Below are 102,351 nucleotides of genomic sequence, written 5' to 3'. Positions count from 1 at the left end.
TAGCAGAGGGTTCGCTCGAACAGATTGGTATTCAGGAATTTGGAGTCGCCGGACAGCAAGTCTGAGTGAGTTTGGTTAAAAGATGTGCTGAGCTCGCAGAAAGCTAAGCCAGTCGTGCATAGCCTTCTGCGCGTCAATTTACTAAGCCCTTACGGCTATAAATCTGGATCCGGTCGATTGTGGCGCGCCGCATTCGCGGATGGCTGTCGTGAACCAAGCCGCATCACTTCGTGTGCGTCTTGGCCCTGGCAGGCTTCCATCCTCACGCCTATGGCCCTCTGGGCCGGCGCGCTCCGCTTGCTTGAGGCGCCAGACGAGGAGCCCAGTATTCTTCAATGATCCAGAGTGCTTTAGCTACAACGGGGGCGACGATTTTTGTCGACAGACAGTCGAAGCTGCTCAGGTCGCGTCACTGACTATCTGCGAAATCTGCGGTACCCCAGGAGTGCTTGGTGGAATCCGATATTTCACTGTCCATTGTCCTTCACATGTCGATCTGGCGCCGGACGATGATCGATAGGAGCAGGGCGGTGATGGCTGAGCTCAGGTGGGCGTCACTGGCTCCGATTGCGCCACCACTGTTCGCAGGTTTCGATGCATTCAGCTTTGCTGAGTTGAAGGTCTTGATTAATGGCTTCGCCCGTAAAAGCTGTGACGGCTCTCACCAAAACTTAAAACGCGGAAGGTCAAAGTGGCAAGGCTTCTGATCCTGAAAGGGGAGATGCTGTGCATAGCGCATGGCGTCTTCGAAGGATACGACCGGCAAGGGCCGTTTGTTGCCAATGAAGACATTGACGTCAATGCGTTAATGGACGCTGAGATTGGATCGTCCGCTGAACCATTGGTTGTTGAAGCAATAATGCGAAACATTGCCGCACGACTGCTGAACCGAGGAGTGATTAGTGAGCTCCCCTGTCGTAACGTCTACCTGGGGTCATTCGGTGAGCTCGAAATCAAGGAGGAGGATCTGCAGAGCGACGGTGAAGAGTATTAGGCGGGTCGATCAGCAAAAACCTTAAAATCCGTCTCTTCATGCTGGATGCTCGCGTCTGCACCTTCCACGTTGAAACCGCAATCCCAAAACTCCTAACGGCATCATTAGGGCGCCCCCTGCGGGGCGGTTGTCGTGAACCAAGACACGCCACTGCGTGGTGTCTTGGCCCTTCGGGCATCCACCTGGCGCCTGCGCGCTCCGCTTGCTTTAAGTACCAAACCAAGACCAGAGTTGTGCTCTACCACATACGAAACTTTCCGTTTGAGCAGGCTCAAAACCGAAGGTTTACAGCTGTGTCGGAACACTAGCGTGGCTACAGTCACCAGACGTAGCCAAGCCGGCAGAGTATCAGGCTGCGAGTTTGCGTTTCGATGAAGTGATTGGCTCGACTCTCAACACCTTGAGCTTCATTTGAGGGCACTTGATACGGTCACCATCGACATCGTAATTGTGCAGAGACTCAAACGTGGCTTCGATATCACGGAAATTACTGCAGTCCTGATACTCAGGGTTTTTCGTACTCACATACTCGTGACACATTCCGCTAATTGCTTGGCTGGCAGGCCAGAATCTGTCGGGCACGGTGGTGTCGATACGAATGAAGCTGATGAGAAATTTCATGTGGCGCCTTGGATAGGTGTTTCAGAAATCATCCTAAATGCGAAAGGCGGGCGTCGTGCCACTACCGATGATACCTATCCATCTATCCTCGTCAATCGGTGGCTTGGTTCTATTCCTCTCTTCGGGAATATCTTGGGTGTGCCGCTTCAGCGGACGGCTGCCGTAAACCGAGCCAGCGTGGTTCCCGCGCCGTCTCGTCCCTGGCGGGCAGGCATCCTCACACCTTCGGCCGGGCGGCCTGCGCGCTCCGCTTGCGGGTGGGCTAGCTCAACCCGAGTCACTTTGCGAGCTGGCCGGCGAAGGCCTCAGGTGATCCTCCTCAAACTGGTTAGAGAGATGCCAATTCCAGCTCCGGTGCAACATGGGTTTTCCAATGTGGAAGCAGTGGGAGGGAAACCATGTAGTACGTAAGCCAACAGGCATAGATACTCGAGTGCAGATAGCACGACCCCGGGGCCAGCTTCCCGGGTGCGAGTTCATGGCGTAGCATGGCCCACCTTTGAAGTTGTAAAGCAGGTCAATGGTGTAGATCAGATCGACGCCAAAAATTGACTCCAACTGCTCCCGCCGGCTTTTCAACAATCCACTGATAGACCTGTCTTCCTGGAACATTTCCTCATCGAGCTTCAACAAGCGCTCCGAGTGTTTGATGCGCCAGCGGCAGAAAAGTCCTTTGCGGTCACGAAGAACTGTTGGCGGGTAATGATAGAGACCTTTCGGCGTAGGTTGAGTTTTTCGCCCTATTCCTATCCAGATCTGACCCTCCGTCTCCCATCAGACTGGCACTCGTCATCCAGCGCCAATTTGGCGGCCTAGTCAGCCGTAGAATTGGTCTTTCACTCACTCAAATAACTAAGTCCTGCGGCTTGCGCCGGTCTCATAGCGTCCGCGAATTGAGTCACGAATCGCTGTCGCGACTAACAGAGGGGGAGCAGGAATTTGATCGCTATAGCGACTAATGGCGCATTACGGCTGCGTCCAGAAACGCTATCATCGCGCCATTAGCTCAAGCGGGGCCTCTTGGCCGGCCACATCCGGCACTCCCTTGGGTACCTCGACAAGGATGTTTGCGCATGGACGACATAGTTCAGCCCCTCACGCCCGAAGAAATTGTCCCTCCAAAAGAAGTCAAAATTCTCGCGACCCTGGTAGCGAAGCTCAACCTAGCGGATTTCCAAAACGCCATTCCTGTTATTCGAGAGCTTCGGCTCTCTAACGAGACCAGCGACCGATTCGTTAACGCTACTCTGACCCTTACATCTGCTCCTGAGGTGCTCAAAGCCAAGACTTGGCGTATCGACGAAATTGCGGCGGATAGCTTCCGGATCATTCCGGGCCTCGATCTCGTTCTGGATGGGCCGTTGCTGAGTCGGCTGACAGAGTCGGAGATGTCGACTTTTACCTTTGTCCTCGAAGCTGATGACAAAGCAGCAGAGGGCGGTCGCAAAGAGATTGCGCGCCTAGAGCAGGTCGTAGACCTCCTGCCTCGCAACCAATGGGGTGGTCTGCGGCACATTCCTGATATGACCGCAGCGTTCGTCCAGCCTAATGACCCAGCGGTTGAGCGGTTGCTCAAGCAGGCTGCTGAGCTTCTTCGCCTAAGCGAACTGTCTTCAGCGCTCGATGGATATGAGGGTGGCTCCAAACGAGCTTGGCAGCTGGCCTCTGCAGTATGGAGTGCTGTCGCCCGGATGAAACTTGACTATGCATTACCGCCGGCGAGTTTTGAACAGTCGGGGCAGAAGGTGCGCAGTCCGAGTCAGATCGCTGATACCGGCCTGGCGACTTGCTTAGACCTTACATTGCTTTTTTGCGCTGCGCTTGAGCAAGCTGGTCTCAATCCCGTCATCGTGTTTACCCATGGGCATGCTTTTGCTGGGCTTTGGCTGAAGCCGGAAGAGTTCACCACTGCTCTGGTCGATGATGTCACGGCGGTGCGCAAGCGGGTCAAGCTTCAAGAGCTTGTGCTCTTTGAGACGACGCTCGTCACTCAAAACCCGGTTCCGGCCTTCTCCTATGCAGTTGAACGAGGAGCCAAACAGGTTGAAGAGGATGCAGAGAGCCGCTTTGAGATGCTTCTGGACATCCGTCGGGCGCGTCTGCAGCGAATCAAGCCGCTTGCTAGCGCCGAGTCCCAAATCGCGCGCGTAGCTAATGACGAATCCTCCGACGCCCCACCTCCTTTGCTGGTGGAGGAAGGGCTTGGTCTGGCCGAGGATAATGTTGAGGTTCAGGTCGAGGATCTGTCCAAATTAAATCCCTCCGATCGATTGGGCCGTTGGCAGCGTAAGCTGTTGGATCTGTCTCTTCGAAACAACCTGCTCAATTTCAAAACGGGCAAACGTTCGCTGAAGCTTGAGTCACCAGACCCGGGAGCGCTTGAGGACATTCTGGCGAGTGGTCAGTCGCTTAAGTTACTGACCCGGCCAGATCTAATGGATGGTGCTGACCCACGGGAGCGAGCGCTTTATGAGCAGCGCGAACGAGAGGACGTGCGTCGTCGACATGCCGAGGACGCGCTCAAGCGCAGGGAAGTGTTTGTAGCGCTGACATCCAATGAGATGGATGTCCGACTTACCGAGCTTTATCGAGGTGCCCGTACAGCCTTGCAGGAAGGCGGTTCCAATACTCTGTTCTTGGCGCTTGGCTTTCTGAGCTGGACGCGAGAAGACCGGGCAGGGCAGAAGTATAAAGCGCCGCTGGTGCTGATACCTGTGACACTAGAGCGGAAGAGTGCGCGCTCAGGATTCACCATGGTGCTGCACGACGATGAGCCGCGCTTCAACCCAACGCTGATAGAGATGCTCCGCCAGGATTTTGAGCTGGGACTAGGTTCGCTGGAAAACGAGTTGCCTCGTGATGACTCGGGACTCGATATTGCAGGCATCTGGAAGAAAGTCGGTCATGCCATCAAGGACATCCCAGGCTGGGAGCTCAACGAGGACGTTGTGCTTTCCATGTTTTCTTTCGCCAAATACCTCATGTGGAAGGATTTGGTTGAGAACTCTGAGCACTTGCGGCAGAGCCCGGTCGTCCAGCATCTGCTCGACACCCCTCGAGACTCGTTTATCTCCGATACTCCGTTCCCTGAAGCTGAGTCACTGGATCGTGACTATGGCCCAACTGACGTGTTCTGCCCGCTGCCATCTGATTCATCTCAGCTCGCTGCAGTGATGGCGGCTGCGAAAGGTAAGGACTTCGTTCTGATTGGCCCGCCTGGCACGGGCAAGAGCCAGACCATCTCCAACATGATTGCGCAGTCTATCGCCCAAGGCCGTCGAGTGCTTTTCGTTTCTGAAAAGATCGCTGCTCTGGACGTCGTTTATCGACGGCTTCGTGAAATCGGTTTGGGTGAGTTCTGCCTTGAGCTCCATTCGAGTAAGGCGCGGAAGACTGATGTGCTCGCCCAGCTGCAATCAGCGTGGGAAGCGAAAGGACATGTTGATTCGGCGGCATGGGAAGTCGAGGCCCAGCGCCTGGCGACACTACGGGATAGTCTCAACATCTACGTCGAACGGCTGCATCGCCGTCATCGCAATGGCTATACGATCTATGACGCCATTGGCACTGTCACATCTGGCGTAGATGAGGCTGTGGCTTCGATTGGATGGGCGTCCCCTGATGTCCATGATCACAAAGCGATGCTTGAGCTGCGTGAACTAGGCGACCGTCTTGAAGTTAACGCCCAGGCTGTAGGTTTTGATCAACTTGCTGGCAACGCTTTGTCTCCGGTTGGCCAAGCCGAATGGTCGCCTCACTGGCAACAGCAGTTTGTGCAAGCGGCGAGGGATGTCTTGCCTAGTGTACTAGAGGTGCAAAGGGCTGCGGATCGCTTCATTGAATTGACTGCACTTCCTGCCACCCAATACACACCCACAACACTGGACGGTCTATCGATTCTTTCTCGAGTACTGCCAGAGGCGGCAGGGCATGATTGGCGCTTTGCTCTGAAACCTGATGCTCGCTCCATCTCTCAACGATTGAGCGAGGGCTGCACTTGGGTTGAACAGCACCGCGAAATCAATTCAAAGCTGTCGACGATATGGTCGTCTCGTGTAGTTGCGGATGCCAAACAAGGTATCGATTTGCTGCAGCAGCGTCGCGCCTCTTTTTCCGATCTTGGCCCAGCCTGGCCGCAGAGCGTCACTGATGTTCTGGGGCAGGCTGTCGTTTTGTTTGGTCAAGTCGAAGCTCTCAAGGCACAACTGCAAGCGACCTACGCAGAGACGATCGAGAGCATTGATGTCGAACTCCTGCATCGAGAGTGGATAGAGGCTGCAGAAGCTTTCTGGCCTAAATCCTGGTTCGGCAAACGCCGAATTGCAGGGCTGTTGGCTCCGGTGCAGACTTTCGAAGGCGAAATCGACAATGCCAAGGAACTGTCAACGTGGGTCGAAATTCGAACTATACGTCGCGCCATTGACGACCTCTCTCTGGGTGAAGAGTGTGGTGCTTTATGGCAAGGGGCTAAGTCCGATGTCGCTTGGATCGTTGCAGCCATCAAGCTCCAGGAAGCGGTGCGACTTCAAAAGGAAAATTTGCCCTGGGTCGATGAGGGGCTGATGTTGGCCGAACAAGGCCATCTGGGCGATGCGCTGAAAGAGGAGCTTCTTCGACTGCGTAACGTGATTCGGCTGGATGCCGAAATGGATAAGTTGGTCGACCTCGGTGAAGGAACCCAGTCCTTGTGGAGCGGGCTTGCTACAGACGTTGATGTGCTCACTGCTGCGATTCGGTTTCAGGTCGAGCGGCGTGATATCGAGGAGCGTGGACGGCTTACCGACGATCATCCTCTCGTAGAAGAGGGGCGTTGTGGCGATCCGCTGAAAAATGATTTTGAGCTGCTCAAGCGCAGAACCGTGGTTGAGAGAGAGCTGGCTGATCTATCCGATCTGCGCGAAACGGTACCTGCTTGGAATGATTTGAAGACAAAGCTTGAGGGGGTTCGCAACGCAGTTGTGTTCCAAGGAGAGCTGGCCACTGCGATTGCCAAGCTGGCGCTTAACCCAGAGCAGATTGGTGCTTACAAGGCACCACTCCAGATGTTGCTTGGCGATGGCAATGCATTGTTGGAGCAAGAGGGTGCAATCCCTCTGGCAGGCGCCACGTTGCGCGAGAAGCTTGGCTTGCTCCAAGAGCGTACTTCGCATCTGACAGCGGTTGGCCAATTCACCGATTTGGGCATCGACGAAACCGCACACCTGGCATTGGGTGATCTCAAGAAAAACTGTGAAACGGTTGTATCTTCGGAGCCGCGCTTGAAGGCATGGTGCTCTTGGCGCAAGGTTCGAGATGAAGGCTTTGCGGTAGGGCTGGCTCCCATAGTCAACGCGATGGAGATGGGCACGATCACGTCTGGGAAAGTCCGTCGAGTACTGGAAGTCAACTATGCCCGCTGGTGGTTGAACACCACAGTGGACAACGAAGAGGTCATTCGGACGTTCGTCAGCGTTGAGCATGAACAACGTATTCGTGATTTCCGCACGCTGGACGATAAGTTCACGGCGCTTACCAAAGACTGGCTCCGTGCGCGGCTATGCGCAGATCTTCCAAGTCAGGACAGTGTTAGTCGTTCCTCGGATTGGGGCTTGCTGCGCCATGAGATGGGCAAGAAGACCAAGCACATCCCGTTGCGTGAGCTGATGACGCGCGCACCAGACGCGCTGACTAAGTTGACCCCTTGCTTGCTGATGAGCCCTCTTTCTATTGCTCAGTATCTGCCGCCAGCCTCTACGCCATTCGATCTGGTCATCTTCGATGAAGCCTCGCAGATACCTGTCTGGGACGCCATTGGTGCCATGGCTCGGGGCAGACAAGTAGTGATGGTGGGCGATCCCAAACAGCTGCCGCCAACGTCGTTCTTTGATCGAGCTGAGTCAACGGCTGACGATGAAGATGTCGAAGCAGATCTCGAAAGTATCCTGGATGAGTGCATCAGCGCGAACCTGCCAATGCGGAATCTCAACTGGCACTATCGTAGCCGCCATGAAAGCTTGATCGCATTCTCCAACCAGCGTTACTACCAGTCGAAACTGGTCACATTCCCATCGCCATTCACAGCAGACAAGGCAGTGAGATTGTGCCCTGTAGCAGGCATCTACGATAAGGGCGGCTCACGCACGAACTTGATCGAGGCGCGGGCATTGGTTGCAGATCTTGTTGCCCGTCTTCAATCTCCTGCATTCCGGGAAACCCGAAGGACGGTTGGAGTTGTAACGTTCAATGGTGAGCAGCAGAAGCTCATCATGGACATGCTCGATGACGCATGCCGGAAAGATCCGTCGCTGGAGCCGTATTTCGCCGAATCCGAGCTGGAGCCGGTGTTCGTGAAGAACCTGGAGAGTGTTCAAGGCGATGAACGAGACATCATCTACTTCTCCACGACTTACGGGAAGGACGCCGCTGGTGTACTGTCGATGAACTTTGGGCCGATGAACCGCCCTGGGGGCGAGCGCCGCCTCAACGTCGCCATTACCCGCGCACGTCAGGAGCTTGTTCTTTTCTCCACGCTACGGCCAGAGCATATTGACCTCGCGCGAACACAAGCTATTGGTGTTCGAGACCTCAAGCATTTTCTGGAGTTTGCAGAGCGCGGGCCGAATGCTTTGGCTGAGGCTAATTTTGGTAGCGTGGGCGGCTTCGACAGTCCATTTGAGGAAGCGGTTGCTGCCGCCTTGGCAAAGAAAGGCTGGCACATACAGACACAGATAGGTGTTTCCTCATTCCGGATTGATCTCGGGGTCGTCCATCCTGACGCACCTGGGCGGTTCCTTGCTGGTATTGAATGTGATGGTGCTACCTATCATCGCAGCGCCACGGCACGAGATCGCGACAAGCTTCGTGAATTCGTTCTACGAGGTCTGGGTTGGGAAATCGTAAGGATTTGGTCTACGGATTGGTGGGTGGACGCAGTTGGTACTGCAGAGAAGGTACACCAGCGGCTGAACGATCTTCTTGCAGAGTCACGCGCCAAGCAAGCGATTATCGATGCAGCGCAGGAGGCAGAACGTTTGAAAGTCGATGCTGCCATGGCAGAGGTTATCGAGGTCGTGGAGCAAGTCTCCGTGGTTGCCGCCGTGGCTGATAGCGTCGAAGCAAATGATCCATCAGGGGCCTTGCCAGAGCTTAAGTACGCCAGGTCAGCATCGGTCGTCTCAGTCCAGGACGACACGATTTTGGTGGCTCCGTCTCAGCAATTGATCTATGTCGAAGCTGATCCAAGAAGTGCTGTTGACACCGTCGATCCTGATCGATTCTTTGAACCCAATTACACCGAAAACCTAGAAAAGATGATTGCGCATGTGGTTGAAAGTGAGGGGCCAATCCTTGATGTGATTCTGGCTCGCCGTATTGCACGCGCGCATGGATGGGTGCGTACCGGCGCGAAAATTCGAGACCGTGTCGATCAATTGGCCAAGCAGCGCTTCCGTTTTCACGATGAAAGCCAAGTAGGCGTCTTTTACTGGCCGACCAGTCTCATGGAGGATCAGGAGGTTGTGTTCCGTCAATCTGCGGATGAAGACTCCTTGCGAAGCCTGATGGAGATCTGCCTAGCAGAGATTGCGAGCATTGCGTCCAGGTTTTCTGCGCGGGCTCTGGACGACGAATCGTTGATATACACCATTGCGAAAGAGGCCGGAGTGCAGAAGCTCACGGCATCTGTGAGAGCTCGTATCGTCAAAGCGATTCAAATGACCAATCGAGCATCAGCATAATGCGAACCCTGTGGCTCTTGTTGGAGCATGAGCCGCAGGGTCTTAATTTCCGCCATGCTCTCAAGAGGCAGCCGCTCAGCCATCTTGGTCATTCGGGAGGGGAGTCCCAAATTGTCTGAACTGATCGAGTTCATGGAAGTATTTCACGATAAAAAGAAACCTGTTCGCACGTTGCTTTTGGATGCTGCACGTAGCCGAAGCATTATTCGATACACCGCTATGTACGGGCTGTTCAAGGACAAAGAGAGGCTGTGCGTGGCTCCAAATATTTGGCGGGCATGCGTCTGGACGACTGTTGAGGCGGCCTGTCGAGAGTTGGCGAGCCCGGAGGGTGCAATCTACACCGCAGTACTATCGAACAAAGAGGGACTTCCTGAAGGTGGCTTCTGGGATCTCATCAGAGGCAAACGTATTGAAAGGTATCAAAAGCACCGCAAGCTCGTGCTTCCAAAGGACAGGGCTTTCACTCTTGAGCAGAAAATCGACATTGCCAGGTTTGAACGTGAACTGGTCTACAGGCATGCTGCTTTATACCATCCTGCAGGAAATCCTTTTCTGACTAGCATGATGCGGTGACGGCGCTGACTCTTAGCTGATGCCTTCGCCGTCTTTACAGCTCTCCTAGCGTCCATCAGCTCATTCACCAAACGCTGCTGTACTAGGTCAAGAGCCAGATTCGAACAACGCCACAGACGTCGTTTCACAATAAAATAGCGACCATCTGGGATTGTCGGATGCATGGGATGAGCGCTTGGAGCCAATTATTGCCTGCCCAACCTCTTCGATGTTGAATCGTGATAACCCGCGTCCCTGATGAGGATGGGCGAGATCATGGGCCGATCTTTTTCGGAAGCTCGGCCACCTTTGGCCATCGATCGTGTATCCACTCGTACTCTGCAGGCGGCGCGCTTGTCAGTACGTATATCGCTAAGATCCCTGGTCACCGATGCCGATCCGCATGCCTCATCTAGATGCCCAAGCATCCTTTTACGTATGCCCAGGTGGTGCTGAACCGATTTTGATGTTCTTTTGTCCCGCGAACCAGGCCGTACGCGATAACAAAAACACGCTGGCCACAGGCAATTGATGACCTGCTTCCGACTCGGAAGCTTTTCACTTCGAGTGGACATGGATGCCGGAAAGAGTTGGTCTGAGATGAGTTTAGTGAGAGATCGACCGGCAATATTACGTGATCTTATGTGAGTTCTGTCGTGTCATAGAAGGTAACGACCTGGTATCGCGTATGAGCGAGCGCCCCATTGAAGACTCAGTCCTGAAACACTGTCTAAAGCTGAATTCGTAATCCTAAACCCTCCAGGTGTTGATTTCATTATGCCATTATTGGCATCATGTCTCCGCGAGGGAGCCAAATGCACATCAAGGAAAAATGTCATTTCAGACAGTACTCCGGGAGAACGGCAATTGGCGCCTCGGAGCCTCCGTCCACGTGGTGGAAGGTGGTTTTTTAGCGACCGACCGGAATGCGAAAAAAGAAGATAACCTCGAAAATTTACCTGCGTTCTAATAATTAACACCGGCTGCTCCCTTGCATCCTTTGGATAAATAGCTGTCAGGGGATGAGCAAGTCTGAAGTGTGCAATTGTTAAGTCGAGGCGCTAACGGAAAAAACTAGAATGTCACATACCACGGAAAGAGGTGTTTGGTGAGGCTGCATAGTGTATCTAATTTAGCTTTCACGGTCACGATGTTGGCTGTGCTAGTTATTGCCAGTATGGTATCCGGAATCGTAGGGTTAAATGGCGCGCTGTTTGATTTAACTGAAAATCAAATAATGTACATTTACTCAACGTCCGCCCAGGTGCTAGCTGGAGTCTATGGACTGACGCTTACCGGGTATCTGTTCTTTCGCAGCGATCTGAATCGCGAGGCGCGATCTGATGAGACCCGCGCGGGATCGATTGAAAAGCTTGAGAAGAGATATTTATGGCAACTGACTTTGATCACGGCGCTGGTGCTAGGCACAATTGCGCTGACCAATGTAGTAATTGCATTGGAAAGTTCAGAAAACCGAAAGCTTCTCACTGTCTTCATGAATGTTGGGCAGTCATTCTTCGGGGTTGCCATTCTTGCCATTTCTTTTTTTGTTCTTGATGTTATTGCACCTCAGAATGTAGAGGCTGCAAGCCAGGCCATTCAAAATGAGATTGATCCTGCGCACAATGAGAGTTCGGTGAAAGGAAGTTTGGAAGAGCTTCTCAAGAACTACAATGAAATTGAAGATATCTTGATTAATCAGTCAAACAGGCCGTCTATCGTACCATACTCCAGTACTTATGTAAAAAGCTTCAATAGAAAGCCGTCCAATATTAAACTTGCTGAATTGTTGCTGCGTGCAGAGAAGATTCGCGAAGAGCTTTACCAGAGGCTAGTGCAGCTCATTAAACTCCGAAATGCCATAATCCACGGTGCTGAACCAAAAGTCAGTAATGAGATGGTCGAGAGGTCGGCTATGGTACTCCGCGATCTGAAAGACGCGCTCAGTGTTGACTGATCTATTAGTATGGATTAGGCCTGGCAAAGGTTAGGTCAGGCTTATCGACGGTGGTGAGTTTGAATCGCATTGAACGCCGGGCAGAAGAGCTTGCAATCATGCTCGGCTTCAATGAGACGCCTGTCACCCGCTTCAGCGAATCCTTGTAGGAACTGCTCTTTTCTCTATTTCATACGTTGACTGAGTGCTATAGCAGCTGTCGACATTAGCGGGTGATGTCTTTTTTTGCTACGTCAGCACGAAGGGCTCGTATGACTTGCTATCGTAGCTCTCTCACCCAGCACCTCAAAAACCAATCCAGGCTGATAGCTCGTCAGCATTCGCTTGGCCTCAGTGCGGCCCTTGAACAAGCATGTCGTAAGTACGGCTTTTTAACTTGGAAGCAAGCGCTAGAGGACATGGCTCGGGTAGATCTTCTCGTCGCCCAGATTCGTGCATCGCTTCCGCTCAGAGCCGGTCTATGTGCTCCATGACGACTCCATGGGGCCTTGCAACGGCTACACGTTGTCGTAATGCAGGCTGATCCAAGCGCTCACAAAACGCTATCAGTTGATCGTCAAAGGCCGCTTGAAGCCTTGTGATTTGCGCCAACGACATGTCCTCAGGCAGCATTTGGTATTGCGCATCCAAATCAGAATTCAACCCCGCCAGATAGAATCGGTATACGTAGAGGATATGCAGCAGCGTTCGCTCTATGGAAGGAAAAAAGCCTATCCGCGTGCTGACGAACTCCTCATAACCTGACGCAAAGCAGCCAAAAGTAATCGCCGATTCGCCCACTGGTTATTTTGTGCTTGCGCCAGGAAATAGTTCACTCGTAATTTCTCTCTGGACAGGTTTGGGTCGAAGGATAGCGTTGATAGTAATCTATGGTTGGCAACTTTAGTCCGGGCAAAACTCACGTGCTGCGAGCCAGCCATTCGCTCCGCGTAATCTCCCATACTTCGAGCTGCATGGGCCCCGAGACAAACTTTCCGTCCCTCGTCTCGATCATGCGCATGCCCTCATCCTGGGACACTGCGCGTGAAGCGTGGTTGGCGATAGCCTTGGGCACCTGCATAAGCGGGCGCCGTAGAGTTTCAAACCAGTGGTAATTGATCGCCTTGCAGGCTTCACGCATGTAGCCATGGCCCTGCCATTGGGGCGCTAACCAAAAGCCTCGGTGGTTGCCTGGCTGGTCATAGAGGCTGATGCTACCGATGCTGTGCTCAGGCTGCGCGCGGGTGCGGATCATCCAGTGCCACTCGCGTCCTTTGGCCATTGCTGGAAGGGCGACATCACGTACATAAACCAGCGCGCCATCCTGCGGGTATGGCCAAGGCACGCGGCTGTCCAGGTATCTGACCACTTCCCAATGGGGAAATAGCTGCTGTATCGCCGGGGCATCGCCCAGTTGCAAGGGAGTAAGGGTAAGGCGTGGGGTATTCAGTGTCGGCATGCAGTCCATTGCAGGAAGTCCTGTTCGAGTGTTCTGGAAACTTTCTCAGATCCCTAGCCCCGATGGCTAGGGGGCTAAGGTGCACTTTTGGCCCAGAGTTAGCTTCCGACCCAAAAGGGATGCTCCCGAGGCGCTACTGCAAATTATCGAAACGAGAATATCTGTCCCATTATGTGGGATATAAAATCATATATTGAGCGGTTTCGTTCTCTCGTCTATGGTGGAGGTACACGAGCCAGAAGTCTCAGAACAAAAATAGAGAGGCGTTATGCAACAGCCGTCCGTGAATGCAGGTCTGCATGCCAGTACCATGAAACGACTCAACATCAAATTGATCCCGTTTTTGATGTTGCTCTACATGGTCGCTTACATCGACAAATCGAACATCTCAGTCGCCGCCCTACAAATGAATGCCGAACTGGGACTTACCGCCCGAATGTACGGCATCGGAGTAGGGCTGTTCTTCCTCACCTACATCATTTTTGAAGTCCCTAGCAGCGTGATTCTGACCCGGGTCGGGGCTCGACGCTGGATTGCGCGGATCATGATCACCTGGGGCATCGTTGCGGCGGGAATGGCGTTCGTCCAGAGCGCCAATCAGCTCTACGGCATGAGGTTACTTCTGGGAGCCGCCGAAGCTGGCTTCACACCTGGGATCATCTATTACTTGTCGCAGTGGTACCCGCGCAGTGACCGAGCGAAAGCAATGTCTTTTTTCTACATCGGCGCTGCTTTGGCCTCAGTTATCGGCCTACCGCTTTCGGGTGCCTTTCTGCATCTGGACGGGTATTTCGGTGTCAGTGGCTGGCGGTGGCTGTTCCTGTTGGAAGGACTGCCAGCTGTCGTTCTAGGAATCGTTGTCTTGCGGTACCTGCCAGATAGCCCGGCCACAACGCAGTGGCTTCACGCCGATCAGAAAGAATGGTTGAGTCAGACGATAGCCGCCGAACAGGCCGCCACTCCGATCTCGCACCACGCAGGCTGGTCGGCGGCGTTCCGTAGTCGGCAGGTTTGGCTATTGAGCCTTTTCTGGCTGCTTCAAGCGTTCGGTACGATCGGCATCACCTTGTTTCTGCCGCTTATTGTTAAGTCGGTTTCCGGCCAAGAGTCGTTTACCGTCAGTGCTTTGTCTGCACTGCCGTTTCTATTTGCATGCATCTTCATGTACTTCAATGGCACTCATTCCGACCGTAGGCGTGAGCGGGCCTGGCATCTGGGGTTGCCACTAATGATCGCCGGCGTGCTCTTGGCTTCGGCGGTGGCCACAAATAATTCGTGGCTGGCCTATGCGATGCTGGTGATTGCGGTCGGCTTGAACTGGGCGGCGACGCCCGTTTTTTGGGCCACGACTACCGAATACCTCTCCGGCGCCGCTGCTGCGGCATCGATCGCTCTCATCAACTCTATCGCCAACATCGCCGGGCTTGGCCTGCCACCTGTCATGGGGTGGATCAAGGACGCTACGCAGAGCTACGACTCAGCGTTGTTGATGGTTGCGATTGCTCTGTTTGCTGGTGGATTGCTGGGGCTGTATGTCGCCCGAACGCCGCGCAAGATATCTCTTGAGATCTCAGGGCATGAAGTGAGGCTTGAACAAGTAAAAGCCCCTTGAGCGTGACCGCCCATCAGGCTCCGATGGGCTAATTCCGCTGAGTGGGTGCGTGTTGAAGCACCGATGAGGAGTAGTCGATTTCAGGTGAGAGATATCGGCATCTGATCCTCCCACCGCGCAAGCCTTCCATGTTGATGAGGCCGCTGCCTGGCTCAGTTGGATCTCCGCTGGGCTGCCCTTAACGCATTGAGCTCGGCTCTCAGTGCATCGTTCATCGCTACCAGCGTTCGAGCATCACCCTTCAGCCTTCGGATGTCTGCCCAGGCTTCATGGAGCTCGTCTACGAGCATGAGGCATTGGTGTTGGTAGCTTTCGAGCTCAGTGGGAACACCTAGGTCGAATGCTGAGTCTTCAGGGGTGTGATTGGTATGAGTCATGGGAGAATGCCGTTAGTAGTACATTTGTTCTCCTTCTAGGTTAGGCTCAGATGCTGGATGGATCAACAGTGTTTTGACGAATGGGAACAGTCGAAGAAAAAGTGTAATTTTACCCGGGCGTGCCCTAAGGGCCGGCTGTCATGAACCAAGCCACGCGCTGCGCGGATGTCTTGGCCCTATCGGGTTTCCATCCTTCACGCCTGCGCGCTCCGCTTGCGTTGGGGCAGAGTCGAGAGACATGCTGATGCGGCTACGACGCGGTGGCCTACAAGATCAAGTCAAGCAAAGCTACTGCATGGACTTTGGCTAAGCCGTAAATCATTTCGCTTGTGAGATGTGTGTCGATCCAGGTGCGGCGTACTACTCCCATCTCGTAGTCACTTACCAGCGTGGCCGCTCCTCATCAATCATTGAGCTTAAATCCCAGATGCATTCGTCACCGACATCCGACATTCAAAAATGGCAAATGGAGTTTTCCAGAAATGGTCGGACACAGTGCTGGACGCTAATGGAGCGTTCGACCTGGCAAATGCTGGAGGCTGAGGGCGAGCTCACATGCCCCAGCGGCGAAGTCAACGACGACCCGATCTTCCAGGACGCGTATGCCTGGATGAAGGACTCGATGGCGAGCGCTGGGATCTACCCACCGGCGCCCGGTTTATCTCCCTGGTGGTGCTGGGTAAGGTCTGGGGAGAATCATCCTGAACCTTACATCGAGGACGCGGAAGGCTTGCATGATCCGGTGGTGCTTGAACTGTCTCTTCCCTCCGAGCAGATTGTGCTGTCGTGCTTCGACCTTTGGCATTTTGTACTCAACAAATGCTACGTCTGGGCGTCGGAGTTAGATGAGCAAGATTTTGATCGGGCTCAGGAGAGTGCAGAGGAGGGATCCGATGCAGCGCTGCAGCTCCAACAGCGGATGCAGAAATCGTGGTCAGCGGTGTTTGGGCTGGATCACTGTGCTGTGGATATGGGCCCATTTGAAGCCAAGAGCATCCAGGGATGTTTTTGGACTCTGAGGTCAGCCGACGTGACAGCCATCCTGGAGCGAGACGTTCTCTCGTCAAATGACCAACCTTAAGTTCGTTGGGTAATCTGGTTACGACATCTTGGTCGGGCCTCGAGAGAGGTGTTCCAGAGCACGGTCTATTTCCGTTCGAACTAGGGCAATAGCTACATCGACTTAACCGAAACGACCTCAACGTACCTGAATTTTTTCCGGGCTGCTTTCACCGCTTCTTGCTCCGCGAGGAGGGTGCTCAGCGTGTCAGCTTCGTGAGTTATGTCCTGGGTCTCTCCCTCGAACACATTTCCTACTCGTAAGGTCACTCTCAGTCTGGGCGTGAACGCTTTCGCGTCTTTCTTTTTCGCAACTGGTTTTGCCGGCGGCACGATGACGACTTCGGGAACAGACTCTTTTGCTACCGCAGGGATGATTGGAGCGGAGACCTCGGCGTTACCGAAAAGGGCACGGCGCATCTCTTGTTCTGTCAGATCTGAATTCATTGGACGTCTCGTGCAGGTGGGATTGGAGCATGTTCGATTCTACCAGCATCGCTGATGGACACAGCATTACCTGAGTAGTTTTGGGGTTTCAAACTTCGCTCGACTTTGCTCGGGCGCGCCCTTGCGGGCAAGCTGTCGTGAACCAAGCCCCAGCATGCGCTGGTGTCTTGGCCCTACGGGCTTCCATCTTTCGCGCCTGCGCGCTCTGCTTGCCGATTCTCATACGCAGCTCGTTGATTGGGATGGAGAGTCCACGGAAGATCGAGCCAACCAAAAACGAGGATCCAGCTTCACCCGTAGGATTTGCGCCGTGTTAGTAGGAAAACACAGCCCGATGAACCTGACGTATGTGTAATAGCTATGCCTCTTCCCGGCCTCGACTATCCGCCGTCCTAGTTCTCAAATCCCTAGAAAATTTGTACGCGGATATAACCGATCAACCGTCACGAGTTCTGGGAAGCCTGGATAGGCATCGTCATGCAAGCCGTTCTGGTTCTCAGCACCTGACTTTGTGAGCACGCCACGGGGATGGACATAGCTGGAAATTCTCTTCAACGGCTTCTCTCTCCAGGCGATATTGAACGCGCTCAGTTTGGGGAAGAATTGCAGCTCGCTGTAGGGAAGATGGTCATGAATCCACCAAGCCATGGACTGCCATTGGGTAGGGGCTGATATGTGATCAACCAGCCACGGAACGACTATCGTGACCATCGCTCCGGCCATGCCTTCATCATCTCTTTGATCCCAGATATGCCGGCCTCTATCTGCCTTGTTCGAAGCGCAGCTCAAACTGTTGGCGTTGCCAAACTCGTTTACCGCCGGCGACCGGTAGCCTGAACGAAGCGCTATGCGTCCGAAAGTGGCCTGAAGTGGCTCTAGAAGCTCCTCACAGAGCTCCCGGCCAGTTGCAATGGCCAGGTCGGGATTGTCGGGCAGATTGGGGATGCCATGAATGTTGGTGATTTCGCTGTAAAGGAACTCGCGAAGGAAAAAGTTTTTGGAAAGGCGCGTGCGGCCTAGAGATTCAACACCTCGAACAGTAGCTGGCTTCTTCATTCAGCACTCCTATCGGCCGAGTACCCATCGGTGTCTGTAGGTACCTCTATCCTTGTATGTAGCCTCACTCTGACCACCAATCTTTCTCTGCGCCGATGATGCTATAGCCGGTAAACCAGCTGTCGATGGCCATGGTCAAAGATGTTACGGATGTGCTGTTAGCCCGTAGCGGGTCGAGCATATCGGCTTGTGCAGACGCCCATGAGGCCCATAGGGCCGTTTGCTCCTGGGTATGCTGTGGGCTGTTGGCATTTGCTTCACAGGTTGCCTGAATGAAGGCGCGGAGTTCCTGCGCTCGTTGCCAGCTCCTCGAGTTCTTCACAAGGATATGACGCAAGCGCCGTTGGCTTTCTTCATGCCTGGCTCGTTCCAGTCGCCGTGCTTCGCGGATCAGGCTTTGCCGCGATTCCTCCTCTCGCTTGGCTCGCATGGCTTTGATCGAAATGGCGATCAAGGCGAGCCCGTCGACGACGTCCGCCAGCCTAGCTTCAAGCCTCTTGGTCTTGGTGTCCGCCCAGTTCTTGCGCGTGCCGTATTCAGTATCTGCCTCCAGCTGCAGGCTCAGTTCCCCGGTTGGCACCCATTCGTACTGAGGGGCGACCCGAGGCAAAAAATCCGGTGTCCATGGAGCGCCGCGTTTAGGTGGGGGAGGCGGAGGCGGGGGGATGGTTATTCTGGTGATACGCTCCTTCAGCAATAGCTTCAGCTTTTCTCCGTCGATCTCAATCGACGTTTCGTTGTCCGCTGTTATTGTCCAGCGCTGACCAAGCGCCTCACTCGCCTTTATTAGAGTGTCAAAAATCAGCGCTGAGCGATCTACCTGAGCAGCTGATATGTGAGAGCGCAGCACATGCTTCCCAGCAGTCATTAGATGGCCTTCGTTAGTCTTGGCGGACTGGGCTTGCTTTAGCCATTTGCCTACCAGAGGATGAGGGTCAACCAGGGCCTGGGGAACTTCAAGCCTCGCGATAACGGATTTTACCTTCGCGGGCATTTCGGGCCGTGGCGGAAGTGACGCTCTATCCAAAATTTGGAAGCTTATCGATCCCATTTCGGTCGGGGGCTTGGGCTTTGGCGGGCGTTTCGCAGGCTGCTTGGCCCAGTAGCCACGAGAAGGAAGTGGGATACCTGCTTTACGGCAGGCTTTAGCTAACCCTACGTCCGACACGCCAATGTCTTGGGCGAGCTTCAATACAGGTGTTTCCCATACCTTTTCGAACAGTTCCAGGCTGGTGAAAGTGATCGTCTTGTACATTGGCGGCATCCGTTGAAGTTGCTCGGATATCAGCGTAGACCGACCGGCTACTGAGTCACGATTGCTGCAGAGCCTAATGCCTGGAGTTGCGCGGTTTCAGACGCGGCAGTCGTAAGCGTAAAGAGCATTTTTCGAGCGCCGTTTGGAACAGACCATTCGTACGAGACGGTGTGAGTTACTCCGTTAGCCACCGTCTGCTTGTCCTCGGTCATTACCATTTTCGACGTAAATGGTGCAGGGGCATTTGCCACCAGTTTTTGGAACAGGGTATTGGCGACATCTACGTCTGCTCTGCGAGCATGGACAGCACACAGGTTCTTGCCGCCCGGTAGGGCAAGCACGAACGTGCCGTGTTTGTCCGGCACCGGCCATGCGTCCCCAGGAGCACCTCCGAGAAAGAGAGCAGCTTTGTCAGTTGGCAGTTTAGGCATGGGCGCCAGCTTTTGGCGGAAAGCCTCAAGGTTGGGCAGATTTTGCAGGCAAAGGGATGCGTAGATTCTTGCAAACGAGTTGGCCTGATCATCGGCTTCGCTGGCCAGGCAAAGGTTCATACCCAAGATGGCGGTGAGTGAAACGAAGAGTCTGAGCATCAATTCCTCCATGAATTTTCAGCGCTAGGTGGTAGAAGGTGTCATGACTGTGACGACAGCCGATTGAAGTTTTCCTGCTATCCGATCCTGCGCGTCGAATCGAAGTAATCGCCCTGATCCGCTCTGCTTTTCGAGTGCCAAATCAGCTCACTCACGGAGACACGAAGATGCCTGAAGAGAAGAACGGAAGCGCCACCGGACGACTTGCCGGCGCACTCCACTGAGCAGGAAAAAGAGCGCGTCAAAGACTTCAACAAAGACGGTATTCCACTTGGATCAAGCTAAGCGGGATTAACCGCGTTCGTCATCGAGTATCTGGTGCAGCTCTGCCCATGGCATTTCGGTGACTTCGCCCTTCGCCTTGCACTCCGGTTCGTGGGGGAATGTTTCTTCACTGTGAGTGATCGACTGGCCGTTCATACATCCTGTACAGACGACTATACCGCCTATAAGAGCCCATGCTGCCGACCATCTGATCATGCATTGATTGTTGTCCATCTCGTCGCGTCCTTTGCGTGCGGTTGTGGTCAGGCTAAGGGCCGCGAGCTCCTCTGTATACGCTCAAACAGGGGGCCTCAAACGAGGGGTTGTCAGAGCTAAGGGGGCTCAGTGTTCACTCGACTTTACGATCCTGCCGACCCCCGCGACCTTCGCATGCCGCCGAACCTTGGACTCAGCGCATTGGATTCCCTTCGCGAGTTCGATGAGGCGCATAGCCTCCTTATCCTGGCCAGCCTAGGCCAGTCGTACCGACGCACTCAACAGCGAGGTATAGGAGCTGTTCAGTGTTGTAGCGACTTCCCGCATGCTTCTGATGAAGTCCGCCGTTGGCGCATTGGTGTGTCCATTTTTGTTCACAAACACAGACCTCTTTGGAGACTGAAGCAGTCCGGAAAGGGCAAGCATATCCCAAGGCCAAGAAAACGAGATGGGCCGCACCTATCCGAGTTCATCTGAAGGAAATCATGGTGGGAGCAGGGTGTCACAACTCCATGGAAGCACATTCAGCTAGGACACTAAGGCGAACTCGGAGAAAGTTATGCTCAGCTATCTGTTCATAGGCGCCAACGACGTTGACGCTTCTGCAAAATTTTACGATGCCATCCTCATCCCTCTCGGTTATGACAGAGAGGTATCCGAAGGGCAGGTCAGCTACTCGCTTCCTGATACCGTCGATAAGTCGAACGGCCCTGGCACTGTTCATGTCTCCCGACCTTTCGATGGTAGAGCTGCGACGGTTGGGAATGGAATGATGCCGGCGTTCCGGGCTGAGTCACGAGCGCAGGTAGACGACATTCATGCTGCCGGGCTAGCGAACGGCGGGACGGACGAGGGGAGTCCTGGCACACGAGAGGCTTACACCGCCGGGTTCTATGTTTCCTATCTACGTGACCCTGTAGGGAACAAAGTGGCGGTTTTCTGCAACAGCGCAGATGAATCGGGGGAGTAAGCGAGGCGACCGCCGCAAGACTTTCATTTGTAGGGTTCAGGGTGCTCCCTATCGCTTTAGGCGAAGATCATCACTCGATGGCTGCAACACGAAATTTCGCTTGGGCAAAAAGAGGCGCTCCGAAGAGCGCCTCTGTCGCACTTATTGCGAGCTAACAGCTTTGAGTTCGGGCTTGGACGAGCCACCGATCTCAATACGCCGTGGTTTGGCTTCCTCCGGAACGACGCGGAGCAGATTAATGCTCAGCAAGCCATCGCTCAGCGCTGCGCCTTGCACTTCGATGTGATCCGCCAGACGGAACGACAACCGAAATGCCCTCTGGGCAATACCCTGGTGGAGGTACGTCACTTCCTGTTCTGTTTCGCGTTTCCCGCCAGTGACTGTAAGAACGCCTTTCTCGACTTGAATGTTTATATCGTCCTCGGTCAAGCCAGCAGCCGCGATGACAATGCGGTATTCATTTTCACCGTGCTTCTCGACGTTGTGAGGAGGATAGGCATTGTTGGCCTCGCTACGGAGCGCCGATTCGAAAAGATCGTTAAAACGGTCAAAGCCTACGGACTGACGGAACAGTGGTGCCAACGAAAGTGTAGTAGCCATGACAAATCTCCTGAGTTTTCTCCAAGTGATTAAGACGCAACCCGATTTCGGCATCGCGTAATCCCGAATGTAGGTTCGGGCAAAAGGGTTTCAAGAGAAGGTTCGACAATTTTTTTCGCTATTCAAGGTTAGGGCTACTTCTCGCGTGCTTCGGAGGAGGTCTGCTGTCGGCGCGTTGGTATGGCCGCGTNCACACGTCTCTGCGAATTAAATGGAGGAAATGAAGCCGATTACACGGAGCTATTGCCGGGCTAAGTCCGCTTAGGCTTAGCTCGACGACATTGCGGACATTTCAGGGAGGTGCTCTCCGACTTGGTACTGCGGTTCGCAGCCCTCTGAGACCCGGGGCTGGTAATAATCGCCCGAGCAGATAGCGGGCTTGCTCGGCTCAGACCCTAGGTCGTCCACAGAGCCTTGATACATCGAAAGTCCATTAAGCCTGAGCACTGCAGCCCTCTGATCAATTGCCGCGTTTAGCTCCACGCGGCATTTTTCCCAATCCTGTTTGGCGACCTTCGTTTTTTTCATGATGTCTACCATGGCCCGACAGGCTTTTTGATAACGAGCCTGGGCGGCCTGTGCCTGGTTCATGAAAGCAGCTCTCGACCAGGTTGTTTCAATCTGTGACCTGGCCAGCGCATCGTTGGAGGCATCTCGCAAGCTGATGGGCCATATCCTGCTTCGCGGCTTGTTGCTTATAGATTCTGTGAGGAAATGGGCTCGCTTCTGGCCCCATTCCAAGGCTTGTGTGACCGATTCCTCTGGGCAGTGGGCGTAGTATTCTTCCACGAGCGGCAAACCCCTCCCGTCATAAACCCCCACGAACAACTGAATGATGGATTTGCGCGAGGAACGTGCCTGAAGCTCTATTTGGATACCGCAATCGGCTGTTACCCGTCGCAGCGTTGACTGCAATTGGCAATCAGACCACAGCCAGAATTTCGTTCCTCTTTTCTTCATAGCTCATCCCTGCAAATGGGTGGAATTCACATCTCGGACATCGGCCCCGGGAAACGGATGCTAGACATCACCGGACACTCAAGCCGGCGGGCGCAAAAAATCCGAGCCATGATTTATAGCTGACGCAGCACAATCTGTCGCAGCGTTGATGAGTCACCTCAAGCGGTGCTTCGCGCGACGTCTGGCTGGCGGCTAGGTGTCATTGGCTAGAACGGCTGTTTTGCTTGGGAGCGGTCGGTGCGTCAGGGTGAGAGTGGATAGTTTGCCCGGTAGGATCGCTGATCTGCATGACCTTCCCATATTGCCAGCCGTTGGCCTTCGGATCTGTGGTTGGAATGTGGATATCCGAACGTTGGGCTTTGATTGCCGTGGTATCAATGCCTAACCGGTCGTTGCGTTGTTTAACCATTGCCGGATCCGCCTGGCCCTCTGACGTGAACCCCATCATCAGTTGGGGCATCCCAAGCGGCAAGCGCTTATCTTGATCCGTATGCCAAGTGTGCCAAGTCTTTCCGTAGGTGTGTGCCAACCGTTCCATCAGTGCGTGTTCAGCAGGCCCAGGTATTCCCGGCGCTACCAGTTGTCCAGACGAGACCTCATAGCCATGGCTGTGCCACATCGCTTTTTCTGTATCCGGAAGTGAAGCGAATAATTTCTCGTCGATGATGTATTCGACGCCCATGATTTTCGCCGTCTTGGTATTGCCGTCAAAGATCACGCACTGGATGACATCCTCGTTGAGGACTGAGCAGTAGTGATGCGCTTCCATTTGGGCTTGAGGGTGACCGTTATAGAAATGGAAGCCATCTAGATAAGCGTTGAGGGCGTCTATCGGCGGTTTGGCCTGAAGCATGGCTGCACCCGCCTCAAGAACGTTGGTTTGTGTCGATTCCGGACTACCCGGGGCGTCTACAGGCGATTTGGTATTGGCTACGCAGGCACATAGCAACCCGCACGCGGCGGAAACCGTTAACCGGGGAAGAAAGAAGTTGGGCATGACAGCGGTTCCTTTGCTGTGAGTAGACTGACGGAGCAGCACCGCATTGATCGGCGGAGAGTGGCGTCCCCGAAAGGGCGCCACCGCGAGCCCGAGTTAGCGTGGATTCGGGCTATCGTCGAACTCTGCGTTGTCGACGTCCACATCCGTCATCTCCTCTTGCAACGGTGCATCGTCATCTTGCTCAAGTGGAATTTGCCCTTCGTTGTCGGGAAGTTCGTCGACTCCAGGACGATCACTCGGGTTCAGATCAGTACGGCCCGGGGAAAGCGGGTCTGGGGATGCTGGAACCGGATCGTCTGTACCTGTGCCACCTCGGAGCTGTGTATCGGTGCTCATGATTCCTCCTTGCCGGCATCATACCGGTCTGTCCCTATGAGAATCCGGCCGCCCGCGTGTTGTTCAACTAGAAAGACTGACGGTGACTTCCAGGGGACATCGGTCACCTCACAAGCGGCGCCTAATGACAGTGACCTGCATGGGCTTCTTCTGCTTAATAGGCGGCGGAGTTGTGTTTGTGCAGTGTTAGCACTTGCATTGCTCATCAGTTTGCTTGAGCGCAGGCTCAAGTAGTTTGGCTCGTGCCAAGTGAACAGACGCCTCTTCAAATTTCCCGTTGAGCTCCAATCTTGCTGCCATTTCCAAATGCCATTCGTACATTGTGCGGATACTAGCTATTTGACGTTTGCTACGATTACTCATTACCACTTTACTTCCGATACATGAACACTAATTAATTATCACGCGAGCAAGCGCCAAGCGGAATGCTCGCCTGGATGGCTCAATCTCTAGCGATACATCTGAGCGAGTGAGGTGTGGGGCGTGACGCAAGGAAGTAGTACAGATGTACCAGCAAAGTTGTACGGCGGCTTCATCTTGTATAGATTTTCGGCACGACATTCGTCGGCAGCTTTTGATTCTCCTTTTGTTCACAACTAACATCCTGTGTGTGTAGCAAGGAGTAAGTTGGCAAATGAACTGCAATGTATCCGCTATCGTTAAAACTATCAAAAGGGCAGCGGGGCGGCTTGCGCAAAGTAAGGCTCTAGCCGCGATGCTAGTGTGCAGCGCTATGTTGGTGTCAGGTTGTATGACTGGCCGTGGTTTGTCGCTTGTGGAATACGATGCTATCTCAGCGAGCGCTCCTCCAAAGGCGCTTGAGGGGCTGTGGGCGAGCCCGCATGCCGGTGGAGAGCTGTTCATCGAGATTTTCTCCGACGGAGGCGTGCGCACGTGCCTAAGCGCACCCCCGTACCATCAACGGCTCGCTGGGAAGTATTCCGATCAAGCGTTATATCTGGAGGACGGAACGCGTATCGAAATCGAGGCTAAGGAAGCCCACATAATCAATATCTTTTCGCCGCCTGGCCGACCAGCAGCGACGCTCGTTTCGGACGCTGGCGATCCGGATGCGCTACGTTGTTTCGCTGAGAGTGATACGAGAGGTGGTGCGCTCCGTGAAATATGATGCTAGTAGGCCTTGGTGTTCAACGTGCTTATGCTCGACGGCCCTATTCGCCTGATGGGTATGTGGCTTTTGGTGTTCAAGTAGTGGAATTCGTTTAGACACCGCGTACGGCGTCTATAAGCACATCTGCCATGTCTTGAATCTTTACCCTTGCGCTGGGGTGATCCTTTTTTATCGCGTGGATAGGCATGCTCGGAATCATTGCATCGTGTGGCTCTTGAACCAGGCTTAGACCTCCTGCGGCTACGACCGCATTCGCCCCATCTGCACCATCGCAGTCCCCACCCGAGAGAATCAGGCTGATCACGCGACTGCCAAAGACTTCAGCAGCTGTAACGAACAAGCGATCTGCTGCCGGGCGAGAAAATCGAACCTTCGGGCCATCACTTAAATAGATGAGACCTGGGTTCACGACTTCGAGATGCCTATCCGCAAGGGCCAAGTAAACCTTGCCAGCTTCAACGAGTTCGCCGTGCTTAGCATATGAGACTGGGAGAGTGCTGTAGCGATCCAGGATTGGTGCCATATTACCGGGGCTAGACGGCCCTGTGTGGACGACGATGAGGATTGAGGCAGGAAAGTCCGACGGTAAGCCACCGAGCAAGCCCCGGAGCACCTCCAGAGATCCTTGCGAGCCGCCAATCACTATCACGTCCCGAATTGTCTGGGTTTTGTTAATGTCCATCGGCGTCTCCTTTCACCCTAACCTGTGGACAGGACGTGGCTGGCGAGCGTTCAGTTATTCTTCCCCCGCCTAGCTTTTACGAGTGAAATGCGCCGCACAGTCGAAGGCCGGCTACGCTAAACGCTCCACAGGGAGGGATCGTTATGAGCGAGAGTAGGGAGCTGGCGCTCTCGATAGCGCTGGAAGCGGTTCTTTGCGCTGCGCGCAGCTTGTCCGTAGATGTCGATGAGCTTCGCGATAGGGCTATAGAGATGCTGATGATTGTGCCCAGCAACGTTTCGCCTGCCGTCGCGCAGGCCATCGATGAGATTGATGAAGCTACGAACTCACTCGATTATAAAAGACCGTCGTGATCGATCAGTTGGCAATCTTTCACCTCGGATGAAGCTGGTCTCGCCCGTATGGGGATGTCAGCCGCTCAGAGACAATATGCCAAGGTAATTCATCGTGCATCGGATTGGGGAAACGTCCATTGGGGCGCATCAGTCATGTCACATCGTTCGAAGAGCTCCATTCTCGTAGAAGCCTTGGATGATCTGCTGATGGCTCTGCGATGTATTCGGAAGTTAGCGAAACAGCGAAGGGGTGGGAAGGGCGTCTGGGAGGTAGCTTGGGATTGGCAGGACGAGGCTCACGTGGATTGGTGCAACGAGCTCAGCGAGAAGGGGCATGTGTGGTCGATTGCGACGGGCCGGAGCGATTATACAAGAACGTGTGGCCGTAAGCCTTGGCTATCCCTGACGGGCGTTCTGGCCTTCAGAGGGCCCTGAGTTCGTCAATGGAAACGTGACGCTGAATGTCGTGCCCTTCGCCTCCGAAGAGGCCACTTGAGCGGTGCCCCCATGCGTCTTGGCGATCTCACTGACGATGAATAAACCAAGTCCGACGCTTCGTACATCGTCGTCACGCTCGCTCCCCCGCGTCATAGGCTCAAACAGGACAGCGAGTAACGAATCAGGAATCGCCGGGCCTTCATTGTGTACCGTTAGCGTGGCGTGGCTCTCCTCTATTACCGAAGTGACGGTAATCGGCTTAAGCACATCGCCATATGCGACGCTATTAGCGACAAGGTTTCCGATCAATTGATGCAGGCGATCCGGGTCTATGTTCGCCGTGCCGGTGCCTGAGTGCTGATGAGCTAGATTGGCCTGCGGGAGTGCAATTCGTAACTCGCTCACGCTTTGAGCCGTGACCTGATGAAAATCCACGGTACGGGGGGCGATGCTGATCCCATGGCCGACTCGCGCCAGTGCGAAATCGAGTAAATCAGCGATCATCCGCTGGGCTCGCTCGGAGGAGCGGGTGATATGTCCAAGCAGTTGATTTTCCTTTGCTGTGCGCTCCCCTCGGGCAAGCATATCGGTTGCCATCTTGATTGCAGTGAGAGGGTTTTTAAGGTCGTGACTGGCGATGGCGACCATCTGTTCGGCGAACTGAGCACGGCGTTCAGCCTTTTTGTAAGCGAGGCTAAGATCCGCCTGGGCCTCCCGGAGCGCATTTTCTGCAGTGGTTTTCTTATGCAGGAGTTCTTCCGCCGCTCTGCGAGCGCGCAGCAATTCCCGTTCGTACTTGTCTCTATCGGTGGTGGTGAACAGCGCCATTTCAAGCACTGCGCCGGTTTCAACTTCGCGGCGGACGCCGTTCAAGATCACGGTGATGATGTGACCGTCATGGTGCTTCAGCTCCATCTTCACTTCGGCCACAGAGCCCTGCATACGAATCAGCGGAGCCCAATGCGTTTGATGAAATATGCGCCCTCCAACGGTCAGCAGATCCTGAAAGCGTCGGCCAAGCAGCTCTCGCAGGCTGAAGCCTATCCAGGTAGTGAAAGTTGAATTGGTACGCAGGATCTGACCGCTCTCTGTCGTCACAACGAGACCGCATGGTGCTGTTTCGAACAATTCATCGGAGCTGGGCAGGGTTGGTACTTCAACCGGCATGCTTGGGCATCCACGTACATAAGAAAGCGTCCATAGCTGCACTACAGGCGCTTGGAGCGCTCATGTGCGGACAGTGGCCGACATTGTCCACCAAGGTCAGTTGGCTATTAGGCATGACCGCGTGCAAATACTCGCCCACTACAACCGGGGCGATCAGGTCATCTGTGGATTGCAGAATAAGCGTAGGAGTCGCCAGGCCCGTAACGTCTTTTCGGTTATCGGACATGAAGGTCACCCGGGCGAAATGCTTGGCGATTTCAGGGTGGGTACGACAGAAGCTATTGGTCAGCTCTTCACTCAGTGCAGGCTGCCCAGGCGCGCCCATAATGGCCGGTGCCATGTTGCTCGACCAACCCAGGTAATTGCTGTCCAGTGTGTCCAGAAGCGACTGAATGTCTTCCGACGTGAACCCACCGACGTAATCGTCAGAATCGATATAGCAGGGGGACGGGCCGATCATGACGTGTGCAGCGATACGCCCGGGAGCCATTCGATCCGCAAGCGCGCCGATCATCGCGCTCACCGAATGACCCACCAAAATTACCGGGCCTTCTGCGTATGCATCAACGATTTCGTTCAAGTCACGAGCGTAGCCATTCAGGGAAAGATATTTTTCACGGGTATACGCTTCCAGGCTCGAGTTGCCAGCACCCACCAGATCGTACAAAACCACTCGAAACCGACTGGTGAAATGTGTGAACAGGTAATTCCACATGGTCTGGTCGCAGCCAAACCCGTGGGAAAAAATCAATGTCGATGGCCCCTCACCCCGGACGGTCACATTGTTGCGGCGTTGAAGATCCATGCGTGTCTCTGCTTCTATCGAGCCTTTTTGGCTCAGAAAGGGCAAATATCTCCCGAGCGGCCACAAGGCGCAAGCGTTGGCTGGAGCGTCAACGGGGTGATATTGGGTCAGTTGGCGGGGGGAAGAGTTTACAAAAAACTCAGTCTTCGTTAATGCGATTGTGCGTAGACTGGGGGAACCAGAGGGTTCCAGCATGGCAATCAGCTTCAAACGGGTATCGGGGAGTGAGCTGCCAACATACTTTCACGCAGAGGGCTTAGCGTTTGCGTACAGGATCACGAGTTACGACGGACGCGTAACATTCGTGAGATCCGAAGGCGAAGCCGTAGCGCTGGCTGCCAATCTTCATCGCGAAGATCGTCGCCTATCGGACGGAGCTATATCACTAAAAGTCAGTGAGGACTGACTAACTCGTACCATACGTTCTTCGTCAGTCCAGTTTTAACGCTGCATGCCTATCGGGCATGCGTTTCTACTTGTAGTGCGGGGTCAAATTTCTTGCCTATCAATGGCTTGCCGCACCTTGACCAAGAATTCTGCAATCTGGAAAGGCTTCAAGATGATATCCATGCCGTCGTCCAGAAATGCTTGGCGGCTCAGAGCATTCTCTGCATATCCCGTCATAAAGAGAACAGGTAGGTTAGGCTGGTGAATCTTTGCCAGCTGCGCCATTCTGCGGCCATCCATCTGTGGCATTCCAACGTCAGACAAAAGCAGATCTACAGACGGATCACTTTCAATAATTGACAGAGCCGTCATCACGTCAGCTGCCTGCGTGCAGCGATACCCTGCGTCGGTCAATACTTCTTCCACAAACATGCGAACCGAGGCGGTGTCTTCCACGATGAGGATATGTTCACCTGCGCCCGGCTCGGCGCTTATCCGAATCCGTTCCGGAGCCACTATCTGGTTTGCCGCTGCCGGCAGCATCAGGGTTACCTCTGTTCCGTGGCCGGTAAGACTGCGTATCTGAACGTCGCCTCTTGACTGTCGGGCGAAACCATAGATCGTCGACAACCCTAGGCCGGTGCCTTCACCGATTGGTTTGGTGGTGAAGAAAGGATCGAACACTTTGCTAATTACATGATGCTCAATGCCCACACCATCATCACGCACTGTCAGCGCGATATAAGGGCCATCTGCCAAGCGAGAGTCTCCTTGGGAATATGCCTCAAAAGTACTGATCCAGATGTTTCCTCCTAAGGGCAGGGCATCGCGCGCATTGATCACCAAATTGAGCACCGAGCTTTCAAGCTGCCCTGGATCGACCATCGCCACAGCGCTGCCCGCCGTGAGCTCCAGCGTCAAACCGATACGCTTACCAATAGTTCGAGTAATCAACTCCTCAAACGAGCGTACATGCTGGTTGACGTCTGTAGGCCGGGTGTCGAGCGGTTGCTGACGCGCAAAGGCGAGTAATCGGTGGGTCAATGTTGCGGCGCTCTTCGCTGAAGCCAGAGCGGCATCGGCGTAAGCGACCACCTTTTCATGACGGCCATCCGCAGTTCGCTTTTTGATGAGCTCAAGCCCAGTGACAATGCCTGTCAGCAGGTTGTTGAAGTCGTGAGCGATACCGCCCGTGAGCTTGCCGATGGCGTCCATCTTTTGGGCTTGGAGTAACTTTTCTTCAGTCTTGGCACGGTCGGCTACGGCATCGGCCAGCTGGTTATTGACGGTATCCAACTGTAGCAAGTGCGATTGTTCGCGGCGCCGGTACTCAGTGACGTCTTCCAGGAATATGAGGCTCAGGCCGGTAGCCCGGTAGGGCGAGACTTGCCATTCTGTTTCACGCAGATCACCTCTGACCTGCATGGTGAGAGTACCCTTCCACCGTTCAGCGGTGCTGACAGCTTTGCGGAGCCCTGCAACGACGGCCTCTTGCTCGTGGCCAAAACACTCCAACAAGCTGTGCTCTATAGAACCTTGAGCAATCAATCGGGCAAAGGCGTGGTTGCACTCGTGCACCTTGAGTTCCCCATCGACGACCGCGATAGGGGCTGAGACATTAATGAAGATTTCTCGAAACCGCTCTTCGCTTTCCCGCAAAGCGAACTCGGTATCTCGTACCCTCAATAGCGTGCGTATGGTTGCATGAAGAACATCGGGGTCTACAGGGTGAGTCAGATAAGCATCTGCCCCGGCCTCAAGACCTGTAATGATATCTCCCGTCTGTATCGAGGCAGCGGATACATGGATTACAGGCAACAGAGCGGTGCGGGGCTCGGTGCGCAGCTGACGCACAATATCGAACCCACTCATATCAGGCAGGTTCACGTCGAGAATCAAGGCGTCTGGAACCTGCTCGGCGATTTGCGCCAAGCCATCGGTGCCTGTACCCGCCTCGAATACAGAAAACCCATGTCGCTCCATACGTCTGCGCAGGGCATAGCGGGTCGCTACATTGTCGTCGACGATCAGCAGCCGGACTTCAGCTTTCATCAACGTGCTCCTGGGCGAACGCTATTGGGATTACAACGTAGAAAGTTGATCCTACGCCCGGTTCGCTTTCCAAACCTACGCGGCCACCGAGCAATTCAGCAAATCGTTTGCAGAGCGACAACCCTAGGCCCGTTCCCCGGAGTCTTTTCTGCAGCGGGGAGTCGACCTGTACGAAGTCTTCGAAAAGGGCTGCGTGCAGTTCAGCTGGAATACCGATACCAGTGTCGCTCACAGCGAACCGGACTTCCCGTTCGTTTTCCAAACGAGCGGATACACGAACCTCGCCGCGTTGGGTGAACTTCAGCGAGTTCGAGATGAAGTTGCGAAGGATCTGTGCGAGCTTCTTGTCATCGGTATAGAGCTTGGGCAGCCCCACCGGCTCTTCCAAAATCAGATCTACGGCTGTTGTGTCAACGATAGGGCGGAACATGCCGCGCAGCGCCGAGAAAAGATCAAACATGTCAAACCATGCTGGTGAAATGCTAATTCTTCCGGCTTCAATTTTGGCCAGATCCAGAAGGTCATCCACCATATCGCTTAGTTCGCGTGCAGCAGTACTCACGAATGCAACCTGCTTATGTTGTTCGGGGCTCAAGGGGCCATCGAGTTCGTCAGTCAGGAGGCTTGCTATGCTGAGGATCGACCCCAGTGGTGTGCGGAACTCGTGGCTCATGTATGACAAAAATCGACTTTTCAAGTCGGAGGCTTGACGTAGTTCTTCGGCCTGGGTGTCCAGCTCTGCATAGAGTGCCAAGACGCCCTGATTTGTTTCGTCCAGTTCGGCGCGCAGTGCCGTAGCTTCTGCACGCACCTGGCTTAGTTCCGCTGACTCTTCAAGCGCATCGTTAACAGGGAGGTCAGTCAAAGAATTTCTCCAGAGCAATCACGACCACCGTCACGTCATCCTTGCCCCGACAGTAGTCCCGATGCAGCACCGCTGCGATTATGGCGGGGTGTCTATACATCAAGCCAGGGTAGTCACGAAGATTCCACCGTGACTGCAGACCGTCGCTGTACATGACCAGTAGTTGACTGGCGCATTCAGGGTATTCAGTTACGCGAATTTTTCGGTACTGTAATCCCACAATGCCAGGATGAGAGGCTAGTCCCCGTGATTTATCGGCGCCGATCAGTGTAGCCCCGATGTTGCCAATCCCGATGAAACGTAAGGTGTTTCGTTCGCTGTCAAACTGGGCAATCGCTACAGCACCGCCCCGTGAACCGCGCATGTCGTGATGGACATCATCAAGGATGAGGGCGGGATCTGAGAATGGCTGGCGGTTAAATGCATAAGCCCCGGCCTTTGCAGCGTCCGCAGCATCAGGGCCATGACCGAGTCCATCGATCACTAGAAGGCTTAGTTGTTGATCGTTGATTGCTAATTCCCAAGCATCGCCACATGCTGGGTCGTTATATAGCGAATGTTGGCTGAAACCGACGCGGAAATCCTTTACGGACGCTGCGCGAGGGTAAAACCGCGTTAGCAGCACTGTTCCCCGGTTGTCCGTGTGAACGTCAAACACTTGTGCCTGACGCAAAATCGAACCTAGACCAATTCCTTGAGTGCCACGTGTTGAAAAACCATCAGCGAGACAGTCCTGCAGGTCGAAACCCTGGCCGCGATCAATGGCGATCACCTCGATACCTAACACATCTGCACTCACGATCCGCAAATGCAGTTCGCCGTTGCTCGCATGCTTGAGGATATTACTCGCTAACTCAGTGACGACGAGGGCAACGCGGCCTGAATCTACTTCATCGAAGCCAGATTGTTCTGCGAGTTTCTGGGCCGTGCGTCGGGCATGCCCAATCTGGCTGCTGTCCTCAATGGGTAACACCAGTGTGAGGTCGCTGTGAAGTCTCACGTCCATTTGCAGATCATCACGCTGGTGCCAGCGCCTGGAGCTGTCTCCAACTCAAAGTCATCGACCAAACGCTTTGCGCCAGTCAGTCCCAAGCCGAGCCCACCGCCAGACGTCCAGCCATCGGTCATCGCCAGTTTCAAGTCAGGAATGCCAGGCCCTTCATCTCGAAACGTCAGGCGCAACCCTGTACGCGTCCCGTCCTCGATGATTTGCCAGTCCATATCACCGCCGCAGCCGTAGGTCATCGTGTTACGCGCCAACTCGCTGACCGCCGTCACCAGCTTGGTCAGGTCAATCAGACGCATTCCACAATCCTGCGCGAGCTTGCGCGCCAATTGCCGCGCAAGCACTACATCCTGCTCAATGTGGATACGTTGAGTGCCGCTGCTGCGAACGTTCATTGCACATGTGCTCGCTCACGCAACAGCGCCATGCCCCGCTCGACATTCAGCGCAGTGCTGACGCCGGGCAACGTCATGCCAAGTTCGACCAAAGTGATCGCAACCGCCGGCTGCATGCCAACAAGTACAGTCTCGGCGTCCATGATGCGTGACAGGCCTGAGATCATGCCGATCATGCGCCCAATGAAAGAGTCGACCATGTCCAGTGCCGAAATGTCGATCAGCACTCCACGCGCTGACACCTTACTAATGCGCTCAGACAGGTCGTCTTGTAACGTCAGCGCCAGTTGGTCATGCATATCCACCTGAATAGTAACGAGCAGATAGTCACCCATTTGCAGAATTGGAATCCGCTCCATGAGTTTATACCGCAGCCTTGGCAACGGTTAGGCCCAGGCGGCGTAACGCCAACGCTAATGCGTCTGCCAAATTGGCCTTGGTCACGACGCCTTGCAAATCAAGCCCCAGATGAACGATGGTCTGTGCGATCTGCGGGCGCACGCCGCTGATGATGCAATCGGCACCCATCAAGCGAATCGCGGTAACGGTTTTGAGCAGGTGTTGAGCTACTAGCGTGTCCACCGTTGGAACGCCGGTAATGTCGATGATGGCGATTTCGGAACCTGTGTCGACGATGCGCTGAAGCAAGGATTCCATCACCACTTGGGTACGTTGGGAATCCAGAGTGCCGATCATTGGCAGTGCGAGCACACCATCCCACAGTTTGACCACAGGAGTGGAAAGCTCCAGCAGCTCTTCCTGCTGGCGCTTGATCACTGCTTCGCGTGACTTTTGATACGTGCGGATTGTGTGCATGCCGAGCGCATCAAGTAACTGAGACAGTTCCCAAAGTTGCTCGGCCAGGATAACCGGCTTATCTGCGTATTCAGTTTGCAGGAAGGCAAATAAAGGGCCTTTAAGCGAAAAGATGAAGCCCGCCGTCTGTTGCGAGTCTTGGCCGGCCAAAGCACGCTGATGAGAGAGCTTTTCCAGAAACTGGCGGACTTCTTCCCATTCTGCAGCCGTGATGCTTTGCGAACCCCCTACGCTCAAGACTGAGGTCAACAAGCGCAGAAACTCTGTCGTTTGCTGTTTAATCTCATCGGTCTTTAAGTTACGAGTCGAGCCGCTAGCCTCAAGATCAGCCATCCAGCGAGCGGCGAGTTCTTTTTCTGATGTTTTCAGCAGGTCTACAGTTTGCTGTTGCAGTACAGCCATGTTGCTAAGCTCCTGGATTTGAGTGCAGACCTCCGGCGTTGAACCGGGCAGCACGAACGTTGATTTTGAGCGAGGTCGTTTGACGGGTGACGCATTATTTCTGAAGCGTCAGGTTCACCGGGAGATTAACAGCACAACGGGAAGGGGCCTAGGGGGATTGGTGGCGCGGTTAACCTGAACCGGTTTGATGCTTCCTGCCTAGCGGGATGAGGGGATGTAGTAAAAAAATCAGACCCTAGCCTCGTTGGAAGACCTACGGATTACGCTCTGAATCCAAGCCATGCAGGTTCAGGCTGACGAACAAAGCTTGCTGCAGGATGACGTGATCCATTCGCTGGAGTGACCGAGTGAAACGCATGGTGCTGGCCCTAAGTCGTAGGGCAAACGGAGCTCGAAAAATACAATCGCATGCGAGACTTCGATGCGAGCCCGAATCAACAGGTCTGGCCAAGCCGAAGAAGAATAAAGGGCGGGTAAAGCGAGACGCCCAAGCGCTGCAATATTGTGTGCAAAAACACGATGCAACACTGCTTCATCACGACTTCCGGCTCGAACACAAAGAGTACCTTGAAGAGCTGGTCGATTCCGAAAAGGCCGTGCCTGGATCCGATGGCGAGATGACCGACGCAGACGAGACATGGCAAGAGAAGGGTCGCGTGCGGCTATACAACGTGGTGATCAACGCGGCCTGAATTTTTCGCTTTTCTGCCAGTCAGTTATGTTGATCAATGCCAAGGAGACGGGATAATGGCGCAGGAAAAACACTACCGAATCGATTATTTATTACGTGGGGCCTACAAGTCGTTCTACATCCGGTCTTCTTCCATGGATGATCCCGAAGCATGGCACTGGGCAACAGTAGACGCGGGACTGGGTCAGTTGCCAAAGTACCGCCATGACCCTATCACCAAGCTGAGCAAGCCCCAAGCGGAACGACTCGGCGTTACAGACGTAGAATGGTCAATTGCATAGCCATGCGGCAGCCGCCTAAACAACCGGAGACTTGTCATAAATTTCCCGGTAGATCGCCCAACACATACGAAATACATTACGTCCTTCGAGGGGTCAAAAAAGTCACGCTTCATGATGCCTACAAAATGACCGACACCGATGCTTGGATAATTGCGGCTCTCGCTTCTGGACTGCCAGACCAATGCTTACCAACGCGGGTATATCTCAGCGTCGTACAAACCGTTGCGGAAGCACACAGCGTGACCAAGGTACGGTGGAACCTCTGCCCGCGAACAGTCTAGGCTAGGCCAAAGACGATCTGAAAATCCAGCTCATCCTCCAAACGCGGATGAAACTGCTAGCGCCGGTTCGACATCGATGCAACACTCTGCAGCTGTGAACGCGCATAGTAGAGCCCTTGCGATGGAACAATGGCATCGAAAATACGTAGGTATCGGCGGGCAGGTGTATCAGTCACTCCGAGAGTTGCGCGACCTACGCTACCGTTTGGATAGAGAGGTGACGTCCGAACGATGCTGGCTCGTATCTGAAGACTTGGAGACTTCTGAGGTGTCCGTGTACTTCCCTCCAGGAAACGGTGCTATGGCGATTGCTTGTAACGCGGTGCGATGTCCGCCTCCATCGTTTACCTCCGGGAGGCATTATCAGCTATCCAAGGAAAGTCTACCTATCGTACCTGTTGCTCCGGACGACCTGATTTTCGGGCCTTGGACTCAAAAATCTTACAGACACCTCTGACTACTTCTGGGAACGGGTAAGTGATCGCAGATTGGAATGGCCTTCTTCCTCTGAGTGGAGATGTTGTAGTCGTGGAGGACGATGAGATATTGCGTCCTCTGATGCAAGACATCCTCTCCGGGATCAATGCAAGGGTTGTAACGTTTGGCACCGCAGACGACGCGCTAATCCACGTTCTCGACAACCATGGGTACTGTTCGTTGTTGATTGCTGATCACGGAGTACCGGGTCAGCTGCGTGGTACTGAGCTTGCGGCTATGTTCAAAGCTAAGTGGCCACATATCGCCGTCATTGTGACCAGCGGCTATGAATTAGATCCGGAAACTCTCCCCGACGGAGTTGCCTACCTACAGAAGCCGTGGGCGGTGTCGGAGTTGATGCAGACAGTTGGTGACTTGTTACAGCCGGGCGTTGCACTCAAGCGGGTCTGAGGCTATTCAACGCCCGGCCTATAGCGTCTACAGCAGCTATTCGCAGCCGTCCGATCTCGCCGATAATTTCCGTGGGGCTAGGCATCTGCCGACGGCTTGGAGGATGGCTCGAGTTCGTCTAGACGTCAAAAACGGGCGCGAACCTGCCTACGTTAGCCCTCTATCAAAGAATGCCTGCGCGACATCTGGAGCATTTCTGGGCACGGTAACGTTCAAAATCAATTGGTATAAGCCAGGATCCGGTACGAGCTCAGGCAACGGCTTGAGACGTTCTTCAGCACTCTTTGCCTGGGATCGGCAAAACTCAGCATCCTTGATTGAGCGTTGCGTTTCCGCCAACTCACCCATCTGACGAAGGAGCATGATTTTTTCTTCAACCGCTCTTAGCGTGTCCCACAATCCAGTAACAATCGCGGCGTTAACCTCAGCGATCAAGGTCTCTATCGAAAATGCATGTCCGGTATGGCATCGAAATCTGACAATCGAACCTTCTCTGATTTGCACCAGAACTCCATGACAGTCGGGGCACGTATAGCTCGATATTTCGCCTATGTTCATGACCCCGGCTTCGCTCCTCGACCTACGAGTAGTCTGCAACCAGCGTGAGCAAGCCGAATCATCTTTTAGTTAGACACGATTGTGGCCCTTTGCTAGCCTTTGCCGTAGATCGATCCGTTGTAGACATGCTGACGTCCCTGAGCAAACGTCGACGCCTGCTGTGTGAAAACAGAGGCTCGTATTACCCTTTTTAACGTCAGCGCGCCGTGCGCGATGTGGGATGAGTCGTGCCGCTACCTCGCCGCTATGCTTTCGCTGGGTTCATCATCCTCACGCTGGGTTTACTTGTTTTCTGCGCCTTCGCGCTAATAAAAGCCGAAACCCAACGCCAGGAAACTCGATTTGCGGGCTACGTGCATGACGTCTCCGGGATCGTCCGCAACCAACTGGATACCAACGATGCCGTCTTGGCGGGATTCTCAGCATTCCTACAGGCCGTCGACCAGAGCGATACGGAGTCTGCGGCACGCTATGCAGCGGCAGTTTCAGCCGCCTACCCCCACATCTACATGCTTGAGGTCGCTCGGGCCGTGCCAGTTGCGGAACAAGCGAATTTTCAGGCATTGCTCAGGCGAACCTGGAATCCAGACTTCAAGCTGAAACAATTCCCAAACGTCAGCGAGCAGGCCAGAGCACCCTACGACGCTTTAAAGGAAACTTGGCCAATCCTTTTCATGTACCCGCCTTTGCCTAAGGCTGCGGAAATCTACGGGGTGAGATTAGAGACCGTTCCCCACCTTTCCAGCGCTTTGATAAAAAGTCGCAATACGGCTAGGGCTGTCGCATCGCCGCTTTTTTCGATGTACGAAGGCGGAAGTGCCTACATTCTTCTACGCACAGTCATTCGCCCTGAGAGGAAGGAGAAACAGGCGCTGCCCAACTTCTTTGGAAGCACCATGGTTGCCATGTTGGTTATAAGCGCGGATTCGCTGTTGAAGGCGATCAACGAGGGCAATGTCGATCCAGCGATAGGAATCAGGGCACAGCTCAACGCGGAACCTGGCGCAGAGAGTACGGTTTTATCGATCCCGCCCCCTGAAGCGGGTTGGATCGATTTGACGCTGTTTCCTCGTTTCAAGCAGCAGGTCGAGATTGGGAGCGCGTCACAACCAATGACACTGCTATACGAACGCCAACTGCGTTTGGAAGATGTCCTGGGCCCTGAAACGTCCATCATCCTTTTGGTGTTGATGGCGCTGGGCTTTCTCACACCCATGGCGGTCATGCGGCATTTCAAAGCTATTCACAAAGCAGAAGCTGAACATTCGCGTTCTGTCTATCTCGCCAGTCATGACGTCTTAACCGGTCTAGCCAACCGCTATTTGCTGACAGAGCGTTTTGAACATGCCTTGACTCGGTACACAATCCAGGACATTCCGTTCGCTGTACTGCTCATCGATCTGGACGATTTTAAGGAAATCAACGATACGGAAGGCCACGCCGTTGGCGATCAGGCGCTTCAAATCATCGCTTCTCGAATGACACGGGCATCTCGCTCAAGCGACACAGTGGCTCGCTATGGCGGGGATGAATTCGTTGTACTCATAGCTGATTCGGTAAGCCGACAGGCTGTCGAAGACGAGGCGAAGAGGATCTTACGAACCATCCAGGAGCCGATAGCATTGAAGACGAGAACAATCTCGCTTTCGTGTAGCGTGGGCATTTCGTTCTGTCCCGACAACGGTCGGGATATCGATACGCTGATTAAGGCAGCTGACCGCGCGATGTATGAGATCAAGCAGTTCGGAAAAAGCGGGGTTGCGATTGCTCGATCCGAGCAATCCCATGAATACGAGGGGCACTGAGATCTGCTTGTAGATCGACAGCGATTACCATAGCTCCCCTTCTGGCTGGATACGCTAGGCACCCCGTCAGAAAATTTACGAAACCTTCCTGTCAAAGCCCGAGTCGGACGTTGTGAATCACAATCCACAGTGGAGGAGTTCTGATGAACAGCGCTTTCGAAGATTGTATTTCCGAGTGCATGCGGTGTGCGGTGGCATGCGAAACTTGCGCGTCGTCTTGCTTGAAAGAGCAAGACGTTCAGATGATGGCAGATTGCATCAAGCTGGATCGGGATTGCGCAGATATGTGCTTACTCGCAGCCAAGCTCATGGCAAGAGATAGTTCACTGGCCGCCGAGATTTGCCGGATATGTGCCGAGGCTTGTCGAGCTTGCGCCAAGGAGTGTGGCAAACATGAAGCAGAGCATTGTCAGAAATGTTCAGAGGCTTGTCTGTCGTGCGCTAAAGCCTGTGAGGCGATGGCAGCATAAAAGCACCCGAGCGCATCAGCCCAAGATAGGTATGGCGTCGTCGCGACGCCATTTTATCTGCTGCTTTACCTCGGCGAACCCTATGCCTGGCTGCGGGGTTACTTCCTGAGTATGTGCGGCTCTGCTCTCTTGTTTCTTTTCATGGCGCGTCGCAAATTCTTTGATCGAGGACGAGGCGGATCTCGATATTACCGCCTCAAACGGAGGCCCGCTGCATCCAGCCCTGTGACAGGGTGTGGGAATCACGCCGCTTTCTTTGATAGCTGCAGTGGCAGCGGGGGATTTCAAATGCATCAGGACTTCGCTTAACTCAGAGCGGGCTCACTCAACGTGGGCCAGCGCAGGGTATAACGCGCTTGACCAACGTTCCGATGGACATACCTTGGATAAGAATCGAAAAGATCACCACCAGATAGGTGAGTGATACGACGACATCTCGAGCATCGCCGGCGGGCAGAGACAGAGCTAAGGCCACTGATATTCCCCCGCGAAGACCTCCCCAGGTCAATACGCTCCAAGAACCGCTCGGCAGGCGGAAGCGTTGTCCGAGCAGACGTATTGGCAGACCTACAGTGAGCAGCCTCGACAGTAGAGTAAGCGCTATGACGACCAGCCCCGTCGTTATTAGCGGGTTGGAGAACTGGATCAGCACTACCTCCAGGCCAATGAGTACGAATAATACGGCATTGAGAATTTCGTCAATGAGCTCCCAGAACATGTCCACGTGTTTTTCAGTTTGTTGGGACATGGCATATGAGCGGCCTTGGTTTCCGACGATCAATCCCATCACCACCATCGCTAACGGGCCAGAAACGTGGAGGTGGGTTGCCAAAGCGTAACCGCCGAGCACCGCTGCCAGCGTAATCAGAACCTCCTCTTGGTAGCTGTCGATGCTTTTGAGCATCAGGTAGGTGGCATAACCAACAGCGGCACCCAAGATTGCGCCACCACCTGCCTCCAGAAGCAACAATTGCGATGCCCCCATTACAGAAGGCGTTTCACCACTGGCTATCATCGCCACGATCAGCGAAAACAAGACAACGCTTACACCGTCGTTGAAAAGTGATTCACCGGCGATCACCAGCTCAACACTTTTCGGGGCGCCTGCAGACTTTAGAATACCCATTACAGCGATGGGATCAGTCGGTGAAATCAGAGCCCCGAATACCAAGCAATAGGAAAGTGGTAGCTCCAAAGACGTGAGAGATAGCAATGCCCAGAGCCCATATCCAATAATCAGCGTTGACGCGGTCGTTCCGACGACCGCGAGTGAAGCGACCTGCCATCGGTAAGCTCGGAGCTCAGAGAGGTTTACATGCAATGCTCCGGCAAACAAAAGCAAAGAGAGCATTCCTTGCATAAGGAGCTCTGAAAAATCGATGGACTCGACCAGCGATTGTTCGAGCGAGTGAAGAGCGTGAAAGCCCATTGCATCCATGGCCATATTCAGCAGAGACAGGCCAAGTGCAATGCCCATGACGCCTATCGCAGATGGCAGTCCCACATACCGACGATTGAAGAAAGCGAGAACCGCTGTGATACAGAGAAATACAGCAACAATATCCAGCATTGGCCCAAGGGCTCCCTTTGAAAATGTTCGCTTAGGTTGCGTCCGGAATTTGGTAACTGCGTAGGGGGACGCAGGACTTTCGACGGCAAAAACGTTTCAAAGTGCGTTTCGGAATGCACGCCAATAAACTGCCCCCGTTTTGGCGATGAAACTTTTTTGGCCTCTACTCACTCCATCTGGCGTGGCAGCCTGTGGCTCCAGCTCACCGCGTTTCCGTCTTGTCCATTAATCCAAGGTACCTGCACGATGATTGCTCGATGGCGCTGGGCTCTGGCTCGTCTGACCAAAAGGCTATGGTTCCGCGCTAGCCTTTTTTCCCTTCTCGGAATAGCAACGGCGTTAATAGCGATATTTTTCAAAGGGTTCGTACCCGCTTCTCTGCCGACTCAGATCGGTGCAGATGCGGTGGACAAGATCTTGGGGATCATCGCCTCCAGTATGCTCGCCGTCACAACCTTCTCCCTTAGCACAATGGTCTCAGCCTACAGTGCTGCCAGCAGCGGGGTGACGCCACGTGCAACTACCTTGGTTATGGAAGACTCCACGACGCAGAATGCCTTGGCGACGTTCATCGGCTCGTTCTTATTTAGCCTGGTAGGAATCATCGCGCTGAGCACGGGAGCGTATGGCGCGCAGGGCAGAGTCGTGTTGTTTACCGTGACCATCGGCGTCGTAATCTTGATCGTCTACACGTTGCTGCGGTGGATTGATCACCTGTCCAAACTTGGGCGCGTGGGAGAGACCATTGACCGCGTCGAGCGAGCAACGCTCGAAGCTATACAGAGCCGTATGAAGTGGCCATTCCTCGGTGCGGCAGAATACCCAGCTGAACTCGGGCTACCGACTTCAACTTCGGTGGTGGTCAGCCCCGAGACTGGTTACGTGCGACACATTGACGTCCAGGCTCTGGGAGCAGTGGCCCAGGAATTTGACGTTCGAATTTACGTAGAGGTGCTGCCTGGCACATTTGTGCACGAAGGGATGGTGCTGGCCAGGACTCTCCAGCCAGGCCATGACGGAGCTGAAGACATTCAGATCCTCAAGAGCCGAATCCTGGCTGCTATTACCATCGGCATCCGCCGCACGTTCGAGCATGACCCGAGATTTGGACTTTCGGTTCTTTCTGAAATCGCATCTCGTGCGCTGTCACCTGCGGTGAATGATCCAGGAACGGCGATTGACATTGTTGGTCGTGGTGTAAGGTGCTTTACGCGATGGGCGACACAAGCCGATGAGTCTGCAGAAGTCGATTCTGCATGCATGCAGGTACATCTGCGCGGACTAAATGTGGATGACCTCTTCGATGATTTTTTTTCACCGAGAGCCCGGGATGGCGCCAGCGTCATTGAAGTAGACATTCGCACGATGAAGGCGCTTGTCAGCCTGGCTGAGATCAATCCCCAGTTCTTCAAGGTTATCTGTCGTCAGCACGCGATGTTGCTGATAAAGCGCGCCCGGACAGCTTTAGTGTTGGATGAAGATAAAAACCAGCTTGAACGCGTTGCCTCAAACCTTGTGAGCTGAGACGAGCCGCCACTGGTTAAGGCTCGTGACGTGAGTCAGTTGTCACATAGGTCGACTGACCCATAGCTGGTCGAGAACCGGGTAAGTCCGTCTCGCGCTTGCAAATTAGAATGGCTGAGTCGAGTTGAGTGATCTCACCCCGATCAGGTTAAGGGGTCAGGTGGCCCACTACTAATCTTGACCTGCTAAACGCCAGCGGCTACGAGCTCACATCCTCGACTGATCACTCCGGATCTTTTGCGCCATCAATACCGAATCCACGCCTAGTGATGGCGAATCGAGCTATGGCAGATCATCGGTAACCTTATGCGACGACCCATCTCCCTCGTTGACTGTTTTAGTACACGGGAGGCGTCCCATGGGAATGGCAATCCTGCTGACAGGGTCTGCCTTTGCTGTTCAGCTGCCGCCCCCGTTCACAGATTGCCTCGGGCGTGGCCGGACAGAGCACGATTGGCGCCACAAGCTCACTCTAAAAAAATGGACAAATCGCGTTTTGAGCCCTCGAAGACAGGTGTGATGCACAGTGATAGGCACTGATGTATGAATGAGATCGAGCTGGGAAAAGCTCGATGTAATACACAGCGTTAAAAGAGGTGGATGTTTTTATGAACTGGGAATTTATAGCAAGTCTCACAGGGGTGGAAGTATTCGGAATCTCAGTGGCGAACTGGTTTCTAGCGGTGATAGCAGTGCTTGTGACGTTCTTGGTAGTGCGTGCTGGCATTGGCTTCATAGTGAAAAATCTTAGACGTCGTACTGAAAAAACGGGATCGAATGTTAGCCGTATCTCTCTCGAAGTTCTCTCGAGTACCAGCAATGCACTTCTGTTTCTCGGCTCATTTTTGGTCGGGGTAGGGGTTCTCGATCTGCCTGAAAGATGGTCGTCCAGGGTCAGCAGCCTTTGGTTCGTTGTCGTGGCTCTTCAGATAGGGCTGTGGCTTAACCGGGCTATTGCGTTAGCTTTGCTGAGCTATTTTAGAAAGCACCGGCAGCCTGATGTCTACTCCAGCAGCGCATTGGCGACACTTTCTCTGGTGGGCTCAAAGGTTTTCCTTTGGGCTGTGATTGTGCTGGCTATGCTATCCAACCTCGGCGTCAACATTACCGCCTTCGTTGCGAGCCTTGGCGTCGGCGGTATTGCAATCGCATTGGCCGTGCAGAATGTGTTGGGTGATGTCTTGGCCTCGCTCTCGATTGCAGTAGACAAACCCTTTGAGGTTGGTGATTTTATCGTGGTTGGATCGCTTGCCGGTACAGTCGAGCATGTTGGTCTCAAGACCACTCGAATTCGTAGCCTTGGTGGTGAACAGATTGTCATGGCCAATGCCGAGATGATTGGCAGCACAATTCAGAATTATAAACGCCTGCAAGAAAGAAGAATTGTTTTTGAATTTCGCCTGAACTACGGGTGTACCGCTGAGCAAGTCAAACAGGTGCCAGCACGAGTTGAGGAGATTATCCGCAAGCAGAAAATGGCCAGATTTGATCGCTCGCACTTTCTGAGCTTCGGCGAAAGCTCGTTGAATTTTGAAACCGTATATATCGTTCTTGATCCAAGCTATAACGTATACATGGATGTTCAGCAGGCGATCAATATCGAGATGATGGAAGCGTTTGCAGAAATGGGTGTCGAGTTCGCGTTCCCATCCAGAACTGTATATGTGGCCTCCCTTCCCATGCCGCAAGACGATCCTGAAAACGAAGGTTACAAAAATCTACGCTATTCCTCTTCAAGGGGCGCCCCCTTGCAATAGCTCGGAAAAATGGGACTGGGGCTGACCCTGATTCAGCCCCACAGCGCCGGGAAAATACTGGCCCGTTCAGCAGCCGCGCTCGAGGGTAGGTAGTCGAACCTACATCCGTCGAACGGATGGCCAAACTTGCGGTTTGTTCGGCCCGCGATTGGCCTCCCGTTTACGATCCGATGAAACTGCTTTCTTCTCTTGTGTGTCACAACCGTACAGCCCAGCGCTAGGGCTGATTCGCACAATGACAAGGAACCGATCATGAAAAAGACATTCTATGCTGCCGCTCTGGCCATCTCCGTCTCCCTGGCATCTGGAACTATTTTTGCTGCGACGGATGCTGATGATTTCGTCGAGGATGCATCCGCCAAAGGCGTGGCCGAAGTAGAAGCCGGCAAGCTCGCTCAGGAGAAGGGCACCGCTGCGGACGTGAAAGCTTTTGGGGCGATGATGATCAAAGATCACACTGCTGCCAATGAAAAGCTCAAGGCTATAGCGGATCAGAAAAAGCTTAAGGTCTCGACCGATGCCGAGCTGCTAGACAAGGCGAAAGCCATGATCTTAGATCTGCGCTCAGCGAAATCCTTCGATCAGGCATACGCGAATAACCAGGTCAAAGCTCACGAGGCCACTATCGAGATCTTCGAGGACGAGGTTAAGAATGGCGATGACGCTGAACTCAAGCAGTTTGCTACATCGACCTTGCCAACACTGAAGGCGCATCTGGAAAAAGCGAAGGAACTCGCCAAGACTCACGGAGGTGACGCTGGTCAATAACACTCGGGCGCTAAACGTTGCGAGTGCCTAGCTTACATGGTGATGACGGCGCTATTTGGATAGGCCGTCATCCGAGCATCTCACATGCAGCTGATTGGGGTTGGGGGCACTCGCCTGACATCCAGAATGGTCGGCAGATGGTCGGTCTTGACGCATCCAATGATCGCGCACGACCTCGGGCCGCTGGCGCATTGCCAAGCAGCAGTCCCTTTCTATCCATCTCATCCACAATTGACTAACGCCACTACGCTTCAGTCTGTTCGTGGTAATGGGAATAGCTCTTCTGGATTGCGTGATTCGGCGTTCATTTTTGCGCACGCCGAAGCCCCTACCGACCTACTGGGAAATCCTCGTTTAAGCCGAATCTTCTCTTGGTTATCGTAGATGTCGAAGCCCGTTGAAGTGGTCGCGGCATAGAATCTGAGACCTACTCGGAACACATCAGTCTCCATTGGCACAGCTGGGACGATAACGAATCGTGGTTGCATTTTCGCGCCTCCCCGAGCGGATATCCAAGTAATAGCCTTGGCAATGCTCGGGCGCAAGGCATTGCTTGGCATCATTTCTGATTGAATCGATTCAGTTGCTTGGCGTCTGCCTGGGAGCTTTACGGATAAAGATATACGTGCGTGGTAACGATGCCGACTGAGGTGCTTTTGCTTTCTGTAGTAATGCTACGTGGCAAAGTCCATAGGTAAGCGTCCGGCGAACTCACCTTCCGAACTCCAGCTTTAAGGGTGATGGTGTCCGCGTATTTTAGCGGACGCGATCACCCTTATCGCCAGGATTTCCATGCGCCAACGAAGCTCTTATCCGAAACCGTTCAAAGCCCAAGTCGTTCAGGAATGCCTGCAACCTGGGGCAACCGTGTCAAGTGTCGCCATCAGCCACGGCATCAATGCCAATGTCATCCGAAAATGGATGCCGCTCTACCAGGGCCAGCCCGCAACAACCTCGCTGCCAGCATTCGTCCCGCTGAAGGCCGCCCCTAAACAGCCAGCCGAAGCGTCAGTGATCATTGAATTGCCCGTGTGCGTGGCAAGTGGGCCTGCCGTCAGTGCGAAACACTGATCCAGGCGCCGGTGCCGGCGCAGATTATCGACAAAGGTACCCCGACAGCAGGCTTGCTGGCCCACGTCATGGTGGCCAAATTTGCCGATCACTTGCCGCTGTACCGGCAGGAGAAAATCTTTGGCCGCGCCGGATTGGAAATTGCTCGCTCGACCTTGGCCCAGTGGGTAGGACAAACCGGCGTGCGGCCCCAGCCGCTGGTCGACGCGCTGCGTGAAGCCGTGCTGTCCCAGCGAGTCGTCCATGCCGATGAAACACCGGTGCAGATGTTGGCACCGGGCGAAAAGAAGACGCACCGAGCGTACGTCTGGGCCTACTGCACCACGCCGTTCTCTGCACTAAAGGCTGTGGTCTACGACTTCAGCCCCAGCCGTGCTGGCGAACATGCGCGCAATTTCCTGGGCACTTGGAACGGCAAACTGGTGTGCGATGACTTCGCAGGCTACAAAGCCGGCTTCGAACAAGGCATTACCGAAATCGGTTGCATGGCACACGCCCGGCGCAAGTTTTTCGACCTGCAATGTGGCGAACAAAAGCCAGTTGGCCGAACAGGCGCTGCACTCCATCGGCGGCTTGTATGAAGTCGAACGACAGGCCAAGGACATGAGCGACGAAGATCGTAGGCAATTGCGGCAGGAAATGGCGGTTCCCATCGCAGCGAAACTGCACGAATGGATGTTGGCTCAGCGTGGTCTTGTGCTCGAGGGTTCGGCTACAGCCAAGGCGCTGGATTACAACCTGAGACGCTGGGTAGCGCTGACGCGCTACCGGGATAACGGAGCCGTGCCCATCGACAACAACGCCGTGGAGAACCAGATCAGGCCATGGGCGCTCGGGAGGTCAAACTGGCTCTTCGCCGGATCGCTGCGCAGTGGAAAACGGGCGGCGGCGATCATGAGCCTGATCCAGTCGGCACGCATGAACGGGCATGATCCGTATGCGTATCTCAAAGATGTACTTACTCGGTTGCCGACACAGAAGGCCAGTGAAGTTAATAAGTTGCTGCCATTCCACTGGCAGCAGCCCAAGGCAGTTTGACCTTCTAGATAAAGAGGGGAGGTATCATTGGCCGCGACTCACCACATGCCTCTATAGCGTTTAGGAAGGCTTGGATGGTCTGCAACGAGCCTTGAAAAGGACTATGTCGTGAACATCTCTGAGATACGCCAAAAACTTCTATATTCCCCGCACGTGCGTGCACTGAACACATGGGTGGAAAGGCGCTGCTTCGGTAGAAAACTGCCTTACTTCGACCCACTGGATGGTGGAGTCGATGCGTCTGTTCTGATATTGCTGGAGTCTCCCGCCAAAGACTGCTCATGGCCACGCTTCGTTTCCCGCGACAACACAGGGCCCTCCCAGCGAAACCTGAAGCGCTTCCTCGAACAGACGTGTCTCGCGCGTGAGCAGAGCATTTTGTGGAATCTCTATCCATGGCTGCCGGATCTGGACAACCCTGCCGAAGCGATCACACGCTCGAAAATCACAGAGGGCGTCACACTGCTGAAAGAGGTAATGGATTTGCTCCCGTGTTTACGCGTCGTGGTCTTGGCTGGGCGTGTGGCGCAGAGAGCGGCACCCGAAATCGAGCTTCATCGCCCTGCGGTAAGGCTGCTCGCTATGCCCCACCCGAGCCCACTTTCGGTGTGTCAGCATCCCGATGTCGCTAAAGACATTGTCGCCACGCTGACCCGAGCGGCGCAGGTGGCAACTGTCTGATCGTTAGCGACCGGCGCGCTTAGCGTTCAGTGACGCGATACAGGGCGATACAAACAGATTGCCACGGTATGCACCGGCGGCGGTTTTGGTCGCAACCACCAGCCACATGATGGCCAACATCACCACTAGGATAACGCCCAGCACATCGAAAAAGGTCAAATTCAGCGTCGCGCCGAGCTTCAGCGTGGTCACCGCATATACCCCCAGCGGGAAGGTGAAGCCCCACCAGCCAAGATTGAAGGGTATGCCGCCCTTGATATAACGCGCGGTGATCAATAGCGCCAACAGCATCCACCACAAGCCTAGCCCCCAGAACAGGACGCCCGATACCACCCCTATACCCCCGGCCACCAAGCCGATGCCTGGCATGCCGTGGGCGGCGAAGATTGCTGGTGCATCGCTGCCAATGACCAGCATGCCCAGCGCACCCGTGCCAATCGGCCCCAGCGATAACCAAGACGACGCCGCCATGCTCTCATGGGGCAACTTATGAAGTACCAGACGCAGTACCAGAATAACCAAAATGCTTAAGGCCACCGGAACCGAGTAGGCCCACAAGACGTAGCTGGTGATCAGCATCGTGAACTGAGCGCTGGTATCGGCCAGATGCGTTGCAATTGTACCGCCGCTGGCGGCTGCCACTTCCGCCGCTACCACCGGAAGTAGCCATACGGCGGTCATCTGGTCGATGCTGTGCTCCTGCCGGGTAAACATCATAAAAGGGATCAGCACCCCACACGCCATTGCCATGGCGACGTCGCACCACCAGAGCGCATGAGCCAGGGGTATCACACCGTCTCCCCAGTTTGGGAGGCCGTACTGAACCAGGCCGTTGATGATCGTTGCCAGCCCCATCGGTATCGTGCCGAAAAACATCGAAACCGTGGAATGCCCAAAGATCTGTTTAGCTTCATCGAAGAAGAACACCCAGCGGGCGGCGTACATCAAGGTGAAGACGGTGAACAGCAGGATATTGAACAGCCAAAGGGCCTCCCCAACACTTGCAAGCAGCGTACTGTGACCCGGCAACTGCCCCAGGGCCAAGGCCAGAATGCCGGTGCCCATCGTGGCGGCAAACCAATTAGGCGTGAACTGCCGAATCGCCTCTTTGGGATTGGAAAGCGCCGCGAGCGGCTGGCCGCCCTGCATGATCTTGGTAAGGCTGATCTCGCGCATAAAGCCTCCGAATGATTACGATGCGGTGATAGGTTCAGAATAGCGGCATGCACTTATCTGGAAAAACGGATATTTTGGATATGGCATACCCGTTTTTAAGGTAAGAAAGTGAAGCTCACACTTCGGCAACTCGACATCTTCCGCGCTATCGCCCAACTGGGTTCAACCACACAAGCCAGTGCAGCCCTTGCCCTGTCGCAGTCAGCGACCAGCGCGGCACTCCATGAACTTGAAGGTGCTTTGGATATTCAACTCTTCGACCGCGTCGGCAAACGCTTGGTGCTGAACGAAAACGGCCAGACACTTCTGCCCAAGGCTATCCGCCTGATCGAAGCAGCGCTGGAGATCGAGGGTGGTTTTCGGACAGACGTGGTCGCGCGGCTGCGAGTAGGTTGCAGCACGACGATTGGCAACTACATTATGCCGCTGCTTATGCAACACATGGCCGAGCGTGCCGGCGGGACACAGATCGATGTCATCCTGGGCAACAGTGCAGAGATCACCCGGCAGGCGGCACAACTGTCAATTGACGTTGGCCTGGTTGAAGGGCCCAGCCACCAGCCCACTCTGGCCGTGCAGCCCTGGTGTGAAGACGAGTTGATCATTGTCGCAGCGGCAGATGACCCTTTGGCACATAAAGGGCAGCTTTCTGCCAGTGAGCTACGTGAAGCACGCTGGCTTGTGCGCGAAGAGGGATCGGGCACGGCTGAAGAGGTACAGCAGTGGCTCTTACCGCATCTTGGTTCTTTGAGCAATGCTCGGCAGATTGGCAGTTCTGAAGCCATAAAGCGGATGGTAGCGGCGGGTATCGGAATCAGCTGCCTTTCCTATTGGGTGGTCGGAGACCTCATCGCAGAAGGCAGACTGATCTCGTTGAATCACGTGATTCCTGAGCACAAACGGCAGTTACACGCTGTCTATCACCGAGACAAATTCATCTCACTCTCCCTTGAAGCCTTTTTCAGGGTGATCAAGGACTTTGCCTCGGCCAACGCGAGATAACGGCTAGGCCACGTGACGCCCTCAACAGAAGGGAAGTTGTATTCGCCATCCGCTTACGTCCATAGCAAAGATTGAAGGCCATGACGTGGCACTCATCGCAGCAGACAGCTCTGGAACAGTATGTCGACAGGCGCGCAATATGGTTGGCTAGCCAGGTAGGCCTGCATATCGGTTCATGGATGGCTGTCGATGGTGTAGGGCCATCGAAGGTGGAGCTGAGTATGCTAATGCCTGATCACGGTTCACTTGGCCTGTATTTCGTTACCATGGGTAGCGATGACGCTTAGTCTTTGGCGAAGCGCATCGCTATTTGTTGGTGGAGCGAAAGAGCAAATACGAGCTGAATTCTAACGGCAAGCGTGACCTGCCGGTGCACGAGGGGCACCCCATGAATCGACCTGCAGAAGGGACGCTTGTACTCGCTTGGGGAGGCGTATCCAAGGAACAGTCTCTCGAAACGGTTATTCCGTTTTTCCCAATCGATTTGCTGGTGAAGACAGTTTCTCGGCGCAAGCGCTGGTCAGGGCAATGCATCGAGGGATGTGTGATGGGCTTTAGGGAGCTTTTCGCTGCCCCGAAGGTTGGTCTGGCCCGAGTGGTGCATCTATTTTAATTTCGGCTCGTCTGTGCATTTCGCCCTGGACGGGTAATTCAGAGACCATTTCCAAGCTCAACGTGAGAAAGCACGTATGTGGATGCGAAAGCGGCGCGAATCTCTTGTGCAAGACCTTTATGAAACTGTCGAAGATTTGCGTGTGCTAGCTGATCAGCTAATGGAGCTCTCTCTTGAAATGGCCAAGAAAGATCTGCGCCGCGAAGCCCAATCGACAACTAGGATGGTTTTAACGGTGCAGGAAAGGGAGGCTGTGCTCCGTAAACATGCGGATCGGCTCAGCAAAACCGGAAATCTTGGTCGGAGGGTCACGGATCATCTACAGGAGCGCGCTCTTCAAGCAACTGGAGATACAGGCCCTATGGCTTAAGAAAAACGATTAGTAACCTGGTGTCATGCTCGGCCACTGAAGAAGAAACTCCGCTCGGTGAAGGCCTGAGCCGGTGGGGTGGCGAGCCGGTTGCGCGGACAACCTGCAGGACACTTCGTCTACCGGATTCGCTAAGATGCTTGTCCTAGTTTGCCGGCGCATCAGTTTAAGCATTATGGATGGCGGACTTGGGCTAGCATTCGCCCTCTGCGAGCTGTATGGCGGACTTCCAGATGTCAATGCGACCGTGCCCGAACTCTGCAGCGCGCTCTGCGAGATTTATCATTTGCGGGCTGATCGTGACATCCGTGGTGACTGCGACAGCGTCGGTACCGCACTCAGTGCACTTATCCAAAACCTCGTAAAGCGCTTCTTCATCCCTCGCCGCCAGTACAAGTCGCGCGCCTTTGCACGCGAAAGCCTTTGCGGTGGCTCGGCCAATACCACTTGATGCCTCGGTAATGACAACCAGCTTTCCGCTCAACGGCCCGATGTCTAATCCCTTAGGCTCATTTGAAGTTACGAAAGGTTCCGTTGGAATCGGTGGATCCATCTCAACAGCAGCGAGCTTTAGAGTTTCCCCAGATACCAGGGTCAGAGTGAGGTCGGAGATTGTGCCAGCGAGACGGCCTGGGAACAGGGGCTTCCCTGTCGAGTCCAGATCGTCGTAAATGAATTTTTGGCCTTCGAGCCAGCCGACCGCGCTCAATAGCTCCGGGGCGAGAAAATACTTTCCGTCGAGAAAAAATCCTGTAAATGGATGCGTGTCGCCTATTTTCTCTACTGAGTAGCGCTCTCCTATCTTCATGCCTGTATCAGGGTCGATCATGAAGGTTCCTCCTCTGGGTGATTTGACGTAGAGGATGGCGGCGTCGTTATCGTTCCGTTGAGTTGCTGAGCGGACACGGGCGTGATCGTCCGTATGCAGGACGGTGTATGTTCCCGTCATTTCATTATGGAGAGCTCTCCGGCCAGGCGCAGTCATGATGTGGCGCGCCCGGCTACTTCAAGAAATCTGGGTGAACTTTCCTTGATAAATTTGCTTCCCTATTGAAACAGGGGCGAAGGCAGACTCGCGCCTACTTACACAGAGGTACGCGCCATGGCACGTGGAAGCAAAGACAAGTACACCGACGAGCAAAAGCGCAAAGCCGAGCACATTGAAGAGAGCTACGAGCAGAAGGGCACACCCAAAGACGAGGCGGAGGCGCGCGCTTGGGCAACCGTAAACAAACAGTCAGGAGGGGGTAAAAAAGCTGGTGGCTCGGGTAGAAAAACGTCGCACTCTACGAAGGAACAGGCCAAATCTGACTCGGGCAAAAGAGCGGCGCAAACACGCAGCGGCCATGGGCGTGACTCTAAAACTTCACTTGAAACGCAGAGCAAGGAAAGCTTGATGAGTGAGGCCCGTAGTCGGAATATTTCTGGACGTTCGAAGATGACCAAAGCTGAGCTGATCGAAGCGCTCAAAAAGAAGTGACTGCAAACCAACCTGACTCTGGAGCGGAGTAATGCATACAGACTCCCCTTGGTCATGATCTGAGTTATTAAGAGCCTGTGGAGGTCAGATGAACCTGTTCCAGCGCAGTACCCCTGTGTTTACCGGCGCGCTGGTGGCGCTCATTGGATCATTCCTGTTTGGCGGCGGTATCTGGCTTGTGATGCTGCATGGGTCGCCCTATTACTTGCTGGCAGGATTAGCTCTGCTGATAACTGGCGTCGGTTTGATCAGGGGCCGATGGTGGTCGCTATGGGTTTACGGTCTGGCGTGGCTCGCGACTGTCGCCTGGGCCTTATGGGAAAGCGGCCTGGATGCCTGGGCCCTTGAGCCAAGGCTTCTCGTTCCGACCTTGCTGGGCCTCTACTTGCTGCTTCCTCGGATTCGTCGGCGGCTCCACCCACACAAGCACATCTCATCTGCAGGCAATGTGATTTGTTCTCTGGTTGGCGCGCTGCTCGTTGCTCTGCTTTTCCTCGCTCATCCCTATCCAGAAAATTTGCCAGAGCAGGCACAGGCACAGTTAACGCAGCCTTCATCTTCGCCTGAAAATATCGACAATGACTGGCGTTACTACGGTCGCACGCCTCGCGGTGAGCGCTGGTCTCCGCTCACGCAGATCGGTCAGCAAAACGTCGACCAACTTCAACCTGCCTGGGAATACAGAACGGGCGATGTTGCGCGATCCGGAGAAAACAAGAACGGCTACGAATTCAATTTCGAGGTCACTCCCATCAAGGTGGGCGATACACTTTACATCTGCACGCCGCACAGCCAGGTCATCGCCCTGGATGCCGTATCGGGTGCTGAGCGCTGGCGTTTCGATCCCAAACCAGAAACCGGGAACAACGCTTATCTAGCCTGTCGCGGCGTAGCCTATTACGAGGCGCCGGCAGGTACCGAATGCCCGCAACGGATTATTTCTCCGGTGGCCGATGCCCGCCTGGTCGCACTGGACGCAAACACGGGCAAGCCCTGCGCGAACTTCGGAGATCAGGGCTTCGTTTCTTTGAGGCAGCATTTGGGTGATGTGCCCAAAGGTTTTCATTTCGTAACCTCGCCGCCATTAGTCGTCCGTGACCGAGTGATCCTTGGCGGGTGGATATATGACGGCCAGAAAACCAACGAGCCCTCGGGAGCGGTGCGTGCCTTTGATCCGATCACAGGTCAAATTGCCTGGGCATGGGACGTGGGGCGTCCCGAAAGCGTTGTCAGCCACCCCGCGCCCGATGAGAATTTCACTCCGGGCACCCCTAATGCTTGGGGGGTATACACCGCCGACGTTGAGCGCGGCTTGGTGTATCTACCGACTGGCAATGCAGTGCCGGACTACTACGGTGCTAAACGCCGGCCATTCGATGAGAAATACTCGAGTTCCGTGGTCGCGCTCGATATCGAAACAGGCGCGCCCAGGTGGTCTTTCCAAACCTTGCACCATGACCTTTGGGACATGGATGTGCCCATCGGCCCGACGTTGGTAGACCTGCAGGATACCAACGGCAAGAATGTTCCCGCTCTGGTGCAGACAACCAAACGCGGCGAGTTGTTTGTCCTTAATCGCGAAACTGGGGAGCCTGTCGCCCAGGTTGCAGAGAAGCCCGCGCCTCAAGGTGGCTTGCCGGGTGAACCTGTGTCCGCAACGCAACCTTACTCAGTGGGCATGCCTTCGTTTGCACCTCCTCAGATCGAGGAGAAGGACGCATGGGGCGTAACGCCCATCGACCAAATGCTCTGCCGTATTGAATTTCGCAGCCTGGATTACAAAGGCGCGTTTACGCCATTTTCCCTAGATAAGAAAACCTTGGTGTATCCAGCATTCGATGGCGTCATCGACTGGCACGGAGCATCCGTCGATCCTGAGCGCAAGCGCCTGTATGCGAACCTGAGTTACATCCCTTTTGTTGCGCAGACGCTTGAACGGTCTGATGCGGAGAAAAAAGGTCTGGTCGAGCCATGGGATGGCAAGGGACAGCCGCCAAGACCTAAGAAATTCGCCATCAATCCTCAATACGGCACGCCTTATGTGGTCAAGGTCGATCCGTGGCTTGGGTTGTTGGGCGCACCTTGCAAAGCGCCACCGTGGGGGCAGTTGGCGGCGGTTGATCTGCGCACCCGTTCCGTCGTCTGGAAACATGATGTAGGCACAACTCGTGACATGGGGCCGATGGGGCTACACGTCAACCTGCCTTTCCCCACAGGGATCTTCAATATCGGCGGCAACGTCACTACTCGATCCGGGCTCATATTCATGGGCGCGACGGCGGACGACTATCTGCGCGCATTTGATGCGCAGAACGGCAAAGAACTCTGGAAGGCTCGGCTGCCTGCCGGAGGGCAGGCAACGCCAATGACATACATGGGCAAGGACGGCAGGCAGTACGTCGTCATTGCAGCTGGCGGTCACGGTGGTTTGCAGACTCGGTCGGGCGACTACGTCGAGGCATTCGCATTGCCAAAAAGAGGTGAGCCATGAGTACAAACATCAGCGCTGCTGGCTTGGATATGCATTTCGGTAACGGCAATGAGCAGTGTCCCTCGAGCGCTTCGTTCAAATCCGCGAGTGAAAAGCGATGAAGCGATCTTCCCGTAATAATCTAACCTGGATTTTGGCTGGCTCCGCAAGCCTGTGTGCAGTGGCCGGCTATCGCATTTATCGCCGTTTGGCTCGAATGCCAGCGCTGAGCGAAAATAGCCTGCAACTCGGCATAAAAGGCGAGTACATACAGGCTGGGCCTTGGCGCATGTTTTTCCGGAGCGTCGGCGATTTGGATGGGCCAGTGGTGGTGCTGGTTCATGGCTTGGTCATTTCCAGTCGCTATATGGAGCCTCTGGCGCTGGCATTGGCTGCGAACGGTTACCGCGTGCTGGCCCCGGATTTACCTGGCTACGGCGAGAGTGTCATTGGATCGCCGCGTAGCGCCCTGAGTATCCAAAGCCTTAGCGACGCTCTGTTTTTGTGGCTGACCGCGATGAATGTTGGCAAGGCTTCATTTATCGGTAATTCCTTCGGCTGCCAGGTGTTGACTATGCTCGCAGTGCGCCATCCTGCAGTCGTTGACCGTCTTGTATTGCAGGGGCTAACTGTCGATGCGGATGCGCGAAACCTCTTTACTCAGATAAGCCGCGCCTTTCTCAACGGGCGTCGCGAGCGCCAGAGATCGAGTGCAGACATCGGCCGTGTCGACTATGCCAAAGCCGGCCCTTGGCGCGCTTTGACCAGCATGTACAGACTGATTCGGGACAGAGTCGAAACCCGTTTGCCCTTAATCCAAGCACCGTGTCTGATCCTGCAAGGCACACGCGATCCGGTAGTTCCGACTCCGTGGGCGCAACGAGCATGCGATTTGTTGCCAAACGGCCAATTTCGGCTGCTTGAGGGCGCCACTCATACCATGAACTACGTATACCCTTTTAGTTTCGCCCAAGCAGTGGCGGACTTTTTGGACGGAGACAATCATTCAGGGAGAATCGATAAATGAGTCGGCCCCCACGGGGTATCGCCCGTTTTGATTCCGCTGCAGCGATGGTTCAGGCATTGGCGGCTGCGCTGCATGATAAGCCCTTCACCAGCCCGAGCCAGTCAGCTGTTATGGACAAGTTGATGCCTGTCCTTAATGCCCTACCAAGTAGATCCCGAGAGTTGATTTACGCTTTCGGTGGAATGGCTGAAGGCATAGGGGAGGGACAGGCGCGACGATTGGATATCGAGGCCATCAGTGAGTGGGTAGCCGGGCAATACCCTGATCGACGGTACCCAGCTGCATTCATTGGTTCCTCGAACGGCGCCATGATTCATCTGGCAGCTGCAATGAATGTCCCTTGGCTGCCGCAGACCTTCTTATGTCCCGTACGTGCACTCGGGAACGATCCAGACGACGCCCAGCGTGCTTTCCAGGAAGGACTGGGCACCGTGGCCAACTTACTCGAGGCCGATGCGCGAATTGCAGTGCATCACATGCATGATCCGAATCAGGATCGTCTGATGCTCCAACAAATGACGTACTTCCGCCTCAAGTTGCAGCGTTTACCGCTTGCTTACCGGGAATTCCTTTTGCGCAACTTACCGCGTGGCGGCACGCTCTATGTGAACCGTTGCAATCGACAATGGCCCGTCACGCGTACTGGCGAACGCTCAATCTTTCAGTTTGGGGCCACAGGGGGCGCGACAGAGGCTGAGTACTTTCAAGGCTCACCGCGAGTCGCTGAATATTTGAGGCGGTACAGTATTCCTCGCACACATTGGGAACCACCGAAAACGACCGAACTCACACCCGAAGCAGAGTGGGGATTCGACCCTGCGTTGCTCCAAGATCTGAAAGAGTTGGCTGAGCAACGTCAATGGCGTGTTATCGAAATCAGCTATGTAGAACCTGAGGCATTGAGCGTTCCCACCGCCGAAATTTACCGGCAATGGTATGGCGATCAAGGCGTTAGGGCCGAGCGTCTATTGGTCGGCAGCTTTTTGCTATGCGACCCTCATACGACCTTGAGTCTCAGAGCCATCCCCCTATGGCTGCTTTTCGGCGTAGAACCTTCCGCTGACCTTCTGGAGCGGTTCCTTGCGCAGGCAGCAGGGCCGGAGGAGGTCGATCTGATGTTGTTTTCTCATGGCACGGAAGGGGTGGGTCTAGCCACCATGCAGCGCTGGCGGCAGGCGCTAAGCCGAGCAAAAGGGCAGGCTCGGCTTATAGGAGTTGACCCTCAACGCTATCCTCGGGACTTCGCCACGTTCACTCGTTTCGCAAAGGATCTTCAACGGCTAAAGCCCCGCTTTGATCCGCTTCCACCGATGAAACTCGATTTCTTCGAGCAGGCACTGCAGCGTCATGGAGAGGCATGGGGGATCAAGCTTCAGACGCTTAGTGGTAAAGAGCCGTGATCTCGATGGTGTACCTGCTTACCTTTGCAGGCGCCGCAATCCTGCTCCTGTACCTTTCGGGCCTAATAGCGATTTATTGGCTGCAAGGACGTCTGATTTACCCTGGTGAAAGAACCACTCGGGCCCATCCGCTGGATTTCGATCCGCGCTTTGTCTGGACGTCTGTGGTTACTGCCGATGGGCTTGGACTTGCGTGCAGGTATTGTCCTCCTGTACCCGACTCGCCGCTCTGTATCTTGCTGCTGCACGGCAATGGAGAGGATTTGCGTAATCGGTCAGCAATCGCGGAACGGCTGGTCGACGAAGGCTACGGGGTTCTGCAGGTTGAATACCGTGGATTCGCAGGTAACCCTGGTCGACCGAGTGAGCAAGGCCTTTACTCCGACGGCAGAGCAGCATTGAAGTTACTGGAAAGCACAGGGCGGGCCGTGGTGATCCATGGCTACTCCCTCGGCAGCGGAGTGGCAGTGCAGCTAGCCACTGAAACACGATGCGCAGGTTTGATCCTGGAAGCACCGTTCACATCCGTGGTAGCTGTTGCTAAAGCAAGACTTTCCTGGCTGCCCGTAGAGCGGCTGACCCGTGATCGCTACGATAGCTTGTCGAAGATTGGTCGAGTTCGTGCACCGTTATTGATATACGGCGGAGATGAAGATCTGGTGATTCCGCCCGCTCACTTCGAGCAACTTTATGCGGCGGCAAATAAACCCTCTAAGTTCATCCTGATCCGAGGGGCAGGGCACGTCGACGTATGGGAAAGCGGGGGAGAGCGTTACGTACTGGAGTTCCTGCGTACAGTCGCCGACCAGTGCTAACGCACTGGATTTAAAAAACGCTAAGGATGATCGGCCAGCAGCGCTCGGCTGCACTCGTAGATCGTGAACAATTTGTAGTGGTTCGGCGCAATTCTGTCGTAAGCCCCAGTCACGAAACACGTCGGGCACGAATCGAACCACGATGACCCATGGCCGATCCCCGCCAGATTTCCATCAAACTCCTGAGTGACCTGGAACGCCCGAGGTTCATTTGGCCAACCCGCCGGTACAAGACCAGGAGCCGATCCGATGCTGCAGCGACTGAAACCTCGATACCTGTGAGAGCGCTTGTCTAGCTGCGCAACATAACCACTGAGGATTACTAGATGAGCCTATGGTCATGCACTCTGGATTCGTTTTGCGAACAAGTTGCCTCACCGGCGCCTGTACCAAGCTGCGGTGCCACCGCATGCGTCACTGCGAGTTTGGCGCTAGCGCTTCTGCGAATGGTGATTCGCAAATCTTTCGATCAGATTGATGCCGACAGCGAGGTAGATATTGCCGTCAGAGTGGAGCAACTGCTTACCGTGATGAAGGCCCATGCTGACAATGACATGCGAACATTCGGCGCATTCATAGAGAAATCCGCATCAGGGTCTTCTGGACACAATCACCAGCAGGCGCTAGACATAACGTTAGGTTCACTGGCAGCTGCGAGGTCGTGCTATGAGGGTATCGCGCTTGCACAAGGTGCTGTATCAAACGTAAAGAGAGAACTGCAGTGCGACGTGCTCTCGTCTGCTTTGATGATGCACGCCAGCCTTTCTGCGCTTCTCATAAACGTTGATGCAGATGCCGCTAACCTTCCTGCCTCCAGCCAAACAAACGAGATGATGCGTGCCCGTGCAAACCTACAATCGCAGGCGGATGAGGTACTGACGCGCCTGCGGTGCGGTGGGTGGTGAGTTGTCGACTTCCGTACCCACGGGCAGAGAAGGCTTACTTGAGACGCACAACGCAGGGCCTCGTGATGCTTGCGGATTCGTGATAAATGTCGTCCAGCCAGCCCGTAATTTCATCCTCGCCAACAAAGTCAGGAATGACCACGCCCGTCACCCTTGAGCGCTTTCCCGTGCTTTCATCAAGGAGAAAAACCTGCCATTCACCTTGTGCTTTCTGAATGCCTATTGTTCTTCCAAATACGTCGTAAACCATCATCACCATCATTCCTTAGCTGTGTAAAAGGCAGGCGCTTCGCAACCACATCCTCTGTCTTTCAATGGCCGCCCTCAAGTGATCGTTCCTATGATCAGATCTGCGAGCGGCCTCCATTTGATCGAACCTTTTTTGTCATCATTTGCCTTAGCTTTAAATCGAGCGATATGACTTTAGGCAAGGAGGGCCAGATGTCGGATACCAATCGATCAAAGCGCCAAATTGAATGTCTTCTTCGGGTTCGCGACTGGCATTTATCCAGCGCACTGCGTGCTGAAGCGGAAGGGCGACGCGAGGAGGCTCAATTTCATATGCAGTACTATCGGCTGCTGGGGCCTGCTGTTGCAGGCCATCCAGCCATTGCGCATACCGTCACGGAGGATGATTGACAAGGGACGGCGTGAACTCGGGCAATCCTTCCCAGGATCATTTTATGGCCGCTAATTCCCATTCTTGCATAGCTATAGCTTGCTGATTTCACCTGTAGCCTCCGCCAAGGTGACTAGCGTATTTTCCATGTCTGAAATGGAACGCTGTAAATTGGTGAAGCATTGGGATAGCGATTGTTGGTGGTCGACAGTCTGCTCGCCCTGTAGATGCTGAACCTGCGCCAGCTCAATGCTTTCCAGCTTGTCCACCGCTTTTCGAAGCGAGTGCAACATTGCGGCTAAAGCGATGATGTGGCGCTCGCTGGCTTTAGTCATGGGTCACTCCGTTACCAACAGAGGGTGGAAATATTTGGACATCAGAATGTCACCCTTCGTGCAACACATTTGCTAAACCGAATGGGGTTTGTCGCATGGACAAGCTGAGGCTCATGCATCTCGAATATTCGACCTGTTCCCAAGTCCACCATGAACAACAACTGGGAGTTTGTGCGTCATGTGGGAAATTGCATCTTACCTGACCACCTAATTGCGTCTGCACTGACCAGGCATTTGCATTCGATTTGACCACGTGTTTGCACTGCACTTGACCACACGCTCACCCGTTCGATACCGCCTAGAACAACGAGGTGGGCGGCATTACCTGTGGCGTGCCGTCGAGAATGCACTCCCACCCCCATGTCCTGAGCGCGGACGTCTTCTTGAATTCTTCAATAAGATCAGCTGTGATGTCTTCTACGCCTGTCCTCAGCGCAAATTGCGGGCGCGTGGCATGCATAACGTCCAGCCCCATATCCCCGGCAAGCAGTTTGAGCATTACTGTTGTGCGTTGCTTCCATGGCAGGCTTCTGCCGCGCCGTTGCGGATGCTGGTAAACCATCGTGTTTAGATGGGCTGAGGCGTGGATGTAGTCAGTGCTAGTCATCCATACCTGCAGGTGAGTCGTCGGCGCTCTGAGGAGCGTCAGGCTCGTACCTAGACTGGGCAACACGAATGCAAATGGTCAAGTCGAATGCAAACAGATGGTCAAGTGCAATGCAATCGACTGTTTTCAAAGCCTTTAACAGCATTCAGATGAGACTATTTTGCTACGAATGTCAGGTAGAGACTTCGATTGTTGTGCGGTTTCGAAACGGGTCAGGGCCACCTTCAACACCGGTAAATGCGCTCTCAGGAGGTTCCCCGTCTTGCTGCCATCCGAATTGATAGAGCAGCCACTGGTAACCCTCTTCCTGACGATCAGCTATGAGCAAAAGCGTCCAGCCCGCCCGGAGGAGTAGGTTCGCGTTTTCTTCACTTCGGGTACTGATCAATTTTGTAGTTTCGCCGATGCTCATCTGGTGTCTCATGCAGAGAATTTTGAAGGACGATGGCCTTGGACTGGCTTAAGTATGGGTGGGCATGAAGACTGGCTCAAGGATCTTGATGCCATCAGTGCTGGTGCTATAGGATCGTATCAGGAGATGGCATTCCTCCTCCAACCGCCCCGTGCTGATGATGCCTACGTAAACCCTGGACAGGGTGCGTAGGTGTGCTCCCTGTCCCAATCGAGGACAGGAAATGATCCCTCCACATGCTCTTCCGTGCTTTACGGACAACCTGAAGCTTCCGTCTCTATCGCAATTCTTTGATCGGGACTGATGCCCATGCTGAAATCACTGATCGCGATAGCCATTGGTGCATCGGCAGGCGCGTGGATACGTTGGGGGCTAGGTATGCGTCTGAACGGCCTTTTCCCCACAATGCCTTCTGGCACTGTCCTGGCCAACCTAGTCGGCGGCTACATCATCGGTCTCGCGCTGGTGTTCTTCGCATCAAATCCATCAATCAGTCAGGAGTGGCGTCTGCTGATCATGACTGGCTTTTGCGGTGGCCTTACCACGTTCTCAACGTTTTCCGCAGAAACTCTGACGCTGATTCAGGAGGGTCGAGTGGTCTGGGCGTTAGGAGCGATCAGCGTCCATGTCATAGGCTCACTGCTTATGACTGCGCTCGGACTGCTGACTTATCAATTGCTGTGCTCCAGCTGAGGTGCTGATCATGAAAGGCTTTCTCGTCGTTTTTTTCACTCAACAGAATCGTCGCTACCAAGGAAAAATGCTGGGGGATTGGGTGATAGATCTAGCGAAGGATCTGGGCTTGCGAGGCGCGACGCTTTCCACGGGTATCGAGGGGTTTGGGCACACAGGAAAGCTGCATTCTGCGCATTTTTTTGAGATGGCCGATGAGCCTGTAGAGATCCAGCTTGCCATCACTGAAGAAGAGTCTGATCGCCTATTTCAGAGGCTGGAGCAGGAACCGATCAGCCTGTTCTATATCAAAACGCCGATTGAGATAGGCTTTGTCGGTCGAGGAGATGCGTCAGATCAACCAACGCCTGCTGTAGATGTGTGATGAGGGGCGTCGGTGCCGTTGTTTGGGACTACCGGCTCCTCAAATAAGCGCGTCCCCTGCAACAAAGTTTTACATTTGAGCGACAGCTAGCTAACATCGCCGAACTGGAGATGGCATTCCTCCATTAACTAACCGCTGCTCCCGTAGCAGCTGATGATGCCTACAGAAACCTGATCAAACCAGGTCTGTAGGCGTTCGCGGTCAGAATCCCTTCTTTGGTCAGGCCCACTTACTCTTTTGTGGCTGACCAAATGTCTAAGCTCCGACGACCTGAACAACTCGACTTACTGCCCTACATCGCCAAATGGCTTGCGCTCGCAGGTTTGGTGGCGTTGTTGGCAGGTTCTGCCTCTGCGTTCTTCCTCTTTTCTCTGGATCATGCCACCCAGTGGCGCGAAACCCATCCTTGGGTCATTTGGCTATTGCCCGTTGCCGGCTTTGCGGTAGGCCTTGCGTATCACCTGATGGGCAAACCGGTTGATGCCGGCAATAACCTGATCATCGACGAGATCCACGACCCCAAGAAAATTGTCCCGCTGCGCATGGTGCCGATGGTGCTCATCGGCACCGTGGTTTCCCACCTGTTCGGCGCATCGGTGGGACGTGAAGGTACAGCGGTGCAGATGGGCGGCGCGCTTGCCGATCAATTGACGCACGTCTTACGGCTGCGTCGTGAAGACCGCCGCGTGATTCTCATGGCCGGCATCAGCGCGGGCTTTGCGTCCGTCTTCGGCACGCCTCTTGCGGGAGCTTTGTTCGGACTTGAAGTGTTGGCCATAGGACGCATGCGTTACGACGCGCTGTTCCCTTGCGTGGTTGCTGCAATCGTTGCCGACCAGGTCGGGCAAGCCTGGGGCGTTGTTCATACTCATTACGTCATTGGCGAAGTGGTTCCTGTACAGCTCTGGAGCGTCATGGCCGTGGTGGCAGCAGGGATTATCTTCGGCCTCACGGGCCTATTATTCGCGACCGCCACCCATAAGCTCGGGGCGTTCGTTAAACGGCTTATCACCTATTCCCCGTTAAGACCCTTCGTCGGCGGCCTGCTGATCGCAGTCGCAGTGTGGGCGCTCGGTAGTAACCCTTACATCGACGTAAACAAGTACATCGGGCTGGGGATTCCAAGCATCGTTCAATCCTTTCAAATGCCGGTGGCACCCTGGGACTGGCTTGGAAAGATGGTGTTCACCGTTGTGTCTCTGGGCAGTGGTTTCAAAGGCGGCGAAGTCACACCGCTCTTCTACATAGGTGCCACGTTGGGGAATGCGTTAGCGCCCCTGTTGCATCTTCCCTTCGCGATGATGGCGGGCATTGGCTTCGTCGCAGTATTAGCAGGTGCGGCAAATACGCCGCTGGCAACCATTGTCATGGCCATGGAGCTGTTCGGGCCAGAGATTGCGCCGCTCGCGGCCATCGCCTGTATCGCCAGCTACCTCGTGTCCGGACATACCGGGATCTATCACGCCCAGCGGGTGGGGCACAGCAAGCATCACCGCGCTCTGCCGGAAGAAATCCGCCTCTCCGATATCAAGCAATTTCATGATCAACGTGAGTCCGCCAGCGAGCGCAAAGAAAATCTCGTGGGGGAAGAGAAATGACCGAACGTCGTCAAGATCGCCTGACCGCTTTGCAACTCTATTTTCCCGGCGCCAGTCGAGCGCGGGTTACACAGTTCTGGCATCACCTGAGTGCGCCTGCGCTTGCCCAACATCTTCTTAAAGTCGCGCATAAAGCCAGAATCGAGCAGGTCATGCTCAAGCCGATTTCGGCAGGGTATCTGCCAGGCCAGCGCCTCTCACATCATCACCCGGAGCTTGGCGATATGCGCCATCCACAGTGCCTGGAGCTACTGGATACAGAGGACAAGCTGCGCGCCTTTTTGCGTGATCACGCTGACGAATTACGCAAGGTACGGGCCGTTCTCCTCTTGTGCGAGTTACCGCTCAGTGACGCGTCGTGACTCATCTTGAAGATCCAGCTCGTAGATGAGGCTGTATGGCCGACCCAAATCTCGGTCGCTTTCACCACCTTATGAGGATGCTGCCATGACCGGCTTTCAACTGACGTTTTTCACTGAACAAAGCACCCAATACCAGCACCTTCCACTTGGAGAATGGCTGGTCGACTTCGCCAAGCGGCAGGGTGTTCTCGGTGCAACGCTGGTAAGCGGTACAGAGGGATTGGATCATCTGGGACATTTGCATACCGCTCATTTTCTTAGCGGTGCCGATCATCCCGTCATGGTGACGATATCCACTGATGAGCCCGGATGCGACAGGTTGCTGGAGGCATTGGCCAGGGAGTCGATTTCTCTCGGCTATCTCAAATTGCCCATTGAATACGGTCGAGTGGGTCAGACGGAAAACTAAAACACCGCGTTGGGCAGCTAATACAAAGGATAAACCCCATGTACCGAGTTTATAACTTGCGTCCACAACCTCAAGCTGCTGGCTGGGCTCGCGACAATAGATCGCTCCTCTTGGGGCTGATTTTTGGGTCACTTTTTCTGGCAGGGATGGCGGGCAGCCAACGGGTATCCAGCGAGGGCTGGTACATCGTGACTTCGCTCGAAGGCGCCATGGTCACGCTGCGTATGCCGAGTGAGAGAGCTTGCAAGGCCGACCTGTCTCACACCTGTGTGCCGGGCTACGCGCTCCGAGCACAGCGGCAGTGAGCGTGATGAGTAGGGGGTCGGTGGGCAGTCCAACAGATGAAACTTCAATGGAAGGCTCACAGATTTCTGCTCATCCAAATCACTTGAAAGAATTGGGAGACCCCATGGGTGCAGTGATGCTTTGCATCGTATTCGGTCTTGTCATGGGCAAGTTGCTCACAGGATCAGTTTTTGAATTTGCCACGCTTTTCATCGTGAGCCTCGGAGTGTCTCTGTTCACCTTTAATCAGTTAAAGCAAAGGCGGATCAGGTTCAAGGCGCAGGCTGGCTACTGCTGCTCCGTAATGGTCGCGTCAGATCAAATGCTTGAGCTTTTCCAGATGGGTAAGGCAGGTCAGTTCATGCCCCTCTTGGGCGAGATTCCCGAGCTGATTATCGGAGGTTTCTTGGTTCCAGCAATCGCGGTGATAGCGATCCAGTTGCTCAGAATACTGATGGAGAGCTGATGTCCGCCTCAGAGGCCACCAACTTACTAATGCCGCCAATTACGATCCTGAATCGTTCCTTGGAGATGAACTATGAACACCCGTATCCAAGCTATTCATGCACGCGAAATCCTCGATTCACGCGGTAATCCTACCGTTGAGGTCGATGTCACCCTGGAGAGCGGAGCGCTGGGCCGGGCATCAGTGCCATCCGGTGCGTCTACAGGCGCTCACGAAGCTGTAGAACTGCGTGATAACGATTCCCATCGATACTCAGGGAAAGGGGTGCTCAAAGCCGTTCATAACGTAAATACCGAAATCCTCGCCGCTCTCAGAGGCTTTGATGCAGCTGATCAAGAACAAATTGATCATTTGATAATCAAGCTGGACGGAACCGCTGATAAATCCAGGCTCGGAGGAAACGCCATCCTGGGCGTTAGCCTGGCCGTTGCCAGGGCAGCTGCTTCTGCCATAAACCTGCCGTTATTCCAGTACCTCGGCGGCGACCAGGCTGTGAGAATGCCCGTGCCGATCTTCAATATCCTCAATGGCGGTGTGCACGCCAATTGGCAAGGGCCTGACTTTCAGGAATTCATGATTGCACCTACAGGCGCAGCCAGCTTCAGGGAAGCCTTGCAATGGGGCGCTGAGGTTTATCACGAGCTGAAAGCGGTGCTTAAGGATGCCGGTTACTCAACGGCGGTCGGAGATGAGGGTGGTTTCGCACCGGCCCTCAAGAAAAACTCAGATGCCGTCGAACTGATCATTCAAGCCATCGAAAGCGCCGGTTACACGCCGGGATCTCAGATCGAGATCGCTATCGATCCGGCATCCAGCGGTTTTTATGAAAACGGTCTTTACCATCTGCGTTCGGAAGGTCGCAAGGTCGATGCCCAAGAGCTGATTAGCCTCTATTCCTCATGGGTCGACAAGTACCCGATTGCGGTACTGGAAGATGGACTCGCGGAAGACGATTGGCCAGGCTGGAAGCTATTGAATGATTCACTGGGTAACCGGATCGAATTGGTTGGAGACGACCTGTTTGTCACCAACGTCGAACGGATTCAGCGAGGCATCACAGAAAACGTCGCCAATGCCGTACTGATCAAACCCAATCAAATCGGAACCCTGACAGAGACCAAAGCCGCCATTGAAATGGCCTACGGGGCAAATTGGGGGGCAATGGTTTCTCATCGCAGCGGGGAGACCGTGGACAGCTTCATCGCTGATCTGACGGTGGCCATGGGTACTGGCCATCTCAAGACAGGCGCTCCATGCCGGGGGGAGCGGGTCGAGAAATACAATCAGTTCCTACGAATTGAAGAGCAGCTAGGAGGCCGTGCCATTTATGCCGGCCATGACGCGTTTGTGCGGTGACACCCTCCTTTCTGATACCAACCTTTGCGTAACGAGAGCGACGTAATGACCCCGCCAGAAATGTTATTAGCCTGGAGCAGAAGATGGAGATTTCAAGGTGGCATTGTCATCTGTAAAAGCTGTGCGGCGCAGCAGCATGAGACATCGTGCGATCAACCATTCGCGCACAGGCCTGGCTGTGATGACGTCAGTTCGCGACTCTCGCAGCCGTGGTCTGACCTGAATGCGATCATAAAATTGCTCGGCCCTTAACCGTCGAGCCTGACAGATTGGTCAGCGTAAAACATCGACTCACGTATGTCCGTTGGCAAAACGTCAGCGGTCTTGGCCTTCCAGAAAACCTAGAGGTATGAGCATGAGCTACACGGACATCCCCGCTGGCAACGCCATCCCCGATGACTTCTTCACCGTCATCGAGATTCCTGCAAATCACTCGCCGATCAAGTACGAGGTGGACAAGCCAAGCGGACAGATCTTTGTTGATCGCTTCCTCAGCACGCCGATGTTCTATCCGGCCAACTATGGATTCATTCCCAATACATTGAGCGATGACGGCGATCCTCTGGACGTTCTGGTGATTTGCCCTTACCCGGTGTCACCGGGCGTCGTCATTCGAAGTAGGCCAGTGGGTGTGATGTACATGACGGACGAAGCTGGAGCGGATGCCAAGGTGATTGCAGTGCCTCATGACAAGCTGAGCGCTATGTACAGCGACGTGAAAGAGTGCTCAGACCTCCCCGCGCTACTACTCGCTCAGATACAGCATTTCTTCGAGAACTACAAAACACTGGAGCCGGGGAAGTGGGTAAAGATGGGCCGTTGGGGGAGCGCTGATGAGGCGCGGGAGGAGATTCGCAAGTCGGTCGCCGCGTATTCCCCCCAATAGATTTTCGCCAGCTTTGATGCCGAGAGTAGCACTGAGAGCCGCGTGATTTTGGCTGGTCTCTCAGCGCCGCAAGCGTCCGAAATAAAGGTCAGTACACGGATGGAAAAATGGATGGCGTATGCCTTCGTCTCAATGTTTTTTGCTGGGTTCACATCTGTCATCGCCAAGATGGGCCTTGCAGGTATTTCGGGGGAACTCGGCCTGACCGTTCATACGTCGTTTGTAGGTGCCTTCGTGCTGGCGTTCGCGGTGTGGGTCGTTCCTACACAGATGTGGCCAACATCACGAGCGGGAATTTGACTTGGCTAGGACTGTCGGGCGTCACCACGGCGTTGTCATGGATCTTCTACTACAAAGCCCTAAAAGCAGGGGATGTCGCCAACGTTGCACTGATTGATAAGGGTAGCGTCATCGATGCTATGTTGCTTGCCGGTCTGGTGCTTCGAGAGATCATCACGTTGCGCATGATCACGGGTGCAGGCCTCATCGTCGCTGGACTGCTTGTCATCGCCAAAAAGCCCTAAGCGCTCAAGCGTTGCCCGTTAGCAAGCCCGCTCCAATGCGTGATCAGCTTGCGCACGACTCCAACCCGCATGGCAAAGCAAATCGACCACGAAGGGCAGCAATTAAAATTCCGGGCACTGAGAGGCACGGATTGCTCCTCCATGGGCGGATGTACGACTATGCATCAGGTATCAGACTAAGGAACCAAAGGCATCGTCACTCAATGGTCAGATCGTATGCAAATGGCTGGTCAAGTGAAATGCAAATGAGTGGTCAAGTCCGTGCAATTACGCATCATGGCTATATCAACGTTAGAGCTGCGCCATATCATCGAACGTGGGTTCCTGCCCATGCAATGCCGATGCTCGATAGACGAAAGAGGGGAGGTTTCGATTGAACTCGTCGATCCGGCCCCTGGTAGGAATCTTGTCGCAGGTGGCATACCGATCTCTGAACTGAATACGAGTCGCGCCATTGGGAACTTGATTGCCGAGCTGAAAAACAGGATCGCTTCCAGCGCTGACGCGGCTGCCAAGGATACTGCTTAATCGAAAAGGCACTCAGGATGCAGGTGATCGCCGAGCTGCTGTTGGTTTGAGGACGCCGAGGGTAGGATCAGGGCATCGCTAAGGAGGAGTTGAGACGATGCAGTCAGGGTCAGCCAAAGTTGTGGTGACGGTAGGGCTGCTGGTTTTCTGCCTCAGCGCAATTTACTCCTTCCGATTTGTTGCGGGGGAGATCAGTTATCTCCATACCAAACTACAGCCGTCAGTAGCACCACATTCGGATGTAGATTCAACGTCATGGGTGACAACCGTTTCAATGCCCGATGCACCCTCCAAGGTTTCCCAGGATGCGGTTCGAGATGTCCTTGGTACCAGGCCTAATCCCGCGATGAGTGCAGATGCTGTGGCTGCTCAGTAGCTTTGTTCACATTCATTTCACACGCCGTTAGCTACGTTTGGGTCTGCTCCTGCAAGAAAATTTGAGCCCGCTCCCCCATCGCGGGCTTTTCTTTGTCCGTCGTTCGTGGATCTGTCTTCTTGTTCTGCATCTGTTGAGTCACGGCGACCTGAACCCTGTTAGCCAGGCTTGACGCGGCCAAGAGGGGAAGTCACTTACTCCGATTACGTTCAATCCAGGGAAGGCATCAGACAAGGAGCCGAGCGCTCTCGCGGTGTACTGGCGCCCTTGTTACTGCCTGGTAATTAATCGAACGACGCCACGCTTCAAGCTTCGAACGTGTATGTCGCAATCCATTTTGCGGCCATGGGAGGCAACGAATGAAAAGTAAATCAGACCTTGAAGGTGGTTCGGGTAACGGCGCGTCGATAGCACCGCTGGAGCCAGGACGACCTGATGTAATGGCCAATCCCGGTGAGCATCCGGCTGAACGTGATAACCCTGTGGAGGGGAGTGACGAGATGGCGACTGAGAACGATACAGCGAATGAGCATAGGAACAACAAGGTCTCGGATGGAGGATCACCGTGATCTAGCTTCTAGCACATCGATGTGACCGCTAGGCCGAATTCATTGGTTTGATGTGAGGTCGACCGCCGATGTCCTACCTTGCACTGAAGGGGGGTCACAATCAGTGGATCAGGTCAGCGCGAGAAGCCTTGAACTCTGGGGAGCACGAGCCAATCCAGAAATATAAGTACACTTGCAGGGGGCTGGGCCTTTAAGTAAAGAAGTAAAGTTCATGCCGTATGAGTTACCCGGAATGCGACTTCAACTACCATTAGAATGGCAAAAATCATCATTAGGATCAGAAGGAGCTACAAATGTCCCGTCTTGCAGAATTTCGTGCCCTTGAACAACAACTCGCCGCTCAGATGGCTGAACTGGAAACGCTAAAAAACGACTCCGGTTTGCAGCGTGAAATTGAGTTTGAAACCAAACTGCGCGACCTCCTTGGTGAGTACAGCTACAGTCTACGTGACGTGGTCAACATCCTGGATCCGCAAGGTGGGAAAAACCGGAAAGGCGCTCCGGCTGCCGTTGAAAAGCCGACTCGTAGGGCGCGCTCGGTGAAGGTTTACAAGAACCCGCACAATGGCGAGGTCGTTGAGACCAAGGGTGGGAATCACAAGACGTTGAAGGCATGGAAGGCCGAGCATGGTAGTGATGAGGTTGAGTCCTGGCTCGCGCAGTGATCGAAGCAGTATATAAGAGCCGCCTATTGGCGGCTTTTTGCTAGGGGCTGGCGGGCGCTGTGTGTACTCAGAATGAGCCCACTATGGCTTGGAACGTTTCGACAGAGATAGCCGATGCCACTGCTCTGATGGATGCAACTATCAGGTATTTGGCGGCCATGCGGAGCGAGGAAGCTGTAGGCCGGAGAGGTGGAGATGGACGCTCGGAAGGCGTTGACTCTAAGCTTTCGGAGGCAGCGGCTAGCCCATCACCCTGACGTAAACCTCATTGTGTTCAGCTTCTGAGAGGAAGCCTGAGGCTGGCGAAAAAAGTCGAAGTCGATGTGCATGATCACCATGCTTCAGAACAGTTTCTGAGATCTCTTGAACTGTGCAATCGGTAAGCAGCACTCGCCACTCTTCGACTTCTGCTGAATTGCCCACGAGTGAAATACTGGTCTCGAATTTCGCCTTTACCTGTCCCCATAGACCTTTGTCTGCAACGAGTTTCGCGAGATTTGCCTTTTGGAGCTCATACGTAAGCATGTAGTTTTTCGCCTGCCCCACCTGGGCCGCTGCCTCGCGGAAGGGTTGCAGATCAATGCCATGGGGATCACTCATTTCAAGCATCGCTTGAATCAGCAGTTTGGTCGCCCGCAGCTCGCCAAAGATGACATGAAGACCATCGCCGATATTGATCATGACACTGTCTTTCTTGACCAGAATGCGTGGCTCACCCACATATCCGGAGGATGTGCTCTGTGTGATCGGTGCCAGCGCTTTCATCACATAGGTAGTGCTGGTGGCTTTGATCGCCAGTAGGAACAGCCTCTGAAAGTCTGGTAGTAGCATCTGGTCTAACTCCACAGACAACCTCGACGAGTCGACCTCGACCTCGACTTCTCGAGCAGGAGCACGGACGTGAAGCTGAGGTCACCGCTTGGTCTTGGTTTGTGCCATTCGACCCAATCGTCGGGCTCAAATCCATAAGAGCAAGACTAGCCTGGAATGACGATGGAGCCCGTGGAAGCGGAGCGCGCAGGCGCGAAGATGTGCGCCCGAAGGGCCGAGACGCCCTGAGGGCGGCTTGGTTCACGGCAGCTGTGCTCGAAGAGCCGCGCCCGGCAACTGAAGAGAGGCGCGGCTAACCCGGCGATACGGCTTGAGCGTATGCGAACTCAGTATGTCGTCTTCCTGCTTTGATGACTGTCCAGCTGGTAACGCCTTGCTCGCGGGTCAGCACATACCCGCCACAGTTTTGGACGTGATTTGCGATTTCGTGTTCACGCCAATCCGTCATTGCCTGATTATCGATTTCCGCTGGCTGATGTGCGATCAACCAAGCTACAGCGTTGATGAATTGGCCGTGCGAAAAAACCACGATGTTCTGCGCAGCGTGTTCAGCGACACGAGCTAGGAACGATTGCGCGCGACTCATAAACTCGACGAAAGACTCGGCCCCTAACCCATCGATATAGGCCGGATTGGCCTTAGCCCAATATTCGTCCACCCAGCTTCGGCGCTGGGCCACAGTAGTGTTGTCGCACCTTGCTGGCTCAAGATACGTGAATTCTTGTATCGGCCAAGTCTTGAAAGGTACGAGCGGAAACGCTTCGGTTGTCGAAGCTGCTGTCGCTTGGGCGCGAGAGAAGGGGGATGCAACGATCAGCTCAGGCGGTTCGACGAACGAGAGTGCTACATGGCGTGCTTGCTCCACGCCCTTGTCAGTAAGGGGGATGCTTGTGTGATCCTGGGACGCCGCACCCGCGTTTGCTGCACTCTCACCGTGCCGAATCAACCTCACAATTTTCATCGACACCCCAGCAGTGACGCTCGCTTCAAATCTGAAAAGCAGTGCCCAGTAGCTAAGGCCACTGCTCAGGCATCTATCGGGTTACGAGATCCTTGTATTTCTCGCGAGCTTCGATGATCTGATCGCGAAGCTCTTCCGGATCAATCCGCATCCCACCCTCTGGAGTGACGTGCAGTGTCTTGAGAGAGTTCGCAGCTTCGATGAATTTCCGCTCTTCGTCTCGCACCCACTGCGGGCGTTTGTCCTTGAAAAACCATCCCATATGTCACCTCCGGGCACGTCAGTCATTTTGGTCTGGAATGGGTGTCACCATAACCTCTTCTCGCCTTGATGGCGGGAGTCTCTTCGGCGATGTCGGTGGCGAGAGGTGGGAATCGGCCGTGAACGGTCTGAATCCCGAGTGCGACCATTGAGACGTTGTTCTACGAGTAGTACCTCCTGAAAGGTGTCTGCTCCTACCGTTAGCCGTAGGTCGTCCCAGTAACTACGGAGGGTTCGCCGCAACATCGCAGGTGTGATCAACTCGTCGGCCATCCCTCATATACCGTTGACCCAAGCGGCGCCGTTTAGTTAACTGTATATAGATACAGTATTGGGGCGCACGACAGCCATGCATTTTGTTATTACACCGCGCCGAAACAAGGGCGTAGCCCTCCAGATGCTGCCCGCAAAGCGCACCACTGCGTTACGTGGGGAGCTCATCATCACGAACAGGGTCTGCGAGCATCTGAACAGGCATTCAAACGTGGCGACACTCGAGCAAACCCACAGTCCAGGCCGACTGCTCTTGCCGGCGCTTTTCGACGCCACAGTGTCGGCGATGGCGCGCGAAGGTTTCACGTTGAGCGGCATCGAGTTCGACGGTGAGCGCTGGTACGCGCAATCGTGGTGGTGTCGTGCAGTTGACTGAGGCGCGTGGTGGGTCGAGTGAGGAAGCCATCAGAGATCGAGAGCTGGAGCTTTGGAATTTGCTGCTCAACCATGAAGGTCGTCGGGAGCTTGCCATCGAGCATTGGAACGGTGAGTTAACCGGCCACGCCATGGCACTGGCCCGACTACAGATCATCAGTGTTGAAGAACTGAATGAAATGCTGAAGTACGCGGATGCAGCGTATAGCTATGTCATCGAACACAGAGACACCGAAGCATGGGTTAAGGAGTTGGGTAAGACGTCGACATGCCCAAGTGCCGGGGTGTAAGCGGCGAACAGCGCAGCGCAATGCGCAAGCAGTACCGATAAAGAATAGAGATACAGAATGGAGCTTTTCGCATGATGAGCAGTAACCAGAACCTGCGCCGGGATCTGCAAGGTCTTGCTGCGGACTTAAAGTGGTCAGCAGTTGAGCTAGTGAGGATCGCTGAAAGGCTGAGCCAGGCGGGAAATGAGCCCGACGCGCAAGCCCTGCATCGTATGATCGCTATGTTTCACCGGGAGGAAGCCCGACTAGGCACTATCGTGAACGACATTGCTGCTGGCAGGATCACCCAGTCAGCCGAAGCATCTGCGTAATCAGCCAGACAATGCTGATTCGCATTGCTGAAAGGTTCGCGAGCAAATACACGCGCGTGAGGATGGACGCCCGAAGGGCCGAGACGCCCTGGCGGCTTGGTTTACGACAGCCGTGCCGAAGGTCACGCCCTTACAGGGACATGACTCTGATGGGGCTAATGCCCGGGGAAACCACAATAGGCTTAAGGCGGCAAGGGCGAGCATGGGACAGATGAGATTGAGTTATGTCTTTGCTCAGCGATCCCATTTAACCAGTTTGCTGTCGCTTGGGCGCGAGAGAAGGGGGTTGAAGCCGCCCATTAGCGGCTTTTTTGTAATAAAAAACCGCCGCGCTCTCACCAAGGCCCACGGTCTGAAGATCGGGGTTGCACGCCGCTATACTTGCGCTGCTGCTTCGGCTTATGACCACACATTGGGTAGCTCGAGCACGAGCGAAACTCGCCGTAGGGCCCTTGGCGAGCGACGATCACTCCACGCTTACAGACCGGGCATCGATCCTCCTTGATTGGCTCACCGCGAATGCTGGTGACTTTGACAGAACCCTCTTTCACCATTTCATCTAGGAACGGTGAGCTTTTCCCCATCACTGTGAACATCGCTACTGAACGGCGAGCACGGGTAAGGGCTACATAGAAAAGCCGTCGCTCCTCACTGTGCTGGAACGTGTCACCCGCTGGCATTACAAGCTCCAACACCGAGTCATCGCCTTTGACGCTGGGAAATCCTCGCGCAACCATCCCAGGGAGGATCACGTACTCGGCCTCATCACCTTTGGAGGTGTGGATGGTCTTGAACTTAACCTCGATTCGATCCCCGAAGTGGTGCTGCCAGTTCTCGGGTATGTATTGCCGATCGTTCTTGTACCTACCCAAGACGAACACCGTGACCTTCCCACTCCTACCAGCAGGTACCACGCCGTCGGCCAAGCGACGGTGAAGTTCTGACAGGTATTGATTAACCGCTCCTTGGATCTGATTCCTGTCTGGAACTTGAAACGCTTGAATCGGAGGGTCGATTGGGGGCGTTACTGAGGACACGCGCTTTTCAAGCTGTGCCGGATTTTTAGAGACAAAGCGGCTGGACACATCACACAGTTCTTGAGGGCACCGAAAGGTGGTCTCGAGGCGATATACCTGGCCGTGGCCAAACCACTCCATAAAGCCCGTCATGACCGAAATGTCTGCGCCTGCGAAGCGGTTGATGGATTGCCAGTCATCTCCCACTGCGAAGAGGTGGCGACCGGGTTCGGCGACTAGAGCCCTGCAGAGCCGAGCGCGGGCCCTCGACGCATCCTGATACTCATCAGCCATAACCAAGTTGTAAGGGGAGGGATGCCCCTTCTCAAGCCTCTCAGCGGCCATATTGATCATGTCTTCAAAATCGATTCCTTTCTCCAACGACAGGGCCAGGTTCCAGCCGTTGATGACTGGAATTGCCAGCTCCACAAACGCTTCGAAACGATACTTGAATGCTCCAGCTGGCAAGTCCCGGAGTCGCTCATGCAGTACGTCGACGCTGAGGCTGTTGCTCTTGAAGTGAGTGATGAATGTGCGCAGTAGCTTGATTAGATCCACATCCTCCATAGGTACCATCCCCTTTGCAGGGATTGGCCGATCTGGATTGGGATCAAGGATCAGTCCGCGAGAAGTGAGTTCTTTACTTAGATGGCTGAAAATCCCCCCCGATTGTAATTGGTACGAAGTGGACTCCATAAGAAGCGTGCCGCGCGATCGGTGGGTTTCCCGTTTCCAGGTGACTCCTTCGAGATAGTCCTTGAAATGCTCTGGGGCCCTGCCTGAGGCGTCCAAGGCGAAATGCTCGTGGTAGAGATTGATGCCGGGATAGAAAAAATCCGGAAAGTATTGGCGGTGCGTTACGTTCGCGGTGTCGTGCTCATAAGGCCGCTCGTACTGATACTCGATGCCGTTGTAAAAAAGCCAATTGGCGATAATTCGCTCCTCTTGGCTCGCAACATGTTCTCCGTTCAATGAGACTAAGCGTCCTTGACCTTCCTTGTCCCAGGCTTCAAAGAGCTGATCTTCTCCCGATGCCGGCACGTCTCGGCCAAGCACCAATCTGAACATATCCCACTGAGTTCTGAACGCCTCGGATCCATCCTTCAGGTCGTCGACGATGGTTAAGAGTTTCTGAAGACCTAGCAAGGTTTCGACCGCCCAATCAGGCACATGAGGCTTACGACCGGTTGCTTCAGCAATGATGGAAAGGCCTAGGGAGTGGAAGGTCTTCGCTTGCACCTCTACGTCTGGAATCTCAAGCCGAGCAAGTGATTTGGCGACTCGGTCTTGGAGTTCGCCAGCCGCATCCTTGTTGAACGCCAGCATGACTATCGAGTTGGGAGACATCAGATTGCGGTGTAGGGCGTAGATGGCCTTTGCGACCATTGTGGATGTTTTGCCCGATCCCGCTGAGGCAATCACCTGGACGCGATTATCGAAGCAGATCACGGCGCGAGATTGCTCGTCCGTAAGCGGTTTACTTTCTACCCGGGCGAGCAGGTTTTTGCATGCATCGAGCTCTTTCAGCATATGCTCGTCGTTTCGGCGAGCCCAAGCCGCCGGCCAGTCGCACATCCACTCATCTAGATCCTGCTGGACACCGAGCGCTCTCTCTTCAAGGGAGGATTGAACCTCTGAGGTTTGAAAGAGCTTCGCCAGCGCCTTGTCATCAATACTGAGGAGGGGCTTGGCCGCTAGCAATGTCTGCTGCATGTCGTGGGTGAGCCAATGGTGCTCAGAATCCGCCGTCGCAACCGCCCGTGCAACGAAGTCCAGCCACTCTCGTACTGCCGTATAACACTCTCCGAATCGCCGTCTGCGGGTGATCAGAAGCAGGCGGCTTAACTCCTGCACCAGTGCCGGTGCTTTGGAGTTGGGCAGCCCGTCTACACGAAATTGGCGGGTTTCGAACAGAGTGATATCTGTCCATAACACACCCCAATTGACTTCGACTTTGGGGAGATTGTCGGGTTGTATCGCTACGACCTCTTCGCCAACTCGCAAGAAGAGCTGGTCGTCTTCTACGGATAGGCGCCATGGGTCAGATTTTGTCAGCACTCGCCCCCAAGCAGATGCTCGCCACTCCATTGTCATCCTGATTCCAATGTCTCAAAATATTGCAGTCTACACGGTCAGTCCTCATGCCGAGTTAATTAGAGGTAAATGAATCGGTTATGGTGTCTGAGCCGGCCGAGCTTCATATGGGCATGTATACGGCCCCGGGGTAGCGGTTATGAAGCGTTGCGATGGCTAAAGATCACCCCTCTACTATACTTAGTAGGCCCAAGTCATATGGCCGAGAGGCGTTCTATGATTGGAGGGTATAGAGAGGGTTTAGGCCTTGCCTTATGAGCAATAGATAACTCTTGAAACGAGATGGCAGTACGAATTTATTACAAGCGCAACGCTGCGGCTTGATAAAAAACTAAAGCATCCTTTGCTCGCGCCGATTTATTCAAGCTCTGACTTGTTCCATGATCTTTTGTATCGTTTTGAAGGTGTCCGAATCACGCCCATCAATAAGTTCAACATAAAATTTACTGTAAGCAGACGAAAGCTCCCGGTATCCTCTGAGGTTTGATTCATCCATGATTCGATGCCCTGGTATATCCCCTGCTTCAATTTGGGTATTGATTTCGCCTCGCTCCGCTGCAGATATCAAATTTTCCATCTCTGCGTATAAAAGGCGTGCTGCCGACTCTTTTTCTTTGTAGAGTTCAAGGTGTTTTCGCAGTTCAATTGCGGCTTCTTTTAACGCTTGAGTGTCCATACGAATGCCTAATTGTCGATTGATCTGAAAACCTATCCTGCAAACCACCCTTGGCGATTGGGCTAAATCGTCCTGCCTTCCCCGTACTCGTGATTCTACCGTCGGTTCACGCCGGCCGTGCCTCCGTTCGATATGAAGTTGGCGACTTCAGTAGTCCATTGTCTCGGCCACCATTTTAAAGGGCAAAGAAGTGCGTCGGTCGAATTGATTATTCATGCCCGGCATTGCTCATCTAACCTATCTGGTGATTCTATCTAAGAAATGAAATTTTCATGATTAACCTGGGTCTTTAGTAAAGGTGTGGATTCCGTCTGCAATGTTTCACGACCTAAGCTCTTTTATTAGTTCTTGCATCATTTTAAATGATTCACTCTCACGACCTCCATTCAGCTCCACATAAAAATTACTATAGGCTTCTGAAAGCTGTTTGTGATCCCGAAGATTTGAGTCTTCCATGATACGATGCCCCGGAATGTCTCTAGGCTCGATTGGCTGTAGGATTTCACCGCGCTCAGCCGCAGAGATTAAAAATTCGAGCTGGACGTACAAGGCCATGGCCGCGTTGTCTGTGGATTTGTGTAGGTTCAACTGTTTGCGGAGTTCTGTTGCAGACTCTTTAAGCGATAAACTATTCATGGTGTCTCCTAATTATCTATCTCGCCAATAAGCTTCGGTGCTGACCACTCGCTACGGTTTGGCACTAAATATTGAGTGGCGCCTCCTGTTCTCGTGATGTTACCGCCAAACTCGACTGTGGGCGCCACCTTACTAAAAAAAACATCAGTGGGCTCAAGTGGATTGATCTCGAAAATAGAGTAACGAGCGTTTTCGCTGATTACGGGCAGGCCGAGTGCATCCGCTAGTGTTTTATCAGAGTTTGCTGCCGCTTTCAATTCGTCCATGGTTGTAAAGAATGGTGAGTAGTCTGAAATACGCTTTTCTCCCAAGGGCACAATCTTGACAAGGCCGGTCGTGACACGAGTGGTCACCGGTACGGTGCTTCCGGATGCTATGTGGCCGAATGCTCTCTCGTAAAGGAGTTCCTCAGATGCTTCAGGGTCGGCCAGTATGACTTTCTTCAGATATTCTTTACCGGCTGGGCTCATCAGGTAATCGCGGATTTGTTGGCGACTCAAACCAGCCGGCTCGAATGCCTTCGCAAATTTTCTTGTTTGTTCTACTGACTTAAAATCGGGATCTTGCTCGGCGTAAAATTCACGCATTGCGCTTTTTCGCTCAAGCGTCTCCAGTGAGGTAACGCCCCTAATCTGTAGCTCGGGGTGTTCTAGGAGCAGACTTTCATTCTTGGATAACCAGGCGGCGAGTTCTTTATTTGAGATTTGAGATTGAAGCTGGGCACTCCTTGTTGCAATGCTCTCCAATGAGTTGCCCACACCAGCCCTCATCTGCCCACGCATGAGGTAGGTAGATATCGCCATCAAAAGCAATAGCACCAGTTGCTCTTGTCCTTGCGCCAAACGTCTGGCAGCGAGCTCCGTACGCTCTTGGATCATCGCCGCTGAACCACCGCTTGGGTCAAGGCCAGGAGCTTCCAGTCCTTCTTCGGCGAGCCATGCGGTGCTGAGGCCTTCGTGCATTGTTAAAATGCATGGCCACAGGTTGTCGGAAAAGTAGCCCGTAATGGCATAAAGCCCTAGAGCTCCCATTATTAGGTTACCGACTTGCAACCCAATTCCTCCGCCTATCGCTGTGCCCGGCAAGGCGCCAGCACCAAAGGCGAGCGAGCCAACCGCTCCCCCTACAGCAGCTCCAACCAGCACGCTGCTACCAACAATCATCACCACTTCCTGAACCAACTTAACCAAGACCGGCAATATCTCTGCGATGTTGATCGACGCCCATTTACGCGTCAGGTTCGTTAGCATGATCGGGTAGGAGAGCGCCATCGCTTGACGAACGTGATCGATCCGGTACCCGCCGACATAGCCATAAGCGGCGCTTGCGCCATTGCTTACGCGGCGAGTAAATCCGTTCCAACCGTCTTGAGCGCTTTGGAAACTACTTTGGGCACTCTGATTCAGATCACTGAATTTCTGCTCGAGGTTTCGTTCGATCTCTCCCCAATTGGGGACGTTGGGCAAAAGATCCATTTACGCACGCTGTCCTTGATGAGACTGGAATGTTGCCGGTCAAAGCGACCGAGCGAGAACCTTAGAAAGCAAAAAAGCGAGTGTTAAGCTGCAGCCACAGTCACCATTTGGATCCTATTTTTATCGCTAACGGAAACCTCCCGCAATGATGTCGTTCCAATGGCAACATGAGACTCATGTCAGAGCATCGCCATTTCGCAGTCGATTGCCGTCCATCCTGAGTTGGAGGATTGGGCGGATACGAGAATGTTTGCGGGCAATAATTTCAGCTGATGGGGAAGCTCGAAGGGCCGAGACGCCTCGACGGCTTGGTTAACGACAGCCGTGCCGAAGGTCACGCCCTTGCAACGACACGATTCTGATTACAGCCATTCCAAAGAAAGGGCAGGGGAATTGAGTGATCCCTGCCTACAGCACATGTTCGCCCTCCTTGCAGGTGGGGAGCAGAACCGAGATGGTTGATCCAAACCTTCTGTCAGGCCCGATTGTGTGTCTGAGGCGTCGCGGCCGATTGCGAGCGGGGCATCAAAATGGACAAGGCAATTGCCACGATGAAGAGCGCCGGCACATCACCTATCAGGTGCCCCATATGACCCGGCTGCGTAACCGCCTGGACGGCCATGACTACCCCGTGTACCGCGCTAGACCAAACGGTGAACCAGATAAGGCTCAGATTCGCTAATGGATCACGTGCGGCCAGGATCAAGAACACGCCAAGTGTGGCGTAAATGCCGACGATCATCATCGGATAGTCCGAATGACCGTTATGCCAGGCCCAGCCAGACGGCCAGAACAGCATAAGAGGGTAGAGGGCAAGGCACGCGAGACCAGCTAGAATTAGAACGACGCGCAGATACGTGAGGCGATCGACTTCGGTCATGGCGGATTCCTCTTTGGGCTTAAGGGGATGACACCTTCGCGGATTTCTTTGAGAACACTCCTTGCCCATTTGGTTATCCCTTACCATGCCGGGCAGGCGGCAGTCGGGTGGACGCTGAAGGGGTTCATACAGTCGACGGAGGGCCTAATCTGCTCAACCAGTTCCGACTGTTCACCAAGCGTAGCTACTCATTTGCGACCGCTACGTCCGCCGGCTGCTTCTGACTGGTAGCAGTCGGAATCAGAGGTTTCTATCTGCATAACATGTGTTGCGTGAGCGTCTTCCGTTAGCATGAAGCCGCAGCGCAGGTAAAACGCGTCTCCACCAAGAGTATCGGTGTAAAGACGCACACTTTTGAAGTGCAATGCAGCATGGGCAATCAACGCGCTCACCAGCCTCTGGCCAACGTGTTGCCCCCTTGAAGTAGGCGCCACGTACACACGCCCCAATCTTCCGGTATTGGCCTGCGCATATGGATCAACTGAAAGGCCTCCAACACCTACCAGTTCGTGGTTCAAATACGCCGCCATTAGGCATTCGCCGGGTGCATCGAAGCGGTTATCGCCTGATTGCCACTCTGAGATCAGTCGGGTGAGGAATCTGAAACCCTCTGTGAAAGCCACTTCCTCAAGGACGTGAATCTGGGGTGGCAGATGTTTGATCTGTCTTACCTCCATCGGATTCATCCGTCTCTCCTTGATTTGATATGAACCCTTCTGGATTGTCAGAGGATCTTGATTTGCTCGGTGTCAGCGATGCAGGTGAAAGCTTCCAACCGAAAGCGGCCACTTGGCTGGTAGTGATGAGGCTGAGATCTGGCAAGTCGAGGATCAACGTTGGTAGCGAATATAGATGTTAAGCATGCTGGTGACCGCACCTCCAAGTCGGGAAATGGGGCTTACATCCTGTTGAGCGATGATGTGATCAAAACCTAGCAGGCATATCACCAGCTTTTCGCTTCTGCACCATTGAACTTCACTCACGCCTGTTAACGATTCGGCCCTCGTGCCGGCTTGCTGCTGGAGCTCTTCAAAATTCTCCGCGTCAGTAAGCGTCCACATGATGAGGCAGAGACAAGTGGCGGCGGCGAGTTACTCGTCGATATCGATGCCCAACAGACAGAAATCGACCAGAATTAGACACTTAGATTTGTCTGGGATTTCTGGGCGGCTCCATACTTCCCAACTACGTCTTGAGATGGTTAGCTAGCCTGAGGATTGAAAGAGTTTATTGGAAAGACATAGAAGTCGTTGTTGGCGTTAGCTTAACTTGGCAACGTGCGTTGCCAGGTCGCACTACGACAGCATCACTCACGAAGCGGGTAGCGACGGAATCGGCTGTCAGAGCTGAACAGATCAACCGATCCGGTCAGGAGAAGCGCACCAAACACCCCAATCGATCCAAGTCGATACCCCAAAATTCCATCATCTGTTCGCCACCGATGATGAGACATGCAAACCACCTCGACCGTCCTCATGATTCGTCCAGCCTGCTTCACATTCAATAGGGATACTGCAGGCAACAATCCTTTTCAGCACGATGACATGGATCCCCTCCAGGTTAGAGATCAAGCCTTAAACGAGTTCGACGGCTACGTGGCATTGCTGCGTGATCAAGGGGTGCGGGTGTTGGTGGTGCAGGACACGGAAGTTCCGCATACCCCCGACTCGGTCTTCCCCAATAACGGTTTCAGTACACACTCAGATGGCACGCTAGTGCTGTATCCGATGCAGGGTGAGAACCGCAGACTTGAACGCAGTAAGGGGATTTTACCGGCACTGTCTGCGTTCGCCATCCACACCACGCTGGATCTGACTGCACACGAACGACACCAGCGTTTCCTAGAAGGTACGGGCAGTCTGGTGCTGGATCGTGTCGCACGAATTGCATACGCGTGCCGTTCGATTCGCACCGATGACGCCTTGCTCGATGAGTTCGCCATGCAGATGGGATACCGGGTAGTGGCCTTCGATGCACTCGACCGGCAGGGCGTTCCGATCTATCACACCAATGTAATGATGAGCGTGGGCAGTGCCCTGGCGCTGGTTTGTTTGGCCAGCGTTGTCGATTCAAAGCAACGACAGAATCTGCTGCGCACGTTGCGGGACTGCGGCAAACACGTGCTGGATTTGAGCTTTGATCAGTTGGAACACTTCGCCGGCAACATGCTGCAGGTGCACAACGATCAAGGCCAGGCCCTGCTGGTCATGTCGCGCAGCGCCTGGCTTTCACTTTCTCCGGAGCAGCGCACATGCATTGAACTCCATGCCTGCCCCCTGGTAGTCACCATCGACACCATTGAGCGAGTAGGAGGGGGCAGTGCCCGCTGCATGCTGGCGGAAATCTTTCTCCCATATAGCGAGGTGCAGTTATGAGCGTGCGCGCGGATTTTGACCGGTTGATGGTGCCCACTTATGCCCCGGCGCCTTTTGTTTTGGTACGAGCCGAGGGTTCGCGTGTCTGGGACAGCGAAGGGCGCGAGCGGATCGATTACACCGGCGGCATCGCCGTCAACGTGTTGGGCCACTGCCATCCGGTGCTTGTCGAGACCTTGCGCATGCAGGCCGGTGAGATATGGCATGTCTCGAATGCGTACACCAACGAGCCTGCGCTACGTCTGGCCCGGCGTTTGACGGATGCGACGTTCGCCGAGCGAGTGTTCTTCTGCAACTCGGGGGCCGAGGCCAACGAGGCCGCCTTCAAATTGGCACGCCGGGTGGCTTTTGATCGCGACGGTGAGGGGCGATACGAGATTGTCGCGGCCCACGGCAGCTTTCACGGGCGTTCATTGTTTACCGTCAGCGTCGGCGGGCAGCCTAAATACTCCGAGGGCTTCGGCCCCGCCATCGACGGCATTCGTCATGTGCCGTTCAACGACCTTGATGCCTTGAGGGCTGCGGTGTCCGGCAGCACCTGCGCGGTCGTGCTCGAACCGGTGCAGGGCGAAGGCGGTGTGATACCTGCTGATCTTGAGTACCTGCAAGGCGCCAGGGACATTTGCAACGAACACGGCGCCTTGTTGATATTTGACGAGGTGCAGACCGGGGTGGGGCGCGTGGGTGAGCTTTACGCCTATCAGCATTACGGAGTGACGCCGGACATCCTAACCAGCGCCAAGGGCTTGGGCGGTGGCTTTCCGATAGGCGCCATGCTCACGCGCGCCGATATCGGTGTGCATTTTCCTCCAGGTACCCATGGCACCACCAATGGCGGCAACCCGCTGGCGTGCTCGGTTGCGGACGCGGTGTTGTCCGTGGTTGATTCCGATGAGGTTCGCCGGGGTGTCATCCGACGCCGTGCCGCTTTCGTCGACCAGCTCGACGCACTCGCGATCAAGCACGGCGTGTTCGGGCCTGCTCGCGGGCTTGGCCTGCTGATAGGCTGCCCTTTGCACGATAACTGGAAAGGGCTGGCCAAGGTCATCGTCACGGCAGCTGCCGAGGAAGGTGTGCTGTTGCTCCAGGCAGGGCCTGATGTGTTGCGGTTCGCACCGAGTTTGGTGATCGACCCTCAAGACATCGACGAGGGGCTGCGTCGGCTGGATCGTGCATTGAGCAAGATCAGTGAGGCACGGGCATGAGCCAGTGGATTGTTCGTCCAGCTCGACTTGCTGATTTGGAGGGACTTCACCGTCTAGCGCAGCAGAGCCTAGTCGGTGTGACTTCGTTACCTGATGATCAGCGAAGGCTTGAGCAGCGGTTACATCTTTCCGAGGGATCGTTTACGAGTGACGTCGACTATCCCGGTGAGGAAGATTACCTGTTCGTGCTCGAAGATGGGGCCAGTGGTCAATTGCTGGGATGTGCAGGTGTGCAGGCCAATTGCGGCTTCAGCCAGCCGTTTTACAGCTTCCGTCACGATGTTTTCGTGCATGCCTCGCCATCGCTAGGGATCAAGCACAAAGTGCACGCTTTGTCGCTGTGCCATGACTTGGGCGGTAACAGCCTGCTCAAGGGATTTCATGTGACGTCAGCCTTGCGTGAGGGCCCAGCCTCACATCTCATGTCCCGAGCCCGCTTGTTGTTTATTGCTGCGCATCGCCGCCGGTTCTCCTCACGACTGGTAGCTGAAATGGTTGGTCATGCCGATGAGGAAGGTCAATCGCCGTTTTGGGATGCTCTCGGCCAACATTTTTTCGGTATGCCCTACGCCCAAGCTGAGGCGCTGGACGCTTCCACTAATCGCACCTATTTCGCTGAGCTACTACCGCATTACCCGATTTACGTGTCGCTGCTGTCGGAGCAGGCGCAGGGCGTAATTGGACAGGTACATGCTGGCGCCACACGACCTTACGACATCTTGTTGGGCGAAGGCTTCGAGAGCGAGCGCTATGTTGATGTCTACGACGCCGGGCCGACCCTTGAAGCTAACACGGCACAGGTGCGCAGTGTGTCTGACAGCCATATCGTGCCTTTGCGTATAACCAATCAAATCTCCATGCCAACTGCGCCCGGTTGGTTGGTGAGTAATCAGCGGCTGGCGGGCTATCGCGCAGTGATCATCCGCAGCAACTGGCTAGTTGGACGGCCACTGGCAATCAGCGCGGTCGAAGCCGCTGCGTTGCAGTTAAACGAAGGCGACCACGTGCGCCTGGCAAGGTTGTAGGAGAACAGCATGATTGTACGTCCGGTTCGTCAAGATGACCTGCCGTCACTGCTGGAGCTGGCGCGTAGTGCCGGTTCCGGATTGACCACCTTGCCCGCTGATCTGGAGCGCCTGGCACATCGCGTCGGCTGGGCGGAAAAAACGTTCGCCGCAGCGGTGGAGCGTGCCGATGCAGACTACCTGTTTGTCATGGTGGACGATGATGACCAGGTGTTGGGTATTACCGGTCTCGCCGGCGCCGTAGGGCTGCGTGAGCCCTGGTACAACTATCGGGTCGGTATGACCCTCAGCGCTTCCCCAAAACTTGGCATCTACCGGCCAATTCCCACGCTTTTTCTGGTGAACGACCTGTGCGGTCTGTCAGAGGTGTGCTCGCTGTTCTTGCGCGCAGACAAGCGTGTTGGCACTAATGGCAAGTTACTGTCGAAATCAAGGTTTCTGTTCCTCGCCGAGTTCGCGCATCTGTTCAGTGAGCGGATCATTGCCGAGATGCGAGGTGTATCAAATGAGGAGGGCCGCTCGCCTTTTTGGGAGGGGTTGGGCCGACATTTTTTCAAGATGCCGTTCGCGAAAGCTGACTACCTGACCGGCATTGGCAACAAAGCGTTCATTGCAGAGCTAATGCCTCGCTTCCCGTTATACACGCCTCTGCTCCCTGAGGCTGCGCGGGATGTGATAGGCAAAGTGCATTGTCACACTGAAGCCGCTTTACGTCTGTTACAGGGGGAAGGCTTCAGCCATCGCGGATACGTCGATATTTTTGATGGCGGTGCTGTGATCGAATGCGAAACCGCTCAGATTCGCTCCGTTCGGGATAGCCGGATTTTGGTGCTCTCGGTAGGCACTCCAGATAATGGCGAGGACTATTTGATCTTCAATCGCAGTTTGGCTGATTGCAGGATTACCTGCGCCCCGGCGCGTGTCGCGGCGGGCAGCTTGGTGGTCAGCTTGACCACTGCAAGGCGCCTGAGACTCAATGCCGGCGCACAAGTGCGTGCCGTGCCGTTGAGTGTGTCTTCATCACACGCCCATCTGAGAGGAGACATGTCATGACTACGCATTACATCAATGGCGAATGGCACCTGGGCCAAGGCCGGTTCTTCAGCTCTTTGAATCCGCTGGATCAGGCATCGTTGTGGCAGGGGCACGAAGCGGACGAGTCCCAGGCAAATCAGAGTGTCGCTGCCGCTCGTGAGGCCTTTGAAGCCTGGGCTTACTTGGCGAATCTTGAGCGCGCCGCGTATGTCCGGCAGTTCGCCCAAGTGCTGGAACGCAACGCTGAGTCGCTTGCCATCGCCATCGGTGAGGAAACTGGGAAGCCGCTTTGGGAAGCACGCACCGAAGTTGCGAGCATGGTCGCCAAGGTCGAGATATCGATCCGGAGCCAAGCCGAGCGAGCAGGTGAGCGCCATACTGAGATGAACGATGGAAGCGCCGCGCTGCGTCACCGGCCTCATGGGGTGATCGCTGTTTTTGGCCCCTACAATTTTCCTGGTCATTTGCCTAACGGCCATATCGTTCCGGCCCTACTGGCTGGCAACACCGTAGTTTTCAAACCCAGTGAGCTTACGCCCCGGGTTGCTGAACTCACGATGCACTGCTGGATAGAGGCCGGGCTGCCAAAGGGCGTTCTGAATCTCCTACAGGGCGGACGTGAGACCGGTATCGCTCTCGCTAATCAAAACATCGATGGCCTGTTCTTCACCGGTTCAAGTGTTACGGGGGCAGCCTTACATCGACAGTTTGCGGGCCGTCCGGAATGTCTGCTGGCGCTTGAGATGGGCGGGAATAACCCGTTGATAGTCGAGCCGGTAGCCGATCTAGAAGCTGCGGTGTACACCATCATCCAGTCCGCATTCATTTCCGCCGGCCAGCGTTGTACGTGTGCTCGACGCTTGTTGGTACCACATGGTGATTGGGGTGATCGCCTTTTACGGCGATTGGTTGAGGTGGCCCGGAACGCACGCATTGGCGCCTTCGACGAGCAACCGGCGCCGTTCATTGGAACTGTGGTTTCGTTATCGGCAGCCCAGCAGTTGCTCCGGGTGCAACTGAGGTTGCGTGACCTGGATGCCAAGGTGTTGTTGCCTATGACGCAACCCGATGAGCAATCGGCATTGCTGACGCCTGGGATCATCGACGTCACAAATCTTGCCGAGCGACCGGACGAGGAGTTCTTCGGGCCGTTGTTGCAGGTCATTCGGTATAGCGACCTGGACAGTGCGATCAAGGAAGCCAACAACACGCGGTTTGGTCTAGCTGCGGGGCTGATTTCGGACTCACGAGCGTCATTCGAGCGCTTCAGTTTGTTGAGCCAGGCGGGCATCGTGAATTGGAACAAGCCGCTGACCGGTGCCTCCAGCAGCGCCCCGTTTGGTGGTGTGGGTGCATCCGGCAACCATCGTCCGAGTGCGTGGTACGCCGCAGATTATTGTGCTTGGCCAGTTGCCTCACTCGCGGCTGATCAGCTGACACTGCCAGCGGTATTGGCCCCCGGGGTGCAGTTGTGAGCCTGGGAGAGCTGTTGCCGATGACAATGGCGAACGATCTGCCTGGGGTCTCCAGCCAGGAACTTCGTAACGGTGTAGTGCTGCAGTGGGTGGCTGAAGGTGTGCTGCGGATTGATCCGCCGATACTCGGGACTCGACATTTATTGATCTCAGCCGGCGTACATGGCAATGAAACGGCGCCTGTGGAGATACTGGATCGTTGGCTTCGGAGGATCGTAGCTGGCGAAATTGTCCCGCGTCAGTCACTGATGTTGATTCTGGGTAATCCCGCTGCGCTCCGTGCGGGCACCCGATATATCGAGCGGGACATGAACCGCCTGTTCAATGGTGCGCATCTACTCGGTTTCGGTTTCGAGGGGCGGCGAGCTGCTCTACTGGAGCGATTGGCGAGCTCCTTCTTCGAGGGGGCCACTGCTGGCCTGCATTACGACTTACATACCGCGATCCGCAACTCACGATTTGAAAAGTTCGCACTTTACCCCTGGCGGCCTGATCACACTCTGCCGAATTCTGAATACCTGCAATTGGCAGAAGCCGGGATACAGGCGGTGCTCAGTCATGACCGTCCAGGTCATACGTTCTCTGCCTTCACTTCCCTGATCCCTAACGTGGAGAGTTTCACTCTGGAGCTTGGGAAGGCACGTCCATTCGGCGAAAACGTCGGCTTGGACACTGTTGCGTTTGAGCAAGCAATCACGGCGTTAAGTGAAGGTCGTGAGGTGGTCGTGAATCCTGACCTTGCGTTACCACCGCGAATGCAGGTTGCAAACAGTCTGATCAAGCTCAGCGACAGCTTTCATTTCCATCTCGACGATGAAGTGGAGAACTTCAAGCCACTGGCACCGGGCGCGCTCATCGCGGTGGACGGCTCGCAGCGGTGGTATGTCGAACATGACCGGGCCTACCTTCTTTTTCCAAACCCAAGGGTCGCAATCGGACAGCGCGCAGGTTTGATCGTGGTGCACGCGGATTGAAGAGTGCCCAAGCGCGGTGCGGAAAGTAACGCCATAAATTGACTATAGGTTCACTGGCGTGAATTTCAGTTACCTATTTGGCAACCTGTTTCAGCTTGAGCAGCTCGGAAATTCACGTTTTTAGGCATGATTTTAAAAGTGGCCTGCTAATTGCTAAGTAACTAAAAAGTACTTATCAGGTAACTGGCGACCATTATGTCAAAACCCCCGAAGGCCCAAAACCGTGCGATTGATACGCCCTCCATCGGCATTGAAGGCTTCAACGTTGGGAGCCGTCTGCGCGCGGCTCGGCAGGCTAAAGGTTTGTTGATCGAGGATGTGGCTCAGCGAGTCGGAGTGAGTAAGTCGTTCATCAGCCGGTTTGAGCGGGACGTCGTACAGGCGTCAGTCGCGACCTTGCTACGAGTCTGCGACGCCATCGGGATCAAACCCGCCGAGTTGTTCTCGCCGCCCTCTACTGCCTTTGTTCCAGCAGGGGAGGGTACGCCGATCAGTCTGGGCGGCGAGAAGATGCGCGAATACCTCATCGGTGGCGCTGGCAACGAACACATGATGGCGCTCTATTCAATCATCGAGCCAGGCGGTGGTTCAGGGGATGAGACCTTCACCATCAAAGCCGACACCGACATGGTTCACGTCCAAACCGGACAGATGGAAATGCGCGTAGGCGGGGATGTTTATCTGTTGAAGGCTGGGGACACTTTGACTTTCCCACCCACCATTCCTCACTCGTGGCGAAACCCTTCAGAGGACGAGACCTGCACCGCTTTGTGGGTAATCGTGCCTCCGCCTTTCTGAATGGTTGGATTTCAAGTTTATTTTAATTCGAGATCATGATGGACAAGCTAATCGTCACTGACCTGCACAAGCGCTACGGCGCCCATGAAGTTATCAAAGGCATCAGCCTCAATGCCAAGGCAGGCGACGTGGTGAGCATCATTGGCTCCAGCGGTTCGGGCAAAAGCACTTTTCTGCGCTGTATCAACCTGCTGGAGCGGCCACACAAAGGCGAGATCCGCGTTGGCAATGAATTGCTTGCGACCACCATTGACCGCCGTACCGGCGAGCTGATGGCCAGTGATCCGCGTCAGTTGCAGAGGATCCGTGCCCAACTGTCGATGGTGTTCCAGAACTTTTGCTTGTGGTCTCACATGACGGTTCTCGAAAACGTCATGGAGGCGCCAATGCATGTCCGGGGCTTGACTCGATCCGAGGCACGGGAGCTGGGTGAGGCGAATCTGGCCAAAGTCGGACTGCTGCCTAAGTCCTTCGGGCAATATCCGGCTCATCTTTCTGGTGGGCAGCAACAACGGGTCGCCATCGCCCGTGCGCTGTGCATGGAGCCCGAAGTAATGCTGTTTGATGAGCCCACCTCGGCACTGGATCCCGAGCTCGTTGGAGAGGTGCTTAAGGTCATGCAGGCATTAGCCGAAGAGGGCAGAACCATGGTGGTCGTCACGCACGAAATGGGCTTCGCTCGCAATCTTTCGACCCAGGCCCTGTTTCTGCACCAGGGCTTGATTGAGGAGCAGGGCCATCCGGGGGAGTTGTTTGATCGTCCGCAGAGTGAGCGTTTGCAGCAGTTCCTCTCTGGCCGCCTGAAGTAAGCGAGTGAGCCTCATGAGCACGACGTCCAACGGCTCGGCTGCAAGTCTTGATCGTATCGATCTTGCGATCCTCGACGTACTCCGTCGCGATGGTCGGATTAGCTATCAGAAACTCTCTGAACGCGTACACCTCACGCCACGTCCTTGTCTGGAGCGTGTACGCAAATTGGAACAGCGCGGATTCATCAGAGGTTACAGCGCGGTCGTCGACGAACAGCTGGTTTCGCCAGGCCTTTCTTTGCGGGTGATGGTCGCGCTTTCCAATCAAAGTGGGCGAGCTGCTCAGCGCGCATTTGAGACATGCGTCCGTGAGTGCGCTCAGGTCACTGAATGTCATTTGGTCAGCGGCGCCTTCGATTACACCCTGCGCATGCATTGCAGGGACATGAATCATTACCTGCAGGTGACCGAGCATTGGCTTAACGACGCCGGCCTGCATATCGACAAGCTGGTGAGCCACCCGGAGCTGACCAGTATCAAGTTATCCAGTGAGCCGACAACGCGACCGATTCCGCTGTAACCGATTCAAGTAACAACCGAATGCGCTGCCAATCGCGTCCCTAACGACCGGTTTTAACTCGGTCGTAGCGGCATGCTTGCAGCCATAACAAGACCAGCACCACGCGTATTGACTCTGCCCCAACACACGACTTGACAGGAAATGCACATGACTTCTAAGTACAAATTGTTGTTCTCCGCCATGGCTCTGGTGCTCTCGGGCAGCGCCGTCGCGGGTGACACCATCACCATTGCTACCGACGCGACATTTCCGCCATTTGAATCAGTCGATGCCAGCGGCAAGCTTGTGGGTTATGACATCGAACTGGCAGAGGCTGTCTGCAAAGAAGCCAAGCTGGATTGCAACATCGTCGGTGCCGCCTGGGAAGGCATGATCCCTGGCCTGATCAGCAAGAAATATGACGCGCTGATTTCTCAACTGACAGTAACCGAGGCACGCCGCAAGGTCATGGCGTTCAGCGAAGTTTATGAGTTGCCGACCTTTCGTTTCGTTGCACGCAAAGGCACGAATCTGAACATCACCCCGGAAGGCCTGAAAGGCAAGACTATTGCTGTGCAGACCGGTACGCCCATGGATGCGTACGTCACCAAGAACTTCCCCGGAAGCACCATCAAGCGCTACGCCGGCGGCAGCGAGCCTTATCTGGAATTGGCGGCCGGCCGTGCCGATGTCCATCTTAGCTACGAAGCGCAGATTCTATACAGCTTCCTACGCAAAGACGAAGGCAAGAACTTCGAATTGGTCGGCCCTCGTCTGACCGGCAAGGACGCGCCAGAATTCGGCGAAGGGGTGGCGATTGCCATCAACAAATCAAACACAGCTTTGCTCGAACGCATCAATGAGGGGCTGAAAGCTGTACGTGACAGCGGCCAGCTCGACAAGCTCGACGCCAAATATTTCGGCGCTAAAGAGTAAGTGCGATGCTGAGCGACTACATCTCAACCGTTCTCGGCGCAGGTTGGATCAGCCTGCAACTGGCCTTCATCTCGCTGGCGCTGGCGGTCGTGCTGGGGTTGCTCGGGGCTCTGTGCAAACGCTCCGGCAGTCGCGTGTTGCGTTTCATGGTGGAGGTCTACACCACTGTTGTGCGTGGCATGCCGGATCTGGTGCTCATGCTGTTGGTGTTCTACAGCCTGCCTGCGTTGCTCAATCAATGGTTCGAATCGATGGGGTCAGGCTACACGGTGGAGTTCACCCCGTTCGCCGCTGGCTGCGCTACGCTGGGGCTGATTTTCGGGGCCTACATGACCGAGACCTTTCGCGGCGCGCTGCAGGGTATTCCTCACGGCCAGATCGAGGCGGCCTATGCCTATGGCTTGGGGCGTGTGCGAACGTTTCGCAGCATCGTGCTACCGCAGATGATCCGCCTGGCGCTGCCGGGCTTCACCAACAACTGGCTGGTACTGGTAAAGGCGACCGCATTGGTCTCCTTGCTCGGTCTGCAGGACATCATGTTCCGCGCGCGAGGTGCAGCTGAAGCCACCGGAAAACCGTTCACGTTCTACCTGCTGGCGGGTAGCTTTTACTTGGCGATCACAGTGCTGTCCCTCGGGGCGCTGGTTTGGGTCGGACGTCGTTATTCCATGGGTGTAAAGGAGTTGAGCCGATGAGTTGGGATGTCATCGCTGACAACTTCGCACGGTTTCTCGACGGTGCGCAGCTCACGCTGCTGCTGACGGCTATCGCGTTGCTGATTGCTTTCGTGCTGTCTATTGCCCTTGCCTTACTGCGAGACTCACCACGTTGGTGGCTACGTCATCTAATCGGCGTTTACACCTTGGTGTTTCGGGGAACGCCGTTGTTGATCCAGCTCTTTCTGATCTACTACGGTCTCGCCCAATTCGAACTGCTGCGCGCGAGCTTCGTCTGGCCGTGGCTGTCGAGCCCGCTGGTCTGCGTGCTAATCGCCTTCGTGCTCAACACGACAGCGTACACCACCGAAATCTTCGCCGGTGGCCTGCGTCATCTGCCGCCTGGTGAAGTCGAAGCCGCGCGCGCTTACGGCATGTCGCCCTGGACACAAGCACGGCGGATATTGTTGCCGGCGATGCTGACAAGGTCGCTGTCGCTGTACGGTAACGAGACCATCATGATGCTGCATGCCACGTCTTTGGCCAGCACGGTGACCCTGATGGAAATCACCGGTGTCGCGCGCAATATCACCCTCAATTACTACATCCAGTTTGAGCCCTACGTCACCGCGGGGGCTATCTACCTGCTGCTGACCTTCGTACTGGTTGGGGCTTTCCGTTTCGCCGAATGGCGCTGGGCTGCCTACCTGCAGCCGCGCCGTGGCTGATTTCAACCTTCTGAAAGAGTGATCAATGATGAGCGAAAAACGCGGTTTCGATCTGCTGGGCGTACCCTTCGATGGCGAATCCACCCTCGGCTGGCCTGGTTCCCGGTTCGCCCCAGCCAAGGTGCGCGAGGCGGCAAGGTGGATCAACATGCGTATCCAACAGGGGAGGGTCTACTGCCTGGAAACAGACAGTTTCATGGACGTTGGTGAAAACCTGTTCACTGACTGCGGTGACGTGGCAGTAGTGCCCCACGACACTCAGAAGACTTTCGATGCGACCAGCGCCGCCGTGCAGCAGAGCATCGCCAATGGTCGTGTGCCTATCGTCATTGGTGGAGACGACAGCCTGCTGTTCCCTGTGGCCCGTGGCGTGCACGACGCATTGCCAGGCCGCATCGGTATCATCCACTTCGACGCGCACCTTGATCTAATGGACGAGAGCCCGAAACAGGGCCGCTACAGCCAGTCGAGCGGGATGCGCCGCGCCCTTGAACTGGCGCGGGTTGAGGCTGCCGATTGCATTCAGGTATGTGAGCGTCATTTCAACTTTCCAGCATCGGGACAGTTCAAACACGATCACGGCCTAGTTCACATTTCCGCACGTGAAGCTCTTCGTTTGGGCCCTGTGGCTACGGTAGAGCGTATTTTGGAGCGCGTGAAAGGCGCTGATCATATCTATCTATCGTTCGACATTGATGCGATCGACCCTTGCTACGCGCCAGGTGCTGGTGCGCATGAGCCGGGTGGCATCAGTTCTGATGAAGCACTGCAGATGATTGAGCTGCTAGCGCCGCATTGTGATGCCATGGCGATCACCGAGGTTAACCCAACCACAGACGTAGGCACGATGACCTCGACGCTGGCAGCGTATCTGGCGTTCACGTTTGCTGTGTACGGTAGCCAACGCATAGACTGAAATCCCGATTGATCCACATTTGATCTCACTCATACCCAACGGTCTTTCGGGGCTTCCAATGCGAATCAGAGTTGAGCGGTTACAGCAGATTTATAGGAAATTTGCGCTGAGCTACGGCGCCGGTGATATTGATGCTCAGGTTTTCGCCGATTGTCTGTTGCGCGCCGATCTGCGAGGCCACAACACACAAGGTATCGGGCTGGCTCCTTATCTTGAAGAGTTGTTCGCCAGCGGCGTGACTCGTTTTGGCCAAGATTTTGAGGTGGTAAAAGAGTCTCCAGCTACGGCATTAGTCGACGGCCACGCTGGGGTTGGTCAGATCATCTCCACTCGCGCAATGTCCATGGCTATTCAAAAGGCCAAAGCACTAGGGATTGGGCTGGTGACGGTGCGAAATTCAGGTGACTGCGGGATGGCATCCAATTATGCGATTCAGGCAATGGAGCAAGGGTTGATTGGTATTTCCATGAGTACCGGGCCATCTTTGGTAGCCCCATGGGGTGGTCGCGATGCACGTTTCTGCACCAACCCGCTGGCGCTAGCTGTCCCTGCTGGGCGCAAAGATCCCATCGTCCTTGATATGGCGACCAGCGCCTGCTCTATGGGCGCGGTGGTACTGGCTGCTCGGGATGGCGTCTTGTTAGCTGGCAAGAGCGTGGTTGATCGGGAGGGCGTTTACACTGATGACCCGTCCCGAGTAATCCTCAACAACATGCATCGGGAGTCGCGGATGTCCGGGGCTCTTCTGCCCGCCGGGCCTAAAGGATTCGGCATGGTGTTATTGGTCGAGCTACTGGCTGGTCTGTTGAGCGGCGAGCGATCCTGGGAGAACGAGACAGTAGCAACATCGGAGGCGCGCCCAGCTCATTACTCGCAGACGTTCATTGCCATCTCCATCGAGCATTTCCATGAGCCATCCGCGTTCCTCTCAGCAGCCGAGCGGATGGTCGAAACACTTTTAGGCAGTCGTCCAGCTGAGGGCTTCGCGAAGGTTCGGCTCCCTGGGACTGGTGCTGTTGATAAGGAAGATGATTACCGAAAAAACGGGGTCATTGTGCGCGAGGAAGAGTGGGAGATGCTCTTGGCAATGGCTTCCCGTCTGGGGTTTGAAGTGCCTGCTGACTGAATCGGAGAGGTTTCAGTGAAACGAAGCAGGTATCGGCTGAGCGAGCTACGAGTCTCGCTCAGCCATGCACCGTTCAAAGCCGGAAGCGACTGACCAAGGTATTGAATGAAAATGCCAGGTTCGACAACTCCTGGGTCGATGCGTTGGTCTGATGGGCGCCGGCAGCAGTCTGAGTGGATAAGTCCTGAAGTTGAGCATGTTAGCCATTGAGCGCAGCGCTACGGACGTGAATTGCACGTCAATACCCAATGCACACCCATTTAACGCCATTCTGTTCATCCATCTATGTTGGGCGTGGCAGGGGCTCACCGATGAGCTGGATGAGAAGCCCAAGTTCATCTGATCATACGTGGCCTTGCAGCCGCTTGGATCAGCTCTCAGTGGAACGGCTCACCGCTCGCTAATTTCTGAGCTGACGTCACCTCAGTACAGAACGCGAGATCAGATGCCCACGGTCTTATGAACAGACTGTATGAGGCCAGTGAGTCGGTGCGTGCAGGCAAGCGGAGCGCGCAGACGCGAGGATGTCTGCCCGCAGGGCCAAGACGCCGTCAGGCGGCTTGGTTTACGACAGCCGTGCTCGCAGAGCCGCGCCCTCAGCATCCCTCGATGTAAGCCTCCAACCACTATCACTTTGTCCGTACATGAGTTGGTACCCACCACAATTCTCCACGTGATTAGCGATCTCGTACTCTCGCCAATCAGTCATCGCCTGGCTGTCGATCTCCTTAGGTTGTCGCTCGATCAACCACGCCACTGCATTGATGAACTGTCCATGCGAAAACACCACAATGTTCTTCGCCGGATGGGCCGCAAGCCGCCCCAGAAACGCCTGTGCCCGCGATACAAACTCAAGGAATGACTCTGCACCATCACCGTCTACAAACGTGGGATTGGCCTGGTTCCAATACTCCCGCACCCAGTCCCGCCGCTGAGCCACTGAAGTGTTTACGCACCTTGCCGGCTCCAGGTACGTGAACTCCTGAATGGGCCAAGTCTCTATGTGGACAGACGGGAATGCGCTCGCCGTGAACTGAGCGGTGGCCAGAGCGCGCGAGAAGGGCGAAGTGACGATCAAGTCTGGAGCATTAGCGTATGAAAGGGCCACTCGGCGTGCCTGATCAACACCGTGCTCAGTGAGAGGAATGCTCGCGTGATCCTGAGTGGCCGCACCGGCGTTTGCTGCACTTTCACCATGGCGGATTAGCCTGACCAACTTCATCATTTGCCATATTCTCAGAGGGGCGATTTGGATGTTATCAACAACGAAGACACGATCGGCGTCGTTTCGCGGGAGCATCAAGCTCTCTCTGGCTCAACGGAGGCGTGCTTGGGGACACGGTGCCTACCGCGATTCTGTTGAGTCGTAACCAGGATCCGTGGCAACCTCAGACCCCGACACCGAATGGCTAGCCTTAGCCTTCGCACGATGTCGTCGGTCTTGGCCGCGCTGACGCGAAGCCTGCTGCTTTGCGTGCGTAGCTTGAGTTGCGGTTACGACGCCGGCTGGTTGGCCGCTCAAATCCAAGCGCGGCGCACCCTCCAACATGCAGGCCCAGTACCGCGTTCCCCGGCACCAGGTCGAGATACCAAGCTTCAGCTGTTCAGTGGTCAATCCGAGTAGCTCCAGGTGCTGCTCAGCATCTTTGAGAATGCCTTCTTTGAGCGGAGCCTTGGGGGCATGATTTACAGGAAAGGCCGATGGAAAATGCTTCTGCAATGACCAGATTGCTTCTACGGCTGGATCTTGGCTGTGAGGCTTCGCCTGCGGGGGAGACTTACGCTTGGGGTGTTTCGCGCGTTCGACCTTTTGGGGCTCGTTTTCAGCCCGTAGACGGTCACGTAGCTCAGCTAGGTGTTCAAACCCCATCGTTCTATTCACTGTTTCTAGGTCGATTGCGTGGCGCAAGGATATTGCATGCACGCCTGGGTCGCAGCAGAAACAGGACACCCTGCTAATCGGCGGGCTCCAAGTGGCCCATGACCGGATTGACTGAGGTATTCGCTTGGCAGGCCCATCTCGCTCAGACGTCTGAGCCCATGAAGCTCAACTGCTGGAAACGATTCGCGCCGGAAGTGGCCAAATCAGTAAGCCCCTAAGATCGAGCGTCGATGACCACGAATGAATGTTGGGTTTATAGACGGAGAGCATGGGCACTCGCATTTTGTCTGTGGATAGCAGGCGCAGTGCTGATTGGCTATGCCCACATTAGCCTTCCAAGCCAAGGGTGGGGAGTCTGGATAAGCTATCTGATGTACTTCCTGGAATTCTGGTATCTGCTCGGCCTTGGCGAAATGCACAGGTGGTTTTACAGCTTGTTTACTCGGGATTCCGAGTAGGACAATTCGAGGAGCCTGCCGGCGCCATGCCAAGCTTTCAACTGCTCCAGTGCCTACCCACAAGGGGGGCAGGAGACGGATGTCATTGAATTCATCCGCCATCACTTGCCCAGTGCCGCGAACCTCTCGCTTACCTATAGTCGAGCTCGACATAACTGGATTCACCACCGCCGCTGGCACCGGACAACCAGGCCCAAACAAATGACAGCGTCGTGCGACCCGCCTCACCGACCTCGACCTTACCGCGAGAGCGTCCGGAAAGGATCTCTCCATCGGTTGTGATGCAATGGAAGAGCAGATCGAACGTGTCTGGGCCAGTCACATGACCCACCTGGTGCCCTGTGCGGATCCTTCTGCCTCTGTAGGTGCTCGTGATCGCAGCGCCATCGACTTGGTACTCAAAAACGGTGCCGGCTCCGGACAGACCATGGGTGTTGCCGGCAACCCGGAATTTACGGTTGTGCAGGCGTTCGGCGACTAGCGAAGATTGGGTTGTCACGAGAAAGCGTCCTTCAATCAAAATCTGGGTATCCATCCTCCGTAACCGTACCCCATTTGTTGCTCAGCCAAAAACGCAAATGGCGCTGTAGTTTGTTAGCAAATACTAGCGCGTCAGGATGGAAGCCCGAAGGGCCAAGACGGCTATGGCGGCTTGGTTCACGACAGCCGGGCTCGCAGAGCCACGCCATACATTACGGTGGCTTACCAATGCCTGCCTGCTGAAAGCTTCAGGGGCACATGTGCCCCTAACGTGGATCCTCCTAACCGCAAAGGGCGCGGCCGTTCTAGATCGGGATCCGCACCGCCGAGTACCTGGGGATATCCGTATAGGATTAGGTGCCGAGTGCTGATGGGATCCAGGCTACTCAACTGAGCCAGGTGCAAAATAAATATCCTACGGACTAAAGTTTTTGAATTTTAAAACCGTTGTTATAGGAAACAAATCAACGGGACTCGAAAATGCTCGCAGGTCGGAAGAATGTTCAGTGTGAAGCTCACCAAATCGCCAGCTGTGGATTCGCGTCGGGGATTGCCCAGAATCTGAGTGTGACCACTCCGGACGGCCATATTATTCAGATGTGCATTGATGACGAGACGTATGTTTGGACTGCTACAAAGGCAGACATCGTAGCGCAAGGCCTCGCTATGGCTCTTCTTAGAACAGACATACCGCAACCTCCAATGCCTTGGGATCGCGGAGCAATCTTAAAGGTCAGTCCCAGTGCACCAGAGCAACGGCCGCTGGGAACCGCCACGAGATATCGGTTCGAGGACACCACAGGGTATAAAAATAATCGATTCCACAGATTTCATGGCGACGCGTTTTTGTATCATGGTGCTGGCGCAGATCCAGAATACCCGGCCAACGTTTTTTGGGTGAAGACTAGGCATCAAGGGGACGTGGAGCTGAATATCGGAACCTCTAACTACTTTTTGAGCCCCAACCAAGCTGCAGCTCTATGCATCGCATTGAGCAACGCCTGCTACTCTTTGACCAAAAGAAGCTGGAACATCCTGAACAAGCGTATCGATTGGTCTCCGGATGGTGAGATATCCGAATCGGTCGAGCTGAGAGCAAAGCTGCTCAACGGTTTGAAGCGCTATAAGTTCATCAAGCAGTCATACCAGCCGCCCTGTGATATCGACTCGGTAGAATTCTAGATCATTGGCCTGAACAATTCGGTTCAGATAGGGCGAGGCTCTCCGCCGTATCTGAGCCTTCAAGGGATGCTACCGGCCAACTGACTAAGGGTGATTTCTTCCATCGTGCTCAGAGCACAGGGTGCTGATCCAGCGGCCCTTGGTTTGCCTGCCAGGAGCCCCGCACTGTTCGCAGGTTTTCAGGGAATGCTGTACCGCCACATCCACTGCTCCTTCGCAATACCGGTCGCCACCATCGTAGAAAAAATGCAGCTCGCCGAATTTGGATTTGATCTGGGCAACGGTGACGGGGGTGACCTCGGGGTGCCGCTTAAGGTACGCCTGCAGCGTATCGCAAAGAGACAGCAGGATTCCCCTCCACCCAGGATTACAGTAGATGTCGTCAACGGCGGGATCAGAAAAGAGCAGCGGATATCGTTGCCTGAACTCTTCGACGGTGATCTCGGGTAAGGCGGTGGTGGGCTGATTCATCATGACCAATTGTTAGAACAAATGAGGGGCACGGGACAGGCACGAGGCACTGACGCGCAATAATTCATTGTGCATCAACGGCGAGGCATCAGCCCAGCGCTCAGAGTCGTCATGGGAGCATCCAGACCTGGCAACCTTGGTATCCTTCAAAGGCAAGCGGAGCGCGTAGGCCAAAGGCCGCAGGTGTAATGGATGGAAGCCCAGAGGGCCAAGACGCGTGGCGGCTTGGTTCACGACAGCCGCCCCAGCAGGGGACACCAAGAACAACATTTTCCCATCAGAGCGCTTTCAGCATCGTCTCCAACGTTTGAAGCTCCCGTGTGCTGAGCAGCGCCACCGGATCAGTCCCGAAACGATCACCAGGATCAAACGCCCAGCGCCGCCCATCTGGACTGACTGCTTCTTCGCAGTAATCCAGCGTATCGCAATCGTTGTAGAGCGTGATCCGCCAGCCCTCGACATCCACAATGAAGTGGCATGCATAAACCTCATCCCATGCCTGGCTACCTACCTTGCTCATTGTGAGCCGGCCAAATGAAACCTCGCGTAGGATCTGGCAGACGTCCCGCGCCGTAAGTGTCGATAACCAGGTAGGTGATGAGTCGTTTACAGTCATTGGTGAATCTCACACAGGTCGGCAGCACTATCCTCATCTACGATGCCACGATCTGGAGTGAGCCGCGATGAATGAAGATGATTTGAAGGATCGGGAAGCGCTGAGAAGGAAAGCGCTGTGGACGCTCGCTCACCTAATCCCAGGAGATCCAAGTGCCGCTCCCGTGATCGATGCACTTGACGACGTTGATACCCGAGAACGGCTCGACAACTTGTCGGTGCTATGTCTTGGGGACGTCCGCGCCAACGTTCAGTCTGAACCCCACCGTCTTGGCCGGCGCATCATTCGTGACTCAAGCACCCCACAGCCGTGGCGTGAACGTTTCCTGCGTGCGAGCGTAGGATCTACTCGTGTTGCGGAAGGAGCCTACTCAGCTGATTGGGAAAAGTTTCTGCAGGAATGGGAGGCTGAAATGCGACACCTGGAAAAGCATCGTTTAAGCCGGGCATCGGGTACTGACTGAATCAGGATTCCCAAATAGCTGGGGACAAGGGCACAGTGACCGAGGGAGTAAAAGCTATCGAGTGAGGGTAATTTGCGTGCTGACGACGTAGGCAAGCGGAGCGCGCAGCCGAAGGCGAAAGACGCGAGGACAAAAGCCCGTAGGGCCAAGACCATCGGGCTTGGTTAACGATGGCCGTCCCCGTGAGGGGCGCGCAAACTATCTACGGGGCTACCGTTTAACGAATTGTTTGTACAGCTCCCGCCCAGCAATGATCTGATCGCGAAGCTCTTCCGGATCAATCCGCATCCCGCCCTCAGGCGTAACGTGCAGTGTCTTGAGACTGTTCGCAGCTTCGATAAATTTCCGCTCCTCGTCCTGTACCCATGCTGGGCGCTTAGCTCTGAAAAACCATCCCATCATTCATCTCCAGAAGACCTTGGCGGCGAGTATGAATGATGGAGGAAAAAAGACGTAGGTCTCCAACCGCATGTCGCCCTCCAACCGAGCTCCCTTGATGAAGGCGGGAGTTTAGCCACCGGCATCATTTCGAGGATACAAGCTTTGGATGTCTCCAGAGCCTGCTGACCAACCTGCTCACGCGAATTGGACGTGAGGACGAACGGGCAAGCCCGCATTTTCAACGCTCAGCTAGGATTTGGTCTGTCAGAGAACTTCAACAGTTCGCTGGAGCAATTGCCCCCCACTTTACATATTTAGGAGCAAGGCTATGAGTGTCGAGATCGCTAGGGCGAATATGGTTTCAGGGCTTCAAAAGTTAGCAGAAGAGTTCGCTTCCTCTGCCGCAGGTCTGGCTGCCCTGAGAAACGCAGAGGGGTTGATGGACACTGAAACGGCTGAGTTTATTGATCAGCTTAAGCGCGCTTCAGCCCAGCTGACTCTCCTTGCGAATGAGGCAGGTGTAGCCGCTAGTTCGCAAACACCGACTGACAGGCCACTCTGATCAGCCGAAGAATCAGCGCCGGCTGACCACTGCTTGAAGGTTGATAATGTAGAGATCGTCCATACAGCGCTTGTATCAGTTGAGACTGTACATAGACGTGCCTGATTGAAAACGCGAGCGCAGTGGGGCGAGCGGGGCGTCTAGACAGTCGGGGCGATTAGCGTGACGTGGCACTTCAACTGCGTCGCCGTTTGAGTCTCAGTCTAGGGCTGAGTAATGCGCCAGCTGGTTGTAGGCAAATGAGCGTGAGGATGGAAGCCCGAAGGGCCAAGACGCCTGCGGGCGGCTTGGTTCACGACAGCCGTGCCGAAGGTCACGCCCTTGCAACGACATGAACCGGATTACAGTCAATTCCAAAGGAAGGGCGGGGGACTTGAGTGATCCATGCCTACAGCACATGTTCGCCCTCCTTGCAGGTGGGGAGCAGAACCGAGTCGGTTGATCCAAACCTACTCTCAGGCCTGATTGTGTCTCCGGTGCCTCGCGGCCTGCGAGCGGGGCGTCAAGATGGCCAAGGCACCCGCCACGACAAAGAGCGCTGGCACATCACCTGCCAAATGCCCCATCTGACCCGGCTGGGTGAGCGCCTGGACGGCCATGATTGCTCCGTGTACGACGCTAGACCAGGCGGCGAACCAAATCAGGCTCAGATTAGCTATTGGATCACGTGCGGCCAGGATCAAGAACACGCCGAGTGTGGCGTAAATGCCAACGATCATCATCGGGTAGTCCGAATGACCGTTATGCCAGGCCCAACCGGACGGCCAGAACAGCATAAGAGGGTAGGGGGCAAGGCACGAGACGCCAGCCAGAATAAGCACAACGCGCAGATACCTGAGGCGATCGACTTCGGTCATGGCGGACTCCTCTTTGGCCCCTGGGGATAAGACCTCTAGGGACTGTTTGGAAAGGCAGGGCATTTGCAAGCGCCTCTTGGGTAGCCCCACCAAAGATATTGTGGGCCATGTCCCGGTTCCAGTTACTACCAAATCGGTGCGCGCACGGGTTTCTGTCAATACAC

At 54.7% G+C, this 102,351-nt stretch carries 101 protein-coding genes, 3 pseudogenes and 2 riboswitches; of the genes and pseudogenes, 60 read left to right on the top strand and 44 right to left on the bottom strand.

Annotation, left to right across the window (positions count from 1 at the left end):
• Positions 1-452: 452 nt before the first annotated feature.
• Together D3M70_RS16790 and D3M70_RS16785 are read left to right on the top strand one after the other, a co-directional pair.
• On the top strand, positions 453-707 hold the full coding sequence (locus D3M70_RS16790; RefSeq protein WP_120126825.1) for a hypothetical protein: 255 nt from the start codon (positions 453-455) through the stop codon (positions 705-707).
• Positions 692-994, top strand: a complete 303-nt coding sequence (locus tag D3M70_RS16785) for a hypothetical protein (protein WP_120126824.1) — start codon at positions 692-694, stop codon at positions 992-994. Before D3M70_RS16790 ends, D3M70_RS16785 begins: the two co-directional genes overlap by 16 nt.
• Positions 995-1,342: 348 nt before the next feature.
• On the opposite strand, the gene D3M70_RS16780 is transcribed toward D3M70_RS16785, so the two are convergent.
• Positions 1,343-1,615: a hypothetical protein gene (locus D3M70_RS16780; RefSeq protein WP_120126823.1), complete on the bottom strand. Its 273-nt coding sequence runs from the start codon at positions 1,613-1,615 to the stop codon at positions 1,343-1,345.
• 1,073 nt (positions 1,616-2,688) lie between these two features.
• On the opposite strand from D3M70_RS16780, the gene D3M70_RS16770 reads away from it, so the two are divergent.
• The 3 genes from D3M70_RS16770 (at position 2,689) to D3M70_RS16760 (ending at position 11,842) form a co-directional block, all read left to right on the top strand.
• A complete protein-coding gene (locus D3M70_RS16770) occupies positions 2,689-9,330 on the top strand; it encodes a DUF3320 domain-containing protein (protein ID WP_120126822.1) in 6,642 nt (2,213 codons plus the stop codon).
• 111 nt (positions 9,331-9,441) lie between these two features.
• Positions 9,442-9,906 carry a hypothetical protein gene (locus D3M70_RS31740; RefSeq protein ID WP_133306487.1) on the top strand — a complete coding sequence of 155 codons (465 nt, stop codon included), beginning with the start codon at positions 9,442-9,444 and terminating at the stop codon, positions 9,904-9,906.
• A gap of 1,087 nt (positions 9,907-10,993) precedes the next feature.
• Positions 10,994-11,842: a hypothetical protein gene (locus D3M70_RS16760; protein ID WP_120126820.1), complete on the top strand. Its 849-nt coding sequence runs from the start codon at positions 10,994-10,996 to the stop codon at positions 11,840-11,842.
• Between the two features lie 898 nt (positions 11,843-12,740).
• Here the strand turns inward: D3M70_RS16760 and D3M70_RS16750 are convergent.
• Positions 12,741-13,289: a GNAT family N-acetyltransferase gene (locus D3M70_RS16750; protein WP_120126818.1), complete on the bottom strand. Its 549-nt coding sequence runs from the start codon at positions 13,287-13,289 to the stop codon at positions 12,741-12,743.
• Between the two features lie 259 nt (positions 13,290-13,548).
• Here D3M70_RS16750 and D3M70_RS16745 point away from each other — a divergent pair, with 259 nt between their 5' ends.
• Positions 13,549-14,892, top strand: coding sequence for an MFS transporter (locus tag D3M70_RS16745; RefSeq protein WP_120126817.1), 1,344 nt, complete (start codon positions 13,549-13,551; stop codon positions 14,890-14,892).
• A gap of 885 nt (positions 14,893-15,777) precedes the next feature.
• On the top strand, positions 15,778-16,350 hold the full coding sequence (locus D3M70_RS16735; RefSeq protein WP_256659876.1) for a DUF3841 domain-containing protein: 573 nt from the start codon (positions 15,778-15,780) through the stop codon (positions 16,348-16,350).
• A 92-nt stretch (positions 16,351-16,442) separates the two neighbouring features.
• Here D3M70_RS16735 and D3M70_RS16730 read toward each other — a convergent pair whose 3' ends face one another.
• The 5 genes from D3M70_RS16730 to D3M70_RS31735 all read right to left on the bottom strand — a co-directional run bounded on the left by D3M70_RS16730 (position 16,443) and on the right by D3M70_RS31735 (position 20,174).
• A complete protein-coding gene (locus tag D3M70_RS16730) occupies positions 16,443-16,775 on the bottom strand; it encodes a hypothetical protein (protein ID WP_120126814.1) in 333 nt (110 codons plus the stop codon).
• A gap of 399 nt (positions 16,776-17,174) precedes the next feature.
• Entirely contained in the window at positions 17,175-17,831 is a 657-nt protein-coding gene (locus D3M70_RS16725) for a hypothetical protein (RefSeq protein WP_120126813.1), read from the bottom strand.
• Positions 17,832-17,895: 64 nt separating this feature from the next.
• Positions 17,896-19,086, bottom strand: a complete 1,191-nt coding sequence (locus D3M70_RS16720) for a hypothetical protein (protein ID WP_120126812.1) — start codon at positions 19,084-19,086, stop codon at positions 17,896-17,898.
• Positions 19,087-19,133: 47 nt separating this feature from the next.
• Positions 19,134-19,676, bottom strand: a complete 543-nt coding sequence (locus D3M70_RS16715; RefSeq protein ID WP_120126811.1) for a hypothetical protein — start codon at positions 19,674-19,676, stop codon at positions 19,134-19,136.
• Positions 19,677-19,967: 291 nt separating this feature from the next.
• The gene (locus tag D3M70_RS31735; protein WP_133306486.1) at positions 19,968-20,174 is read right to left on the bottom strand and encodes a hypothetical protein; all 207 of its coding nucleotides are present in this window, start codon (positions 20,172-20,174) and stop codon (positions 19,968-19,970) included.
• Positions 20,175-20,715: 541 nt separating this feature from the next.
• Here D3M70_RS31735 and D3M70_RS16705 point away from each other — a divergent pair.
• Positions 20,716-21,126, top strand: a complete 411-nt coding sequence (locus D3M70_RS16705; RefSeq protein WP_120126810.1) for a VOC family protein — start codon at positions 20,716-20,718, stop codon at positions 21,124-21,126.
• Between the two features lie 141 nt (positions 21,127-21,267).
• On the opposite strand, the gene D3M70_RS16700 is transcribed toward D3M70_RS16705, so the two are convergent.
• The 5 genes from D3M70_RS16700 to D3M70_RS16675 form a co-directional block, all read right to left on the bottom strand.
• Positions 21,268-21,726 (bottom strand): Hsp20 family protein, encoded by a 459-nt coding sequence (locus D3M70_RS16700; protein WP_120126809.1) that lies wholly within the window; start codon positions 21,724-21,726, stop codon positions 21,268-21,270.
• A gap of 267 nt (positions 21,727-21,993) precedes the next feature.
• The gene (locus tag D3M70_RS16695; RefSeq protein ID WP_120126808.1) at positions 21,994-22,686 is read right to left on the bottom strand and encodes a hypothetical protein; all 693 of its coding nucleotides are present in this window, start codon (positions 22,684-22,686) and stop codon (positions 21,994-21,996) included.
• Between the two features lie 199 nt (positions 22,687-22,885).
• The gene (locus tag D3M70_RS16690; RefSeq protein WP_120126807.1) at positions 22,886-23,683 is read right to left on the bottom strand and encodes an OBAP family protein; all 798 of its coding nucleotides are present in this window, start codon (positions 23,681-23,683) and stop codon (positions 22,886-22,888) included.
• 96 nt (positions 23,684-23,779) lie between these two features.
• Positions 23,780-24,022: a hypothetical protein gene (locus tag D3M70_RS16685; RefSeq protein ID WP_120126806.1), complete on the bottom strand. Its 243-nt coding sequence runs from the start codon at positions 24,020-24,022 to the stop codon at positions 23,780-23,782.
• Between the two features lie 1,223 nt (positions 24,023-25,245).
• Entirely contained in the window at positions 25,246-25,836 is a 591-nt protein-coding gene (locus D3M70_RS16675; protein ID WP_120126804.1) for a chemotaxis protein CheB, read from the bottom strand.
• Between the two features lie 143 nt (positions 25,837-25,979).
• On the opposite strand from D3M70_RS16675, the gene D3M70_RS16670 reads away from it, so the two are divergent.
• The gene (locus D3M70_RS16670) at positions 25,980-26,189 is read left to right on the top strand and encodes a hypothetical protein (protein WP_120126803.1); all 210 of its coding nucleotides are present in this window, start codon (positions 25,980-25,982) and stop codon (positions 26,187-26,189) included.
• A 378-nt stretch (positions 26,190-26,567) separates the two neighbouring features.
• Here D3M70_RS16670 and D3M70_RS16665 read toward each other — a convergent pair whose 3' ends face one another.
• The 8 genes from D3M70_RS16665 to D3M70_RS16630 form a co-directional block, all read right to left on the bottom strand.
• Positions 26,568-27,776, bottom strand: a complete 1,209-nt coding sequence (locus tag D3M70_RS16665) for a PAS domain-containing sensor histidine kinase (protein WP_120126802.1) — start codon at positions 27,774-27,776, stop codon at positions 26,568-26,570.
• A complete protein-coding gene (locus D3M70_RS16660; protein WP_120126801.1) occupies positions 27,766-28,581 on the bottom strand; it encodes an alpha/beta fold hydrolase in 816 nt (271 codons plus the stop codon). The genes D3M70_RS16665 and D3M70_RS16660 overlap by 11 nt, the downstream gene beginning before the upstream one ends.
• A gap of 489 nt (positions 28,582-29,070) precedes the next feature.
• Complete coding sequence (locus D3M70_RS16655) at positions 29,071-31,020, bottom strand: response regulator (protein WP_120126800.1); 1,950 nt, start codon at positions 31,018-31,020, stop codon at positions 29,071-29,073.
• Positions 31,010-31,831, bottom strand: a complete 822-nt coding sequence (locus tag D3M70_RS16650) for a sensor histidine kinase (protein WP_375232982.1) — start codon at positions 31,829-31,831, stop codon at positions 31,010-31,012. The genes D3M70_RS16655 and D3M70_RS16650 overlap by 11 nt, the downstream gene beginning before the upstream one ends.
• A 46-nt stretch (positions 31,832-31,877) precedes the next feature.
• Positions 31,878-32,891, bottom strand: a complete 1,014-nt coding sequence (locus tag D3M70_RS16645) for an ATP-binding SpoIIE family protein phosphatase (RefSeq protein WP_120126798.1) — start codon at positions 32,889-32,891, stop codon at positions 31,878-31,880.
• A complete protein-coding gene (locus D3M70_RS16640) occupies positions 32,882-33,286 on the bottom strand; it encodes an anti-sigma regulatory factor (RefSeq protein WP_120126797.1) in 405 nt (134 codons plus the stop codon). Before D3M70_RS16640 ends, D3M70_RS16645 begins: the two co-directional genes overlap by 10 nt.
• A complete protein-coding gene (locus tag D3M70_RS16635) occupies positions 33,283-33,645 on the bottom strand; it encodes an STAS domain-containing protein (RefSeq protein ID WP_120126796.1) in 363 nt (120 codons plus the stop codon). The genes D3M70_RS16640 and D3M70_RS16635 overlap by 4 nt, the downstream gene beginning before the upstream one ends.
• 4 nt (positions 33,646-33,649) lie before the next feature.
• Positions 33,650-34,504, bottom strand: a complete 855-nt coding sequence (locus D3M70_RS16630) for an STAS domain-containing protein (protein ID WP_120126795.1) — start codon at positions 34,502-34,504, stop codon at positions 33,650-33,652.
• Positions 34,505-34,912: 408 nt separating this feature from the next.
• Between D3M70_RS16630 and D3M70_RS34245 the strand changes: the two are divergent.
• From D3M70_RS34245 to D3M70_RS16615, 3 genes and pseudogenes are all read left to right on the top strand, one after another.
• Positions 34,913-35,122, top strand: a pseudogene (locus D3M70_RS34245) (DNA polymerase ligase N-terminal domain-containing protein); the annotation flags it as partial.
• Between the two features lie 129 nt (positions 35,123-35,251).
• Positions 35,252-35,476 carry a DUF6555 family protein gene (locus D3M70_RS16620; RefSeq protein WP_120126794.1) on the top strand — a complete coding sequence of 75 codons (225 nt, stop codon included), beginning with the start codon at positions 35,252-35,254 and terminating at the stop codon, positions 35,474-35,476.
• A gap of 758 nt (positions 35,477-36,234) precedes the next feature.
• Entirely contained in the window at positions 36,235-36,645 is a 411-nt protein-coding gene (locus D3M70_RS16615) for a response regulator (protein ID WP_120126793.1), read from the top strand.
• Between the two features lie 147 nt (positions 36,646-36,792).
• Here the strand turns inward: D3M70_RS16615 and D3M70_RS16610 are convergent, their stop codons facing one another.
• A complete protein-coding gene (locus D3M70_RS16610; protein WP_120126792.1) occupies positions 36,793-37,149 on the bottom strand; it encodes a hypothetical protein in 357 nt (118 codons plus the stop codon).
• Between the two features lie 281 nt (positions 37,150-37,430).
• On the opposite strand from D3M70_RS16610, the gene D3M70_RS16605 reads away from it, so the two are divergent.
• Positions 37,431-39,008 carry a sensor domain-containing diguanylate cyclase gene (locus D3M70_RS16605; RefSeq protein WP_120126791.1) on the top strand — a complete coding sequence of 526 codons (1,578 nt, stop codon included), beginning with the start codon at positions 37,431-37,433 and terminating at the stop codon, positions 39,006-39,008.
• A 143-nt stretch (positions 39,009-39,151) separates the two neighbouring features.
• Entirely contained in the window at positions 39,152-39,478 is a 327-nt protein-coding gene (locus tag D3M70_RS16600) for a four-helix bundle copper-binding protein (RefSeq protein ID WP_113772338.1), read from the top strand.
• A gap of 325 nt (positions 39,479-39,803) precedes the next feature.
• Here the strand turns inward: D3M70_RS16600 and D3M70_RS16595 are convergent, their stop codons facing one another.
• Positions 39,804-41,048: a sodium:proton antiporter gene (locus tag D3M70_RS16595; protein WP_120126790.1), complete on the bottom strand. Its 1,245-nt coding sequence runs from the start codon at positions 41,046-41,048 to the stop codon at positions 39,804-39,806.
• A gap of 246 nt (positions 41,049-41,294) precedes the next feature.
• Between D3M70_RS16595 and D3M70_RS16590 the strand changes: the two genes are divergently transcribed.
• The 3 genes from D3M70_RS16590 to D3M70_RS16580 all read left to right on the top strand — a co-directional run bounded on the left by D3M70_RS16590 (position 41,295) and on the right by D3M70_RS16580 (position 45,097).
• Positions 41,295-42,572 carry a DUF2254 domain-containing protein gene (locus D3M70_RS16590; protein WP_120126789.1) on the top strand — a complete coding sequence of 426 codons (1,278 nt, stop codon included), beginning with the start codon at positions 41,295-41,297 and terminating at the stop codon, positions 42,570-42,572.
• A gap of 608 nt (positions 42,573-43,180) precedes the next feature.
• Entirely contained in the window at positions 43,181-44,329 is a 1,149-nt protein-coding gene (locus tag D3M70_RS16585; protein ID WP_120126788.1) for a mechanosensitive ion channel family protein, read from the top strand.
• 252 nt (positions 44,330-44,581) lie between these two features.
• Positions 44,582-45,097, top strand: coding sequence for a DUF4142 domain-containing protein (locus tag D3M70_RS16580; RefSeq protein ID WP_120126787.1), 516 nt, complete (start codon positions 44,582-44,584; stop codon positions 45,095-45,097).
• 251 nt (positions 45,098-45,348) lie between these two features.
• Here the strand turns inward: D3M70_RS16580 and D3M70_RS33280 are convergent, their stop codons facing one another.
• Entirely contained in the window at positions 45,349-45,585 is a 237-nt protein-coding gene (locus D3M70_RS33280) for a hypothetical protein (RefSeq protein WP_120126853.1), read from the bottom strand.
• Between the two features lie 304 nt (positions 45,586-45,889).
• Here D3M70_RS33280 and D3M70_RS34240 point away from each other — a divergent pair, with 304 nt between their 5' ends.
• The 3 genes and pseudogenes from D3M70_RS34240 to D3M70_RS16560 all read left to right on the top strand — a co-directional run bounded on the left by D3M70_RS34240 (position 45,890) and on the right by D3M70_RS16560 (position 47,887).
• The gene (locus D3M70_RS34240) at positions 45,890-46,168 is read left to right on the top strand and encodes a transposase (protein WP_120126786.1); all 279 of its coding nucleotides are present in this window, start codon (positions 45,890-45,892) and stop codon (positions 46,166-46,168) included.
• A pseudogene (locus D3M70_RS16565) lies at positions 46,129-47,206 on the top strand (IS66 family transposase); the annotation flags it as partial. The gene D3M70_RS34240 and the pseudogene D3M70_RS16565, both read left to right, overlap by 40 nt.
• A 108-nt stretch (positions 47,207-47,314) precedes the next feature.
• Entirely contained in the window at positions 47,315-47,887 is a 573-nt protein-coding gene (locus D3M70_RS16560) for a uracil-DNA glycosylase (RefSeq protein WP_120126785.1), read from the top strand.
• Positions 47,888-47,890: 3 nt separating this feature from the next.
• Here the strand turns inward: D3M70_RS16560 and D3M70_RS16555 are convergent, their stop codons facing one another.
• On the bottom strand, positions 47,891-49,036 hold the full coding sequence (locus D3M70_RS16555) for a TDT family transporter (RefSeq protein WP_375232981.1): 1,146 nt from the start codon (positions 49,034-49,036) through the stop codon (positions 47,891-47,893).
• Between the two features lie 135 nt (positions 49,037-49,171).
• Between D3M70_RS16555 and D3M70_RS16550 the strand changes: the two genes are divergently transcribed.
• Positions 49,172-50,065 carry a LysR family transcriptional regulator gene (locus D3M70_RS16550; protein WP_120126783.1) on the top strand — a complete coding sequence of 298 codons (894 nt, stop codon included), beginning with the start codon at positions 49,172-49,174 and terminating at the stop codon, positions 50,063-50,065.
• A 1,212-nt stretch (positions 50,066-51,277) separates the two neighbouring features.
• Here D3M70_RS16550 and D3M70_RS16535 read toward each other — a convergent pair.
• Positions 51,278-51,877, bottom strand: a pseudogene (locus tag D3M70_RS16535) (SDR family NAD(P)-dependent oxidoreductase); the annotation flags it as partial.
• 273 nt (positions 51,878-52,150) lie between these two features.
• On the opposite strand from D3M70_RS16535, the gene D3M70_RS16530 reads away from it, so the two are divergent.
• The 6 genes from D3M70_RS16530 to D3M70_RS16505 all read left to right on the top strand — a co-directional run bounded on the left by D3M70_RS16530 (position 52,151) and on the right by D3M70_RS16505 (position 59,145).
• On the top strand, positions 52,151-52,528 hold the full coding sequence (locus D3M70_RS16530; RefSeq protein ID WP_120126779.1) for a termination factor Rho: 378 nt from the start codon (positions 52,151-52,153) through the stop codon (positions 52,526-52,528).
• An 88-nt stretch (positions 52,529-52,616) separates the two neighbouring features.
• Positions 52,617-55,019: a membrane-bound PQQ-dependent dehydrogenase, glucose/quinate/shikimate family gene (locus D3M70_RS16525; RefSeq protein ID WP_120126778.1), complete on the top strand. Its 2,403-nt coding sequence runs from the start codon at positions 52,617-52,619 to the stop codon at positions 55,017-55,019.
• A 97-nt stretch (positions 55,020-55,116) separates the two neighbouring features.
• On the top strand, positions 55,117-56,025 hold the full coding sequence (locus D3M70_RS16520) for an alpha/beta fold hydrolase (RefSeq protein WP_120126777.1): 909 nt from the start codon (positions 55,117-55,119) through the stop codon (positions 56,023-56,025).
• On the top strand, positions 56,022-57,425 hold the full coding sequence (locus tag D3M70_RS16515; RefSeq protein ID WP_120126776.1) for a hypothetical protein: 1,404 nt from the start codon (positions 56,022-56,024) through the stop codon (positions 57,423-57,425). Before D3M70_RS16520 ends, D3M70_RS16515 begins: the two co-directional genes overlap by 4 nt.
• 5 nt (positions 57,426-57,430) lie before the next feature.
• Complete coding sequence (locus D3M70_RS16510) at positions 57,431-58,240, top strand: alpha/beta hydrolase (protein WP_120126775.1); 810 nt, start codon at positions 57,431-57,433, stop codon at positions 58,238-58,240.
• Positions 58,241-58,566: 326 nt separating this feature from the next.
• The gene (locus D3M70_RS16505) at positions 58,567-59,145 is read left to right on the top strand and encodes a cyclodeaminase/cyclohydrolase family protein (protein ID WP_120126774.1); all 579 of its coding nucleotides are present in this window, start codon (positions 58,567-58,569) and stop codon (positions 59,143-59,145) included.
• 34 nt (positions 59,146-59,179) lie between these two features.
• Here D3M70_RS16505 and D3M70_RS16500 read toward each other — a convergent pair whose 3' ends face one another.
• Positions 59,180-59,398: a hypothetical protein gene (locus D3M70_RS16500; RefSeq protein ID WP_120126773.1), complete on the bottom strand. Its 219-nt coding sequence runs from the start codon at positions 59,396-59,398 to the stop codon at positions 59,180-59,182.
• A 188-nt stretch (positions 59,399-59,586) separates the two neighbouring features.
• Between D3M70_RS16500 and D3M70_RS16495 the strand changes: the two genes are divergently transcribed.
• Positions 59,587-59,784, top strand: coding sequence for a hypothetical protein (locus D3M70_RS16495; RefSeq protein WP_120126772.1), 198 nt, complete (start codon positions 59,587-59,589; stop codon positions 59,782-59,784).
• A gap of 72 nt (positions 59,785-59,856) precedes the next feature.
• Here D3M70_RS16495 and D3M70_RS16490 read toward each other — a convergent pair whose 3' ends face one another.
• The 3 genes from D3M70_RS16490 to D3M70_RS16480 all read right to left on the bottom strand — a co-directional run bounded on the left by D3M70_RS16490 (position 59,857) and on the right by D3M70_RS16480 (position 61,118).
• On the bottom strand, positions 59,857-60,099 hold the full coding sequence (locus tag D3M70_RS16490; RefSeq protein WP_120126771.1) for a hypothetical protein: 243 nt from the start codon (positions 60,097-60,099) through the stop codon (positions 59,857-59,859).
• 298 nt (positions 60,100-60,397) lie between these two features.
• The gene (locus tag D3M70_RS16485) at positions 60,398-60,598 is read right to left on the bottom strand and encodes a hypothetical protein (protein ID WP_120126770.1); all 201 of its coding nucleotides are present in this window, start codon (positions 60,596-60,598) and stop codon (positions 60,398-60,400) included.
• A gap of 280 nt (positions 60,599-60,878) precedes the next feature.
• A complete protein-coding gene (locus tag D3M70_RS16480; protein WP_120126769.1) occupies positions 60,879-61,118 on the bottom strand; it encodes a hypothetical protein in 240 nt (79 codons plus the stop codon).
• 113 nt (positions 61,119-61,231) lie between these two features.
• A riboswitch (Fluoride riboswitch) is annotated at positions 61,232-61,292 on the top strand.
• 135 nt (positions 61,293-61,427) lie between these two features.
• Between D3M70_RS16480 and crcB the strand changes: the two genes are divergently transcribed.
• From crcB to D3M70_RS16420, 13 genes are all read left to right on the top strand, one after another.
• Positions 61,428-61,811 carry a fluoride efflux transporter CrcB gene (crcB, locus tag D3M70_RS16475; RefSeq protein ID WP_120126768.1) on the top strand — a complete coding sequence of 128 codons (384 nt, stop codon included), beginning with the start codon at positions 61,428-61,430 and terminating at the stop codon, positions 61,809-61,811.
• 10 nt (positions 61,812-61,821) lie between these two features.
• Positions 61,822-62,175, top strand: coding sequence for a DUF190 domain-containing protein (locus D3M70_RS16470; protein ID WP_120126767.1), 354 nt, complete (start codon positions 61,822-61,824; stop codon positions 62,173-62,175).
• 97 nt (positions 62,176-62,272) lie between these two features.
• Positions 62,273-62,345: riboswitch (Fluoride riboswitch) on the top strand.
• Between the two features lie 81 nt (positions 62,346-62,426).
• Positions 62,427-63,773, top strand: a complete 1,347-nt coding sequence (locus D3M70_RS16465; protein ID WP_120126766.1) for a voltage-gated chloride channel family protein — start codon at positions 62,427-62,429, stop codon at positions 63,771-63,773.
• Positions 63,770-64,135: a hypothetical protein gene (locus D3M70_RS16460; RefSeq protein ID WP_120126765.1), complete on the top strand. Its 366-nt coding sequence runs from the start codon at positions 63,770-63,772 to the stop codon at positions 64,133-64,135. The genes D3M70_RS16465 and D3M70_RS16460 overlap by 4 nt, the downstream gene beginning before the upstream one ends.
• Before the next feature lie 85 nt (positions 64,136-64,220).
• A complete protein-coding gene (locus D3M70_RS16455; RefSeq protein WP_120126764.1) occupies positions 64,221-64,544 on the top strand; it encodes a DUF190 domain-containing protein in 324 nt (107 codons plus the stop codon).
• 38 nt (positions 64,545-64,582) lie between these two features.
• Positions 64,583-64,849 (top strand): hypothetical protein, encoded by a 267-nt coding sequence (locus D3M70_RS33955; protein WP_120126763.1) that lies wholly within the window; start codon positions 64,583-64,585, stop codon positions 64,847-64,849.
• Positions 64,850-64,953: 104 nt separating this feature from the next.
• Complete coding sequence (locus D3M70_RS16445; RefSeq protein WP_120126852.1) at positions 64,954-65,295, top strand: hypothetical protein; 342 nt, start codon at positions 64,954-64,956, stop codon at positions 65,293-65,295.
• 72 nt (positions 65,296-65,367) lie between these two features.
• Positions 65,368-66,651 (top strand): phosphopyruvate hydratase, encoded by a 1,284-nt coding sequence (gene eno / locus D3M70_RS16440; RefSeq protein WP_120126762.1) that lies wholly within the window; start codon positions 65,368-65,370, stop codon positions 66,649-66,651.
• 355 nt (positions 66,652-67,006) lie between these two features.
• Positions 67,007-67,537, top strand: coding sequence for an inorganic diphosphatase (gene ppa / locus D3M70_RS16435; protein ID WP_120126761.1), 531 nt, complete (start codon positions 67,007-67,009; stop codon positions 67,535-67,537).
• Between the two features lie 99 nt (positions 67,538-67,636).
• Positions 67,637-67,837, top strand: coding sequence for a hypothetical protein (locus D3M70_RS33275; RefSeq protein WP_256659873.1), 201 nt, complete (start codon positions 67,637-67,639; stop codon positions 67,835-67,837).
• A complete protein-coding gene (locus tag D3M70_RS33270; protein ID WP_256659872.1) occupies positions 67,789-68,061 on the top strand; it encodes an EamA family transporter in 273 nt (90 codons plus the stop codon). The genes D3M70_RS33275 and D3M70_RS33270 overlap by 49 nt, the downstream gene beginning before the upstream one ends.
• A 261-nt stretch (positions 68,062-68,322) precedes the next feature.
• A complete protein-coding gene (locus tag D3M70_RS16425; protein WP_133306485.1) occupies positions 68,323-68,589 on the top strand; it encodes a DUF1652 domain-containing protein in 267 nt (88 codons plus the stop codon).
• A gap of 1,238 nt (positions 68,590-69,827) precedes the next feature.
• A complete protein-coding gene (locus tag D3M70_RS16420) occupies positions 69,828-70,199 on the top strand; it encodes a histone-like nucleoid-structuring protein, MvaT/MvaU family (protein ID WP_120126759.1) in 372 nt (123 codons plus the stop codon).
• A gap of 240 nt (positions 70,200-70,439) precedes the next feature.
• On the opposite strand, the gene D3M70_RS16415 is transcribed toward D3M70_RS16420, so the two are convergent.
• From D3M70_RS16415 to D3M70_RS16405, 3 genes are all read right to left on the bottom strand, one after another.
• On the bottom strand, positions 70,440-71,030 hold the full coding sequence (locus D3M70_RS16415; protein WP_120126758.1) for a hypothetical protein: 591 nt from the start codon (positions 71,028-71,030) through the stop codon (positions 70,440-70,442).
• 292 nt (positions 71,031-71,322) lie between these two features.
• Entirely contained in the window at positions 71,323-71,991 is a 669-nt protein-coding gene (locus D3M70_RS16410) for a histidine phosphatase family protein (RefSeq protein WP_120126757.1), read from the bottom strand.
• Positions 71,992-72,064: 73 nt separating this feature from the next.
• Complete coding sequence (locus tag D3M70_RS16405; RefSeq protein WP_120126756.1) at positions 72,065-72,253, bottom strand: hypothetical protein; 189 nt, start codon at positions 72,251-72,253, stop codon at positions 72,065-72,067.
• Between the two features lie 601 nt (positions 72,254-72,854).
• Here D3M70_RS16405 and D3M70_RS16395 point away from each other — a divergent pair.
• A complete protein-coding gene (locus tag D3M70_RS16395; protein WP_133306484.1) occupies positions 72,855-73,190 on the top strand; it encodes a hypothetical protein in 336 nt (111 codons plus the stop codon).
• Positions 73,191-73,261: 71 nt separating this feature from the next.
• Complete coding sequence (locus D3M70_RS16390; RefSeq protein WP_120126753.1) at positions 73,262-73,501, top strand: hypothetical protein; 240 nt, start codon at positions 73,262-73,264, stop codon at positions 73,499-73,501.
• Positions 73,502-73,836: 335 nt separating this feature from the next.
• On the opposite strand, the gene D3M70_RS16385 is transcribed toward D3M70_RS16390, so the two are convergent.
• From D3M70_RS16385 to D3M70_RS16360, 6 genes are all read right to left on the bottom strand, one after another.
• Positions 73,837-76,611, bottom strand: a complete 2,775-nt coding sequence (locus tag D3M70_RS16385) for a UvrD-helicase domain-containing protein (RefSeq protein ID WP_218568427.1) — start codon at positions 76,609-76,611, stop codon at positions 73,837-73,839.
• Between the two features lie 361 nt (positions 76,612-76,972).
• Positions 76,973-77,287 (bottom strand): hypothetical protein, encoded by a 315-nt coding sequence (locus tag D3M70_RS16380; protein WP_120126751.1) that lies wholly within the window; start codon positions 77,285-77,287, stop codon positions 76,973-76,975.
• Positions 77,288-77,608: 321 nt separating this feature from the next.
• Positions 77,609-77,923, bottom strand: a complete 315-nt coding sequence (locus D3M70_RS16375) for a hypothetical protein (RefSeq protein ID WP_120126750.1) — start codon at positions 77,921-77,923, stop codon at positions 77,609-77,611.
• Positions 77,924-77,931: 8 nt separating this feature from the next.
• A complete protein-coding gene (locus D3M70_RS16370) occupies positions 77,932-79,398 on the bottom strand; it encodes a DUF6861 domain-containing protein (RefSeq protein WP_120126749.1) in 1,467 nt (488 codons plus the stop codon).
• A 475-nt stretch (positions 79,399-79,873) separates the two neighbouring features.
• The gene (locus D3M70_RS16365; RefSeq protein WP_120126748.1) at positions 79,874-80,278 is read right to left on the bottom strand and encodes a DUF6632 domain-containing protein; all 405 of its coding nucleotides are present in this window, start codon (positions 80,276-80,278) and stop codon (positions 79,874-79,876) included.
• A gap of 188 nt (positions 80,279-80,466) precedes the next feature.
• Positions 80,467-80,964, bottom strand: a complete 498-nt coding sequence (locus D3M70_RS16360; RefSeq protein ID WP_120126747.1) for a GNAT family N-acetyltransferase — start codon at positions 80,962-80,964, stop codon at positions 80,467-80,469.
• Positions 80,965-81,729: 765 nt separating this feature from the next.
• Between D3M70_RS16360 and ctlX the strand changes: the two genes are divergently transcribed.
• The 14 genes from ctlX (at position 81,730) to D3M70_RS16285 (ending at position 94,835) form a co-directional block, all read left to right on the top strand.
• The gene (gene ctlX, locus D3M70_RS16350) at positions 81,730-82,653 is read left to right on the top strand and encodes a citrulline utilization hydrolase CtlX (protein ID WP_120126745.1); all 924 of its coding nucleotides are present in this window, start codon (positions 81,730-81,732) and stop codon (positions 82,651-82,653) included.
• Positions 82,650-83,858, top strand: a complete 1,209-nt coding sequence (gene astC, locus D3M70_RS16345; RefSeq protein WP_120126744.1) for an acetylornithine/succinylornithine family transaminase — start codon at positions 82,650-82,652, stop codon at positions 83,856-83,858. The genes ctlX and astC overlap by 4 nt, the downstream gene beginning before the upstream one ends.
• Positions 83,855-84,883, top strand: coding sequence for an arginine N-succinyltransferase (locus D3M70_RS16340; protein ID WP_120126743.1), 1,029 nt, complete (start codon positions 83,855-83,857; stop codon positions 84,881-84,883). Before astC ends, D3M70_RS16340 begins: the two co-directional genes overlap by 4 nt.
• 9 nt (positions 84,884-84,892) lie before the next feature.
• Entirely contained in the window at positions 84,893-85,936 is a 1,044-nt protein-coding gene (astA, locus tag D3M70_RS16335; RefSeq protein ID WP_120126742.1) for an arginine N-succinyltransferase, read from the top strand.
• A complete protein-coding gene (astD, locus tag D3M70_RS16330) occupies positions 85,933-87,393 on the top strand; it encodes a succinylglutamate-semialdehyde dehydrogenase (RefSeq protein ID WP_120126741.1) in 1,461 nt (486 codons plus the stop codon). Before astA ends, astD begins: the two co-directional genes overlap by 4 nt.
• Complete coding sequence (gene astE, locus D3M70_RS16325; RefSeq protein WP_133306483.1) at positions 87,390-88,367, top strand: succinylglutamate desuccinylase; 978 nt, start codon at positions 87,390-87,392, stop codon at positions 88,365-88,367. Before astD ends, astE begins: the two co-directional genes overlap by 4 nt.
• Before the next feature lie 195 nt (positions 88,368-88,562).
• A complete protein-coding gene (locus D3M70_RS16320; RefSeq protein WP_120126739.1) occupies positions 88,563-89,165 on the top strand; it encodes a helix-turn-helix domain-containing protein in 603 nt (200 codons plus the stop codon).
• Positions 89,166-89,203: 38 nt separating this feature from the next.
• The gene (locus tag D3M70_RS16315; protein ID WP_120126738.1) at positions 89,204-89,974 is read left to right on the top strand and encodes an ABC transporter ATP-binding protein; all 771 of its coding nucleotides are present in this window, start codon (positions 89,204-89,206) and stop codon (positions 89,972-89,974) included.
• A 13-nt stretch (positions 89,975-89,987) separates the two neighbouring features.
• Positions 89,988-90,494 carry an Lrp/AsnC family transcriptional regulator gene (locus D3M70_RS16310; RefSeq protein WP_120126737.1) on the top strand — a complete coding sequence of 169 codons (507 nt, stop codon included), beginning with the start codon at positions 89,988-89,990 and terminating at the stop codon, positions 90,492-90,494.
• A 147-nt stretch (positions 90,495-90,641) separates the two neighbouring features.
• Positions 90,642-91,409 (top strand): transporter substrate-binding domain-containing protein, encoded by a 768-nt coding sequence (locus D3M70_RS16305; protein WP_120126736.1) that lies wholly within the window; start codon positions 90,642-90,644, stop codon positions 91,407-91,409.
• 5 nt (positions 91,410-91,414) lie between these two features.
• The gene (locus D3M70_RS16300; RefSeq protein ID WP_120126735.1) at positions 91,415-92,104 is read left to right on the top strand and encodes an ABC transporter permease; all 690 of its coding nucleotides are present in this window, start codon (positions 91,415-91,417) and stop codon (positions 92,102-92,104) included.
• Positions 92,101-92,793, top strand: coding sequence for an ABC transporter permease (locus D3M70_RS16295; RefSeq protein ID WP_120126734.1), 693 nt, complete (start codon positions 92,101-92,103; stop codon positions 92,791-92,793). Before D3M70_RS16300 ends, D3M70_RS16295 begins: the two co-directional genes overlap by 4 nt.
• A 25-nt stretch (positions 92,794-92,818) precedes the next feature.
• Positions 92,819-93,709 (top strand): arginase family protein, encoded by an 891-nt coding sequence (locus D3M70_RS16290; protein ID WP_218568426.1) that lies wholly within the window; start codon positions 92,819-92,821, stop codon positions 93,707-93,709.
• Between the two features lie 58 nt (positions 93,710-93,767).
• Entirely contained in the window at positions 93,768-94,835 is a 1,068-nt protein-coding gene (locus D3M70_RS16285) for an Ldh family oxidoreductase (protein ID WP_133306482.1), read from the top strand.
• Positions 94,836-95,400: 565 nt separating this feature from the next.
• On the opposite strand, the gene D3M70_RS16280 is transcribed toward D3M70_RS16285, so the two are convergent.
• From D3M70_RS16280 to D3M70_RS16270, 3 genes are all read right to left on the bottom strand, one after another.
• Positions 95,401-96,057, bottom strand: a complete 657-nt coding sequence (locus tag D3M70_RS16280) for a histidine phosphatase family protein (RefSeq protein ID WP_120126850.1) — start codon at positions 96,055-96,057, stop codon at positions 95,401-95,403.
• Positions 96,058-96,180: 123 nt separating this feature from the next.
• Positions 96,181-96,705, bottom strand: coding sequence for a ProQ/FinO family protein (locus D3M70_RS16275; RefSeq protein ID WP_120126732.1), 525 nt, complete (start codon positions 96,703-96,705; stop codon positions 96,181-96,183).
• 600 nt (positions 96,706-97,305) lie between these two features.
• Entirely contained in the window at positions 97,306-97,710 is a 405-nt protein-coding gene (locus D3M70_RS16270) for a hypothetical protein (RefSeq protein ID WP_375232978.1), read from the bottom strand.
• A gap of 512 nt (positions 97,711-98,222) precedes the next feature.
• Here D3M70_RS16270 and D3M70_RS16265 point away from each other — a divergent pair.
• The gene (locus tag D3M70_RS16265) at positions 98,223-98,837 is read left to right on the top strand and encodes a hypothetical protein (RefSeq protein WP_133306481.1); all 615 of its coding nucleotides are present in this window, start codon (positions 98,223-98,225) and stop codon (positions 98,835-98,837) included.
• 84 nt (positions 98,838-98,921) lie between these two features.
• Here the strand turns inward: D3M70_RS16265 and D3M70_RS31730 are convergent, their stop codons facing one another.
• Positions 98,922-99,311, bottom strand: a complete 390-nt coding sequence (locus tag D3M70_RS31730; protein WP_133306480.1) for a hypothetical protein — start codon at positions 99,309-99,311, stop codon at positions 98,922-98,924.
• A gap of 274 nt (positions 99,312-99,585) precedes the next feature.
• Positions 99,586-99,828, bottom strand: coding sequence for a hypothetical protein (locus D3M70_RS16255; RefSeq protein ID WP_305955088.1), 243 nt, complete (start codon positions 99,826-99,828; stop codon positions 99,586-99,588).
• A gap of 163 nt (positions 99,829-99,991) precedes the next feature.
• On the opposite strand from D3M70_RS16255, the gene D3M70_RS16250 reads away from it, so the two are divergent.
• Together D3M70_RS16250 and D3M70_RS16240 are read left to right on the top strand one after the other, a co-directional pair.
• Positions 99,992-100,387, top strand: coding sequence for a hypothetical protein (locus D3M70_RS16250; protein WP_120126728.1), 396 nt, complete (start codon positions 99,992-99,994; stop codon positions 100,385-100,387).
• Positions 100,388-101,096: 709 nt separating this feature from the next.
• The gene (locus D3M70_RS16240; protein ID WP_120126726.1) at positions 101,097-101,330 is read left to right on the top strand and encodes a hypothetical protein; all 234 of its coding nucleotides are present in this window, start codon (positions 101,097-101,099) and stop codon (positions 101,328-101,330) included.
• 455 nt (positions 101,331-101,785) lie between these two features.
• Here D3M70_RS16240 and D3M70_RS16235 read toward each other — a convergent pair whose 3' ends face one another.
• The gene (locus tag D3M70_RS16235) at positions 101,786-102,187 is read right to left on the bottom strand and encodes a DUF6632 domain-containing protein (protein ID WP_120126848.1); all 402 of its coding nucleotides are present in this window, start codon (positions 102,185-102,187) and stop codon (positions 101,786-101,788) included.
• Between the last annotated feature and the right edge of the window lie 164 nt (positions 102,188-102,351).

It is taken from the genome of Pseudomonas sp. LS-2, assembly GCF_003605735.1.
GTDB lineage: Bacteria > Pseudomonadota > Gammaproteobacteria > Pseudomonadales > Pseudomonadaceae > Aquipseudomonas.
The sequence above is the reverse complement of the archived record's forward strand: the minus strand, read 5'-3'. Positions and strand labels throughout refer to the sequence as shown.

Coding starts and splice junctions, on each gene's coding strand:
- D3M70_RS16590 (WP_120126789.1), top strand. CDS start 41,295: ATGATTGCTCGATGGCGCTGGGCTCTGGCTCGTCTGACCAAAAGGCTA.
- D3M70_RS33955 (WP_120126763.1), top strand. CDS start 64,583: ATGTACCGAGTTTATAACTTGCGTCCACAACCTCAAGCTGCTGGCTGG.
- D3M70_RS16750 (WP_120126818.1), bottom strand. CDS start 13,289: ATGGACTGCATGCCGACACTGAATACCCCACGCCTTACCCTTACTCCC.
- D3M70_RS16530 (WP_120126779.1), top strand. CDS start 52,151: ATGGCACGTGGAAGCAAAGACAAGTACACCGACGAGCAAAAGCGCAAA.
- D3M70_RS33275 (WP_256659873.1), top strand. CDS start 67,637: ATGGAAAAATGGATGGCGTATGCCTTCGTCTCAATGTTTTTTGCTGGG.
- D3M70_RS16255 (WP_305955088.1), bottom strand. CDS start 99,828: ATGAGCAAGGTAGGTAGCCAGGCATGGGATGAGGTTTATGCATGCCAC.
- D3M70_RS16600 (WP_113772338.1), top strand. CDS start 39,152: ATGAACAGCGCTTTCGAAGATTGTATTTCCGAGTGCATGCGGTGTGCG.
- D3M70_RS16725 (WP_120126813.1), bottom strand. CDS start 17,831: ATGAAGAAGCCAGCTACTGTTCGAGGTGTTGAATCTCTAGGCCGCACG.
- D3M70_RS16310 (WP_120126737.1), top strand. CDS start 89,988: ATGAGCACGACGTCCAACGGCTCGGCTGCAAGTCTTGATCGTATCGAT.
- D3M70_RS16365 (WP_120126748.1), bottom strand. CDS start 80,278: ATGACCGAAGTCGATCGCCTCACGTATCTGCGCGTCGTTCTAATTCTA.
- D3M70_RS16630 (WP_120126795.1), bottom strand. CDS start 34,504: ATGGCTGTACTGCAACAGCAAACTGTAGACCTGCTGAAAACATCAGAA.
- D3M70_RS16620 (WP_120126794.1), top strand. CDS start 35,252: ATGGCGCAGGAAAAACACTACCGAATCGATTATTTATTACGTGGGGCC.
- D3M70_RS16770 (WP_120126822.1), top strand. CDS start 2,689: ATGGACGACATAGTTCAGCCCCTCACGCCCGAAGAAATTGTCCCTCCA.
- D3M70_RS33280 (WP_120126853.1), bottom strand. CDS start 45,585: ATGCAACCACGATTCGTTATCGTCCCAGCTGTGCCAATGGAGACTGAT.
- D3M70_RS16370 (WP_120126749.1), bottom strand. CDS start 79,398: ATGGATCTTTTGCCCAACGTCCCCAATTGGGGAGAGATCGAACGAAAC.
- crcB (WP_120126768.1), top strand. CDS start 61,428: ATGCTGAAATCACTGATCGCGATAGCCATTGGTGCATCGGCAGGCGCG.
- D3M70_RS16405 (WP_120126756.1), bottom strand. CDS start 72,253: ATGGGATGGTTTTTCAAGGACAAACGCCCGCAGTGGGTGCGAGACGAA.
- D3M70_RS16635 (WP_120126796.1), bottom strand. CDS start 33,645: ATGGAGCGGATTCCAATTCTGCAAATGGGTGACTATCTGCTCGTTACT.
- D3M70_RS16270 (WP_375232978.1), bottom strand. CDS start 97,710: ATGGATACCCAGATTTTGATTGAAGGACGCTTTCTCGTGACAACCCAA.
- D3M70_RS16495 (WP_120126772.1), top strand. CDS start 59,587: ATGTCGGATACCAATCGATCAAAGCGCCAAATTGAATGTCTTCTTCGG.
- D3M70_RS16390 (WP_120126753.1), top strand. CDS start 73,262: ATGATGAGCAGTAACCAGAACCTGCGCCGGGATCTGCAAGGTCTTGCT.
- D3M70_RS16300 (WP_120126735.1), top strand. CDS start 91,415: ATGCTGAGCGACTACATCTCAACCGTTCTCGGCGCAGGTTGGATCAGC.
- D3M70_RS16745 (WP_120126817.1), top strand. CDS start 13,549: ATGCAACAGCCGTCCGTGAATGCAGGTCTGCATGCCAGTACCATGAAA.
- D3M70_RS16445 (WP_120126852.1), top strand. CDS start 64,954: ATGGGTGCAGTGATGCTTTGCATCGTATTCGGTCTTGTCATGGGCAAG.
- D3M70_RS16500 (WP_120126773.1), bottom strand. CDS start 59,398: ATGATGGTTTACGACGTATTTGGAAGAACAATAGGCATTCAGAAAGCA.
- astA (WP_120126742.1), top strand. CDS start 84,893: ATGATTGTACGTCCGGTTCGTCAAGATGACCTGCCGTCACTGCTGGAG.
- D3M70_RS16595 (WP_120126790.1), bottom strand. CDS start 41,048: ATGCTGGATATTGTTGCTGTATTTCTCTGTATCACAGCGGTTCTCGCT.
- D3M70_RS16670 (WP_120126803.1), top strand. CDS start 25,980: ATGAGCGAGAGTAGGGAGCTGGCGCTCTCGATAGCGCTGGAAGCGGTT.
- D3M70_RS16385 (WP_218568427.1), bottom strand. CDS start 76,611: ATGACAATGGAGTGGCGAGCATCTGCTTGGGGGCGAGTGCTGACAAAA.
- D3M70_RS16730 (WP_120126814.1), bottom strand. CDS start 16,775: ATGAATTCAGATCTGACAGAACAAGAGATGCGCCGTGCCCTTTTCGGT.
- D3M70_RS16410 (WP_120126757.1), bottom strand. CDS start 71,991: ATGAAAATTGTGAGGTTGATTCGGCACGGTGAGAGTGCAGCAAACGCG.
- D3M70_RS16735 (WP_256659876.1), top strand. CDS start 15,778: ATGGAGCGTTCGACCTGGCAAATGCTGGAGGCTGAGGGCGAGCTCACA.
- D3M70_RS16585 (WP_120126788.1), top strand. CDS start 43,181: ATGAACTGGGAATTTATAGCAAGTCTCACAGGGGTGGAAGTATTCGGA.
- D3M70_RS16380 (WP_120126751.1), bottom strand. CDS start 77,287: ATGGACACTCAAGCGTTAAAAGAAGCCGCAATTGAACTGCGAAAACAC.
- D3M70_RS16715 (WP_120126811.1), bottom strand. CDS start 19,676: ATGCTCAGACTCTTCGTTTCACTCACCGCCATCTTGGGTATGAACCTT.
- D3M70_RS16705 (WP_120126810.1), top strand. CDS start 20,716: ATGCTCAGCTATCTGTTCATAGGCGCCAACGACGTTGACGCTTCTGCA.
- D3M70_RS16460 (WP_120126765.1), top strand. CDS start 63,770: ATGACCGAACGTCGTCAAGATCGCCTGACCGCTTTGCAACTCTATTTT.
- D3M70_RS16375 (WP_120126750.1), bottom strand. CDS start 77,923: ATGAATAGTTTATCGCTTAAAGAGTCTGCAACAGAACTCCGCAAACAG.
- eno (WP_120126762.1), top strand. CDS start 65,368: ATGAACACCCGTATCCAAGCTATTCATGCACGCGAAATCCTCGATTCA.
- D3M70_RS16510 (WP_120126775.1), top strand. CDS start 57,431: ATGGTGTACCTGCTTACCTTTGCAGGCGCCGCAATCCTGCTCCTGTAC.
- D3M70_RS16250 (WP_120126728.1), top strand. CDS start 99,992: ATGAATGAAGATGATTTGAAGGATCGGGAAGCGCTGAGAAGGAAAGCG.
- D3M70_RS16455 (WP_120126764.1), top strand. CDS start 64,221: ATGACCGGCTTTCAACTGACGTTTTTCACTGAACAAAGCACCCAATAC.
- D3M70_RS16640 (WP_120126797.1), bottom strand. CDS start 33,286: ATGAACGTTCGCAGCAGCGGCACTCAACGTATCCACATTGAGCAGGAT.
- D3M70_RS16685 (WP_120126806.1), bottom strand. CDS start 24,022: ATGAGCACCGATACACAGCTCCGAGGTGGCACAGGTACAGACGATCCG.
- D3M70_RS16320 (WP_120126739.1), top strand. CDS start 88,563: ATGTCAAAACCCCCGAAGGCCCAAAACCGTGCGATTGATACGCCCTCC.
- D3M70_RS16675 (WP_120126804.1), bottom strand. CDS start 25,836: ATGGACATTAACAAAACCCAGACAATTCGGGACGTGATAGTGATTGGC.
- D3M70_RS16285 (WP_133306482.1), top strand. CDS start 93,768: ATGCGAATCAGAGTTGAGCGGTTACAGCAGATTTATAGGAAATTTGCG.
- D3M70_RS16305 (WP_120126736.1), top strand. CDS start 90,642: ATGACTTCTAAGTACAAATTGTTGTTCTCCGCCATGGCTCTGGTGCTC.
- D3M70_RS16480 (WP_120126769.1), bottom strand. CDS start 61,118: ATGAGCATCGGCGAAACTACAAAATTGATCAGTACCCGAAGTGAAGAA.
- D3M70_RS16515 (WP_120126776.1), top strand. CDS start 56,022: ATGAGTCGGCCCCCACGGGGTATCGCCCGTTTTGATTCCGCTGCAGCG.
- astD (WP_120126741.1), top strand. CDS start 85,933: ATGACTACGCATTACATCAATGGCGAATGGCACCTGGGCCAAGGCCGG.
- D3M70_RS16485 (WP_120126770.1), bottom strand. CDS start 60,598: ATGCTCAAACTGCTTGCCGGGGATATGGGGCTGGACGTTATGCATGCC.
- D3M70_RS16700 (WP_120126809.1), bottom strand. CDS start 21,726: ATGGCTACTACACTTTCGTTGGCACCACTGTTCCGTCAGTCCGTAGGC.
- D3M70_RS16490 (WP_120126771.1), bottom strand. CDS start 60,099: ATGACTAAAGCCAGCGAGCGCCACATCATCGCTTTAGCCGCAATGTTG.
- D3M70_RS16275 (WP_120126732.1), bottom strand. CDS start 96,705: ATGGGGTTTGAACACCTAGCTGAGCTACGTGACCGTCTACGGGCTGAA.
- D3M70_RS16525 (WP_120126778.1), top strand. CDS start 52,617: ATGAACCTGTTCCAGCGCAGTACCCCTGTGTTTACCGGCGCGCTGGTG.
- ppa (WP_120126761.1), top strand. CDS start 67,007: ATGAGCTACACGGACATCCCCGCTGGCAACGCCATCCCCGATGACTTC.
- D3M70_RS16280 (WP_120126850.1), bottom strand. CDS start 96,057: ATGAAGTTGGTCAGGCTAATCCGCCATGGTGAAAGTGCAGCAAACGCC.
- D3M70_RS16235 (WP_120126848.1), bottom strand. CDS start 102,187: ATGACCGAAGTCGATCGCCTCAGGTATCTGCGCGTTGTGCTTATTCTG.
- D3M70_RS34240 (WP_120126786.1), top strand. CDS start 45,890: ATGCGCCAACGAAGCTCTTATCCGAAACCGTTCAAAGCCCAAGTCGTT.
- D3M70_RS16240 (WP_120126726.1), top strand. CDS start 101,097: ATGAGTGTCGAGATCGCTAGGGCGAATATGGTTTCAGGGCTTCAAAAG.
- D3M70_RS16690 (WP_120126807.1), bottom strand. CDS start 23,683: ATGCCCAACTTCTTTCTTCCCCGGTTAACGGTTTCCGCCGCGTGCGGG.
- D3M70_RS16505 (WP_120126774.1), top strand. CDS start 58,567: ATGAGCCTATGGTCATGCACTCTGGATTCGTTTTGCGAACAAGTTGCC.
- D3M70_RS16695 (WP_120126808.1), bottom strand. CDS start 22,686: ATGAAGAAAAGAGGAACGAAATTCTGGCTGTGGTCTGATTGCCAATTG.
- D3M70_RS16295 (WP_120126734.1), top strand. CDS start 92,101: ATGAGTTGGGATGTCATCGCTGACAACTTCGCACGGTTTCTCGACGGT.
- D3M70_RS16415 (WP_120126758.1), bottom strand. CDS start 71,030: ATGCTACTACCAGACTTTCAGAGGCTGTTCCTACTGGCGATCAAAGCC.
- D3M70_RS16580 (WP_120126787.1), top strand. CDS start 44,582: ATGAAAAAGACATTCTATGCTGCCGCTCTGGCCATCTCCGTCTCCCTG.
- D3M70_RS16555 (WP_375232981.1), bottom strand. CDS start 49,036: ATGCAGGGCGGCCAGCCGCTCGCGGCGCTTTCCAATCCCAAAGAGGCG.
- D3M70_RS16655 (WP_120126800.1), bottom strand. CDS start 31,020: ATGAAAGCTGAAGTCCGGCTGCTGATCGTCGACGACAATGTAGCGACC.
- D3M70_RS16340 (WP_120126743.1), top strand. CDS start 83,855: ATGAGCCAGTGGATTGTTCGTCCAGCTCGACTTGCTGATTTGGAGGGA.
- D3M70_RS16290 (WP_218568426.1), top strand. CDS start 92,819: ATGATGAGCGAAAAACGCGGTTTCGATCTGCTGGGCGTACCCTTCGAT.
- D3M70_RS31730 (WP_133306480.1), bottom strand. CDS start 99,311: ATGATGAATCAGCCCACCACCGCCTTACCCGAGATCACCGTCGAAGAG.
- D3M70_RS16420 (WP_120126759.1), top strand. CDS start 69,828: ATGTCCCGTCTTGCAGAATTTCGTGCCCTTGAACAACAACTCGCCGCT.
- D3M70_RS16645 (WP_120126798.1), bottom strand. CDS start 32,891: ATGGACGTGAGACTTCACAGCGACCTCACACTGGTGTTACCCATTGAG.
- D3M70_RS16520 (WP_120126777.1), top strand. CDS start 55,117: ATGAAGCGATCTTCCCGTAATAATCTAACCTGGATTTTGGCTGGCTCC.
- D3M70_RS16660 (WP_120126801.1), bottom strand. CDS start 28,581: ATGGATCTTCAACGCCGCAACAATGTGACCGTCCGGGGTGAGGGGCCA.
- ctlX (WP_120126745.1), top strand. CDS start 81,730: ATGCAAACCACCTCGACCGTCCTCATGATTCGTCCAGCCTGCTTCACA.
- D3M70_RS16665 (WP_120126802.1), bottom strand. CDS start 27,776: ATGCCGGTTGAAGTACCAACCCTGCCCAGCTCCGATGAATTGTTCGAA.
- D3M70_RS16465 (WP_120126766.1), top strand. CDS start 62,427: ATGTCTAAGCTCCGACGACCTGAACAACTCGACTTACTGCCCTACATC.
- D3M70_RS16720 (WP_120126812.1), bottom strand. CDS start 19,086: ATGTACAAGACGATCACTTTCACCAGCCTGGAACTGTTCGAAAAGGTA.
- D3M70_RS16780 (WP_120126823.1), bottom strand. CDS start 1,615: ATGAAATTTCTCATCAGCTTCATTCGTATCGACACCACCGTGCCCGAC.
- D3M70_RS16470 (WP_120126767.1), top strand. CDS start 61,822: ATGAAAGGCTTTCTCGTCGTTTTTTTCACTCAACAGAATCGTCGCTAC.
- astC (WP_120126744.1), top strand. CDS start 82,650: ATGAGCGTGCGCGCGGATTTTGACCGGTTGATGGTGCCCACTTATGCC.
- D3M70_RS16360 (WP_120126747.1), bottom strand. CDS start 80,964: ATGAATCCGATGGAGGTAAGACAGATCAAACATCTGCCACCCCAGATT.
- D3M70_RS16315 (WP_120126738.1), top strand. CDS start 89,204: ATGGACAAGCTAATCGTCACTGACCTGCACAAGCGCTACGGCGCCCAT.
- D3M70_RS31735 (WP_133306486.1), bottom strand. CDS start 20,174: ATGGACAACAATCAATGCATGATCAGATGGTCGGCAGCATGGGCTCTT.